Source organism: Zymomonas mobilis subsp. pomaceae ATCC 29192 (genome assembly GCF_000218875.1).
Taxonomy (GTDB): Bacteria; Pseudomonadota; Alphaproteobacteria; order Sphingomonadales; family Sphingomonadaceae; genus Zymomonas; species Zymomonas pomaceae.
The window spans coordinates 1,268,772-1,384,114 of record NC_015709.1; the positions used below are offsets into that span (position 1 = coordinate 1,268,772).

The window sequence follows — 115,343 nt, forward strand, 5'->3', positions numbered from 1 at the left end:
CGAAAAGCGTGCGGGTATTACCTTCGAGCCAAGTCGCCCTGTTGAATTTACAGGACGTGGGGATCGGTTCGGATGGGTGAAAGGCATTGATGATAAATGGCATTTAACGCTCTTTATCGAAAATGGCCGTTTGCTGGATTATCCCCATCGTCCATTGAAAACAGGTCTTGCTGAAATTGCCAAAGTTCATCAGGGCGATTTCCGACTGACCGCCAATCAAAACATTATTATCGCGGGTGTGCCTGAAAACGAAAAAGATAAAATTGAAAAAATCGCCCGAGATCACGGATTATTAGAAAATATCACCCATCAACGTGAAAACTCGATGGCGTGTGTTTCCTTGCCTACCTGTCCTTTGGCGATGGCAGAAGCAGAACGTTTCCTACCTGATTTTGTTACAAAGGTAGAAGCTATCATGCAAAAACATGCCGTAGGTGATGAACATATCATATTACGGGTAACGGGCTGTCCTAATAATTGTGCAAGGGCGATGCTGGCTGAAATCGGCTTGGTTGGGAAAGCCCTCGGTCGCTACAATCTGCATATTGGCGGTAATATTATAGGCACACGCGTGCCTAGAATGTATCGTGAAAATATTACCGAAGAAGAAATTTTAACCGAAATTGACAGCCTGATAGCGCGATGGGCAAAAGAACGTCAGGATAAAGAAGCCTTTGGTGATTTCACCATAAGAGCAGGCATTATCAAAGCTGTGCTTGACCCCGCGCGTGACTTTTATGATTGATGGAGGTCAGCATGTCCGACTTTAATCTTGATCAGTTAAAGCTACTCCCAAAAGTGGAACAGGAGGCGGCTTTGGCCGCCGCCAATGAACAGCTTGAAACCTTGAATGCCCAAGAACGCATTAGATGGGCGCTCGAAAATCTGGCCGATAACTTTGTGCTATCCTCCAGTTTTGGCATTCAAGCTGCTGTTATGCTCCACATCGTCACCCGCCAAAAACCAGATATTCCCGTTATCCTTACCGATACCGGCTATTTATTTCCTGAGACTTATCGTTTTATAGATAATTTGACGGAAACGCTTGATCTTAATCTGAAAATCTTTCGCGCTGAAATCTCTCCAGCATGGCAAGAAGCCCGCTATGGCAAATTATGGGAACAGGGGATCGAAGGGATTGAACGCTATAACGCGATCAATAAAGTAGAACCGATGAACCATGCCCTGACGCAATTACAGGCCGGAACATGGTTCGCAGGTTTAAGACGGGATCAATCAAAAAGCCGATCTCATTTACCTGTGCTTGCCCTCCAACGGGGTGTCTTTAAATTTTTACCTATTATCGACTGGGATAATAAGAAGATTCATTATTATCTGAAAGAACATGGACTTCCTTATCATCCGCTTTGGGATGAAGGTTATCTTTCAGTAGGGGACACGCATACAACGCGGAAATGGGAAGAAGGTATGAGTGAAGAAGAGACCCGCTTTTTCGGTCTAAAACGGGAATGTGGTTTACACGAAGGTTAAAAATTAAAAGATAGCTAACTAAAAAGAGAAATTCTTTTAAGGGGCATCCTGAAACAACGATTAGACAAGGGTGAAAGGATAAAAACCTTTCACCTGCCCCATTTTTATAGGCTAAAGTTTAATTTTAGCCTTATAAAGAAAAGCTATCTATTCTGATGAAAGCGGCTGCTGCTAACTCCAGCCATTCTTAATCCAGACAAAACCCAACAGGTGATCATTCTGTGCCCGCATCCTCCTTATTATTTTAGCGTCGTGGGTAAAAAACTATCTTATCGCTTGAGGGTATCTTTTTGTTAACAAAGGCTGTTATGGATTATCTCCCACTTTTTGCTGATCTTAAACAACGCCCTGTATTGGTCGTCGGGGGGGGCGAGGTGGCTGCACGAAAAATCAGGCTTCTTCGACAAGCGGGGGCTAGGGTAAAGATTGTTTCTAAAACGCTGACCGCTGAACTCAAAGATTTACAGGATGAAGGAAAAATTCAGTGGATCGCGCAGGATTTTCAAGCTGAACAGCTTGATGATATTTTTCTTGTCATTGCCGCGACCAATAATCATGCTCTCAATACAGAAATTTTCGAAGCAGCAGAGCAACGTCAACGCCTTATTAATGTCGTCGATGATCAAAGCAAATGTTCCTTTATTTTCCCTTCTATTGTCGATCGTTCGCCGGTCACTATCGCCATATCTTCGGCTGGCCACGCCCCTGTTCTGATACGATTATTACGTGAAAAGCTAGAAGCCCTTTTGCCCCAAAGTCTAGGGGAAATGGCAAAAATAGCGGGGCGCTGGCGACCCCGTATCAAGAAATATTTTCCTAAAATAAAGGATCGACGCCGTTTCTGGGAGAAAGCCTTCACGGGCCTTTTTGCCCATCAGGTAGCCAAAGGCCAAATAACTGAAGCCGAGGCAACGCTCGAAAACCAACTCGAGAACATCGAAAATACCAAAGGCGAAATTATTTTAGTGGGCGCTGGGCCCGGGGATGCCGATTTATTAACACTTCGGGGTTTGCAGGCCATCCAAGAGGCTGATGTTGTCTTATATGACTATCTTGTCAGCCAGTCCGTGCTTGATATGATCCGCCGCGATGCCAGCCGTTTTTGTGTCGGTAAACGGGCTGGTCATCATTCCGTAGCGCAAGCTGAAACTAATCAAATGCTAGTATCGCTCGCCCTTGAAGGTAAGCGTGTCGTCCGTCTTAAAGGCGGCGATCCTTTTATTTTCGGGCGCGGTGGTGAAGAACTACAAGCCGCCAAAGCTGCCGGCATACCCTTTCAGGTCGTGCCTGGCATCACTGCCGCCTCTGGGGCTGCCGCTTATGCGGGTATTCCACTTACGCATCGCGATTATTCTCAAAGCGTTGTCTTTATCACAGGACATTGCCGTAAAGACAGCGACGGTTTGGATTGGGCAACCCTTGCCCGCAGCCATCAGACTTTAGCTATTTATATGGGTACCGTAAAAGCTGCCCAAATCAGTGAACAGCTTATCCGTTATGGGCGGGCCACCGATACGCCGGTTGCGGTTATTGCACGGGCAGCCACGCCGGACCAACAAGTATTCATTGGCCGTCTCGATCAACTAGAGAACCTTGTCCAGCAGGCTTTAACCCCTGCACTTTTAATAATTGGCGAAGTCGCCGCCCTACACTCTCACCTTGCATGGTTTCGCCATCAATCTAATAGAGAAGACCAACACTCTTCTGTTATGAATCTGGCTTAAAGGAGCAGTTATGAACGAAGAACGGCTCACACATTTACGGCAGCTAGAAGCGGAAAGTATTTACATTATCCGTGAAGTCGCCGCTGAATTTGGTAATCCGGTAATGCTTTACTCCATCGGTAAAGATTCTTCTGTGATGTTACATCTGGCACGGAAGGCTTTTTATCCGGGAACATTGCCCTTTCCTTTGCTTCACGTCGATACTGGCTGGAAATTCCGCGAAATGTATGAATTCCGCGACCATACCGCCCAAGAATACGGTTTTAACCTGTTGATACATCGCAATCCAGAAGGGGAAGCGATGGGCATTAATCCTTTTATTCATGGTAGTGCCAAACATACCGATATTATGAAGACCGAAGGGTTAAAACAGGCGCTCAATAAATATGGTTTTGATGCAGCCTTTGGAGGTGCCAGACGGGACGAAGAAAAATCACGCGCCAAAGAACGGATATATTCTTTCCGCGATAAATTTCATCGTTGGGACCCGAAAAATCAACGCCCAGAACTTTGGCATAATTACAATGGCCAAATCAATAAAGGCGAAAGTATCCGCGTTTTCCCACTGTCTAACTGGACAGAGCTGGATATTTGGCAATATATTTATCTCGAAAACATCGAAATTGTGCCGCTTTATTTGGCTGCCCCCCGCCCTGTCGTCGAGCGTGACGGTATGCTTATGATGGTAGATGATGATCGGATTGATCTTAAACCCGATGAAAAAATTGAAGAACGGATGGTGCGTTTTCGGACGCTCGGCTGTTGGCCATTAACGGGGGCTGTTGAATCACAGGCTCAGACTTTGCCGCAAATCATTGAAGAAATGCTGGTTTCGACCACCAGTGAACGACAAGGACGCGTCATTGACCGTGATCAGTCGGGATCAATGGAACTGAAAAAACGTCAAGGCTATTTCTAGGAGCCGAGCCATGTCAAATAATAGTATTGCCCAACAAATTGCAGACAAAGGCGGCGTCGAGGCCTATCTTAAAGCGCAACAATATAAAGGCCTGTTACGTTTTCTGACCTGTGGCAGTGTCGATGATGGAAAAAGCACCCTGATTGGTCGATTGCTCCATGATACGCGCCAGATTTATGAAGATCAGCTTTCTTCCTTGCATAATGATAGTAAACGTCATGGCACACAGGGCGAAAAACTGGATCTCGCCTTATTAGTCGATGGCTTACAGGCAGAACGCGAACAAGGCATCACTATTGATGTTGCCTATCGGTATTTTTCCACTGAAAAACGAAAATTCATCATCGCCGACACCCCCGGGCATGAACAATATACCCGCAATATGGCTACCGGTGCATCGACCTGTGATTTAGCCGTATTGTTGATCGACGCCCGTAAAGGGGTTCTAGCGCAAACCCGTCGTCATAGCTTTATTGCGACTTTGCTGGGTATCAAACATCTTGTCGTTGCGATCAACAAAATGGATCTGGTAGAATATAGTCAGACAGTTTTTAATCAGATCGAACAAGATTATCTCAATTTTGCAGGCAATTTAGCCCCCAATCTCGATATTCGTTTCGTCCCGCTCTCGGCATTAGAGGGCGATAATATTGCTACATCCAGTCCTAATATGGCTTGGTATGATGGTCCGACGCTACTGGAAATATTGGAAACGGTTGATGTTGCCCGTGCTTCCGAACAACAACCGATGCGTTTTCCGGTGCAATATGTCAATCGTCCCAATCTTGACTTCCGCGGTTATGCCGGGACCTTGGCTTCTGGCGTATTACGGGTAGGTCAACGTATCAAAGTGCTGCCTTCAGGGGTAGAATCCAGCATTGCACGCATTGTCACTTTTGATGGTGATTTACCTGAAGCGATTGCCAATGAAGCCATTACCATCGTTTTAAAAGACGAAATTGATATCAGTCGTGGCGATCTCATCGTCGATAGCGGAGAGACTATAAAAGCTGTGCAAGCTGCACAGGTTAATGTTGTTTGGATGGCGGAAAAACCGCTTACCGTTGGTCAAAGCTATGACATCAAAATTGCTGGTAAGAAAAGTCGCGCCCGAGTGACTAAAATTCACTATCAATTTGACATCAATAATCTGACTAAACAGGATGCTAAAAATCTACCTTTGAATGGTATTGGTTTGGTAGATTTGGTTTTTGACGAACCTTTAGTGATCGATAAATATCAGGATAATGAAGTCACGGGTGGTCTGATCTTTATCGACCGTTTAAGTAACGTCACGGTTGGTGCTGGCCTTGTTTACCAGCCCCAAGAAGATACTTTAGAAAATACGCAGAATTTCAGCGCTTTTGAGCTGGAGTTGAATGCGTTAATCCGTCGTCACTTCCCCCATTGGGAAGCACGCGACTTACTAGCCGGACAGTGAGGCTTCAATGACGACCCAGCCTACTCAGCCTGAAAAAACAGATCAGAATATCGTCTGGCATCAGCATCCTGTAACGCAAGAAAGCCGGGAGGCACTTCACAGTCACAAAGGGGCTATCCTGTGGTTTACCGGTCTATCCGGTTCCGGCAAATCTACGGTTGCCGGGGCCTTGGAACAAGTGCTCCACAGCCGAGGGGTCAGCACCTATCTTCTGGACGGCGATAATATTCGTCATGGTTTATGCCGTGATCTTGGATTTTCTGATGCTGACCGGAAAGAAAATATCCGGCGCGTAGGCGAAGTCGCCAAATTGATGGCAGATGCCGGTTTAGTGGTGCTAACAGCTTTTATTTCACCCCATCGTGTTGAACGACAAATGGTGCGTGATATGGTACAGCAAGGGCGATTTATCGAAATCTTTGTTGATACACCGCTAGCCGTTTGTGAAAGTCGCGATCCCAAAGGCCTTTATAAAAAGGCACGCGCAGGTGAACTGAAAAATTTCACGGGTATAGATTCTGTCTATGAAGCACCGTTAAAACCGGAAATCCGTCTTGATGGACAAAAGTCCTTAACTGAAATCACCGCAAATTTATTGGCGGCCCTAAGACAGTATAATATTATAAAGTAATATTCTCCAATTTATAAAAATATATAGGGCTATTTTTCTTTAAAATTGCATATTTTTAAGAAAGACAGCCCTATTTTTATAACACTATAATAGATACACTTAAAATAGATCATATAGTCCAGAACAATATTCAGAAAATTATGATTGTCTATTTTTAGGATTTGGTAATGAAATTCATATTCTGTAATGAAGCCTGTAAAATATGGGAAGCATTAGAGAAAGAGCGTTATCATACTAATCGTAATCCAGAAGCTATTACAAAAGACTTTCTGTCTTCTTTGCAGATAAACAGCCGCGGCAAAGTCCGTATTCACAGTTTTGATCGTGAAACATTTAATGAGGATAGTTCCGATTTAGAAATCTGGATAAAAACACAAAAAAAGTGGTTTGGTATTTTAGTAAAAACAAAGTTAATCCAATTAAATAATACAGATGATAGTTATCCGGAATTAAATCGTAAAATAGACGGTAATTTTGAATGTGATTTACTTATTAAACAAGCATCTTCTCGGATAAAAAAGGTTATACCCTTTTATTTTTTCTATAATTTCACAAATAAAGTAGAAGACCTTAACTGTAAATGTTACTGTCTCGATAAATTTATGTATCCGGGTTATCTAGGCATAACGGCCGCCCTAGCAACCGACATCAGAAAAAAAATCATTAAAAATAGCGAAGTCAAAAATATATCGGCGGTATCTTTTCCGGCTTTATGTTTATTTTGCCCCAATAATATTTACGATATTAAAAAAGTCATAGAAAAATTTAACTCTAATGATACAAGTCAATCCTATATTTACGATACGCCCCCCGATTATGTAAATGATTTACTTATAAATAAAAAAGAATTTAACTTAATAAAAACAAAAGAATACAATAACGTTATAAATGTGAAGCACTTGCTTTCTATAGAAATATAATATCTACGAAATATAGCTATTTCATTGTGCAAATTATTTTAATTAAAAAATGTTTTGATATAAAATAATATTTTATAAAATTAGAAAATTTATAATTATCTGTAGTAATAGGATAAATAAGGCATGAGTAATATTGAAAAATCCTCTTTAAATACCTTAGATCCTATTTTTGTTCATTCAGGATTTCGTACATCCAGCACATGGTTTTGGAAAAAATTTCGTTCATTTACGGATATCATTCCCTATTATGAACCTTTTCATGAAATAATTTCCAATATTAATGATTACCATCCAGATAATAGCTATACGAATACATGGCGGTCACATCATCCGTCCTCAGCGCCTTACTTTATGGAATATTCTGTTATTCCAGCTTTAAAAGCCAATCCGAAATTATTTAATCCTTCAATATCTTTGCAGACATTTATACCATCAGGGGGATTAGAAGGCGAACTTACATCCGAAGAAAAAGCTTATATCCAATGCCTAATAGATAATGCCCACCAATATAGCAAACAACCAGGCTTCATGTTTACACGCTCTCTTGGACGTGCACTTGCCATAAAAAAATCCTTTGGTGGGAAATCAATTTTTCTACATCGCAATCTATTTCATCAATGGGCCTCTTACTCTGGACAAAATATACGGGGCAATAACTATTTCATCGACCGGCTTGAAGAAACAGTTCAATTTGCGACACATGACCCCTTCTTAAAAGCGCTGGATGAATGGTTTAAAGATCGGCAACCAGCCGCTGATAATATAAACACGTTTATTCTATTTATCGTTTTTCATCTTTATATTTATATCAGCGCCTTTAAATCTGCCGATGTTATCATAAATAGCACGGAAATTTCTCATAATATCAAAGCACGACAACAAACTGAAGCTGACCTTTTTCAGCTTCTGGGCAAAGAAATTTCATTAGCTGATGCGCGAAATGTATTCGATATTTCTTTTGTTAATATAAAGAAGCCTGAAATTCTGACAGAAACACTTGACTACTTTATGAAAATTATTTCCGGCATTGTATCCGATCAAGCCTGTTTATCTTTTATCGAAAAAGCTAGAAACGACACAATTACGGAATGGGAAAAGAATGAATTTTATACGAAAGAAATGCGCAGCATTTTACTCGATAAAAATATAGAAAATAGCAAAATACAACAAGAACGACATCATGAATTGGAAATTCGAGATCATCGTCTGCATGAATTAGATCAAGCTGTCCAACAGCGCGATGCTCAACTTCAAGAGTTACAACAAAATGTACAGCAACGAGATCATCATCTGCATGAATTAAATCAAGCTGTCCAACAGCGGGATACTCAACTCCAAGAGTTACAGCATAATTTAGAACAACGGGACCATCATCTGCATGAATTGATTCAAACTGTCCAACAGCGCGATGCTCAACTTCAAGAGTTACAACAAAATGTACAGCAACGGGACCATCATCTGCATGAATTGATTCAAACTGTCCAACAGCGTGATGCTCAACTTCAAGAGTTACAACAAAATGTACAGCAACGAGATCATCGTCTGCACGAATTAGATAAAACTATCCAACAACACGGTACTCGACTTCAACAATTACAGCATAATTTACAGCAACGAGACCATCATCTGCATGAATTGATTCAAACTGTCCAACAGCGTGATACTCAACTCCAAGAGTTACAGCAGAATTTACAGCAACGAGACCATCATGTGCATGAATTGAGTCAAACCGTCCAACAGCGTGATACTCAACTCCAAGAGCTACAGCAGAATTTAGAACAACGAGACCATCATGTGCACGAATTGAGTCAAACTGTCCAACAACGCGAGGCCCAACTTCAAGATAAAAAACATGATTTACAAGAATATGAGTTATCTAACCAGCACATAAAAAAACTTTATAAGTCTACACAATATGAAAAAGACAAATTTGTATTTGGAACATTAGCCTTAACCAATCTTTTCTCTTATAGAGGTATTAACCTAGTATCTAAGAGCTTACTCATAGGTGCACGCAAGGCTGCGAGAAAAGGCCGGTGGCGGACAGCGGTAAGCTATTATGAAGAATTTTTGCGACAAAATCCTATAAATTCACACGCATGGACACAGTTAGGACATGCCAAAAAAGAACTAGGAGAATGGAAACCTGCCGTTGAAGCCTATGCTATAGCACAGATTATAGTACCAACCGACGAAGATATTAATACACATCTATCACAGGCAATAAGGCACATTACAGAAGAAACGACGTTATCCTCTACGGATTCATAAAAGATTATCGGGATACCTCTTATAATAATGTTAGGAATTATTCTTATCTCCGGTAGATAAGATTTATAAATAGCTTCCATAGTGAGATAAAAATACGATGCTAGCAGAAGATTTTATAAGGCAAGAAGCTTTTATCAATGGATGCTGGGTATATAGCCATGATAAAAAGACATTTCCAGTCACAAATCCTGCAACAGGGGTATTGTTATCAGAAGTAGCTTGTTGCGACGTGAAAGAACTCGCGTTTGCGATCAAAAGCGCACAAGCAGCACAACATTTATGGAGCCAAAAAACCGCTTATGAAAGAGCAGACACTCTTTTAGAAATCTATTACAAATTAATAGAACGCCAAGACCCCTTAGCCAAACTTTTAACGCAGGAACAAGGTAAACCTTTAGCCGAAGCCAAGGGTGAAATTTTATTTGCTGCGTCTTTTTTCCGATGGTTCGCAGAAGAAGCCCGTCGAAGCTATGGCGAAGTCATTCCTACAACCAAAACAGATTGCCGCTATATAACGGTAAAAAAACCCATCGGGGTATGTGCGGCTATAACGCCTTGGAATTTTCCCATAGGTATGCTTGCTCGTAAGATAGCGCCTGCTTTGGCGGCAGGTTGTAGCATCATTGTAAAACCCGCTGAACAAACACCCTTAACCGCCCTCGCCTTCGCACAAATAATAGATGATCTTAAAATCATGCCTGGGTTGGTTAATATTGTAACGACAGATGCTGAAACGGCTCCCATAATAGGCGAAAAGCTCTGTGTCTCTCCTGAAATCCGACTGATCAGTTTCACAGGCTCAACAAATGTTGGAAAAGGGTTATATCGCCATTCAGCAGAAAACGTTAAAAAATTGGCTTTGGAATTAGGGGGTAATGCCCCTTTCCTTGTTTTCGAAGATGCCGATATTCCAATAGCGGTTCAGGGATTAATCAATTCACGTTTTCGCAATGCAGGTCAAACCTGTGTGTCAGCTAATCGCATATTCGTTCATCAGACGATACACGACGCCTTTGTCGAAACCTTAGTAACAGCGATCAAACAACAATTGAAATTGGGAAATGGTCTGGAAGCAGGGATCACAATGGGGCCCTTGATCGATCAACAGGCCGTTGAAAAGGTCAAAAGCCTCGTTGAGGATGCCCTTCAAAAGGGCGCGACCCTCGCTTCGGACAAAAAGGTTTTTAATTCAGCAACGGGGCTTTTCTATCCGCCTATTGTGCTCACCGGAATTACGCCTGCCATGAAAATTCATGATGAAGAAATCTTTGGGCCGGTCATTTCAATCATTGAATTTTCAAATGAAGAAGCTGTTATCGCACAGGCCAATGACACCCAAAGCGGTCTAGCCGCTTATGCCTATACCAAGGATATAAAAAGAATTTCTCGTCTCAGCGATCAGCTGGAATATGGCATGGTAGGAATCAATTACAGCGCCCTATCAACGGCAGAAATTCCGTTTGGCGGCGTCAAAGAATCGGGACTAGGTCGCGAAGGGGGCCGCCAAGGATTAGAGGAATATCAAGAAATCCAATATCTCTGTTTGGGGGTATAATCTTCCCTTTATCGTAAGCCTTTTAAAAGCGGCTGAAATATCTTTTCGGATGTCTCAGTCGCTTCATTTTTACAGATTATACATTTTAAAAAGCGGTATAGCAGTGCTCGAATCCAGCAACAGATACAACCTAAAAATTTTCTTTGCCGACAATTAAACGACAGATTGCATAGGGTTTATTTCAACCGTTACATGCGCTAATTCTTCATGGACACTTAATTGTTTTCGGAAATAGTCGGGTACCGTCTTTTCATCGGTCATTAACGATATAATGCAGGCATATTTCTCTTTACTAACCCGCCATACATGCAAATCCGCAATTTCTGTTTTTACAGGGCTTTCTTTCAATACGTCATGGATTTCTTGAACAAGATCACTATCCATTTCAGCATCTAGTAAAATGCGGCTGGTCTCTCGCAATAATCCGACCGCCCAAATAGCCACGAGCAAAGATCCGATGATACCCATTAGAGGATCAAGCCAGCTAGCGCCCCATAATTTCCCACCCAGTAAGGCTATAATAGCCAAAACAGAAGTCATGGCATCCGCGATGACATGTATGTAGGCAGAGCGTTGGTTCAGATCAGAATGATGCTCATGAGGGTGAGGACCTCCATGGACAGAGTGATGATCATGGGCCGCATGATCCTTTAATAACCAAGCACAGATCAAATTGACGATGAGGCCTATAGCACTGATAATAATAGCTTGGTCATAATGAATAGAGGCCGGCGAAATAAGGTGATCAACCGATTGATAAAACATTAATCCCGCGACACCGATCAAGAAAACCGCACTGGTATAGCCGCCTAATATTTCGACTTTCCATGTCCCAAAGGTAAACCGGTTATCAGCTGCATATTGCCTTGCAATGCGATAGGCCAAAACAGAAAGGCCAAGCGCCAATGCGTGGGAACTCATATGCCAACCATCAGCAAGCAAAGCCATCGAGTTAAAGGACCACCCGCCGATTATTTCTGCAATCATCATAACGAGGGTAAGGAGGGTAGCCCAAGCAGTATAACGTTCAGCCAGCGGGTTTACTTTATGAAATACATGAGAATGCCGCCGATGTTCCGCCATTGATTGCCCATCCATAGGCTCTTATCCTTAAATCCTTAAAAAACTCCCCATATATACTATACCCCAGTATATAATACTGAAAGAGAAAAAATATGGCGCATACCCTTAAAGGCAAGAAAAAATTATTAACGCGTGTCAGACGCATTAAAGGACAAACAGAAGCTTTAGAAAAAGCCTTGGAAAATGAGACAGGGTGTTCTGCTATACTTCAACAGATTTCAGCTATTAGAGGGGCCGTAAATGGTTTAATGGTCGAAGTATTAAATGGCCATATCACAGACCATCTTGGAAATGAAAATACGACAATAGAACAAAAAAAAGAAGATATTGAGCAGATAACTGAAATATTACAATCTTATTTAAGGTAAATCTTAAATAAAAATTAAACTAAATTAATTTAGAGAATGAACATGAATAACGTAGATATACGCTGTAGTGATTTTTATTCTGATGATAAAGATGGTTTTATTATTGGATGGAAAGAAGTAAGATTCAACAAAGATCAAAAAATAGTCGAAGTTAATGTTGAATATAAATTTAAAACTACCGAAGATTTATTATATTACGCAGAGAATCTTATCTCTGAAGATGATCCTTTAAACAGAACCATCAAAATATTATCAGAAAATAATGCTTAAAATTTGATCCCTAAAGATAAAAGGAAGGCTTTAGGGCCTATCCTTTTATCTTTAAAATATTACGAAATTTTCTAAATTAATAATACAGATATGAATTCTTTAAACTTAAAAAGTAATATTGCTATGCAATCCAAATACAACTTCATTGCCGACTCTACGGCCTGTATTAGGGTTAAGGACACCCCTTGATGGATTAACAATATATTGAAGATCAGGCTGTAATACCATCCAGGGGGTAACCTGCGCCTGATACGTCAATTCAATATGATGCTCGTCATGGCTAATCGGTTGATACGTACCAAGATTAAAATTACGTAAATCCCGATCATAGGCGCGTTGTCTAGAACTGGTGCGTCCCATACCCCAAGCAAGACCCAGGGTATCATTCTCACGTTCTGGAAAAGGTGCTTTCAAATTAAAACCGGCATCAATAGCAAAAGATACAAGATTGCGGTCACCGCCATTTCCCGTAGGTCTCACAAAAATACCAAGAGAAGTCGGAGAAGATAAGGACGGACGCCAAATCATCTGATCTATAATACCATAGATCATCCAGTTACCGCGATGCATCATCGGATTCCCGTCACTATCGGGTGAGGCTAATAAGCCTCCATTGGTATCATAACGCTGATCGGGAAAACGGCCTGTATCATAAAAACCGCCTAAGCGATAAATACCGGGTAAACCTGGATCTTCAGTAGCCTTGGACATATCTTCAGGCTGGGGGTTAATCGAGTATTGTAATTCCGCTATCAATAGAGCGCCGCTCCGCATATTAAAATTGGCACCGTCTTTATGGACGCTCTGATTGGTAGGATTATCGGCATTATAAAAACTATGCCCTGATGGATTATCCGCGGCAGCGGCAAACATGAAAGTCAGCTGGTTCGTTGGACGATAACGAAAACGGATAGCAGGTGACGCCAATGGCCAAGCAGGGCCACCACCATAAAGGTTGACGGACGGGGCCATAGGCCATCCGAAATTGGCATTCAGATATAAAGCGCCATAGTCACTAATTAAAAATTCGGTATCTAAATCCTGCTGACCGATTTTAATATCTAACTTATCACCGAATAAACTCTGCTGATACCATAATTCAAATAAGCGTGTAGAGCGGTCGGCTTCAAAACCACTGACAGGGTTATAAACGGATAACTGTTCGGCGCTGATAGAACGGCCTCGCGTTTGGAGGGCACTAACATTAAACCGCCCCCCTTTTAAACCAATTAATTTTTCAAGATCAACTTCGATAGAAGGCGCTGTCACCCCGATATAGGCCGGCTTGCCACTGGTTCCGCCAGAAACATTTCCCCATAATTCATCAAATTCTTGCAGGTTAAAGGTCACACCATATTTATAGAGCCATGTCCGAAGGCCCCCCATATCACCCAAAAGGTTACCGCTCGTATCCAGTTTATCTTCACCGGATTCTGAAGTCGTCGTGGAAACCACTCTGGAATCCCGTGCAGCCGCCGGATCTGTCTGACTAACTACAGGGGTAGAATTCCCTAATTTTTCACGATCACACTGAATTTGTGTTTCTGGCGGCAGCGGATCGCTGGCAAAAGCCTCTGAGGCATCCCCAAGAGAAAATCCTAAAACAGCCCCTGCCACTAACAAGCAAGAGCGGAAACATATTGTTTTTGACTGATCCAAAAAACAAACCGAACAAGATTTCTGATCATTATTTTTATAAGCATTATAACGGTAGGGCGATTTCTTTAAAGGCGTTTTACGCTTTCTAGATAGGCTATCAATCATATCCATTAAACTAATTCCCTCCGTTATGCTCACTTTAGACATTTGATAATGAAAATCAATATCATCATTAAAAAAGGACTTATAGTCTTAAAAATTTTCTATTCGACTGATTTTAAGGCTTATTAATGCCCCTACTTTAAAACTAGCCGAGCCCTAGGATCGCATATCGATGATAATCTACATTTAAAAACACCCTACGATATAAAATATCATTACGTTTTTTTAATCCGATTCGATACCTTCCTAATCACGACCTCTCTAATGAGAAAGTCTCTCATTAGCAAACATATTTTTAATTTTTGGTAGTCTGATTGTCTAAATCGATTAAAATCGGTAATTCCTACTATTATAAATCAATTTTTTAGCTGATTTTTTGGGTTATTTTTTGATTTTCTAGCTAAAATAACGAATAAAATAATAAGATTATCGCTATTTCAGTTTGTTTTAAAAATCAGACAACCGCAAAAAATGGACCAGTAATTTTTGCTTGTCTCTGACGACAAATTTTCTGCTAAAAACAAAAAGTGAATAAAAATAACAGAGGGATGATAACTACCTTAGATTATTTCTAAAGTTTTGGGGATGGCTATTTAAAATTACTGATTTATCATCTTCTAAAACACATCTTTTCGTCAACAAGGATAATCTTGACGTCTTTTGTCTTTTTGTGCCTAAAAAATATTGAGGATTACAGCATATGCCTATGAAAAGCGGCTTATTCTTTCAAAAAAATCTTTGGCTTCCTTTTTTTATGGCATATCTCCCTATTCTCCCTGCAATAGCTAATCCTCCCACAAAAACTGTAGATTCTGAAAAGGCAGAGTCCAGTTTTCAAGAAGGTCTTCTCTATTACAGAGGTCAGAATGTTAATCAGAATTATCTGAAGGCAAAAGCCGCCTTTCAAAAAGCCGCTGACATGGGGCATGCCGAGGCCCAATTCTATCTAGGATCGCTTTACGAGCAAGGAAAAGGCGTTTCTCAAAATTATAAAACAGCCTTTTCATGGTATCAAAAGGCAGCCGATCAAGGCTTTGTCAAAGCTGAAAATAACGTCGGTAGTATGTATCAATATGGCCAAGGTGTCACCAAAGATTATAGCGCTGCGCTAACATGGCTCCAAAGGGCGGCAGGACAAGGTGACAAGGTCGCCCAAAATAATTTGGGCGATATGTATTATCAAGGTGCAGGCGTAGCTCAAGATTATAAAACGGCAATAGCATGGTATCAAAAATCAGCAGCACAGGGATATGCTCCAGCAGAATATGATCTTGGTGTCATGTACAGCCAAGGACAGGGCGTAGCACAGGATTATGCCACTGCGGCAATATGGTATCAAAAAGCCGCCGATCAGCGATTAGCCGCAGCAGAATACAATCTTGCTTATCTTTACGAGCAAGGCCAAGGGGTTACACAAGATTATCAAAAGGCGCTGTCGTGGTATCAGAAAGCCGCTGATCGAGGTTTTGCAAAAGCACAATCTAACTTGGCTAGTTTATATTACCATGGTCAAGGGGTTACCCAGAATTATAAAACAGCTTTGTCATGGTATCAAAAAGCTGCCGATCAAGGTGATGCTGTGGCTCAATTTGTACTAGGTAAAATATATCACTTGGGCCAGTCCGTACAAAAAAGTGATGTGATGGCCTATATGTGGTTTAATCTTGCTGCCCAACGTGGGCTCAAAAATGCCGAAAATAACTGTCTGGTGCTCAGTAAAATATTAACACCGGCGCAACTCAATGATGCTAAAAAATTAACACAGGATTGGATGGCTAAACACAGCCATACTCAAAGAAATAGCTAATGTTAAAAAATATTAATTCAAAAAAATTAAGTATATTAAAATAATATATCTGTCTTATGCGTAAATTTTTGTTAATAAAGGGAGCAATGAGACGTGTCTTGCGTTTTTTATAAAGAGGATAAACCCTAGAAAAAAGAGAGAAGATCAATGACGACACCCAAAAAACTAAAAAATATGAATGTTTTTAATGCAGAAAATACCCTTGTAGGAAAAACGGCAGAAGTGACACTCCCCGAACCGACCTACAAGCTGGTTCCTTCTGAAGATAAAAATGTTCCCGATGAAGTGATGCTAGCTAATCTTGGGAAACTGCGCTTCCCAGCAGATGCAACGATGTTAGAGGCTATAAAGCAGAAGGGTTTTACCAAGGTACGGCTGACAGATGACGATAATACCACCGAAATAGTCGGACGCGGTGTTTTACAGGATGCAAAAGACGAAGCCTATCTTAACCTTGCCTATTACGAAGAAACCGTCGATGGAAAGATAGTTAATAAATTTGACCCTTTTAATATGGTTGAAATCGTTAATGGTCTGGATCTTGGCGCACGCTCTCGTGAAGCACTGGGTCTTACGCCAGAAGATTTTAAACAATTTTAAAACATATATTATGTCATTTAATTAATTTAGTTTCTTATAAGAAATTATACTCAAGATTAGCGCTCGGGGATCCTACGTGATCCCCGCTATTCTGAAAACATCACCGCCCTTCTTCCCAAAAATGGAAAAAATAGAAGCTTTAATAATTAAAATAACGCTCGAAGATTGATCAAAAATATCTTTGAAGGGCACGCTCTTTTAATAGATAAAAAGATGGGATAAAATCTTTTATGCCCATACAATCAAGACAACGATACCCTAAATAGTAAAGATATAAAGGCGGATGTCCTGATGAATCTGAAACTCTATATCTATGAACACTGTCCCTTCTGCGTCAAAGCCCGTATGATTTTCGGATTAAAAGATCTACCTTTTGATCAAATCATTCTGCAACATAATGACGAAACGCAACCTATCCGAATGACGGGCTATAAACTGGTTCCTATTCTTGAAGAAGAAGGGCGGTTTATGGGCGAAAGTATGGATATTGTCGCCTATATTGATCAGAACAAAGGCACTCCGCTGTTAACAGGAGCATCTAATCCTGCCATCATGCGGGCAATGCACAGTTTTTCAGGCATATATTCGCTTCTTTATCCGCGTGCGGCTATGGCCCCTTTACCAGAATTTGCGACACAAGCAGCAAGGCGCTATTTTATTCGTCGAAAAGAAGGGGAAGTAGGGAACTTTGCACGTTGCATGAAAGAAACCCCGAACCTTATCAAACGCTATGAAGAGAGCCTTGAAAAGCTGGAACCCTTGATTCAATCACCCGATGCCGTCAATGGCCGGCTTTCCAATGACGATATTCATCTTTTTGCCCAGCTTAGAAGCCTCTCTATCGTCAAAGGGATTCATTATCCGGCAAAAGTGGATGCCTATCGTCGCCGCATGGCCCAATTAACCGGCATCTTCCTTTTTGATGCGGTTGCTAACTAATCGATTATGACTTCTAAAATAGTAAAAAGGCTGTATTCATCAGCCTTTTCCCCTCACTTCACCTTTTAATATTAAAATATAGCTATATCTAAAATATAGCTATATCTAAAATGTAGATACAATTTATCGTTAAAAATTCTTTTTTAATCCAACAGTAAATCCTCCATTCTTACTTAAAATTTTATTTAAAGACACAATAGTGTTATTATTTATCTTTTGACCAAAATGAGCCGTGAGTTCTTTTCCATCGTCATCGATACCGATATATTGACGATTGTTAGAAGCCCCTAATCCCGTTTTGATACCCGTAATACCCTGACTCATAGCTTCATTTCTTCTAAGAAAGGGCGCTTTTAGTTCAGGGAAATTAAGATGAAAGATAGCCTCTGGCGGAGTATAGACATCAGGTTTAATTGAAGAATTTAATGACCATCCGCCGACACTAATAGGATTAGATAAATCATTGTTATCCCCATGATCCGCATTAGGAATAGTATCCATAATTACGCTACCAAGAGATGAAGAGGGTTTTGCAGAATATAAATTATCCAGAGTGTCATAAATATTTTTTGCAAGCATAGGATGCTGTGGTTCTATAATTGTTTCATCACTATTCGACATAATATTCTCTAAATAAAAATTTTGATTTATTTAAAGTATCTTTTGTTTTCCATCACAACCGCATAAAAATATCAAAATTCTTTATATTTTTTATAGCAAGGCATAAAGTTGTGCAAAGAATAGGATCTTATTTTTTTAAAAGCTTATCTATTTTTTTGATTGGAATGATCCTACCTTTTTCTCTTTTAGCTAAAACAAACTTTCAATCTGAAAATTCTACAACGGATAACGCTGTTCTTTTTAAAGCCGCGCAAAGGGGCAATGCCGAAGCACAATTCTTGCTCGCCAAAAAATATAGCTTGGGGAAAGAGATTCCCAAAAATATGAAAGAGGCGTTTCAATGGTATCAAAAAGCGGCTGATCAAAATTATCAAAAGGCACAATATAATCTAGCTTCGATGTATGAATATGGAGAATACTTACCCCAAGATAAAAAGAAAGCCTTTGAACTATACCTAAAAGCCGCCAACCAAGGTTTATCTGCTGCTCAATATAAAATAGGAACGATGTATTATGAAGGCTCTGCTGTTCCTAAAAACAACAGAAAAGCGATAGAATGGATTCGAAAAGCCGCTGATAATGGGCTAGGTCAAGCCGAATATGCACTTGGCGTTCTGTATTATACAGGCGAAATTCTACCACAAGACAAAAATAAGGCGGCCTATTTCTATAAAAAAGCAGAAATCCAAGGCGATGATACGACAGAATACGCTCTAGCTATTACCTATTATTCGGGGATTAAAGCCCCCCAAGATATAACAAAAGCTTTTCAACTTTTTCAAAAATCAGCCAATCAAGGCAACGCAGAAGCACAAAATGGGCTCGCGGTTTTGTATTGGACAGGAGAGGGCATCTCACAGAACAAAGCCCAAGCCTTACAACTCTTTCAAAAGGCTGCTGACCAAGACAATGCGGAGGCACAAAATAATTTAGCAAAAATTTATCGCGGGGGAGACGGTATCCTAAAGGATAGCGCCAAGGCCTTTCAGCTCTTCCAAAAAGCAGCGGACCAAGGCTATGCTGAAGCGCAATATCATTTGGCGACAATGTATCTAACAGGGGAAGGCATTCCGCAGGATAAAACAAAAGCCTTTGAATTATACCAAAAAGCCGCCGCTCAAGACTATGCGACAGCGCAATATAATCTAGGGGTTATGTATCTGGAAGGAAAGGACATCCCAAAGGATACAGCCAAAGCCGTTCTATTCTTTCAGAAAGCTGCGGAGCAAGGTGATCCAGAGGCTCAGTTTAATTTAGCAAATATGTATGTAAAAGGAGAGGGCATCCTGCAGGATAAAACAAAAGCCTTTCAACTCTTCCAAAAGGCTGCCGACCAAGGCAATTCAGCCGCCCAAAATAATCTGGCGGTTATGTATCTGGAAGGAAAAAGCATCCCAAAGGATAGCGCCAAGGCCTTTCAACTCTTCCAAAAAGCAGCGGACCAAGGCTATGCCGAAGCGCAATATCATTTGGCGACGATGTATCGAACAGGGAAAGACCTTCCGCAGGATAAAAAGAAAGCCTTTGAATTATACCAAAAAGCCGCCGCTCAAGACTATGCGACAGCGCAATATAATCTAGGGGTTATGTATCTGGAAGGAAAGGACATCCCAAAGGATACAGCCAAAGCCGTTCTATTCTTTCAGAAAGCCGCGGAGCAAGGTGATCCAGAGGCTCAGTTTAATTTAGCGAATATGTATGTAAAAGGAGAGGGCATCCCGCAGGATAAAACAAAAGCCTTTCAGCTTTTCCAAAAGGCCGCAGAACAAGGTCTAGCGCGTGCCCAGTATATTCTGGGACTGATGTATCGGGATGGCATCGGAATTCCACAGGATAAAACCAAAGCTTTTCAGCTTTTCCAAAAAGCAGCAGATCAAGGCGTCGTTAATTGACCAAGATGATTCAATAGGGATATTTCAACGGAAACAGAATACAATATCTATAAATAAAAACTACAATTGATTAAGCCGCTAAAAAACTATCGGTAAGATAGCGGATAAATCCCCCTTATCCTTTTGAGACGCGCCAAATACGATTAGCAGCATCGTCGGCGACCAGTAAAGCACCCCGACCATCTCCCGTCATACCCGCCGGCGTACCATACACATCGTTACCTTGCCGAAAACCACTTAAAACCGTGACAGCTTTATCCTGTGGTTCACCTTTATTATTAAAAGGCACGAAGACAACCTGATAACCTGACCATGGATTACGATAAAGAGAGCCATGCTCAGATATAAAGGCCCCCTTTGTAAAAGGCGTCCCCAAACGGACAGAACCACTTTCAGGCGTATCAGCAAAAACAAGTCCCAAGGGTGAAACATGGGGCCCTAATGAATAATCCGGCCAAGCGACAGTCGATTGCGCCGGTTTATATATTTTTTTAATGCGACGGTCGGGATAGCCTCCCCAATAGAATTGAGGCCAACCATAAAAATCACCAAAGTCAACGCGGGTCAGATAATCAGGCACCATATCAGAGCCCATCCCATTCCGTTCATCAACCACAGCCCATAAAGCCTTAGAGGAAGGTTCATAAGCCATGCCGATCGGATTTCGCATCCCTCCGGCGTAAATACGGTGACTATTATTCTTTAAATCTACTTCCCAGATCGCGGCGCGCGCCTGTTCTAGCGCCATACCTTTTTCACCGATATTGCTAGCAGAACCAATGGCGACATAGAGATAATGCCCATCGGGACTAAGAATAATATTGCGGGTCCAATGCTGATTAACGTCACCTGCAGGCAAATCGATGATCTTCTGTCCTACGCCAGAAAGATGATCTTCACCCGTTTTATAGCTATAACTAAAGATGGCATCGCTATTGGCAACATAGAAACGGCCCTCTTTTAGAACCATACCAAAAGGAGAATGCAGGTTATCTAAAAACACCTTTTTCTGGTCCGCTAAACCATCATGATTGCTGTCCCGCAACAGGATAATACGATCGGCAGATGCCGTATGCTGGCGCTGTGTCAAATACCAAAATAAACGTTTAAAGAAGCCTGGCTTATGCAAAGCGGAAATGGGTTTTTCCGTTTCAGCTACCAAGACATCCCCATTGGGTAATGTGTAAAGCCAATGAGGATGATTAAGGTTTTCAGCGAAAACAGTAACTTTTAATCCCACAGCCCCCTTAGGTTTCTGGCTATCAGGCCAACCTACAAAATGCCCAGGATTAAAAACCGGCCACCAGACATGAGGGGGCTCAGTTAATAAAGGTTTCAGCCCAACGACCTTATCAAAATCAACATGGGCCCGATCCTTTAAAATAATAGGCGCGCTCAGAAGAGCCAAAACCACCATAGCCCCCAAAAGACGCCGACGACCACTCGTCCGGTTCCAGATATCCTTAACCATTATAGCGCCCTATTTTTTAGATGATGCTGGTATCTTCCGGCGGGTAAAGTCGCACTCTCTCAACATGCCGACTATCGCCCGCTAACACTTCAATACGCCAACCGCTTGGATGCTCTAATATCTCTCCTGGCTGGGGCACGTGGCCTGCTAAAACTGTCGCAAGTCCACCGATAGTATCTACATCTTCTTCTACTTCACTCAAGCGGGGATCTATCCGTTCTGCAATATCTTCCAATTCCGTGCGGCCTTCGGCTTCCCATATTCCGTCAGGACGCGATGTCAGTAAAGCAGTCGCGGCTTCATCATGTTCGTCTTCAATATCGCCGATAATTTCTTCAACCAAATCTTCAATAGTAATAAGGCCTTCGGTACCAGAATATTCATCAAGCACTATAGCCATATGCGTACGGGTAGCCCGCATTTCGGCTAGCAAATCCAAAACCCCCATGGTTTCAGGCACATAACGCGGCTGGCGTAGCAGCTTTTTTAAATCGAAATGATCACTCTCGCCCTTAGCCAGCAATCGAAAAATATCTTTGACATGCAGCATGCCGATAATGTGATCTAACGTTTCCGAATAAACGGGCAGACGACTTAAACCGCTATCAGAAAAAGCGGTAATCAATTCATGAATTTTAATCGTATCGGGAACAGAAATAATATCTGCTCTTGGGGTACCTACATCACCGGCAGAGCGACGGCCAAAATGCAAAAGACGGGATAACATCCGGCGCTCAATAGGAGATAAATCATCACGATCGGGAATATCATGAGCATGTTCCTCAATCGCTTTTTCAATGACTTCGCGTAGAGTAGGCTCTTTTTCTTCGTGGAAAAGAAAATTACGAAGGCCGCGCCACAGGCCGCCTCCGTTGTCGGTACTGGAATCCTCAGACATCTCCCGCGCGTTATCTCCGCTCATTTAATCGATCAACAGGCGAAACCGGCCTGTCACGGTTGCTTTCATCCGGTTCGGAATCTGCGTAAGGATCAGCAATATCAAGCATAGCCAAGGCCTTTCGCTCCAAAGCTTCCATAGCCTCTGCTTCCTCATCCAAAATATGATCATAGCCCAACAAATGAAGCATGCCATGGGTAATCAGATGGGTCACATGGGCTTCTAAAGAAATCGCTTTTTCCAAAGCTTCTTGCCGTGCGACGTCGAAAGCTAAAATCATATCCCCTAATAAACATTCTGCCCCGATCATCCTTTCTAACTGACTCAGTTCATCAGCGTCTAACATCGGGAAAGACAAAACATTCGTCGGGCGATCCTTATCCCGCCATGTTTTATTTAAGGCATGCACCTCATCATTATCAGAAAAACGGATCGAAATTTCTGCCTCATGGCCTTCCTCATTCAAAAAAGGAAATTGGCTGACTAGAATAGCCTGAGAGCAAGCTTTGACAGCAACCGCGTTCCAATCGGGTGATTTGGGCCATGAAGAAGCTATATCAGCCTCAACCGTTATCATTGGGCAATTCTTCCGTCACTGTTCCATCCTCAACCACAACCGAGGGTAGGGGATTAACATTTTCAGCAGTGGGCTGGGTAATCATCGCTAATTTTGCGCGTCCGATGGGGGTATTTTCATAAGCATCGACAATGCGTCCCACCAAAGGATGGCGAACAACATCCTGTGCTGTAAAGCGAGTAATACCGATTCCATCCACATTATCAAGGCGACGGACGGCATCTGCTAAACCGGAACGTCCCGGATTGGGTAAATCAACCTGTAGCGGATCCCCACAAACCACCATCCGGCTATTCATGCCAAAACGGGTAAGGAGCATTTTCATCTGTGCCGGTGTCGTATTCTGGGCTTCATCTAAAATAACAAAAGCATCGGATAGAGTACGTCCCCGCATAAAGGCCAAAGGCGCGATTTCAATTTCACCATTTTCAAGGCGGCGTTCGACCTGTTCCGCAGGAAGCATATCATAAAGGGCATCATAAAGCGGACGAAGATAAGGATCGACCTTTTCCTTCATGTCCCCTGGTAAAAACCCCAGTCGTTCACCCGCTTCAACGGCTGGACGAGATAAAATCAAGCGATCAACCGACCCTTGAATCATCTGCTGAACGGCCTGAGCGACCGCCAAATAGGTTTTACCGGTTCCGGCAGGCCCCAAGGCAAAAATTATATCCTTTGACTTCAACTGCTCCATGTAACGAATTTGGGTCGCTGATCGCGGAATAATAACTTTTTTACGGGTACGAATAACCAATTCGGGCGCATTACTGTTTTCTGTCTTAACAACGCCTTCCAAAGAGCTGTCCGAAGACATCGCAATAATGGCTTCTACGGCCCCTGCATCTAATTCCTGACCTTGGATAATGCGATTATAAATACTGGTTAGAACTTCACGGGCTTGGGCCGCATGGGTAGCTTCCCCCTCTATCTGCAAACGATTCCCGCGGGCGGCGATGTAAACACCAAGACGATTTTCAATGGTTACCAGATTTTGATCATATTCGCCAAAAAGTCGGCCTAACAACTGTGGCTTATCAAAGATAATCTCAAGCCGAGCAAGATCTCCGGCCTGCGCCTGTACCATTTTGCGCGCCATTCTATTTCCCTGTATCGTCGCCCCTTCGAAGGCATGGCTGCTTTGACGCTAGACCATTTCCTGTCGCAAGGGAACTGTTGCTCTGCACCTCAATTAATATTATTGCCGTTACCTTCTTTGGTTCCAGTCGTAAGATAAAATTATCAAGCCATAACAGATTCTGTCTGGCGTCCTCTTATACTATTGGGGCCGGCTTCACTTAATTCAACTGTTACCATATCCCCTATTTTTACGGGTGCCTCAATAATCACTGATTGTAACCAAGGGGATTTACCAATCATTTGGCCCAATTTTTTACCCGCACGCTCGATCAAAATATCAGTTTTCCGGCCTATAGTTTGCTGATTGAATTCTAATTGATGGGTATTCAACAATGCCTGTAATCGCTGCAAACGTTCTTTACTGACGCCCTGATCAATTTGATTATCCATATCAGCCGCCGGTGTCCCCGGACGCGGACTATAGGCAAAGCTGAAAGCCATGGCATAACGTACTTCAGAAATTAAATCTAAGGTCTCCTGAAAATCCTGCTCGGTTTCTCCTGGAAAACCGACGATAAAATCACCGGATAAAGCAATATCGGGGCGGACTTCCCGCAGTCGTTGCAACAGGGATAAATAACTTTCGGTTGTATGTGCGCGGTTCATCGCTTTTAAAATACGATTACTGCCTGACTGCACAGGTAAATGTAAAAAAGGCATCAGCTTTTTTATATCGCCATGCGCTTCTATCAGCCCTTCACTCATGTCATTGGGATGGCTGGTCATATATCGAATACGTTCCAGACCGCTGATTTTATCCAAAGCGCGGATTAATCCCTCTAACCCTTGAGGCCTTCCCGCATCATCTTCACCCGACCATGCATTGACATTTTGCCCAAGCAGAGTGATTTCGCGTGCCCCTTTATCGACAAGGGCATGGGCTTCGTTAATAATCCGTGAAAAAGGCCGAGAAATCTCGGCGCCGCGCGTATAAGGAACCACACAATAGGTGCAAAATTTATCGCAGCCCTCTTGCACTGTCAAAAAGGCCGTCGGGCCTACCTTTTTGCGTGCGGGGAGCTTATCAAATTTTGATTCCACAGGCATATCAATATCAACGACTTTACCCGAAGCCGCTTGGCGGATTAATTCAGGTAAATGATGATAAGCCTGTGGGCCGACAACAATATCGACCATTTTTGTGCGGGCTAAAACTTCGGCCCCTTCGGCCTGCGCCACACAACCCGCCAAAGTAATCATGGGCGAAGTGCCATCGGCCCGTTTCAAACGGCCAATCTCGGAATAGACTTTCTCGGCTGCTTTTTCACGAATATGACAGGTATTAAGCACGACAAGATCAGCTGTCGCTGCATCTTCTGCAGCAATCATGCCTTCGGCTTCTAAAAGTTCTGACATTCTTTCGCCATCATAGCCATTCATCTGACAGCCGAAAGATTTAACGTAAAAGCGCTTTAAAGGGGGTCGGTTCATAAAAAAAGCTATAGCCAAATTGATAAAAAGCGGAAAGAGGGCTCATAACAATTCAGCCTCCCTCTTTTCACCTTTTAGCCCCCAAACCGACTTTCAATCGCTTATTCTGGTGGTTGCTCTTGTAAATGAAGATTATTTTCCCGCAAACGATCCAGCGCCAACACCATAATCATACGATCATCAATGGTGACTAGGCCTTCTAAAAAGCGTGCCGCTGATGATTCGCCAACATCCGGTACCGGCTGCATATTCTCGTTACGCGCCGTTACAATATCATTCACGGCATCAACAATCAGGCCTTGCAATTGATCGCCAATATTAACCACAATGATGACATGGCGTGCCGTGGGTTCAGTCATACCCCATCCCAGACGTTGCCGAAGGTCAAAAACAGGTAACACTACGCCGCGTAAATTAACAACCCCCCGCACATAATTCGGGACATTCGGTAAATTCGTTGCCGGTGACCATGCGCGTATTTCGCGGATAGCCATAATATCGACCCCAAAAAACTGTTCACCGATATGAAAAGTGATCAGTTGACGGGCATTCGAGGCATTCTGCCAATCATGGATTTGGTTTTGTAAGGCGGTATTACCCGACTTACCTGATGCCAGCAGCTCATTTTTATTGTCGCCCATAAATAAAGAGCCTCCTTTTTGGCTGTCTGAAAAATACTTAAAAAATTTTCCTAAAAAACGGCCTCGAAAAGTCCTTTATCACCATGCTAGGGATGAAAAACTTTTCCTTAATATTTTTGCCAACCTCTTAAAGGAACGACTAAAAATCTGAAAATGTTAATGGAGTACGCGTCGGATCGCCGCGGCCAACTTTTCAGGGCTAAAAGGCTTCACGATCCAGCCCGTAGCCCCAGCTACACGGGCACGTTGCTTCTTTTCGTCTGATGTCTCAGTCGTCAGAACTAAGATAGGCATATTGCGCCATCCATTGTCCTGCCTTACATTTTCAATCAAACCAAAACCGTCCATACGCGGCATATTAATATCGGTAATTAACAAATCAGGTTTTGTGTTACCCAGCTTTTCCATAGCATCTACGCCGTCTTCTGCTTCAACAACAGAATAGCCCATTTTCCCTAAAGCGGCACGTAAAAGCATACGCATGCTAGGGGAGTCATCGACAGTCATTATTATCTGCGCCATTTTATTTCCCTGAAAGCTAACACTCACCTAAAATTTTTAATAAAATATAGGGGATATTCTTCTACAAAGCGGCATCAACAGAATAAACAGATTCTTCTTTTTTCCGGTTTTAAACGCATTGTTTTAAAAAAAGGTAACGTTTTAAAAAAAGGTGACATCCCCAGAATCCGTCGGAACAACTTCCAATCTTTCAACTGGACGTTGATTTTCAACATGACGACATCGGGCAAGGCCTAACCCCGGACAAAAATCAACCCTTCTTGCCGTAACACCGCCAATATCTTCAGCGGTTAAGGCAATATGTTCATCTTTTAAGAAACGGCGTGCGAATTCAGCATTTTTATAACCAATATCCCCAAAACCGCTCCGCATAGTAGCACCACCATAAAGACGGGCTCGTAACCGATTCCGATGAGCGCCCCGTTCCAACATAGCGTTAATCAACACTTCCATCGCATAAACGCCATAGCGTTTTAACGACTGTGGATCGTGATCGCGGCTGGTAGGTTCGGCTAATAAAAAATGATTCATACCACCAATTTTTGTTAAAGGATCAAAAAGGCAGGCTGAAATACAACTGCCCAAGACAGTCGAAAAAAGTACATCCGGCTGATCCGAAACCTGTTTGTCGCCTTGCAACACATCAATACGTCTGAAATCCGCAATATTAACCTTCATCGCCCCCTACCGCTTTTCGCTATCTCCTTATCAGGCACAGGCTTCCAAAGCACGGGCTGCAATCTTAGATAAAGATAACTGAACCTCAACAGCGCCTTGCTTAAAAGCCGCCGCAGGCATTCCATAAACCACACAACTTTCTTCATCCTGACCAATCGTAAAAGAACCTGTATCACGCATAGCTTTTAAACCTATTGCGCCATCTTGTCCCATACCGGTCAAAATAACACCGACAGCCCGTCGCCCGCAATTCTTTGCAACAGATAAAAACATACGATCCACAGAAGGCCGATGACCACTCATCGGCTCATCGGCGACCAGAATACAACGCGGCCCATGGGCGGCATTTTGAAACTCAAGATGACGATCACCCCCGGGGGCTACATATACATGCCCGGGAATCAAAGGGTCGCCTGTTTTAGCTTCCGAGACCGTAGGCGGGCACATCCGGTTCAAACGATTAGCAAAACTAGTCGTAAATAAAGGAGGCATATGCTGCACAATCAAGGTCGGCGGACAATTCTCGGGAAAATCTTTCAATAATGCCAGTAAAGTTTCAACGCCGCCGGTGGAAGCACCGATTGCGATGATACTGCCCGGCTTTGGACGATAGCCAGAGGACGACACAGAGGAAGATTTTACCTGTGTAGCATTAGAAGAATGCCGCCGGAAAATAGGACGATGTCCGCCAGATTTGGCCGCTGCCTTAATCATCTCAATCAAAGCAAGACTCTGAGATCTATCCGATGCAAAGCCTAAGGCCGGTTTAGCAAAACAATCGAAAGCCCCTAGTTCCATGGCTTTCAAGGTCGCCTCAGCACCGGCAGCCGTTAAAGCCGATACCATAATAACCGGCATCGGGCGCAGACGCATCACTTTTTCTAGAAAATCAAGACCGTCCATACCCGGCATTTCAATATCTAAAGTCATGACGTCAGGATTAAGTTCTTTAATCATTTGTCGGGCTGTAGAGGGACAATCGGCCTTACCAACCACTTCAATTTCTGGGTCTAATGAAATCATCATCGATAGGATAGCTCGCATCGTTGGCGAGTCATCCACAATAAGTACTCTGACCGTCACATTGCCCTCTTTTGATATATTGTTTGACCCTTGGAAACAAAATCAGAGGCTGCCTTACCAATCAAACGTTCAGAATGACCAATATAAAGCATTCCCCCTCCTAATAATTTCTTAGAAAAGTTCTGAAAAAGTGTATTTTTTGTTGTATCGTCGAAATATATCATAACATTTCGACAAAAGATAACATCAAATTGATGACGCATTGGCCAATTACCCAAAAGGTTTAATTCCCGAAAGGCAATTAATTCCTTTAAAAGGGGATGAACGACCATCTGATCTCCATCGGATTCCATCCAAATATTACGTAAGTTGGGGGGAATAGATTGGGCAATAGTCATTGCATACATCCCCTCTCTAGCCGTCGCTAAAACATGCGGGGCCAGATCAGAGGCTAAAATGCGAAAATCATGTTTCAATAGCCAATTGGGCAGGTTACGATCCGTGCCAGCAAGCGCCATAGCGATACTGTAAGGCTCTTCTCCACTCGAACATCCGGCTGACCATATGCGCACCCGATCTCCGGCTTCTAATTTAGCTTTTAATTGCGGCCAAACATGCGCGGTAAAATGATCGAAATGATGTTTTTCTCGAAAAAAACTCGTGTGGTTTGTGGTAAGCGCCGTTACGGCACGGGTGCGTTCTTCGTCATCTTTTTTCAAGAGAGCGAGATAATCGCTAAAACGCTGCAAACCACAAGCACGCAATCGCTTGGATAGACGTGAATAAACTAGATTAGTTTTACTCGCTTGTAATGTAATACCTGCATTTTGGTAAACGAGATGCTTTACCTGTTCAAAATCACTCTGGGTATATTCAAATTCACGCCGGTCTTGTCTTACATCATCACGCATATCTAAACTGTTCATGCGGCCATCCCGATAGAAGAGGAATGCGTATCATGCCGCCAACGGGCAACCAGACTATCCACATCTAAAATCAAAGCGACGCGCCCATCCCCAAGGATGGTGGCCCCAGCCAAGCCAGCAATAGCTTGATAGTTAGCTTCCAAACTTTTTACCACGACCTGCCGCTGATCTAAAATCTGATCAACCATCAACACCGCTTGACCACCATCCGATTCAACAACAATTAAAACGGATTTAAAGGGATCTGTTTCAGCGTCTTTTACGGCTAGCTCTCGACCAATTGACTGGATCGGAACATAAGAGCCACGCACGTTTAATAGCTTTTCTTGCGTACCAATGCCGCTGATTTCGCCTTCATTGGGTTGCAAGCTTTCAACAATATGACCAAGGGGAATGACATACGTCTGATCGCCGACTTGGACGATCATTCCATCCAACACAGCCAAAGTTAAAGGTAAACTTAATGTAAAGGTCGATCCTAAACCGGGTCGCGAATAAATGCCGATACGGCCACCTAAGGCTTGCACATTTTTGCGGACAACATCCATACCGACACCGCGGCCGGAAACATTCGTTACCTTGGCTGCGGTTGAAAAACCGGGCGCAAAAATCAAATTATCAATTTCATCATCTGACAAGCTTTGATCGGGCGCAACAATCCCTTTTTCAATCGCTTTTTCTAAAATCCGGTCGCGGTTCATACCCCGACCATCATCCGAAATACGAATAATAATACGACCTGAGCGATGCTCAGCAGCCAGAGTGACCACGCCTTCTTCTGGCTTTCCGGCAGCGATCCTTTCTTTGGGCGTTTCCAGACCATGATCAACGGCATTTCGGATAAGATGGGTCAACGGTTCACCAATACGTTCGACAACCGTTTTATCGACTTCCGTCATTTCCCCTTCGACATCCAATCGTACGCGTTTGCCCGTTTCACCTTCCAATTCCCGAATAATACGAGGCACGCGACTGAAAACTGTTTTCATCGGCTGCGCACGGATAGACATGGCACTATCTTGCAGTTCGCGGGTCAAATGATCGAGATCGGTCAATTCTGAAGATCCCGATAAACCCTGATCATTCAAGCGTTGGGCAAGCATAGCCTGTGTAATCACCAATTCACCGACCAGATTTACCAACCGATCAAGCTTATCAAGATCGACGCGGATTGTTTGCGCAAGGGCAGGTGCCGCCTGTCTTTGGGGCGCATTCGGAGCCGTATTGCTTGAAGAGGAAGGGGAAGAAGAAGGATTAGGTTCGTTTTTTTTAACAGCTGTCGCCTGCTTTGACGGCGCAGCCTTAGATACAGAAGGGGAAGCCTGCCCCCGTGATGCGGCGGCAGCTTCTATAGATTGCGCCTTAGAAGCTGTTTTGGGTGCTGATAGCTGAGGCTTCGACCGAGATTTTTCTGAATTATCCGCAGAGATATTCTTATCTGAATCCACTTTTTTTAAAGCAGCCAACGCCTTTTCGGCCGCCTCAGCTGTAATCGGCGTCAGGCTCTGCTTTTCAGGTATCGGCGGCATGGCCTCATTCTTTTGACCTGCGCGAATGAGAACCACTTCTGAAATATCACCGACAAATTCAAAAACGGCACGGATGTCTTCTTCTTCCACGTCAGCGGGTAACGACATCCACCAGCCCAGGTAAGACTGTTCTGGGTCTAATTTATCCAAAGGCGGTAGCGTACTATAATCTACCGCCAAAATATCCGCCCCCATGGAATCAAGTTCCCGCAATAACAGCAGCGGGTCACTTCCGTTTTCCAAGGCATGACGATCAGGTTTAAACCACAATCGCCAAGACATATCCTCTGGATCGTCCTTTTCAGCCTCTTCGCTTACGGCGTCTGAAGGTGCATCAAGAGAGGTAAGAAGATCGTCAAAATCAAAATCACTATTTTCAATCGAGGAAGAGGCTTCTTCTTCAACTTTTTCGGGCTCAGCGGGCGCTTCTTTTGCCTTTTCCTGAGTGGACTCGTCAGGATGGGCTCCGTCTTCCTCCATGGCTTCGGTTAAACGCGCCATTATTTGGGAATCATCCGGCGTATCGCGTTCACCACTTGCCGCAGCGACATGATCACTCAACATGTCAAAAGCCGCCATCAAGGTAGCCAGCAGCTCAGGAGTCAGGGATAGCGCACCATTTCTTAGCTTATCAAGCAGGGTCTCATAGTGATGAGCAAAGCCGCGCAATTGTTCAAAACCAAAAGCACCGGCACCGCCTTTGATAGAATGAACGGCTCGAAAGATCGTATTGATCGTTTCGTCATCTTGTACGCCATCCCGACAAAGTGAAAAACACGCCTCCATATTCGAGAGGCCTTCTTCACATTCCTGAAAGAAAATATTCTGAATTTCGTCGAAACTCACAGCCTTATCCTCACTCAGCTTGTCGGTGCAAAAAGCAGCGTTTCAAGGCCTAAAATCCGAGCGCCATAGCGAAAATTCTCGCTAGGCTGCTCGATTATAAAATTAAGCCCTGCATTTTCAGCACTCAAACGTGCACTTAAAAGAACTTGCAGACAAGCTTGTCCTACCAGCTCTACTGATTCTCCGGTCAAATGAATTGACCGGTTTTGCTCCAGATCGGCCCTAACCCCTGTTGCTAGGGTAAGAGACTGTGCGGTATCAAGCTTTGTAGGCAATGCCTGCATTTTTTCTTCCTTGAACTTTCGGTCTATCCGAAAAAGATAGAAGACAGAATGTTCATTATATAACGACTACATTAGGTTAAATTTTATTTAAAAAGCATAAGGAATTAACAATAAGTCATATTGAATAAACCATAAGCCAGACATTACCCCAAAAGTAATGAAGGTACAGGTTACGCTGTTATTAACTGATGTGCAGCTATATGTTGTGACGGTGTTTTACCTGAACCAAGGTCGAAGCGGGCCACCTGATTAGAGAGATTATCAGATTCTTCCGCAAGACTACGGGCAGCAGCCGTAGCTTCTTCGACCATGGCCGCATTTTGTTGGGTGACAGAATCCATTTCGCCAATAGCGATATTAATCTGTTGAAGGCGTTCGGATTGGGCATGGGCCGATTCCGAAATGTTACGGATAGCTTGGGTAATTTCCGCAATACGGGCAATAATGCGTCCCAAGACATCACCCGCCTGTGTGACCAGATGTACCCCATCGGCAATCTGTTTGGCATTGGCCGTAATAAGGCCTTTGACGTTGCTGGCAGCATCGGCAGAACGCTGCGCTAAAGCGCGCACTTCTGCGGCGACGACAGAGAATCCCTTACCGGCATCGCCTGCACGGGCAGCCTCAACACCAGCATTCAAAGCCAAAAGATTGGTCTGAAAAGAAATACCGTCAATCAATCCGATAATAGACGCAATTTCATGTGATGCTTTTTCGATTCCACCCATAGCTTCCGTCGTATTTTTGATAACGACTTCACCTTGCTCGGCCTCATGATTAATTTCACCCATCACTTGGTTAACATGGGCAGCATTATTAGCCGTTTCGTTTACCCCTTTAGTAACATCGTCCATCGTGCGGGATGTTTCTTCGATACTGGCAGCATGTTGTTCGGTGCGCTGTGCCAAGTCATGCGATGCATCACTTATTTCACGGGCACCCGTATTAATACTGTTGCTGGATTCTGCCACCGTTTGGGTCATTTCAGCCAAAGAATTCATGGCCGCGTTATAATTTTTCCGCAAGGATTCATAAAGATCTGGGAAGGGCGACGTAATACGGCTGGCTAAATCGCCTTGCGCCAATTTATTAAGGCGTTCTGCCAAGGTATCCGTGACAATACGCTGACCTTTGGTGACGGCTTCCAAATTAAGGGCATTATTACGGAAAACGTCCATGGCGCGTGTCATGCGTCCTACGCAGTCTTTATGATCCCGATAGGCAATAGGACTATCAAGATCACCCGCAGCCAGCTGTTCCATACGGATAACTGTATTGACATAGGGACCACTTATCACCTTTCCGGTCAAATAAGAAAAAACAGTGGTCACAAAAACACCCGCCACGCCAGAAGCGATGGCTAGAAGATAGCTTCCGGTAAAAGTAAGGCTGCTAAAAATGGCAAGAACCATCAATAAAGAAATTAACAGCTGCCCTAATAAAATGGCTTTAAATTTTACCTTAATAGGGGCTTGGGTAGAAAACCAATGCAGCATGGTATTTATCCTAACCTTTTTTGTAAGATCGATTCCGTTTTTTGAGAAATATCAGCAGAAATTACAGCCAAACTAAAACCGAACCACTAAAGTTGTCTCTTCTATTTTAACGACTAGATTATTTAAAAATTCACTAATCGCTTAAAATAAAAATTTTTATAATTTTATATTACTACACCTATTATAAAATATAATTTATTTTAAAAAATCAATATTTATACTATTATATAATATATTAAATTTCATTAAATTCTTTAAAGAAATAAAAATTACATTTTATTGTAACCCCAAGTTTTTTTTAATAAAACTTTTAAATCTTCATTACATAAATTGATATTTTGATTTTAAAAAAAATCTTAAAAAATAATGGCTTGGAAAAAATTTTCGGGGCTGCTGATAAAAAAGATAAGGAAAAAAATGAGGCCCAAAAAAAGGATAAAGCCCGTTAAGACTTTATCCTTCCTGTATTCTTTATTTAATGTAAAATCAGTCTTAGGCTTCTAGCAACAATTGCTCTCTTTCCGCCTGAACAACCACATCGGCAGCGCGTAAGGCTGCCAAGATTCGCATTAAATGCTGAAGATCTCTTACTTCAAGGGTAACATTAAACGTGTGAAAATTCTCATCACGATCTGCCAGCACCAGATTAATAATATTGGCCTTATGGGCACCGAAAATAGTGGCCATAACGCCCAAGGCACCCGCTTCATTCTTGACAACAACACGCAGACGAACAGTTGCGCCCTCGGCTTTATCACCCCACCGTAAATCTACCCAGTCATAAGGATCAGTTTCTGCCAAATGGGGACAATCAATAACATGCACTTCAATAGAAGCATGGGGACGTCTTAACCCTACAATGCGATCACCCGGTACCGGATGACAACAAGTAGCTAATTCATAGGCAGCACCAGGAGTCAGACCTCGAATAGAGATCGCTTGATTCATTAAACGCGGTAACGGCTCGCTGGCATCATGTAAGGCCATACCCGGCATTAAAGCTTCGATAACCGCATCATCTGTTATGTTGCGAAGGGCGATAGCCTCAAACAAATCATCGGCTTCTTTTAGGCCTAAACGCGGTAACGCCGCCTCTAGTGCATTCTCTGATAAAGGCGCTGGCAAGCGTTTAATAATCGTTTCGTAAAGCTGCCGACCCAGGGTTAAGGTATCGCTCCGCTCTTTATTCCGCACATAACGACGAATAGCCGCCCGTGCTTTACCCGTGGTAATGAAATTGAGCCATGAAATCTGCGGTATCTGAGCTGCCGAGCGCAGAATATCTACCTGATCACCATTTTCAATTCGGGTACCCAAAGGCACCACACGACCATTAATTTTTGCCCCGACGGTCTGATTACCTAAATCCGTATGCACGGCATAGGCAAAATCCACCGGCGTTGCCCCTTGCGGCAACTGAATAAGTTCTCCTGTGGGCGTAAAAGCAAAGATACGGTCTTTGTACATTGCCATCTTGGTATGTTCGAGCAACTCTTCGGGGCTCTCAGCATTATCAAGAATTTCAACCAGATCACGAATCCAGCCACTTTGCTGAAATTTATCCGGTGCTGTTTTCTGCTTATAAGCCCAATGCGCGGCCAGTCCATATTCAGCTTGCTCATGCATCGCCTGAGAACGGATTTGAATTTCAATACGCAGATTTTCGTTGTGAATGACCGCTGTATGAAGCGAACGATAGCCGTTTCGACGAGGCGTCGAGATATAATCTTTAAACCGCCCCGGCACCATCGGCCATTTACCATGCAAAATACCCAAAGCCCGATAACAATCTTCGGTATTATCGACGATAACGCGGAAAGCCATAACATCCGATAATTGATCAAAACTGATATGGCGTTCTTCCAGTTTTTTCCAAATCGAATAGGGGTGCTTCTGACGGCCCGAGACCTTGGCTTTGATACCGGCTTTTTCTAATACCTCGCCAATCCCCGTTATGATCCGCTTAATCTGCCCCGTATCGCCTTTATTAAGCTGCTCCAGCCGCCTTGTAATCGAGGCATAGGCTTCGGGTTCCAAAAACTGAAAAGATAACGTCTGCATTTCACGCATGAATTCATACATGCCGATCCGCTCAGCCAGCGGGGCATAAATATCCATGGTTTCCCGCGCGATACGGCGTCTTTTTTCTTCTTTGGGAATGAAATGCAATGTCCGCATATTATGAAGCCGGTCAGCCAGTTTCACCAACAGAACACGAATATCATCGGACATTGCCAGCAAAAATTTTCGCAAATTCTCGGCAGCCCGTTCGGTAACGGATTGTGCTTCAATACGCGATAATTTGGTAACCCCCTCTACCAATCGCAAAACAGAGGCGCCGAACAGCTTTTCCAACTGTTCCCTGGTCGCAACCGTGTCTTCAATGGTATCATGCAGAATAGCGGTTACGATTGTCTCTGCATCCATATGAATATCGGTTAAGATGCCCGCCACTTCCAAGGGATGACTGAAGTAAGGGTCACCACTGGCGCGTTTCTGGTTGCCATGCGCTTTCATAGAAAAGACATAGGCACGGTTTATCAGCGCTTCATCAGCGTTGGGATCGTAGCTTAAAACCCGATCGACTAATTCATATTGTCTCAACACAAGGATAAAATTGCGAAGGATTGAAAGAGATGCAACCCCTCATTCGCAAAGGAACGCATAATTTTAGAGTCCCTATAAAATAATTTTAGAGTCCCTATAAAAATGACAACGAGATTGATCAAATATCGCCTATCCTTAAGCTAAAATTACCCTCAATGTTTAATAATAAAGGACGAGTTGAAGTATAAAAACACACTAAAAATTTAACCAATATATTATAATTATTTATCAAAATAATTTAATATCTGGATTATTTTAGATAGGCTTAAAAAGCATAAATTTTCATTTTATTTAATTTATTTGCTTCAAAAAAAAACAATTTTATAAGAAATTTTTATAAAAAAGGCAGTCTTTCCCTATTAAAAGACCGCCATTTATTATTTATTAGTTAATATAGTAAACTTTAATATGTCGGCAATATTTCAAATAATACCTACTCTTACAAATAATTGAGGATACCGCCTTCAACCCGTAAGGAAGCGCCCGTTGTAGCAGAGGCAAAAGGTGAAGCCGCATAAAGCACCATATTAGCCACCTCTTCAACACTGGCAGCGCGTTGAATAATGGACGAAGAACGCGCGGTCTTGGTGAATTCAGCGGCAACATCTTCATAAGATCGGCCGGTTTTCTTAACCGTTGGCTCTAAAAGTTTTTTCATACCTTCGGACAAAGTCGGTCCCGGTAATACGGAATTAACCGTGACACCGCTACCAGCTAAACTTTTCGCTAATCCGCGCGCAATCGCTACTTGAGCGGTTTTACTAAAACCATAATGCACCATCTCAACGGGAATATTGAAGGCAGATTCAGAGGCAATAAAGATAACGCGCCCCCATCCCCGTTTAGCCATGTCTTTTGCATAAGCGCGAGAAAGACGAACGCCCGACATCACGTTAATATCAAAGAAATTCTGCCAACATGCGTCATCCGTATCGAAAAAATCGCTTTGCGGATTAAAGATACCAACATTATTCACTAAAATATCACAAGAAGGATGCGCTTTTATCAAAGCATCGCAGCCTTCAGCATTTCCTAAATCTCCGACAAATCCGACAACTTCCGATTCAGGAGCTGCTTTTTTCACCTCAGTAATGGCTTTATCAAGCTTTTCTTGATGACGGCCATTAACGATAACTTTGGCACCTGCTTCTGCAAGGCGTATCGCAATACCTAAACCAATACCTTCGGATGAACCACTGACGAGCGCCGTTTTACCAGAGAGGTCTATCGCGATCATATTATCGTTCCCTATTTATAAAAGAAATTTCGGAAATCAGGACATAAAACACGGGGACAGTACGTTCAAAAGAGAGCAAGCACCACAATGGCTTCACTTCTAACACTATAAAAAATTCAAACCTTATAGTTATAAAAACGAAATTTATCGCAACAGTTTCCCTTATTCTTTGCGATTATTCCCGATGAAATAACCGTTAAATATTGATTATATCAATAAAAAATCAAATCTTGATCCTATCCCTTTCTCGCTCCGTAGAAAGGATACAATCTATATCAAAACTTGAATTGCTTAAAATCGGTGTTTTTAAAATACTTGAAAAAAAGCCTTTCTCTAAGGGATATTTTTCAAAGGTTATTTGTTTTTATGGTTAGAGCCAGACACTGAATCCGGCCATTTCTGAAAATATAAATAATTACCGCAGGGTATTCAAAAGGATGCCCTCACTCCCCTTTTTACAGTGTTAGGAAAAATCATGGAACAGCGTCTTTTAGGCAAAACAGGTTTCAAGATTGCCCCCGTTGTATTGGGTGGCAATGTCTTTGGTTGGACTATTGACGAAAAACGCAGCTTTGAAATTCTTGATGCATGGGTCGATGCAGGATTCAATGCCGTTGATACCGCGGATATATATTCTGCATGGGTCAATGGTAATAAAGGGGGAGAATCCGAAACTATCATTGGACATTGGTTGCAAACACGACCGGATAAACGGGATAAAATTCTAATCTTTACAAAAGGCGGCGGCGATTTTGGCGATAATAAACGCAAGGGTTTAGCCGCTGGTTATATCCGTTTAGCGGTAGAAGCCTCTCTAAAACGATTAAATATCGAAGCTATTGATCTTTATCAATCTCACTTTCCTGATGAAAGTGTTTCGGATGAAGAAACCTTGGGTGCTTATAAAGATTTAATGAAAGAAGGGAAAATCAAGGCTATTGGGGCTTCCAATTTTAATGCCGAACAATTGGCCCACGCCTTAAAAATTTCGGAAGAGAAGGGGCTACCTGCCTATCAGACCTTACAACCCGAATATAACCTTTATGATCGAGATAGTTATGACGGTGCCCTACGCGAATTATGCATAAAAAAAGGCCTCGGTGTCATCACCTATTTCAGCCTCGCTTCCGGCTTTCTTTCCGGTAAATATCACTCGAAAGCCGATCTCGATAAAAGCCCACGCGGAAAAGGTATTGAAAAATATTTAACTGAACGGGGTATGCATATTATCGCTGCCTTAGAAAAAACTGCCCAAAAACATAATGCAAAACCTGCCGAGGTTGCCCTTGCATGGTTGATTGCAAGAGATGGCGTAACGGCCCCGATTGCCAGTGCAACCAATCTCCAACAATTACAAAGCCTTCAAAAAGCCGCGACTTTGAAGCTGAACGCTTCAGATATTATGTTGTTAGATAAAGCGAGCGCGCCTGCACGAGAAGAAGCGACTACGATGGCTTAAAACCTAGATACCAGACTACTAGATACTATAATAAAGGCTGCTTTTGATTCGAGATACAAAAGCAGCCTTTATTAATATTAATAAAAATTTTTAAGGTCAAAAAATCAGTCTTTGCCTTTTGATCAAAAGAGATCACCCTTTAACAAATAAAAAAATTGGCTTAAACAGCGGCGTATTCTTTCAAATACGCAGATATGAATTGTGGAAAATCAAAAAATCTCATCCTCTTTTTCTCGTGAACGCTTTAGTTTTTTGCCGATAAAACGACTGAAATTCATAAAGACCCGGAAAAAGGCACCTGTATCAGATTTTAATAATGAGACCGATTTTCAGACTATTAAAAGGGTGCTTCCGCTTCTCCTTATCGGTCATATTCTCTTATTAGCCGCAACGCCTGTCCTCTTATCTCTTATGCATTATAAAAGCAGTATTATCGAGATAACCTGCCATTGGGACTGCCATTGGTATGCAGCTATTGCCAAGGGGGGCTATATAACGCCGCTTATAGAGCAAAGAGACCCTGGACAGGATACATGGGCGTTTTTTCCGCTTTTTCCGTTAGCCGTACGTTTTCTTTCAAAAATAACCCATCTTGATATAGAAACTAGCGCCTTATGGCTCAATGCCTGCCTACTCCCCTTGTTAATCCTTGCAACTATGCTTTATGCCAAAGCTAAAAATATTCTTTATTCCGCGCCTCTTTTCTGTCTGTTTTTTCTTATTTTCCCCTTGGGTATATGGTATCGAATACAATATAGTGAATGCCTTTATGGCTTATTATTGATGATGACGCTCTATTTCATGCAAAAGGGCTCTATTCAATTAGCCTCTATACCCGCTTTTTTACTTACTGCCTGTCGTCCAACAGGTATGATTATTAGTGCAGTTATAGCTTTTTTTCACTTCATTTCTGCCTTTACAGAACCGGATTACTCAGGCTCTACATTCCATTCTGACAAAAAGAAAAAAATCTCTTTTTACCATTGCCTATGCACATCTCAAAAAATCAAGGCTTTGATAGAAAGTAGTAGTTTTTTTATTATCAGTGCCAGCGGTCTGGCGTTTTATATGATTTATCTTCACCAAATAACGGGTGATGCGATGGCTTTTTCTCATGTGCAAATCGGCTGGCACAGGTATTTTGCTAATCCTATTCACCATTTAATCCATGACATCCATGCCCATCATCATGGCTTTGCACTTGATGTTTTTGCCTTAGCAGGTGTCGCACTTATTATTTGGGGATTTTTCAAAGGACAATGGTTAGAAAGCCTTTTATTAACCGCGACCGCGATTCTCTCGCTTTCAACTGGGATTAACTCCATTCACCGGATTATTTTTGCTAATCCGCTTGCTATTATTTTATGTTGGCAAATGATTACCCCGTTATCCCGCCCTATCAGAAATACTCTTTTTTCGATTATGCTTCTATCAGACGTCATCTTAACAATCGTATGGCTTCATGGGAGTGCCTTTCTTGCCTGAATTACAAAACCAGATTCCACAGTCCTCTAAAAAGTTTGGTCGCATAGCATGGCTACTGGTGGCTTGGCTGATCACGCTCCCTATTGATCTTCTCGCTTTTTATGATGTCATGACGCCAAAAGTCAGCCCACTCTATCGTAGATACTATATTGATCACAGTATAAGCGCCCAAGACTATCAAAATCGTTCCAAAGCACCCCCTATCCATCATCCTATTGATTGGAGCACACAATAAATCGAATAAGACAAACTTATATCAAATTTAAGGGGTATTTGAGACCCTCTTTAAGGAATATTTAAGAGCATCCTCTTTTATTTTATAAAATCTGTTCTGTATTTTCAATTTTTAAGGTCTAAACAGCTTTCCAAAAAAGGATTTTTGAATGTTAACGGGCTGGCCGGGACTAATTATTGCTGTCTTTTTTGAAGTAGCTGCCACCACAGCTTTACGATTAGCCAATGGCATTGATAAACCGTTATGGTTGGTGATGGCCTGCATCGGTTATTTCATCTGTTTTACGATTATTTCTTTCGTTTTCAAAACCTTACCTATGGGCATTGTCTATGCAGTTTGGGCAGGCGGCGGCCTTGCGATTATGACGATCATCAGTCAATGGGTCTTCAAAGAAACGCTCGACATCCGACAAATCGCCTGTATTCTTCTTATCCTAGTCGGGGTCATTGGTCTTAATCTCCTATCGCCAGCATAAAGGGCGAAGGGATAGATCCTCCCCTTAAAAAAGACGAATAATTTCTATCTTTTTAAAAAGCCTAGAGACAACCCTTAAAATTGTCTTTGCAAGACTCGTTTCCGCTTCTATCTCGAACCTCATGAATATTCGGCTGGAAAAGAGATAAGATGACCCAGCAGTTATGGACAGCGTTAATTCTGGCAGGTCAACGTCCGGGGATAGACCCCTTGGCGGCCCAATTTAATCAGCAATGGAAAGCCTTGATACCGATTGCCGGTGAATCGATGCTTTCGCGGGTAGCCAAAAGTCTGCTCGCGCTCTCTGAAAGCAGTCGAAAGGGTGACAGCATCAAGCGCCCTCCAATCGGGCGCATTATTATTATGGCACAAGAGCCAGAGGCTTTATTAACGGGCGATTGTGCATGGCTGGCCAAAGATTCCCGAATAACAACGGCGATATCAGGACAAGGCATCGCCACCAGTATTATGACCTTAATTGATCAAAAAAAGATCACATGGCCACTCTTGGTAACAACGGCGGATCATCCGCTACTGACACCCGAAATTATAACCGAATTCTTAATGAAAACCCCTGATAAAGATCTTAGTGTGGGGGTCGTAAACCGGACAACTATTTTAAAACATTATCCAGAAAATCGCCGTACATGGCTCAAATTTTCGGATGAGGCCTATAGTGGCGCGAATCTTTTTGGGATGAGAAATGAGAAAGTAAAAAGCGCGCTTCACCAATGGTCAATGATAGAACAAGATCGCAAAAAAGCATGGCAACTTATCCGCCATTTCGGGCTTTGCCTTGCTATCCGTGCCGTTACACGCACCATCAGCTTTGAAAAAGCCTTAACCCAAGTCGGTCATACGCTTGGCCTTACTATTCAACCTGTTGTTTTAGCGCAGGCAGAAGCGGGTATCGATGTCGATAAATTATCGGATTATAAACTAGCGGAACAAATTTTAAAAAGCCGATCCCGACCATAATCCCCGCCTCAGCAGGGAACACTGCCGAACATGACAGAAACCCGCTTCCCCCAACGGTTCATTCCCGCGTGGGCGGGGAACACGCCACGTGGCAGGGGTGCAGATCATGGGTTCGCGGTTCATCCCCGCGTGAGCGGGGAACACTATTGTTCGCGATGTGATGAAATGAGCCAAGACGGTTCATCCCCGCGTGAGCGGGGAACACTTTCATCATTTTGGATTTAAAGAATGTCCACGCGGTTCATCCCCGCGTGGGCGGGGAACACACGTCCGGATCAAAAGCAACAACCGCCATTTTTGGTTCATCCCCGCGTGGGCGGGGAACACTCCTGCCAGCGCTGAACAATGGCACGACGAAGCGGTTCATCCCCGCGTGGGCGGGGAACACCTGTTCCGGTATCAATTAGCCCAGACATAACCCGGTTCATCCCCGCGTGGGCGGGGAACACAGATGGTCTTTGATATGAATTCGATGCTTGATCGGTTCATCCCCGCGTGGGCGGGGAACACATATCGAGCAACGCCGAAATTCATTCAAACGGCGGTTCATCCCCGCGTGGGCGGGGAACACATCCTGCCCATCAGAGCGAGATAAGGTAATTCCGGTTCATCCCCGCGTGGGCGGGGAACACCGGCATCCATAATCCCTTCTTTTTTCGCGTGGCGGTTCATCCCCGCGTGGGCGGGGAACACGTCATAATTTGGAATTAATCTATCTATTTTTTCGGTTCATCCCCGCGTGGGCGGGGAACACGTCATAATTTGGAATTAATCTATCTATTTTTTCGGTTCATCCCCGCGTGGGCGGGGAACACGATTGATAATAACACCGTCAGGATTGCGTAGCCGGTTCATCCCCGCGTGGGCGGGGAACACCTTTCTGCTGAAATCGGCAAAGTCTCGGAAGCCGGTTCATCCCCGCGTGGGCGGGGAACACATTGATAGTCCGAGCGATTAGTGCTGCGGGGGCGGTTCATCCCCGCGTGGGCGGGGAACACAGCGCCAGTCGGTGCATTGAAATCGAGATTTCCGGTTCATCCCCGCGTGGGCGGGGAACACTCATCCCGATAAGGGATTGATATTAAACAATATTCACGATGTCAAAAAATCTACCAACTTTTTATAGATTATTCAGGGCAAAAAAACAGCCCGCAAAAACGGGCTGTTCATCAAAAAATAGACAGAATACATCCGAAGAAATTTTAAACCCAAGGCCGATCAGAGGCTAACACATCTTCATAGCGGCTAATCTTATCTTGTTCTTTCAAGGTAAGACCAATTTCATCCAAGCCTTCCAGCAAACAACGCTTACGGAAAGGATCAATATCAAAATGAAAACGATCTTGGAACCGCGTGGTGACAACCTGATTTTCAAGATCAATCGTAATAGGATCTGTTTTGGCAACTTCTAACAAACGCTCAACTGTTTCTTCGGGTAAAACTACCGTTAATAGGCCATTTTTAAAAGCATTACCCGAAAAAATATCAGAAAAGCGCGGTGCAATAACCGCTTCTATTCCCATTTCACTGATAGCCCAAGCCGCATGTTCCCGACTGGAACCGCAACCAAAGTTGTCACCAGCAATAAGAATGGGGGCGCCTTTATATTCGGGATTATCAAAGACATTCCCGTCTTTGGCGCGAATGGTTTCAAAAGCGCCTTGGGCTAAACCTTTACGGTTAGTCGTTTTCAAATAATGCGCCGGAATAATAATATCCGTATCGATATTACTTTCCCCCAAAGGATAGGCTCGGCCTTCGACTATTTTAACAGCTTTCATGCCGTTTCTCCCTGTTTGACCGATGCAAGCGGCACCATATTGCGGACATCTGTCAAATACCCCGTCACAGCTGCCGCGGCAGCCATAGCAGGCGAAACGAGATGCGTTCTTGATCCTGGCCCCTGCCGTCCAACAAAATTACGATTTGAAGTAGAGGCACAACGCTCACCGGCAGGCACTTTATCCGGATTCATCGCAAGACACATAGAGCATCCCGGTTCACGCCATTCAAAACCGGCAGCCTTGAATATCTGATCCAAGCCTTCGGCTTCAGCCTGACGTTTTACCAAACCGGAACCCGGTACGACCAAGGCCTGCTTGATAGTATCAGCAACATGCCGTCCCCATACAACAGAGGCCGCCGCCCTTAAATCTTCAATCCGGCTGTTGGTGCAGCTTCCAATAAAGACATTTTCAATCGCAAGCCCTTCCATTTTCTGGCCGGGTTTCAAATCCATATATTCAAGCGACCGCCGCGCGGCAGCTTGCTTGGCTGGATCAGCAAAAGAAGCCGGATCGGGTACAACGCCAGTGATGGGTAAAACATCTTCAGGGCTAGTTCCCCAAGTCACTGAAGGCTGGACATCAGCCGCTTTAATAACAACCGTTTTATCGTAAATCGCGCCTTCATCGGTTGCTAATGACCGCCACCACTGAACTGCTTTGTCCCAATCTTTACCCTTAGGGGCCATAGGCCGTCCCATAAGATAGGCAAAGGTTTTCTCATCCGGTGCAATCAAACCGGTGCGCGCCCCTGCTTCAATGGACATATTGGAAACGGTCAAACGCTCTTCAATCGACAGATTGCGGATAGCCTCGCCTGTATATTCGATAGCATAGCCCGTGCCCCCCGCAGTCCCCAGCACATGAATAATATGCAAGATTAAATCTTTTGCTGAAACATCAGGCGACAAAGCCCCCTCAACGCGCACTTCCATCGTTTTGGAAGGCGATAAGATCAAAGTCTGGGTTGCCATGACATGTTCGACTTCGGATGTTCCGATACCAAAAGCCAAAGCACCCAAGGCACCATGGGCAGCCGTATGGCTATCCCCACAAACCAAAGTTGTGCCGGGTAACGTAAAACCTTGTTCCGGCCCGACAACATGCACAATCCCCTGTTCAGGGTCAGTAGCGCTGATATAACGCACGCCGAATTCAGGCGCATTTTTCGCCAAAGCCGCTAACTGTGCAGCCGATTGAGGATCGGCAATCGCCAAAGGCTTGCCGTCTTGATCAAGCCGCGCCGTCGTCGGCACATTGTGATCGGGCACCGCCAAGGTGCGATCAGCTCTGCGCATTGTGCGACCTGTTTGACGGAGGCTTTCAAAAGCTTGCGGACTAGTCACTTCATGCACAAGATGCCGGTCAATATAAACAAGTGCAGATCCATCTTCACGACGCTCAATAACATGAGCGTCCCATATTTTTTCGTAAAGCGTGCGGGGGTTTTTCGTCATAATTATTCCTTTGGCGGCGCTTTTTAACGCTATCTATTATAATTGCAATGCGCCGCCCTGGTTATTCCTAGACCTGACCTCCTATAAACAAGGCTTTTTTTGCCTGTATTACAGGTTATTTTTTGTGAGTGGGGTTGACCTTTTTAGCAGTCACCTTTTTCGTAACCGTCACGGTTTTCTTTACCTTTACGCTATGCTCTGTTTTATGGAGAGAAGCGTTATGGGGTAAAGATGCCTTATGGCTGGTGCTCTTTTCAACCTTATGGCTATGCTCAACCAGACCGCCGTGGTGAAGGGTATGACTGGTTCGGGCATTCTGCCCTTTTCTTAAAGGAGCAGCCTCCAGATGTTTTTCTCTGGTATGCACAAGATGGGCAGGTTGATCAGGAACGTCAAGTTCCATCCAGTCATGAAAAGGTTGATGATAAAGCATATCCATCACCTCTAGCTGCACGCCTGTCGGGCGCGGGCTTTCGCTATTCCATAAAGCCGCTACACCCGATTTAAGCTTTGGATCAAACAAGATCAAGGAACGATAACCGCTGACCGCGCCGCGATGCCCGACCATCAGATGACCCCGATAGTGATACACACGAAAAGCCATCGCATAGGCGGCATCATCCATAGCATGATCGACGGGACCGCCTTTCCAGGTTCCGGTATTAATCTGGGGTTGGTGAAGCCGATTGAGAAGGGCAGGCGGTAACGTTTCAGGATCCATTCCCATTTGTGCCCGCATCCAGCGTCCTAAATCCAAAATCGAGCTATTGACGCCACCCGCCGCCGGAATACGATAATAATTCTCGTTGACGACCTTTACATGCTGACCGGTATGGGGTTCGGCCCAATCAAGCGAGTTGACGAGCGCTTCACGACCAATCGAAGCGGAATACATACCAAGGGGTAAAAAAAGATACCGTCTTACCGCTTGGGCATAACTCTGCCCCGTGACCCGTTCAACGATTTCATGCGCGGTATCAAAAGCGATATTCTGATAACCATAACACTGGCCGACGGCACAACTTAAATGCAGACGGTCAAGCGTTTGACGTAGGTTAGCTGGATCCTCGCCTTGTTCTAATCTATCATCATAGGCGTTATGAACCAATCCCAAACGCTGGGATAATAACATCCGAATAGTAGCCCGCTGTTCTGCATGATCAGGCAAATGTAAACTGGTGCCATAACGGGCAATCATATCATCTAAGGATAAACGACGCTTATCCGCCAAGACATTGACCAGCGTTGCGGCTACCCCCTTGGACAGGGAAGCCCAGCGGAATAAAGTGTTCGGGGATACAATTTCATGTCCGCCCGCTTTTCTGACACCATATCCCCGAACAAAACGGATCTGGCCATTCTCGACGATGACCACACCCAATCCGACCATAGTCTTAGAGTTCATAAGCCGATTTAAACGCTGATCGATCTGCTGATAATTTATAGCACTCGTCCCCTCTTCTGGGGGCGATAAACTCTGAACAATAGTATTCTGATTGTCACCAGCAGCCAGCAAAGCAGAGGGCATTATACTGCACGCTGCCATCAAAACGGTACCTATCTTGAAAACCGTTTTTTGAAGAGAGGCGACCTTACTTTTAAAATCGGCTACAGGTTTTTTTTTCTTCTGATTGATAGCCGTGATGATCGTCCGACACTTCATGCCCTACCCTTTTGTTACCTGTCCGGAAATCGCTGGACAGCCAATAAAATAAAACTGTCATTTTGTGGTGTGATGCAAAAAAGCGAATCAAGTCACCTTAGTTTCTTCGATAACGTTTTTTCACAAAATGATAGGTTATTTTAGACGAAATAGGATGGTTTCTCAGATAGAAAAGATAACGACAAAAACAAACCCAAGAATTAAAAGAGATAAAAAGCGCAGAAGACATTAATCACAACTGCAATGAAGCCGCCAAGATAACCAAGCAGCAATACAGCACATAGCCGCAACACCCCATAAAATCTGTGAAGTAGAGGCCCCAAGGCTATTAGCAAGGGCCGCAGAAAAACCCCCAAAAACCATAGCGCCCGAGGTCATAATATTATTGGCGGCAACTGTCCTTGCTGTATGATCTTTGGCGACAGTCGTCGTTAAAAAAGCATAAAGGGGTACCACAAACATACCGCCAGTAACCGCAATCGCTAGTAAGGCGACAAAAACCATCCAAATATCGGGTTGATGAATAAAGGCTGAGACAGTGAAGAAACGGCCCGTTGGCAAATTATGCCAATTATGAATAACACGATCAAAGCCCAAAACTGAAACACCCATTGCTAAAACCGAGGCAGGCGCATAGCGCGCAGAGACATTCCCCGACAGTAAACGGTTAATCAGCAACGAACCAATCGCAACACCAATAGAAAAAATTGCCAGAAATAAACTCGCGACTTGTCTGTCCGCATAAAAAAGATTTTTTACCACTGGCGGAAACTGGATAATCAACACCGAACCAATGGCCCAAAAAAAACTGATCGAGCAAATCGCTAAAAATAAGCGTGGAATATGCATAGTGCCGGAAACCAGCCGATAAGAAGCGCGAACAATATTTCGATCAAGCGGGGGGCCATCATGTTCGGCTTTCGCATCTGGAATACTTCTTGAGGCATAACATCCCAAGACTGCAATGATCAGAACAATGATACCCGCTTGGCGGCTAGTTATAAAACCGGCCAAAATAGTGCCGGATAATATAGCAAGATAACTACCCGCCTCGACCAGCCCCGTGCCGCCCAGCACTTCATCCTTTTGCAAATGTTGTGGTAAAATAGCGTATTTGATAGGGCCAAAAAAAGTCGAATGAATGCCCATCGCAAACACACCCACCAACATTAAAGGCACTGAATAAACCCATAATCCGATAGCGCCTGCCAACATGATACCGATTTCCACTATTTTGACGATACGGATAATCTTGGCCTTATCATGGGTATCGGCCAACTGCCCTGCCAAAGCAGAAAATAGGAAAAAAGGTATAATAAAAATACCGGTGGCCACCGCAGAAAAACGGGTCTCGATCTGAGGATCAGAATAAATCCCATAAGTGGCTACCAGAACTATCACCGTCCTGAACAGATTATCGTTAAACGCCCCTAAAGTCTGGGTAACGAAAAGCGGCAGGAACCGGCGTTTAGTCAGAAGCCGGATAGAAGCTTTCATGCCGGAAAAGAACTCATGTTGCCTTAAATGAAGCTGCCTTTCATAACGAAAGCTTCAAGCTACGCCAAGGGCAAGCATAATCGATAGAGGGTAAAAATGCCGTTTGCTCCTTTTTTTCCATTTTGACGTTAAAAAATATGAGTTTCCCCTTGGTTATTGATAAGTGTTATCCTACTAACTGAAATAAATCGGGGAAAATTTTAACGCCTTAAGATAAAATCATTTCCCTTAAAATTGTTATAAGTACAGCTGATACTTTCTGAGCCGGAAAGCGTGTTTCTGCTTTTAAAGGATATCCGCTTCACTATTTCAGGAACTGATCGTGACATGCTGACCCTGCCAAATGTCTTGACCCTTTCCCGTATTTTTGCGGTTCCGGTGTTAGTCGCCTTATTATGGAATCCGGGCTGTCTTGGCTATATTTGCGCCTTTTTACTTTATTGCCTGATGGCGATTACTGATTATTTTGATGGTTATCTGGCACGGGCGCAGGGTACCGTTTCCAAGCTTGGTATCTTCCTTGATCCGATTGCGGATAAAATCATGGTCGCTTCGGTCATCGTCTTGCTGATTTCTCGCCACCCGCTCATTACCGATTTCAACATTCTGGCAGCCTTTATCATTCTTTTGCGCGAAATTGCGGTTTCTGGATTGCGAGAATTTCTGGCGGAATTACATGTATCCCTTCCTGTCAGCCGATTGGCTAAATGGAAAACAACTTTTCAGTTGGTCGCTTTTGGTGCCATTATCTTAAGCGGTGCTACGCCGCAAACGCCGGCGATAGCTGAAGCCGGTCTTGTTTCCTTATGGATAGCCGCCATTCTAACGCTGATTACAGGCTGGGATTACTTACGTATCGGCATCAAACATATGGATTAAATTTCACAATTCAGGGATGGCAACCCTAGCAATCAACAAACGTATAATATGGCTAACTTAATAGCATTTCTGATTTTTAAAAATAATATTATTATATATATCACTATAATATTATAATTAATAGCTATAATATGCGCAATAGAGTGTCCTATTTTTGGAACACAGTCCTTAATTGATATTGTTTATCATTATTACTATCAGCTTTCCTCTCGTTATTGATCGCACGCTATCAATCAACAGGAGGACAAATGAAGATCCCATTAAAAAAGCTTATTTCTTTTAAAGACGGTTATAAGTGGAGCACTTTTCTTACAGCCTTAGCTTTATCCTCACCTCTGTTGGCAGAAGAAAATAACAAAAAATATGATCCGTCCGAACTTATAATTACGGCTAAAAAAGATAAAGATAATTACGGACAAAACCGAAATACAGCTGCAAAAATTGCTCTTGCTGCACGCGATCTTCCCCAAACAGTAAATGTCGTCTCGCACCGCTTAATGCAGGATCAGATGGTGCTATCACAACAAGATGCGCTTAAAAATGTTCCGGGCGTTTCTTTTTCAACCGGCGACGGACAACGCGATCAGGTCTTCATTCGTGGATTTAACGCTTTTGGCGATGAATTCGTGGATGGTTTTCGGGATGATGCGCTTTATTTTCGTGACATGTCCAATATCGAGAATATCGAAGTCCTAAAAGGCCCCTCTGCGGCCTTATTTGGACGGGGTTCAGCGGGAGGTATTGTCAACCGCGTCCGAAAACAAGCAGATACCAATATTACAAACCTCACTTTTACCGGCGGATCATGGAATGACTATCGCGGGCAATGGGATTTCGGGCGGACAAGTAAATATAATGGGAATGGTTTTCGCCTGACAGGTGCCATTGAAAGCGGGGACAGCTATCGAGAACAGCAATTTGTCCATCGCTTCGCGATTGCGCCTTCTTTCATGTATGGAAAAGGTACGGACACAGTTATTTCGGTACAGGCCGATTATCTAAAAGATCGCAGAATTGCCGATTTAGGGAACCCTTCTCTTAATGGTCGCACGGTCAATATCGATCACCCCGAAGTTTATTACGGTTCAGCCGATGCCGCTAAATATGATTACACACAGTCCACTGTATTTTCCCAAACGGTAAATGCCGTTCATCATTTTTCAGATAATTTGTCCTTACGAGACGGTTTTCGCCATTATGATTATAAGATGTTTCGAGGAAACACGAGTCCGGCAAGTGGGGTCGTCAACGGATTAGTTCAACTTTCGCACCATCCGGCGGCCCGTAATGAAAATGGATGGGATAACCAACTGGAATTAACGCAAAAAATTGCAACAGGAAAAATCCATCAAACCTTGCTTTATGGTTTTGAAGTTTCACGTCAAAGTAAATTATCAACGACCTATGCAACCTATCCCGGTAAATCGACATCCCAAGAGATTAAAGACAGTTTTTATGTTGATCCGTTCGATCCAGTATTACCCAATATTACAGGAGATGATCTCAGCAGTATTACAAATAAAAATCGTGGCATTTTTTATGATTATGGGCTTTACCTCCAAGATGCCATCGACTTCACGCATGGTTTTAAGCTGTTAGCTGGCATCCGCTGGGATTCCTTTAGCCAAACAACCTTGCCGATTTCGGGATCAGCAACCTATGCCCATCGTCTTGATCACACATGGAGTCCCCGTCTCGGTCTGACCTATGAACCTGATGATCATCAATCCTATTATGTTTCATGGAGTAAAAGTTACCAGCCCTCTGGCGAGACCCTGAATATTGTGGCTAAGCAGGCCGATCTGGTGCCTTCAGAGACCACCTCTAAAGAAATCGGTGCTAAATATACCTTATTACACAATCGGCTGATGATTCAGATCGCAGGCTTCATCATCAAAAAAACGCATATTCAGGCTACTAATCCCCTTGATAACACCACTATGGCTATCGGAACTCAGCGCAATGAAGGCGCGGAATTTTCAGCAACCCTTGATGTCGGACGCGATATTCATTTGATTGCGGGCTATGCTTATATCACCACCAAAAATCTGGCTTCCGCAACCCCCGCCTATGTTGGAAAGGAAGGCACGTTGACGCCTCATAATCAGGGCAATTTTTATATAACCAAAGCTTTCGGTAAACATTTCGGTATCGGAGGCGGCATGAATTATGTGGGCAACCGTTGGGCAGATCCCAGCAATACAGTCATTTTACCCCATTATGTAACGGGCGATGCCATGGGATGGGCACAATTTGGCCGCTATAGATTTCAGCTCAATGCCTATAATATTTCGAATGCACGTTATATTGTTTCTGGTCATGGGACCAATGCTAATTTGAATATGCCGGGGGCACCCTTGAATTTCCGCGGCACTGTCAGTGTCTCTTTGTAGAAATCCTTTATTTTTATAAAAAGAATAAAAGAACAAAAGTAACATACAGAAAAAGCTAGCTTTATTCTTTTTTTATTAAAAAAACTATTTTATATATTTCAATTAACTTCAGTTGTGTTATTTTATTTCTCCTACCCCATACAAAGAAAGGGAGAAATAATGTTACATATTCATATGTTTCCTCTGGTCGCGTTGCTACCGTTTATTATTATTTCATCAGCGGTATTAACAACTATTTTGTATGTCGAAAATCAAAAGGATAGCTATTATAATAAATTCCCAATTTTCGGAATCGGGTTTAGTTCTTTTATTTATTTTTCAGTATTCGCAATTATGATCAGTAATATTGGTGAATTTATTTATGATAGAATACTGTAAATTTGAATTTTTTAAAAAATAGCCTCAATTCGAGTACAGATTGAGGCTATTTTTATTTTATCAAACGTTAGCGCTCAACGCCTCTAATAAAGCATCATCCGCTTGAACATCCGCATTCGGCGTCGTCAGCAAAACATTTCCATAAAAAATCGAATTAGCGCCTGCTAACAAACAAAGAATCTGCGTTTCACGACTAAGCGAAGAACGACCGGCTGATAAACGCACCATAGATTGGGGCATCATCAGACGGGCAGTTGCAATCATCCGAACAATATCTAATGAATCCACAGGTTCAGCCTGTGCAAGAGGCGTGCCCTCTATCGGAACTAACATATTGACGGGCACGCTTTCTGGATGAGGGGCCATAGAGGCTAAAACCCGCAATAAAGCGACCCGATCACGTGGGGTTTCGCCAAGACCGATAATGCCCCCTGTGCAAAGGGCAATACCTGCTTCTCTTACACATTTCAGTGTCTCTAGCCGATCCTGATAACTATGGGTTGTTACAATTTTTGGATAGTAATCAGGGCCGGTATCAAGATTATGATTATAAGCGGTAAGACCGACTTCGGCTAAACGTTTTGCCTGATCTTTATTAACCATGCCCAAGGTAACACAGGCTTCCATATTCAAAGCCCGCACCCCTCGGATCATGGCTAAAACCGCATCAAATTCTTTACCATCGCGGATTTTTCGCCAAGCGGCCCCCATACAAAAACGTTCAGCCCCAGCTTGCTTTGCCTTGGCCGCTAACGCAATCACAGCATCAGGGTCCATTAATTTTTCGCGGGTCAACTCTACATCGTGATGAGCAGATTGCGAACAATAGCCACAATCTTCAGGACAGCCGCCCGTTTTAATACTCAGCAAACTAGCCTTTTGCAGCCGCCCTGCCTCATGATAGCGTCGATGGACGGCATTCGCTTGTCCTACCAATTCCAATAATGGCAGATTATAAAGGGCGAGCGCTTCCTCTTCTTGCCAATCGTAACGAATATCTTCCGTCAATTGCGGTATAACGGTTGTGCCATCGCGTTCTGTAGGCTGCGTCTCGACCGGTATCATGCGTCAAAAAACCCTTATTGTTTACGGCTTTATATGGCTTTACGAATTTAAAGCATCAATTATGCTTTAAAAGCTTAAAATTTTTTATAACCAATTTTTAATTAAAGTAATTTTTTAAAAACAAAATTTAAAAAACCATGAAAAAAATAATAAATATTGAAATTTATTATAATTATAAAATATATACAAAAACTACAATAATTTGAATTTAATTTCATTAAGTATTATTGAGGCTATAGCCAACAATATTTGATTAATATTACGAGTTTTTATTTCTAAAATTACCTCTTCCATTTCATTTTTATAATAATGATCTATAGAATACGTCTTATTAATAAATATTGACTTATCAAAGACTGATGGAAAACGATCAATATCACGCGCGAAAACAGCTATTTTATCAAAACCGTAAGAACGGTTCTCTATTAAAATCAACAAAGTATTCTTAAGGTCTTTATTAAAAATACTACCTATATCCTCAATAAATTGAGCATTACGGCTACGATCAATATACTCAATCGCCAGTAATAAGAGCACGAAAAATATCTTATCCCGATAAGCATTCTCTAATAATAACTCAAAAGTGAATAGATATTTTACTTTCTTTTTAAATTTCTGTTTCAAAGCAATAAGCAGCTTAATCCGTTCTAAGGTTTGAGCATTCTGATCAGCCTTATTGATGACCCAACTATAGGCATCTAACGACTGCGTTATAATACCTTGCTCAATCAATCCATTAAACAGACGATCAAAATCTTTATCGCTCGGTCTTTTGGGATGTAACAACAAAATACCGGCATTATCAGGCAGTAAAGCCGTTGTCAGAAAATCGCGAAAATAGGTTTTGAATTCGTTGATACGAGAAACGGTATAAATAAAATCCGTTGCTGTTTTTTCACCATAAAAGAAGCTAGCCGCATGGGCAATCAAAGCGGCAAAACTATCGTCACGGATGGGAGCTAAAGCATGGAGTGCATTCATACCCCTGCTATAAGGCAACCACCCCCCATCAGGCAAATTAAAGACTAGGTTCTGTTGACAAAAGAGGGCAATCCCAACTTGACGGTAGCAAGATATGGGAAGGTAAGAAAAGATTCTTTCATTTTATCATATCGGATAGCGGGTAGCGATACGATGGAACCGCTTAAGTTTGTTAAGCATCCGCTCAATGCGATTACGATCTCGCAAGAACATCGAACATCATAGGGGATTGCTCTGTCAGGTTTAGGCGCGGGGGAATTACGGGAATCGCCTTGTGGAAAAACAGCTTTTTATGCAACCTTATCAGCCAGAAGTAGATAGGATGTTGCGACGGGCAGGGACATCAAGACCTCGAAGCCGGAATAATCGGAGACTTCTCCGCCGGTTACTTCAATGCCAAAAGGGTGTCCCTGATCCTCAGCACGGGCATGGATCTTGCTCGTAAAGCTTCTGGGGCTTCGACCAAAGCCTTCCTTATAGGTTCTCCTTCTGCGCCAGCTGACCGAATATGACATCGAACAACCCGACTATTTATCATGTGTTCCAGTCATCCGTCAGTCTGCATTTACCAGCGTTTCCAAAAGTGCATCCCATACGCCTTGTTCGGCCCAGCAACGAAAACGGACATAGACCGAGTTCCACTCCCCATAGCGTTTATCCATATCTCGCTAGGGGCAGCCCATAAAGAATCCCGTTCAGAAACTGGCGATTATCCTTGGCTGGACGTGACCAACACGGCAATAGCGCGCCCCCATCATCTTCCTTTCAGCGTCTGTCAGGTCTCCGCGTACCTTTTCATATCTAAAAAGATCGACCTTAATTCATCTCAGGGCTAGATTAAAATTACCTTTTGTCAACAGAACCTAGGAGGCTTCGCCAAAGAAGATTTTATTTTCACAAATGCCTTCATCAAAAGACAAACCAGCCTTGCGTTCTTAAATCTATACTTATTTTACTGGGATGCCTCCACCTGCTCGGCTAATTCTAACCAACGCATTTCTGCATCCTCTTTCTTATCCCGCAATGCGGCAACTTTATCGGTTAAAGCCGAAAATTGTGCGGGATCGCGAGTGTAAAGCTCAGGATCAGCTAAAGCGGCTTCATGGCTAGCAATTTCGGCTTCCATTTTTTCAATCTGTTCAGGCAACAAGTCATAATCGCGCTGATCTTTATAAGATAATTTGAAGCGGGTAGGTTTTTGCACTGCAGCTGTCGTTGCGGTCGCATCCCCTTTTTCAAGGTTTTTTGCCGAAGCACGCGATTGTGACAAGGCCAACCGATCAGCACGCTGTTTTTGCCAGTCGCTATAGCCCCCTGCGACAACATCAATGACACCGGAACCATCCATTCCCAAAGTGGTCGTCGCGACATTATCGAGAAAATCGCGATCATGGCTAACTAACAAGACCGTGCCGCTATAATTGCTGATTACTTCTTGCAAAAGATCAATGGTTTCCAAGTCGAGATCATTCGTAGGCTCATCCAAAATCAACAGATTAGAACGTCTGGCAAATTCTCGCGCCATCAACAAACGGGAACGTTCACCGCCCGATAACGTGCTAACCTTGGCATCCAACAAAGCCGGATCAAATAGAAAATCTTTTAAATAGCCGACGACATGCTTCTTTTGATCGCCGATTTCGATCCAATCACCGCCATGGGCAATAATATCCCGCAAGGTTTTATCAGGGAGCAAAGCCGCTCGTTGCTGGTCAATAACGACAGCTTCCAAATTTTCAGCCCGTTTAATGCTGCCTTGATCCGGTTCGATCTCGCCCATTAATAACTTTAGTAAGGTCGTCTTACCCGCACCATTTGCGCCAACAATACCAATGCGATCACCCCGACGCACTCTTAAGGAGAAATCTTTAATAATTTCACGATCACCAAAGCTTTTGCTTATATGCTTGGCCTCAATGACGATTTTAGTACGAACATCATTGGTATCAATGGCCAGCTTGGCCGTACCTTCCGGCCCTGTCATAGATTTTCGTTCGGCGCGCATTTCATAAAGTTTGGTCAGACGTCCCTGATTACGCTTTCGTCTGGCCGTGACGCCACGGATTAACCAATGCTCTTCTAACTTTAATTTAGCATCCAACTTTTCAGCAGCACGCACTTCTTCTGCCTGAATTTTTTCCATCCAGGCTTCAAACCCACCAAAGCCGATTTCAGCCCGCCGAACCTGTCCCCGATCAAGCCATAAACATTGTCTGGTTAAACGCGTTAAAAAGGTACGATCATGGCTGATAACAATAAAGGCGCCTCGAAAACGGTTAAGCCACCCTTCCAAAAACTCGATCGCGGCCAGATCAAGATGGTTGGTAGGTTCATCCATTAACAGTAAATCAGGCTCCATCGCCAACGCGCGAGCAATAGCCGCACGACGTTGTTCACCGCCAGAAGCCGACTGAGCCGATCGAGAAAGATCGACTCCTAATTGGTCTGCAATAGCTTCCACCTGATAGCGGGGTGGGGCGTCAGCTCCGGCCAAGGCATAATCAGCCAGAGTTTCACAGCCTTCAAAAGAAGGGGCCTGTTCTAATAAAACCAGTTTCAAGCCGGGTTGAATACTACGTCGCCCCTCGTCAGGCTCAATCACACCCGCCAAAAGCTTTAACAAGGTGGTCTTACCTGCACCATTGCGCCCGATCAGGGCTAAACGATCACGGGGTTGGATGTTAATATCCAGATGTCGGAACAAATATCCCGCGCCTTGAATAACGCCAAGATTTTCAAAAGATAATAAAGGAGGAGCCATAGGCCGCTATATAAGGATAAAAACGGCATTCGTCATCCTCTATAACAAAGGCCGCTATCCGATTAGGAAAATGGAGAATTCTTAACCGATTTATTAAAATAAATGCTTTCAGGTAACCTATATTTTACCTTCTTATGTTCATTCCTTATTCAAAGGCATAGCCTTACTAAGGAAGAATGCTCAAAATGAAATCTGCCACGGTTTTTTGTCTGTGTGCCGTTTTTGCCCATGCTGTATTAATAGCATCGCCACTAAGGGCCCAGCAAAGACGAGATCGGGATGTTGCGCTTGCGGCGATCCGAAGCGGTCAGATATTGCCTTTGCGCCAGATCGAAGGAAAAATACTCCCTCAAATGAGCGGATGCCGTTATCTTGGGCCGGAACTGCATGATAACACCATTTATCGTCTGAAATTTATTCGTAACAATACGGTTATCTGGATTGATGTTGATGGCCAAAGCGGGGATGTCATTAGCCGGACAGATGCAACAGGTAATTTCAGCGAATCCTCCAGTGAAACCGAATTAATTTCAGGAACTAGGGAATAATTAATAATATATTTCTATATAAGGCTTATTTTAATTCTAATACAACAAAATAAACCTAAAACCTTATTTCATATCCCCTTAAGCCTCCAACGCTTTTCAAAGCCATAAAATTTACGGATTGATCTATCCTTTACCGCTTTCATCATTTAAACAGAAAAATCGATAAATAACCTGATACTATAGGAATATCTGAGGCAGAGATGTGGCAGCGGAAACTCAATTGGATGAATCCACTGACGGCTGCTGATCGTCTGTCATCCCTCAAAGGCTTTGTTTTTCTTGATAGTGCCCTATCCCAAGCCGAATTGGGGCGCTATTCCTATATTGCCGTTGATCCTTTTGCTTTATTTACAGTCATTAAAGGAACAGCTTACTGGAATGGGAAAGCCTTAGAAGGGGATCCTTTACACGCTCTAAAAACGCAGCTTTCGACTTACAAACTGGACGTTCAAGAAAAAAAATTTCCGTTTCAAGGGGGCTGTATTGGCTATATCGGCTATGATTACGCCCAATATCTCGAAAAAATTAAAGACTATCCTCAATCTAGCGAAAATCTTGTTGAAATTACTTTCGGCTTCTATGACGCCATTGTCGCTTTCGATAATCTTACTCAAGAGAGTTATCTTCTTGCCTCGGGCTTCCCCGAGACAGAGCCTGAAAAACGGGCAGAACGGGCGACCCAACGTCTTGATCAATTGACAAAATGGCTCAACGAAAAGCTCGGAGCTCCTAGAGAAGAAGCCTCAATAACGCTTTCAAATTGGCACTCCAACTTTACGCAAACCCGCTACATCGCTGCTATTGAACAAGTGAAAGAATACATCAGGCAAGGCGATATTTATCAAGCCAATATTGCCCAGAAATTTACAGCGAAATTACCTGATAATTTTAATCCTTGGCGGCTTTATACCAAGCTCCGCACGATAAATCCGGCTCCCTTTGCCGCTTTTTTATCCTTTACCGATCTCGCCATTGCGTCCGCCTCACCTGAACGGTTCATTCGTTTACAAGGCACTCAGGTTGAAGTGCGCCCTATCAAAGGTACAGCCGCCCGCGCAAACGATAGTCAAACAGACAAAGCTTTGGCTGACATTTTACTTCATTCTGAAAAAGACCGTGCTGAAAATATTATGATCGTCGATCTGCTGCGCAATGATTTATCACGTAGCTGTATCGCCGATTCAGTAGAAGTTACAGCCCTTTGTCAGCTTGAAAGCTATACAGGGGTGCATCATTTGGTTTCAGTGGTAACCGGCATCTTAAAACCGGAACTTGATGGCTTGGATTTGTTAAAAGGTTGTTTCCCCGGCGGTTCGATTACCGGGGCACCTAAAATTCGAGCGATGGAAATTATCGCGGAAACTGAAAAAGCCTGTCGCGGTGTTTATTGTGGTGCTATCGGCTATATTGATTTCGACGGGGATTTTGATTTTAACATTGCTATTCGAACCATCACTTTTTCAGAAAAAGAAGCTGTGTTTCAGGCGGGCGGCGGTATTACGCTGTTATCAGATCCAGAAGCCGAATATTCAGAAACACTGACGAAAGTAGACAAAATTTTTGAAAGCTTCGGTAACCCCCTGACGGCAGGGCGCTGATCTTCGGAGAAAGCTGATGCTTTTAATCATCGATAATTATGACTCATTCGTCTTTAACCTTGCCCGCTATTTTGAAAGGCTCGGCAAAAAAACGATGATTATCCGTCGCGATGAAGTGACGATGAAAGACATCAGGCATTTAAACCCAAAAGCTATTATTATTTCACCGGGGCCTTGTTCCCCTAAAGAAGCCGATATTTCTGTAGAGGTAGTCCGCGTTTTCTCGGGCAAAATTCCTATTCTCGGCGTTTGCCTCGGGCATCAATGTATCGGTAGCGCTTTTGGCGGAATCATTACCCGTGCAAAAAATCCAATGCATGGTCGTGCTACAGAAATAAGACATCAGGGTAAAAGCTTATTTAAAAACCTTCCGATGCCTCTTAAAGCAGGCCGTTATCACTCTCTTATCGTGCAACCGACCTTGGCCATGAATAGCCATCTCATCACAGAAGCACTTTCTCCAGATGGAGAGATCATGGCGCTATCTCATGTTGCTCATCCAACTTATGGCGTGCAATTTCACCCTGAATCTATTCTGACAGAATACGGATATGAAATTTTAAAAAATTTCTTTGCTTTAGAGGAGGCCTTCCATGCCAACATGGCTAAACGGGGTACGGGCGGATAATGACATCACCGAATTTAACCTTACAGATAAAGGCCTATTATTAGGCTATGGCGTTTTTGATACCGCCCTTATCGTAGAAAATAGGGTTATCTATCGGGAAGCGCATCTAGAAAGACTCATAACAAGTTGTGCGGCCTTGTCTTTACCTGTCAGCGCTTTTGAACTTGGTAAGGCGATGGATATAGGCAATGCCGATATAGCCCTTGGATCGGTACGGGTTACGGTAACGGCTGGAAAAGGGCCTAGGGGTCTTTCGCTTCCCACGGAAATAAAACCTAATATTATAGTGTCGAAAGCGATGATTACGCCTGAAATATTTTGTCCCGAATTACGCCTTCTACCCAGTGAAACACGGCGGAATGAAACCTCTCCTACCGCCAGAATAAAGACTTTGAATTATCTCGATGCTGTTTTAGCCGTGCGTCATGCCCGTTATAAAGGCTATGATGATGTGTTGTTTTTAAATACCAAAGACCGCGTCGCCTGTAGCAGCATGGCTAATCTCTTTATGATCCGTGAAGGAAGATTGATTACGCCGCCGGTAAGCGAAGGTGTATTGCCCGGCATTATGCGGGCCACTGTTTTACGGTTAGCCGCGGCCAATAATATCCCGACAGAAGAGCGTCCGATTTTATTTTCTGAATTATTGAAGGCGGATGATGTCTTTTTGACGAACAGCCTACGGATGATCTGTCAGGTCACACAAATCGGTGACATTCTTATGCCGCGTCGTTTTCAAGCCTTACTCGCGCTGATAATAACAAAATTATATGAAGATATGCATTACACCCGATAAAGACCGCAATTTTTGGTTCCTCACACCCTAAAGACCTTAAAAAAGGAAAAGCCTACCTAATCAAAAGGCTTTTTTAAAAACAGGACGCTTGATGTTATTTTTTAATAAAAACTTTCTCCCGATAGGAAGCCAATCTTAGCCTTATTATTATTTTTTTAAATATTACCTAATGGTAAAATTTAAACTTTACCTAATTATCCACTTTTGATATTACCCTTCATAGATTAAGGAATCCGTGCTCTATGCTCTCTCTTTCGCAATCAGCCGGTTATGCTGTTCTTGCGTTGTCTGCTCTTTATACAGACAGCGGAAAACTTACCATGGCACGCGAAATTGCGGAAAAAGCGAACATTCCACGCCCTTATCTGAATAAGATTTTAGGTCGCTTACAAGAAGCTGGACTGATTACCGCAAAACGGGGCCAAAATGGCGGGTTGAAACTGACTCGTCCATCCGAATCTATATCCGTTTTAGAGGTAGTTAAGGCTATTGATGGGATAAATTGGGCTAATCGCTGTTTTTTAGGGTTACCGGGTTGTTCTGATAAACATCCCTGTCCGATGCACAGTTTTTGGCTAAAAGCCCGTCCGGCTATTGAACAGCAGCTACAGGAAATGACCTTGGACAAAGTCAGACCTTTTGCTGAGGCAGGTTGGAAATTCCGCTCAAAAAAGCCTGATGGGTCTTTTCCTGTGACTTAAAATCCTTCTGCATTTTGAATGGACTGTCAAAAGGATTATAATGTCATGTTATGCTTTCAGTGTGAACAAACCCAAAAAGGTACGGGTTGCACAGTCAAAGGCGTATGCAGTAAAACGCCCGAAGTAGCCGCTATTCAGGATTTATTGCTTCTTGCCTCTTCGGGATTGGCTTATGTGGCAAAAAAATTGCCTGCCGATTACGAACAAGAACAAAAAGAGGCAACGGCCTTAGTCACCCAAGCATTATTTTCTACGGTTACAAACGTCAATTTTGACGCCGATGTTTTATGTGCCTCCCTTTATAAATTGGCTGATCTCCGCGACCGTCTCAAAGGTAAGCTCCCTGAAAATATTGATCTTCCGCTAGCGGCCACCTTGCATTTTTCTCAGGATCGTGAGGCGTTAATCAAACAGGGGGAGTTATATGGCATTGAGAGCCGTGAGAAAACACTGGGTAAAGACATCACCGGCTTACAGGAATTATTGACCTACGGCATTAAAGGTATGGCCGCTTATGCCCATCATGCTGCGGTGCTGGATTTCCATGACAATGATGTGGATGCCTTTATCCTTGAGGGTATGGCCGCGCTCACCGATCACAGTTTAGGGGCTGATGCCTTATTGGCACTGGTAATGCGTTGCGGTGAAGCCTCTTATAAAACCCTTGGACTTTTAGACAAAGCCAACACCTCCAGCTTTGGTCATCCAGAACCTACCGCTGTCAAAATGGGACCCTCACAAGGCAAGGCTATTTTGGTTTCTGGGCATGATTTGCTGGACATCAAAGCGCTTCTAGAACAGACAGCCAATACGGGCATCAAAATCTATACCCATGGCGAAATGTTGCCCGCACACAGTTATCCTGAACTCAAAAAATATCCGCATCTGGCTGGACATTATGGTGGCGCATGGATGCGTCAGCGCCAGGAATTTATTAATTTCCCGGGGCCGATTGTCATGACGACCAATTGCCTGATGGAACCGAGATCAGAATATGCGGGACGCGTTTTCACCCGTGATTTGGTAGGTTGGCCGGGCTTATCCCATCTGCCTGATCGCGATTTTTCCAAGGTGATAGAAGCCGCTCAGGCGATGGACGGCTTTACAGAAGATGACAAAGATATCCGTCTCCATAATACCGGATTTGGCCATAACACGGTGCTGAATGCTGCCGATGCGGTTATTTCAGCTGTGAAAAAAGGCGACATCAAACATTTCATGCTGGTGGGTGGCTGTGATGGCGCGAAATTAGGGCGTAACTACTTCACTGACATTGCAGAAAAAGCGCCCAAAGACTGGATTATTCTAACATTAGGCTGCGGAAAATTCCGCTTAACCGACCTTGATTTAGGCGAAATCGGCGGTTTACCGCGTCTGCTCGATATGGGGCAGTGCAATGATAGCTATTCGGCTATCAAGGTAGCCTTAGCCTTAGCGGAAGCCTTTGAAACCGACGTTAACAGCCTTCCCCTTTCTCTTATTCTGTCATGGTATGAGCAAAAGGCAGTTTGCGTTCTGTTAGCGCTTCTTTACTTAGGGGTTAAGGGAATCCGCATTGGGCCTTCTCTGCCCGCCTTTATTACCCCCAACATGCTCAAAATTCTGGTCGATAATTTCGATATTAAAGCGATCGGAACATCAGCCGAAAGCGATTTACAGGCTATCATCACGGCCAAAGCGGCCTGATTATTCACGCTTCAAAATATAAAAGGGAAGGGTGCTTAGGCTCCCTTTTCTTTTATAATTTTCAATTTTACTATTAAATTACATCATTATCATATAATTTTATTTTAAAAAATTTATATTAAAATAATTTCGATTCCCTTAAAATTAATCATATCTTATAAAAATTGAAACCTAAAAAATTTTAAAAACCCTTAAAAATCAATTTGTTATTCAGAAAATATTTCATTCTTGAATGCATAAGGCTGTTCTATACTGTTCTTTATCTGAAGAAGGCTGCTCGTCAACCGCCTTCAGTAAGCTGAAATAACAGGAAGAAGGCTGATGAAAAATTATACCAAGCGGACGTATATTTCATCTCTACTATTCATGTTTGGCGCTATCTCTACCGTCTTTCCAGCCTATGCTGAGGAAAATACAGGCCATGCAGGCCAAAGTAAGACTCTCCTTCGTGCAGATACGGCTTGGGACGGCATACCCTATAAAGCCTATCCCCAAGGTTCTCCTGAATTAGTAGTGATGCAAATTACGGTACCGGCCCATAGTGAACTTGACTGGCACAGGCATCCTGTACCCAATGCCGTTTATATCCTTAAAGGGAATGTGACGATTGAGGATAAAGCGACCGGAAAGAAAAAACTTTTCCCAGAAGGCACCGCTTTTCCCGAAATGTTTAATAAAATGCACCGAGGTATAAGCGGGGATGAACCCGTCACCATGATTGCTTTTTATGCCAGTACCAAAGGGATGCCCGTCACGCTCTATACGCCCTTAAAACCTTAAAAAGAATAGCCCGCTACGATCAAGGGAGGGAGATCGGCGGCTATTAAATAGTTTTTCATGAAAAGCACAAAACCCAAAATTTTTCTAACGCAGAATCTCTCGGGTGATAGCATCTGTTAACAAAACGGACTCCCGATTGACTTTTAAACGGGTGCCTTCACGCATTATAACCGCTTGATCTATTAACTGATCGAGCGCCTTTTCATTGAGATAGTCAGTCGATTTCAACCCTGTTTTAGCCGCTATAAAGCTTAAATCGACCCCCTCAGCTAACCGCAAGCCCATTAACACGGCTTCTACCGCTTGATCTTTTGGCTTTAACAGGATCTCTTCCTGAACAGCACATCCTTTATTTTCGATCGCTTTCAACCAATTTTCAGGCTTTTTATACCGCATAGTCGCCTTATGAAGCCGCCGTCCATGAGCACCGGCACCGACCCCGATGTAGTCGCCATAACGCCAATAGGTCATATTATGACGGCTCTCTGATCCTAAACGCGCATGATTAGATATTTCATAAGCCGGAAGACCCACCTTTTCTGTTATATCGCGGGTCAATTCAAATAGATCAGCCGCATTATCCCCATCCATCGGCTGCCACTTATTCTGACGCACAAGGGTAGAAAAGCGCGTGCCCTCTTCAATAGTCAATTGATAAAGCGATAAATGATCGGTGCCAAAAGATAAGGCTTGATTTAATTCTTTACCCCAATCAGCAAACGATTGATGCGGGCGTCCATAAATCAGATCAAAGCTAACACGAGGGAAATGATGTTGGGCTATATTCAGCGCTTTCAGCGCTTCTTCTACCGTGTGAATACGGCCTAAAAAACCCAGTACGTCATCATCTAAAGCCTGAATTCCCAAAGAAAGCCGATTAACGCCCGCCTGAGCCAGAGCTTCAAAGCGGGCAGCCTCAACCGAAGACGGATTAGCTTCAAGGGTAATTTCAATATTCGGCAACGGCGGCCAATAATGGCAAGCCGCTTCGATCAACGAAGCAACGGTTTCGGGGGGCATTAAAGAAGGCGTACCACCCCCGAAAAAAATTGACCCCAAAGGTCTGCCACGGGTGAAAGACGCCTCATAGGCCATATCCGCTAACAAAGCTGTCCGCCAGATAGTCTGATCCAGATTCTCGCGGACATGACTGTTAAAGTCACAATAAGGACATTTAGACAGACAAAACGGCCAGTGGATATAAAGCGCCAAAGGCGTCTTTTCCGCCGATTTTACAAATGCTATTTGTCCGGACAAAGGCACGCTTATGCTAAGCACCCTTCAATCAGTTGGCGAAAAGCAGCTGTGCGATGGCTAATCGCTCTTTTGGCATCGGCGGCCATCTCGGCAAAACTCTGATTTTGTCCTTCGGCGACGAAGATAGGATCGTAACCAAATCCGCGTGCGCCACGGGGTGGCCAGACCAAATTACCCCAGACATGGCCTTCAAAATTTTCGACATGTCCGTCCGGCCAGCATAAAGACATAGCACAGACGAAATGCGCTTTTTTAGAAGCATCAGAGCCTTTTTCTTCAACCAAATCGTGAATACGGGCCATAGCCTTATCAAAATCGCGGGGTTCACCTGCCCAACGGGCCGAGTATATCCCGGGCGCTTGATCCAAGGCGTCAACACATAAACCGCTGTCATCGGCCAAAGCTACCAAACCCGTTTCCTGCGCAACAAAGCGCGCCTTGATCTCGGCATTGGCGATGAAGCTATCGCCATCTTCTTCAGGTTCGGGCAACCCTAAATCAGCGGCAGAAACCGTTTCAAGGCCATAAGGTTGTAATAACGTGCTTATTTCTGCTAATTTGCCTTTGTTATGGCTCGCCAGAACCAAACGACCTGGGGCAAGCTTACGTCGCGAAGAGGCGCCGCTCATTTTATGCTACCGCTTTTTTTTGAGCAGCGATGATCTGTTGGCTGCCAAGACGCGCCAACCGCAACAGACGAAGCAATCCTTCTTCATCATAAGGGGCGCCTTCTGCACTCGCCTGCACTTCAATTAATCGACCGTCCCCCATCATAACAAAATTAGCATCGGCCTCGGCGGTAGAATCCTCGGCGTAATCAAGATCCAATACCGGCACCCCATTGGAAATACCGCAAGAAACAGCGGCCACTTCTGAAATAATAGGATCTTCGGTTAATTGGCCGGACTGAAGCAATTTATTGACCGCTAAACGAAGCGCAACCCAACCACCGGAAATAGAAGCCGTGCGAGTGCCGCCGTCAGCCTGCAAAACATCACAGTCCACGGTAATTTGACGCTCGCCTAGCTTCTTCATATCGATACCAGCCCGCAAGGCACGCCCAATCAGACGTTGAATTTCCTGGGTTCTACCCGTCTGCTTACCCCGTGCGGCTTCGCGATTGGTACGGCTATGGGTCGAACGTGGCAGCATCCCATATTCAGCCGTTACCCAACCTTGTCCTTTACCCCGCAGCCAAGGCGGCAAACGCTCTTCTAAAGAAGCGGTGACCAACACACGGGTTTCACCAAAACTAATCAGACAAGATCCTTCGGCATGACGGGTAAAACCCGTTTCAATGGTAAGGCTCCGCAACTGGTCTGGCGCACGACCTGAAGGACGCATCGATTAACCTTTCTTCGGGTAAAAACCCGATCAATAACCATCCTATCAAGGCACCACATCCCCGCCATTTACCTGACGGAACATAGCCGATAGAAAAACAATCCAATAGATAGCGCCCCTCCTGCCACGACCCTTGCCGTCATTCAATCAAAACCGACGCGCCCAATCAGCAATTTTTCTTTTTAAATTACTTTTAAGGGCTTATTTATTACGTATTTAGGGGGTGACGAACAGCATTTGGATGCTTACCTATAAGGCATGTCATCCATACCGGTCATAGAATTATCATCGCGGGCGCGCGATATTTTCCAACTGGTAGTGGAAAGCTATCTTGGAAGTGGATTGCCCGTCGGATCAAAAACACTGGCGAAACAGGGGATAAATCTTTCGCCTGCTTCCATTCGCCATGTGCTGCAAGAGCTGGAAGAAAGAGGCTTGTTATTAAGCCCTCATATTTCGGCAGGGCGCATGCCCACTGAATTAGGCCTTCGCCTGTTCGTCAATGGCATGATGCAGCTTTCCGAACCTAGTGAGGAAGAAAGGACGACGATTGAATCCGATCTTTTTCGGGCTGGTTCTGCCAAAGAAAGGCTCGTTACTGCAACAACGACTTTATCGGGTCTTTCGGCCTGTGCTGGTCTTGTGTTGATACCGAAACAAGAACTGGTTCTAAAACAACTCGGTTTTGTCATGCTGGACAATAATCGTGCTTTGGCCGTTATTGTCGGTGCCGATGGATCGGTTGAAAATCGGGTCATTGAATTACCTTCAGGAACTTCGGCCTCGACACTGATCGAAGCGGGTAATTATATCAGCGCGCATCTCACCGGATGTAGTTTTTCAGAAGCTAAAAAACGACTGTTTCACGAAATCGATCTTGAGCGGACGGAACTGGATTCTGCCGCTTCTGATCTGGTTCAGCGAGGTCTTGTGGTTTGGTCGGAAGATAGCCGAAAAAGACCCGTATTGATTGTTCGGGGACAGTCTAATCTGCTTCAGGATGCCAGTGATGATCTGGAACGGGCAAAACAATTGTTAGAAGAGCTAGAAGATAAAGAGGAAATCGCCCGATTGTTAGAAAAAGTCTCAGTCAGCGATGCTGCTCAAATTTTTATCGGCTCTGAAAATAAGCTGTTTTCGCTTTCCGGTTCTTCCGTTATCGCCTCTCCCTATCACGGAGAAGGCGGGCATATGGTGGGGGTAGTTGCGGTGATCGGCCCTACAAGGTTGAACTATGGCCGTATCGTCCCCATGGTTGACTTCACAGCAAAAACCTTATCGAGAATAATCGCATGACCGAAGAACAAAAAAAATACGAAGAAACTGAACAGGCGGGTGCTCAGGCCGATGCTGCCGTCGAAGAAAAAACGACGACCGATAACGGGGAAGCGCTCAAGACTGAAAATGAAAAATTAAAGCAGGATTTGCTTTATATTCAGGCCGAAGCTCAGAATACGCGCCGTCGCTTGGAAAAAGAAAAAAAGGACGCCGTCGCTTATTCCGTTACAGGTTTTGCACGGGATCTTTTATCCGTTGCTGACAATATGGAACGGGCACTTGCGGCTATCCCTGAAGAAATTAAAAAAGACGAAAAAATTCAAAGCCTCGTTACCGGCATTGAAATGACAGGCAAAGAACTTGCCAATGTCCTTCAGCGTCATGGCGTAAAGCGGGTAGAAGCAATCGGTGCCAAACTTGATCCCAATCTGCATCAAGCTATGGTTGAAATCGAAAGCGATGAACCAGAAGGTACCGTAGTTCAACAAATGCAAGCAGGCTATACGCTGCATGACCGCTTACTCCGTCCGGCTATGGTTGCCGTTGCCAAGGCGAAATCCGGTGAGACGAAACCGGCGTGAGCAGACAACTTTTCGGTAAACAGTCAGTTTCTTTGACTTTATGGGCAGGGATTTTATGAGCGAGATTCACCATCCCCGTCCCAAACGAAAAGATAAACAGACCCAAGCGCGATCTCAAGGAGGTCGCGCTTCCTCTGCTTCTCAAAAGCGTAATCCTCAAAGAAAAGACGCTAATCCTATTGGCTTACCCGTAAGACAAGCAGCCTTACAGCTATTAGAAGCTATTTTACGGCAAGGTTTACCCCTTGAACAGGTCATCGGGCGGATTACACAAGGCTTGAAGCAACCTGCGGATCGCTCTTTGGTGCATGCCATTGTGGCCAGTGTGCTTCGCTGGCGAACCGATATTGATGCGCTTATTGACAGCGCCACCGCAAAACCCCTTGCGGACGATGTCAAAGCGCGGATGGTTTTACGGATCGCGCTTGCTCAAAAACTGGTTTTAAAACAACCGGCACATGTGGCCATAGCCACAGTTCTTCCTTTGGTGGACGGTGGCCCCAGACGTTTAGTGCACGGTGTTTATGGTACGCTTGACCGTCGCGAAGATGTTGCCTTACCAGAATATCCAACGCTGCCAGAAGAAACGGCTTGGCGGTGGAAAGCCGCATGGGGCGGTATCATGGTAGAAAAGGCAGAGCAGGCCCTTGCGGAACAACCTCCGGTTGATCTTACTTTGCAGGACCCAGAAAAAACGGATCATTGGGCAAAAACCTTAGAAGGAAGCAGCCTAATCGCGGGACATGTACGCCTCCCTTCCGAGCATAAAATGATTAGTGAACTGGCGGGTTACCAAGAAGGCGCATGGTGGGTTCAGGATATTTCCGCATCTTTACCGGCAAGATTGCTGGGTAAAGGGGAAGGGCAACAGGTCTTGGATCTTTGTGCGGCACCGGGTGGCAAGACCATGCAGTTGGCCTCACAAGGCTGGCAAGTGACAGCAGTGGATATTGCCGCCAAACGCTTGGAAAGACTATCTGAAAATCTCAAGCGCCTCCATCTGGAAGCTAAAATTGTTACCGCTAATCTAGCGGATTACACGCCCAAGGATAAAGTGGACGCGGTGCTTTTGGATGCACCCTGTTCAGCCAGTGGTATTTTCAGACGTCATCCCGATGTGCTTTATCGTGTCGATACGACAATTATCAAACAGATGGCCGAACAGCAGAAAAAACTGCTGGAACGGGCAGCCGATTGGGTAAAAATCGGCGGCAAGTTGATCTATGCCGTCTGTTCCTTGGAACCCGAAGAAGGGGAAGAGGTTGTTCAGGCATTTCTAAAAAATCACCCTGATTATCGCCTCAATATGCTCGATCCAGCCTTACTGCCCCCAGGGATTATTCCGACAAAGGACAGATGGTTACGCATATTACCGCAATCCATCACCGAAAAAGGCGGAAATGACGGCTTTTTTATAGCATATTTTACACGGTATAGCGAAAAAGAGGCGCATTAGGCTGAATTAGACTATTTTTAAAAATGGGTTGATAATAGTCTGATTTTTACTAGCTCACTGTCTCAAGTCACGATAAACGCTAATACATTCCAATAAAGACCGCCTTTCCCATAAAAGGCGGCCTTTCAGTTTTTTTTATTTCTGTCTGGCTGTTGATTTATGAATAAAATGCCCTTGATTGCCCCGTCTATTCTTTCTGCGGATTTTGCCCGTCTTGGAGAAGAAGTGAGGGCTATCGATAAAGCGGGGGCCGACTGGATTCATATCGATGTCATGGACGGTCATTTCGTTCCCAATATTACGATCGGGCCGATGGTTGTAAAGGCTTTACGGCCTTGTACAGACAAGCCTTTTGATGTTCATCTGATGATCTCCCCCGTTGATAATTATATTGAGGCTTTTGCGGCGGCCGGTGCCGATCTTATCAGCTTTCATCCCGAAGCGGGGGCGCATCCGCATCGCACTATCCAACATATCAAATCACTGGGTAAAAAAGCCGGTTTAGTCTTCAATCCGGCTACCCCCTTAAGCGGGTTGGATTATCTAATGGATGATCTGGATCTTATTATGGTGATGAGTGTTAATCCCGGTTTTGGGGGACAGAAATTTATCAAAGAACAATTGGCGAAAATAAGCGATATTAGAAATAAAATCACTACTTCAGGGCGGAATATCCGGTTAGAAGTCGATGGTGGAATCGATAAAGAAACAGCAGCGCTTGCCGTTCAGGCCGGGGCCGATGTGCTGGTAGCGGGAACAGCCAGTTTTAAAGGGGGTTCCCAATTTTATGCCAATAATATCAGGATGCTACGCAAGTCATGAGTGAAAAGGAAGAACCGGATTTCACCGGCGAAGACACTTCAGACGACAACAGCAGGCCGGGTAAATGGCTAATACGGGTAAACAACGAAAAACAACCGTCGTTAACCGAAAGAATTGTTAATCGCCTTAGTCGTCTGTCATGGCATACGCCTTTTTATGCCCTTAGGCTTAGGGGACGACCGCCTTTAAGATTGATGGCGGTACCCAAAGACCCGTTTTCCGGCAGTGAAGAAGCGGGTACTTTAATCCGCAATGGAGAAATCCACTTCTTTCATGAAAAGATAAAGCTGGATCAACCGCTTTTTCCCGTGGCTGGCGTATCGCCTGAATTTACAGATTATTTACACAGCTTTATGTGGCTACGCGATCTTGCAGCGGCAGGTAATCGCCAAGAAGTAACGCGCGTTGCTGAAAGATTGACGCGCGACTGGTTAGATGCCCATGCCGAACAGATTGACGATAAAGCATGGCAGCCTGACATTTGGGGAAAGCGCATCTTATTTTGGGGGGCTTATGCGCCCCTCATTCTTTCCTCAACTGACTTGGTTTACCGATCTAAACTCTTAAACAGTTTGGCTCGGGGGGGTCGCCATCTGACCAGAAGCGCGGATAAGGTGCCTAACGGCCTTAGTCGGGTAATAGCATGGATGGGATTAGTCGCAGCAACCCTTCTGTTACCTGATGAAAAAACCTATCTTCAACGTCAGGAACAAGGCTTATTAAAAGCCTTAAACCGCAGCTTGTTTGAAGATGGCGGCATCATCAGCCGAACCCCTTATGATCAACTTGAATTGATCGAATACAGCGCGATGTTACTGGCGGTTTATCATGCCCGTGATATGCAGCCGAATACAATGATAACCCGTATAATGGCACGCGCAGTCAGGGCTTTGCTCGGGGTCACTCTGGGTGATGGTGGACTGGTTAGTTTCCAAGGCGGGGTTCCGGTCGATCACGCCCGTGTCAATGCAGCAATTTACGCGGCAGGTATTCGCAGTCGGCCTTTAAGTCGGGCGCGGGAATGGGGCTATCAGCGGTTAAGCCATGGCCAGACTACCCTTGTTATCGACACTGCACCGCCACCCGTAACCCATCGCGCCGGTATGGCCAGCGCGTCAACGCTTGCTTTTGAAATGTCCGATGGCCCCGATCGCTTAATCGTGAATTGTGGGGGTTTATTGGGCAGCGACCTTGATCAAGGTAATAATAACGAAGCGCTTCCCCCAGAGTTGAGCACACTCCTTCGGGCAACCGCCGCCCATTCTACCTTGGTGCTACAAGATAGTAACTCCACCGCAATTATGGAAGATGGTTCGCTGGGTCGAGGGGTTAGTGAAGTCGAACTAGATCGCCATGAAGGCCAAACAGGTAGTTTATTAGAAGCTAGCCATGATGGCTATATGCGCCGTTTTGGTTTCATCCATCGCCGTAAATTAACTTTATCAGCCAATGGCTGGGAATTACGGGGCGAAGATATTTTACTACCTGCTGGACGGCGGCGAGCTTCAGAAATGCCCTTCACCTTGCGTTTTCATCTAGCACCTTGGGTTGAAGTGACCAACACGGCCGATGGATTAGGGGCCTTACTGCGTATTGAACGCGGCGCTTTATGGCAATTCCGCTGCCGTGGTGGGAAACTGGGCTGTGAACCCAGCCTGTGGATTGATCCAACCGGATGGCCAAGGCTGACTAATCAAATCACGATTTCGGGGATGACGCCCGCTGGTGGGTGCAATATTGCTTGGGTTTTAAAAAGGGCGGGTTAATCCCGTCTTTTTTAAAAGATTCATACAGAAATATGTTTGCATAAAATCTTGTTCTCTTGACACCCGCCAAGCGGTTTTTTTATCCAGACCTATTCCGAAATATCGAAAAAATCTAACGGGTCAGATAAGCCTCTAAATTACTTTCCTTCGCTCTTTTTCTGAAGACGCGGCTGTAAAATTACCGACAACGACCGTACCCCTTGGGCGCCGTGGATTAAAATACCTTCAATATCGGCGGTAGCGGATGGCCCAGTGTGAAAGGCCATATAGGCATGTTTTTTGCCTTCGGAACGACGATAAGCATGATGAAGGTTATAGACAATATCTTCGGGATCAACCAAAACGATCAAATGCTGCGGTAAATATCCCAAACTATTAATACCAAAATCGGCATCCGTAAGGCAAACCGATCCCGTTTCCGCCACCGCAAAAGAAGCCCGAACAATGCCGACATCGACATCGGCAAGATCGGTTGGTTGGGTATCGCCCGTTATTTCAAGATTACCTTTAATTTCAGGCACATGAGAACAGATGACTTTAGCTTCATCGGTATATTTTTTAAGGGCGGCATCTAATCCTTGCGCTTGAACATGGATAATCTCACCGCCCATACTGACAACAGCTTCTTTAAATTTTGCTACCCTGTCAACAGGAACAGGCGTATCAAAAAGGGGAATATCCGGCAGCATGGGTTCTGTCTTTGGCCGATTAACACATAAATTTTCGAGAATAAGCTGGCGACTATTCATGCTTTTTCCCCTCTATTTTCCTGATACCATTGGTAAAAAGTTTGCCGTTCAACCTGTGGCATATCGCGCCCTGTCGTCCATGTATTAAGGCGATTATAAACGGCAAAATGCGGCAAATGTCGTAGAACACTGTTCGTTATAGGAAGGGCTTTGCGATATAATTTCGGGCTGGATAATAATAGACCGGCTGATTTCATCATGGCCTTTTTGACAAAAGGCATTTCATGATGTTCCGAGATGACCTTCCGCCATGCCGCAATTTGCTCATGAATGTTGATTTTTACCGGACAAACATTGGCACAGCTACCATTCAAGGTAGAAGAAAAAGGCAGCAATCTATATTTGTGAAGGTTAAAACTGGGGTCGATAATCAACCCGATTGGGCCTGCATAGGTTGCACCATAGCTTAACCCTCCAGAACGCCGGAAAACGGGACAGGTGTTCATACAGGCACCACAGCGAATGCACTTCAGGGAAGGCCAAAATATTTCGCTTTTCAAGCGTTCAGAACGGCCATTATCCACTAGAACAATATGCATTTCTCCGCCTTTACGCGGCCCTTTGAAATGCGAGGTATATTGCGTAATCGGCGTTCCCAAAGCACTGCGTGATAACAATCTGACAAAGACAGCAAGATCATCAAAACGGGGGATAACTTTTTCTATACCGATAGAGGCAATATGTAATGGTGGAAGATTAGCGGAAAGATCAGCATTCCCTTCATTGGTACAAACAACGAAGCTTCCTGTCTCGGCAATCGCATAGTTACAGCCGGTCATCCCCGCATCCGCAGACAAAATAAGGGGACGGGTAGCTTCACGCTGACATTCGGCTAAATAATGCGCATCCGCATTATGGGCATCTGAGCCAAAATTTTTATGAAAAACCTCAGCCACATCTTCGCATAATTTATGAACCGCAGGCACCACGACATGGCTAGGGTCTTCATTGTCTAATTGCTGAATCCGTTCTCCAAGATCGGTTTCAATAACTTCAATTCCGGCTTTTTTCATAAAAGCCCGCAAACCACATTCTTCCGTTAACATGGATTTGCTTTTAATTAAGCTTTTGGCCTCGTGCTGATTCAGAATTTCTAAAACGATGCGGTTATGTTCCTCTGCATCTTTTGCCCAATGCACGTGAACACCATTGGCCAAAGCCTGCTTTTCAAACTGAAGCAAATATTCATCAAGATGTGAAAGAGTATGCTCCTTTATAGTAGAGGCTAAATGACGCAGTTCCTCCCATTCTTCAACAGCGTGCATAGCGCGGTCGCGTCTCTGTCGCAGTTCCCATAAACGCTTATCATGCGACTTTTCATGCCGTTTTGCCGCAATAAACCGATCAGCCGCCTCGGATTGATCTACAGGGGCATTGCCCTTGATAATGGCCCCCCTTGGTTGTGGCTCAACCACAGCTTCTTTATCGGTGTTATCCATTATTCACGTGCTCCGTTCAGAATTTGGGCAATATGGATATATTTTAAAGGCAGTTTTAAGCGCTCGGCACAGCCTTGCTGATGCATCATACAAGAACTATCCGAAGAGGTGACATATTCTGCTCCGGAACGATATTGATCCTGCACCTTGTCATAACCCATCGCCGTTGACACCCCTTCTTCAAAAACAGAAAAAGTGCCGCCAAAGCCGCAACATTCGTCCGGTCTTTCCAATTCAGTAAATTCGATACCACGGACTTTATTCAATAGATCACGGGGCTTAGAAAAAGCAGGCATCCTTAATTCAGACATGCTTGCAATATTTAAACCCCGTAGCGCATTACAGTTATTATGAAGCGCTACTTTGTGAGGGAATTCGGCCCAAGGAAAAGCCTCTACTTTTAGAATATCATGGAGAAATTCCACTAATTCAAAAGTCCGGCTTCTGACTGCCTTGACCGCCTCACTCTGTTCGACCGCATCCATATCGGCACGCACATGATGGGTGCAGCTTCCTGAAGGGCTGACGATATAATCATAGTCTTTAAAATTACGGACAAAATTGGCTTCGGTTGCCGCTGATTCCTCATGGCATCCCGAATTTGTCATCGGTTGACCACAACAGGTTTGTTCTAACGGATATTCAACCTTGATCCCTAACTTCTCTAACAATTCCAAAGTTGCGATACCGACTTCAGGATGAAATTCATCAACATAACAGGGAATAAACAAGCCCACACGCATAATATTATTCCAATAATATGATATTTTAAAAATATATTTTGAGTATCTATCACTAAATTTTCTTTAAAGAAGAAGAAATTTTTCCATTATACTTAATATAAAATGGCATTTTACCCTTCAATAGCTCTAAATTTTATATAAAAAATTATGCTAATACCTTTAATAAAGGTATATAATCATCGATATTTTTGGGTATATTTTACGTTTTTCGGATAATATTATATGCATAGTGGATGCATTTCCCTAGATTATGCTTGCGCTATACTTTTTTGAAAGCCTTCTTTGGAGGAAAGCGATAAAACCCCATACCGCGCGCCCCAATTTTTCTTCAAGCACTCCCCTGTTGACAAAAACAGAGTGCAAAGGCTGACTTCGGATATTTTTAGTATGATGAATCTAAAACGCTTATCCGTGCCCTTAAGCGCTGTATTTACGCGCTCTTAAGTTTAAAAATTAATATTGAACGAAAAAGATATTTTTTGTCAAAAATGCTCCGATGCGACCTCTCCAGAAGAGGAACACGCCTATAATAATATCACACCACTGGAACCTGACCGCCAAATCACCTATGTCGCCCCAGAGACAAGAGTCGGGAAAACTGACAGGATAAGGCATCTATGACCGAGACAGCGATCAAAACCGCGCTACTTTCTGTTTCTGATAAAACGGGACTGATAGAATTGGGACAGGCATTGGCTGCCCATAACATCAAACTCGTTTCGACGGGCGGAACCGCTAAATTATTACGGGACGCCGGTTTAACGGTAACCGATATTAGTGATTTTACCGGATTTCCTGAAATAATGGATGGCCGTGTTAAAACACTTCACCCCAAAGTGCATGGCGGTTTGTTAGCAGTCCGCGATAATCCCGATCACATCGCGGCAATGAACGCCCATGAGATCAAGGCGATTGATCTGGTCGTCGTCAATCTTTATCCTTTCCGAGAGACGGTCGCAAAAGGCGCAGATCGGCCTGAAGTTATTGAAAATATTGATATTGGTGGCCCTTCTATGGTGCGCTCAGCTGCCAAAAATCATGAGCATGTGACCATTGTTACCGATCCTGAAGATTATCCCGCTCTGATTGCAGAACTCAACGATAACGGGGGTACCACGACCTTAAAGACTCGCCGTCGTCTCGCAGGAAAAGCCTATGCGGCTACCGCGCAATATGATGCTGCCATTTCGGCATGGTTCGCGGCAGATTTAGGGGAAGACTTGCCGGAACTACTTACCTTGCCGCTCAAAAAAGCGTCTGCTTTACGTTATGGGGAAAATCCTCATCAAAAAGCAGCCCTTTACATTCCGACCTTACCGAATTTACCGGAATGGCCTCTTGTTAATGGCATTGCACAGGCTAAACAGCTTCAAGGCAAAGCGCTCAGCTATAATAATTATGGCGATGCCGATGCGGCATTAGAACTGATCAGTGAATTCCGCGATGGCCCGCCTACAGCGGTTATTCTAAAACACGCCAATCCTTGCGGTGTGGCTTCCGCAGATAGCCTCTTGGAAGCGTATAAAGCAGCGCTTTCCTGTGACAGTGTTTCGGCTTTTGGAGGTATCATTGCCTTCAATCGTCCATTAGATGGCCCCACCGCTGAAGCTATCACTGAAATCTTTACAGAAGTTGTTGTTGCCCCTGAGGCAGATGATGCGGCCAAGGCTGTTTTCACAAAGAAGAAAAATCTCCGTTTATTGATCACGGGGCCGTTACCAGACCCGAAACGGCATGGTCTTAATGCCCGTTCGATTGCTGGCGGCGTGCTACTCCAATCTCGCGATGCTGAATTACTCGATCAGGCGGCTCTACAGGTTGTGACCGAAATTAAACCGACTGACCAACAGATGAAGGATGCTTTATTTGCATGGACAGTAGCCAAACATGTCAAATCCAATGCTATTGTCTATGCGCGTGACAATGCGACCGTCGGTATCGGTGCGGGTCAGATGAACCGATTGGAATCGGCACGGATTGCCGCCTGGAAAGCCGAAGATGCAGCCAAGAAGGCAGGCTGGGCAGAAGTACATACCAAAGGTTCAGCGGTCGCCTCTGATGCCTTTTTCCCTTTTGCTGATGGTTTAATAACCGCTACCGAAGCCGGCGCGACAACGGTTATTCAGCCGGGTGGTTCAATCCGTGACCAAGAAGTAATTGATGCTGCGAACAAGGCTGGTATCGCCATGATTTTCACGGGAACCCGTCATTTCCGCCATTAATAGACAATCTTATCGTAAAAAATCGGTCAGCGATCAGGCTGGCCGATTTTTTTGCGCGTGTTTTTACGCCGGTTTTTTTTAGGCAAAACAGCCTCTAATACTGATTTAGGCAGCAAAGAATCCGGTATAAATCGGAATAAAATGAAATTATAAAAACTGGCGAGCAAAAAAGCGCCCATGCCTAACGCCATAAGCAACCCTAACAACATGGGTTGAGATCCCCAAAGCGCTATTTTAAAATGATAAAAAACAGGTATAGCCAGCAGACAAAGACCAAAAAAACTATATAATAGAAAGCATATCGGTCTTTTTACCCATAAAAGAAGAGCAAATAATCCATATCGCACCCCTAAAAAAAGAAAATTCAGGATATTTTTTCTTGGTATTTTCGTTGTAAAATTTTTGATAAAAGGCATAAAACACGCTAAAATCCAAGGAATAAAGAGAATAAAATACGATAATCTTCTAATTTATTTGGGATTAATCTGCTCTTTTTCAAATAGGCTGACACTGTAACAATATCCAAAACTCAAAATACGACCGATTTAATCTCTATTTTTTCAAAGAGGCCCTCTGGGCGTCATCATATTTTTGTAATGCAATCGGATACAGCTCAGTCAGATATTTTGAGGTAATATATTTAAGTCATGATAGGCTACCCTAGCCTATACCTTCTCCTCTGAAGGAAGATTAAGCCTGCTAGGCGTGGATAAAAACCAATGCCAAAGCTCTTTTTAAGGGGCGAGACCGTGCCTCTATAGGCTTCTACTAAAGAAGGTAATCCTTTAAAAAGAACCACTCACTCGGACCCCCCATGTCGCAGGCATCCCGGCCAAAGCAACATGATCACCACTGATAAAGAAATTTCGGGTCACATCATATCGTTTGTTGAAAATATTCTTTCCAAAAACGGCCACAGTCCAACGCGCATCTTTAGGGGTAAGCGTAATATCAGCCCCCCATAAAGTATAGGCTGGGACATTATAAAAACTACCAAATAACGAATGATAGGGACTTCTGCGGCTGTAATTCATCCCTGTAGTCAGGTAAAAATCTCCAATAGTCCAACGATAGCTAGCCGATCCATTCAATGTAAATTTGGGAAAGGGGAGCGTGTCGCCTTTACGGTTTACATAGATACCCGCATAGGCATTATCCGCTAGTTTCTGGACACCCCCCAAAGAAGAAAAACGATCAAATGCACCGACCGCCCATCCTGCTGACTGGGAAAGCGTAAAGTTGGGGATCGGTGTCCATGTCGCTTCTACTTCCCCCCCATAAAGATGGGAGCGAGGTGCATTAACAATTTGTCCAATCATGCCTCCATTCATAGTATTAAAAGTTGCTGATTGGATCTGTTGATTACGATAATCATAATAAAAGCCCGAAATATTTAATTTTAGGTGGGCTTCAGGTAAAGATAATTTGTTGCCGATTTCATAGGCTAACAAGGATTCCGGCTTAAAAGGTTCAGCGGAAAGCGCATCATTCTGGGAATTATAGGTCGTAAAACCGCCAGATTTCACCCCTCTTGTAAAAGAGACATAAATCATGTCATTCGACACAGGATTATACTGTATCTCAAATTTGCCGGTCGGTTTCGTAAAACTGGTATTGCGATGTGCGACACCGTTTTCGGGATTGGTGATGACACCATTCGTAATATAATGCGAAGTCAAATTAAGAAGATCACGAGATTCGTGCTCAATACGCACCCCACCTGTTACCCGTAATTGAGGCGTTATATGATAGGTGGCCTGACCAAAACCGCTAATAGTATTGACCCGTTGATCATAATTGACATCGCCATCCGTGCCATAAATCGGAGAATCCGTAAAACCGGACTGATATTGATCGCTCAAGGACTGGTGCGCATAATAAATACCGCCTACCCATGTTAGACGGGATGTATCATTCGAAGTCAGCCGAATTTCATTGGCGAAAACCTGCGCATTGGTTTTAAAGGCAACATCGGCCAGACCTTGGTTGAAAGCATCAAAATTATCATATTCCCAACGGTGCATCCTGTCATAGCTGAAAATATCGGTAAGGGTAGCAAAGGAAAATTCTTGCTCGCTTCGTAAACTCACCCCACCGGTATCAATATGGCTAAAAGGCTTGGTATTAGGATGGATACCCACTTCTCTTGCAAAAGCAGAAGACGTGCCCCAATGGGTCATATAACGGCTTTGATCGGCGGGATAGGTCTGTCCGGGTAAGGCCGTCATGGGGGCATAAAGATGAAGCCCGTTGGCATCTGAACGATCATGGCTACCATGGATATTTAATTCAAGTTTTAAGGTATCATTGGCATCATAATCCAATAAAAAACGCGCGGCGCTACGATTAGTTCGCCCCAAAGAAGCGCCCTGTTCATTATGTTGCCATGCGCCGCCTTGTTCGGTTTGTCCCGATAAACGAAAACGTAGCCGATCATTGATCGGCCCCGACACATATCCGTCAATTTTGGTGGCATTAAACCGCCCATACTGAACAGATAATCCCCCCTTATAGGTATCGGTTGGTTTATTCAGAATATAGTTGATTGCCCCACCGGTCGTATTCCGACCATAAAGGGTGCCTTGCGGGCCTCTTAATACTTCCACCCGCTGAATATCAAACATCATACCATTCGTCGCAAAAGGCACCGGATTGGCGACTTCATCTATATAAATACCCACAGTGGGCGCATTATTACTGGAATAATCGTTAAAGCCCACACCCCGAATAGCAAAAGCAGGCTGGCCGCTGCCGAACTGAGGCGTTACCTGTAAAGAAGGGGTTTGATATTGAAGATCAAAGACGTTGTTAACGTTACGGGTTGTCAGGGTATCCCCAGAAAGAACACTGATAGAACTACCAATATTCTGGACATTCTCCGACCGTCTTTCAGCGGTCACAATCAAATCACTATTTTCAGCAGAAGGCGCCGCTTTAGAGTCCAATGGCAGTTGATTTGTGGCGACTTCCAGAGAAAGCATAGCCGCATTTTTCGACGTATCAACCGTATCCCTTCCCCTTGTCTCAGGCAATTGTCCTGCCTGTAAGAGGGGATTGGTATTTTTCGATTTGGGAGGCATTAAAGGTAGAGCCTGAGCTTCAAGACAGGAAGACATAAGTGTAAGATAGATACTGACACATAATGGCGACAAAAGAAGGCTGTTATTTTTCCAGCACGAACCCATAAGCTTATCCTGTGTGAAAGCGGTACCCAATGGAAAAGGATGCCCAAATAACCCAATGCAACCCAATGAAAGAGTATTACGCGCGGACGCTATTTAAAGAAACAATAGTGGTCAATAGACTCATTGAACGAAATGATGCCTTTATAAGGTGTTAAGATGCCTTTAAAAATTCTTTTTGAATATCCTATAATTTTAGACAAAAGGATCAAACATCATGCTCAACAATATGATTTTCAAGATCACCGGCAAACTCTTCCGAGATCGTCCATCCGCGCACCGATTTTCCGGCTTTATGAACGCTTTCCCGATCACCTGAAATCAGATAATGCCATTCGGGTAAAGACTTACCTTCATAGATCAAACGATAGGCACAGCTTTCAGGTAGCCAAGGAATAGTACCCAACATCGAAGCACTTAACCGTACACATTCTGGAACGGATAAACGGCGATGCCGATAGTCTCGGCACTGACCACTAGTGCAATCCAATAGGCGGCAAGCTACATTAGTATAAAGCACTTCACCGGTATCATCATCTTCCAGTTTGAATAAACAGCATTTACCACAGCCATCACACAAAGATTCCCATTCTTCCCGTTTCAAAGCATCGAGTGGAATTTTTTCCCAAAACCGATCATTCATTCAAAAACCCTTGCTATAACGCTTATAAAAAGAGACATTTTATTCTTTTAAAAAATATTTATCGAAAAGACCTGCGTTAACAGGCTATTCAAAGGAAAATTTGCTGCTTAATCTGTTATTATTATTCGCCTGACAGATACCAATAAAAAATAATACCGTAAAATGAAGATAACTGCCTGTTACAGCCCTTTATGGATGGTTCGGAGATAGAAATGTGCTCTAAAAAGTTTTTCGGTTTATTGCTGGCCGGAATGGTTCTCACCGTACCAATATCCGCTTTTGCTCAAAACGAAGATTATAGCTTTTTAAGAGCTGTCCGAGACCGCGACACGAATAAAATTACCAGCAGTATTGATCAACAGCAAAGTCTGATTAACACAAAAGACTATAGCAGTGGCGATACAGCCCTTCACATTGTTACCCGAGCCCACGATATACAATGGCTAGCTTATTTTATCTATAAAAAAGCTAAAATTGATCTTAAAAACAAGGCAGGCGAAACCCCTCTTATGTTAGCCGCAGAAATCGGCTGGACAGATGGGGCACAACTTCTGTTAGAAGGCGGCGCCGATCCCAATATAACCGATAATAGCGGCCAAACACCGCTTATTATGGCGGTTCAAAATCACAATCTACCCATGGTAAGGGTGCTGATAGATAATCACGCTGACCCTAAGATAACCGATCATATTGCGGGCCGATCTGCACGGGACTATGCAGAACAGGATAATCGATCAAACGCTATTCTGAAAGTGCTTGACGAGGCTAAACCAACACAAAAGAAAATCATGATGGGGCCAAGACCACGCTAAAAAGGGTCTCAATATCTTTTAAGAAAATAAGGTGACGGCAAGGGCTTCACTTTGCCGTCCTTCTAATTCAACTAACCAAATATCGGGATCGAAACGCTGTCGCTTCTCCAGATATTGGCGAAAGGCCTCAGGTTCCGCACCTTCCTTGGGGCCTACACGCCCCCATCCATACTGCCCATTTTCTAATAAAATACGTTCTAACAGAAAAAGGGGAATACCTTTTTCAACGACCATCAAAATAAGACCGCCGGCTTCTTGATCCCCCTTTTTTAAAATCATCATTGACTGTCCCGCTGCATCCATTTGCCGTAGCAAAGCCTTAATCAGCATATGCGTTGCTAAACGCGGTTCAGACATCACTTGGTCTCATTTTCATCAATTAATAAAGCATAAAGGGCATCGCCAGACGAAGCCCCTCGCAATTTTGCCCGCAAATCGCCATCCCGCAAACGACGGCTGACACAAGCAAGACTCCGCAGGTGATCAATGCCTGCGTCTGTTGGTGAAAAAAGGAAGAATAACAGATCAACAGGCAGTTTATCGACAGCATCAAATTCAATAGGTTCTTTTAAACGTACAAAGAATCCTGAAACATGCTTCAGACCATCCAGCTTACCATGGGGGATAGCAATACCATGACCAAAACCGGTTGATCCTAAATGTTCTCTTTCATGCAGACGCTCAACAATCTGTTTAGGATTAATCAAAAATTTTTGGCCAGCCCATTGACCAACCTGCTGAAATAAACTCTTTTTATTAGAGGGATTAAAAGCCGTTTCAATCCTGTCCGGCCCGATAATCTCGGCCAGTTTATTCATCTATTTTCGCCTTTATATGCCCACGATTTCAAAGATCGCAGCATCGGATCAGAAAAGATGCTGTATTAAGAAAACACCAAAATCTGAAAAGATAAAATCAAGCCTTCCAAGGCGGTAAAGCGCTTCTGCTTTCAATTAAGCGATACGCTTTACCCCTCTATGGAAATAAATTCTCTACCCCATTTATCAATTATGGCGGCTTGGTTTAATTGGGTTCAACCCAACCGATCGTACCATCAGAACGACGATAGACCATATTATAAAGGCCTGTTTTACTGTTTAAAAACAATAAAGCTGTCGTATTACGAAGATCAAGCATCAATACCGCATCAGATACCGAGGTTTCTGGTATATCCACCTGCATTTCTGCAATAATAGGAGGATGTTCGCCGCTTTCAACGGCATCATCAACCTCGAAAACAGTATAATGCGCGTTATCCAGTATTTCTTCTTCAGGGGTAAGCGCAGCTGTTTTCAAAGCAGGCGCCGGTGTGCTTGACTGCATTTTACTTTGTAAACGACTACGATGGCGACGAAGCTGTTTTTCTATTTTACCTAAGGCCTGATCAAAGGCCAAATGGGCATCCTTACCAGTACCAGAAGCTTTTAGAATGATACCGCGCATCACATGGACAATAATGTCGCAAGAAATAACCGCCTGTCTTCGGCTGCCAAATGTTACGGTTGAGCTTAGGCATTTAGGGAAATATTTACCAATAACATCTTCAAGATGATCGGTAGTATAACGCCTTAGAGCAGTACCAGTATCAATCTGATGGCCAGAAATACGAATATCCATCTTAGCCTTCCTCCATACGCTCCTAAATAAACCCTGCTTTATTTATAATCAAAAAAATTGCTAAATAACAGGATTTTATCCCGTAATATTCGATCATTCTATTATTGCAATCTCGATCTCTCTATCCTAAGCTTGACGCCAAACGGGATCGGAAATTTTATCAATAAAAGCGCCATGACGCAGCAACTCTTGCGGGCTGGCCTGATGGGGGCGGGGATTCCGTCTTGGTTTCCGGTTTTTCGACTGAGAGGCTGTATTATAGCCGTCCTTACGTCCCCCCGAAGCAGAATCATCGCCCAAGGCCATACCAATCTGACGCCCCCCCGTCAGTTCAACATAAAGTTGGGCTAACAACTGAGCATCCAGCAAAGCGCCATGCTTGACGCGATGGCTACGATCAATGCCATAGCGGGTGCAAAGCGCATCCAAAGTATGTTTGGCCCCCGGATGCTTACTACGGGCAATCGCCAAGGTATCCACCATTCGGGTCATACAGATGGCTGAATAGCCACATCGGCCTAATTCATGATTCAAAAAACCAAAATCGAAAGCCGCGTTATGGGCAACCAACGGTGAAAAACCGATAAAATCCAAAAAGGATTTCGCCTTTTCTGCAAAAAGAGGTTTATCTGCTAAAAACTTATCCGACAGTCCATGAATGGATTCTGCGACCGCATTCATAGGACGTTCTGGATTAAAATAGCAATGGAAGCTACGGCCGGTTTCAACTTTATTGATCAGCTCGACGCAACCGATCTCGACCAGCCGATCGCCATCAATCGGACTAAGGCCAGTAGTTTCGGTATCAAATACAATTTCGCGCATAGCATTAGTATCGGCTACCTTGCCCCACAAGGCAACCGGCGATCTTTCTCGTCTGAGCCGCTGTTTGGGCAATATTGCCCCCATTCCTAATAATAAAATCGGCTAATTGTCTTTTTTTCCGATCTGGCCACTGTCGTGACAGCAAGCCGTAAAAACGTGATTCGGTCATATTTGGCCTTTTCAAAGCGCGACGACGCTGGATCCAACTGGGTGCAGAAACAACGGCAATATAATCGGTCAGGCGATCAAATCCGGCTTCAAATAATAAGGGTATATCAATAATAACAAGCGGACGGCTACGATGCTGCCGCAAGAAATGCCTTAATTCCTGAACAACAGCCGGATGAATAATAGCCTCTAAACGCGAAAAACCGGCTGGATTAGCAAGCAACATAGATCCCAATTTTTGCCGGTTAACGCCATTAGCATCAATAACACCCGGAAAGGCCTGACCAATCGCTGGTAACAATTTTCCTTGGGGGCCTTGTAGCTGATGAACGACCTTATCTGCATCGAAAACAGGTAATTTCATGGCCGAAAAAAGAGTAGCTACCGTCGATTTACCCATCGCAATAGAGCCGGTCAGGCCTAAAATAATCATAACTTTCGCCTATTTCCGAGAAGTCAATAAAGCCCTTAACGCCTGATCTTGATCCCTTGGGGGTTTACAGCCGTAAAAAATTTCAAAAGCAACAGCGCCCTGTCCGATCAACATCGACATCCCGTCAATTGTTTTAAGACCCCGTGCTTTAGCCGCTTTTAGCAAGGGTGTTTCCAAAGGTGCATACACCACATCATAAACAAGCGTGCGGGAATCTACTTTGGCAAGACTAATATCAAGCGGCGGCTGCCCCGTCATGCCCAAGGTCGTAGCATTAACGATCAACCCTAATTCACCATCTTGTAAAAGAAATTCCGGTTCACGATTATCTTCAAGACTATGAAAATCCAAATCTCCCCGCAACGCGCCAATATCCCGCGCTAACGCGCGCGCTTTTTCAGGATTACGATTGACAATCTGGCACGTAAAACCTGCCGCTGTTAATCCCAGAGCCACAGCGCGGGCGGCACCACCGGCACCAATAATAAAGGCCTTTCGTAAACCTTCCCCTTGGTGCTGCATCGGGGTTTGTAAGGCTTCCATAAAACCCGGAATATCGCTGTTATACCCTTTTAAATGCCCGTCTTCTTCAACGCTTACAATATTTACAGCACCGGCTTTTTCGGCCAAAGGATCAATGCTGTCTAAAAAAGGTATCACAGCTTGTTTATGAGGAACGGTGACATTAACCCCTCTAAATCCCAAAGCGGGCAAAGCCTTAATACTCTGCTCCAGATGGGACGGATGAACCGGAAAACGGCTATAGTCACCGTTAATTTGACAAGCCTCTAACCAAAAACGATGCAACATCGGGGACTGGCTGTGGGCGATAGGCCAACCGATAACCCCTGCAACGGCAGGGTTCGGGCGATAAAGAGTATTCTGAGTCATATCTTTACTATTGAGCGTTTTCGCAAATAGGCAAGTAAAGCGAGCAGGGGCAGCCCCATAATGGTGAAATGATCCCCTTCAATCTTATCAAAAAGTTGAATACCCAGCCCTTCAAGACGGTACCCGCCGACACAATAGCTAATTTCTGGCCATTCCTGATCGAGATAACTTTCCAAAAAATCTTCAGAAAAAAGGCGCATCGTTAACAGCGCTTGATCTTGATAATGAAAAACACAGCGCCCTTGCTCGATCACGGCAAAGGCACTGGTCAGGATGTGGGGTTTTCCGGCTAAACCCCGCAAATGCTGGGCAGCCTCATCACGGTCTTTCGGCTTGCTCAATAAATCCCCTTCGGTTGTAATAACCGTTGAATCGCAGCCCACGACTAAATCATCAGGGCAATATTCAGCGACGGCCAACGCTTTGGCTTCTGCCAAGGCAAGCGCCAAACGAGCATTATCTTTTTTATTGGCCTGCCATTGATGCTTGAGAGCGGTTTCGTCCACTTCTGCGGTTTTAATAGAAAAAGATACACCTGCCGACCTTAAAAGTGTGGCTCTGATTTTAGAGGATGACGCAAGAACAAAGGCCATAAATTTTTCCAAAAAAATTTCTAATATAGAGAATAATAGCAGTAATTCCCAAAGATCCTGTCTTAATTTTTTACTGTCTTATCTGATATTATTTTTAAACAAAATTATATATAACCGTTAAAACATCTCATTTTTTAAAATATGTTACTTATAGAAAATAATAAATAACATTTTTTATAAAAAAATTATTTTCATTATTTTTGTTAAAAAATTTAATAACAAAACCGTCATAATAAACAATGTTTAATAAAGGGGAGGGTCATGACAGCTATATCTACATCAACATCCAGCACAGTTCGCTATTGGCAAGATCCTAATTCTGACGCCACTGATCCCTCATCTACCCATGAAGACACCCTATAGTTGTTACCGCAGCAAATACGAACAGCAAATACGAATACGCCTACCTCTTGTAACGGCTCTAGCACCGTACAAATTTCTAATAATGATAATAACATTGACATAATAGGTAGTAGTGATGGGTCAAATACTCATTCTTTAATAGGAAATATTTGTTTTCCGCCAACAACACAAAATATTAATTTTAATGATAAAGATGAAAAATCAGAAAATGATTTCAAATCTCTCAATGATAATAAAAATCTTACATTTAATGTAATTAGCTTTACGCTTTACTCTTATTTTGGGGCAATAAAAATAGAAGTAGATAAACAGCTTTCTGTGACCGATCAGCAAAAAGCAATCAACAGGGCTGTGGAAACGGTTAATCTTATCAATAGTAAAAAAGATGCCATAGAACAGCCTTGTTCACAATCAAATCGAGTTATAGCAGCCTACTCTGCTGTAAAAAATACTTTTTACAAACTAAGCCCAAATATACTTCAGTAATGATGATACATTTTTAATGAAATCATCTGAATTATTAAACAATAATCAAAGTGATGCTATAGCTGTTTTCGCCGATCAAACAGCACATGATGGTTGGCACATGGTTCAATATAAAAATAACAGACAAAATTTTTCTGTCAGGAAAGAAAAAGAAGCCGGTGATGTTCAAATATCTCTCTGCGATATTTTGGGGATTAGTAAAAGTAGTAAGCAATATTTTGAATCATATTTCAGTAATCCACTCGCTATTGCAGAAAGAATGTTAGCGGGAATAACGGATCCCGCTACCCGCAACGCTATCATGCAAGAAGCACAAAAGATGATTGAAGAAGAAAATGAGCAAAAAAAAGAAAGCTCTTATAAATCTCAACATAAATCTAAAGATTAAGAACACAATTTATATTAAATTATTTTAATAAAATAATAAGGTGGGGGCACTATGAAAAATACATATAATTTTATGATAAAAACAACAACAATACTCACGTTAATTTTATGTCATGTTCCTCCTGTTTTAGCTAAAGAAGATCAAGAAATCACATCGCCGACCCAAGCCGAAGATCAATTTCATCTAGCGATGCACTATAAAAAAAATGACGACAATAAACAGGATTTAGAGAAAGCTTTTCGTTGGATGGAAGAGGCTGCTGATCAAGGCCATGCCGAGGCCCAACATCAGTTAGGACTTATGTATGATCGTGGTAAAGGCGTTGCTAAAAATGAAAAGAAATCCTTCTATTGGATGCAAAAGGCCGCTGATCAAGGCATCGCAGCCGCCCAATTTGATATGAGCCTCATATATCAAGAAGGCATAATTTTCCCCAAAAATCCTGAAAAGGCCTTCGAGTGGTGCCAAAAAGCAGCCGATCAAGGTTATCCAAATGCAGAAGCTGTTCTTGGAGATATGTATTATGATGGAGAAGGAACGCCCAAAAATTCTGAAAAAGCCTTCTATTGGTATCAAAAGGCCGCCGATCAAGATTACCCAGATGCAAAAGTCTCTCTTGGCTATATGTATAATAAGGGAGAAGGAACGCCTAAAAATTCTGAAAAAGCCTTCTATTGGTATCAAAAGGCCGCTGATAAAGGCATTCCCGAGGCCCAGTCCAATCTGGGAAATATGTATTTTATAGGGGAAGGTACCCCTAAAAATCCTGAAAAAGCCCTCTATTGGCTTAAAAAAGCGGCTGACCAAGGGAATATTATAGCGACTTATCTTCTTGGAAAACAATACATGGCTATTTCAAATGAGAAGGAAGCGGTTCATTGGTATCAAAAAGCCGCTGATAAAGGCCTTGCGTCAGCGGCATTCTATCTCGCTTTGATGTATAATAATGGTAGAGGCGTCGCTCAAAATCCTGAAAAAGCATTTTATTGGTATCAGAAGGCGGCTGATCACAATATTCCTGAAGCAGAATTCAATTTGGGGTTGATGTATAATTTGGGAAGGGCAGTTCCAAAAGACCTCAAAAAAGCTTATTTTTGGTACCAAAAGGCGGCAGAACATGGATATGTCTCAGCACAGGTCAATGTCGGGCTTCAATATCTTTTAGGAATAGAAACCAATCGAAATTTGGAAAAAGCCTTCTATTGGTATCAAAAGGCCGCTGATCAGGGCAACGAAGATGCCGAAACCCGATTCGGGTATATGTATCAACTGGGATATGGCACCCCCAAAGATTTGGAAAAAGCCAAATACTGGTATCAAAAAGCCGCCGATCAAGATTATGCCTCCGGCAAATATGCACTGGGACAGTTGATCTATGATACAGGAAAAACGAACCCGAAAAATTTGGCTGAAGCGATTAAATGGATAAAACAAGCCGCTTATCAAGGGAATGAAGCGGCTGAATGTTTCTTGGGCGCCTTATATGAAAGAGGCGAAGGCGTCCCCAAAAATTTAGAACAAGCGATTTATTGGCTTCAAAGATCAGCACAACAAGGCAACGCTCTTGCAGCCTGTAATCTTGGGCTGATCTATTATCAAGGCGAAGGCGTCCCAAAAAATTTGGAGCAGGCAGCCTATTGGTTCAAAAAATCAGCGGAACAAAATTTCGCTGGAGCGGATTTTTGTCTTGGAATGATGACAGCGCATGATGACATTCCCTCTTATCCCCATACCATGGATGAATCGCTTCGGTGGTATCAAAAAGCCCAACTTCATGTTCACATTTCCATGACGGAAGTCACGCCGCCTTCTCCCAGTATGATTCCCTTTCTTCAGGAAATTTATCAGAGTCTTGATGATTTGCCGCCGCTAAAATTCACAGAATAACATTTATTCATTCTGTAAAATTATTCTAAAATTAAATAAACGAAAAACACATACACAAACTCATACCAAAACATATTTCATATAAAATTATAAAACTTCAGGGGATGAAATGTCTTAATACAAGGAAACGCGAGGAAGCCCTTCTTTTGCATTAGGAAAACCACAGCTTTGGTCATCTTTCTAGAATATATCATGCCGCTCTAGGCATAAGGCGACGAAAGAAACATCCATCCAACCAATGCCGAAAATCAGTTTCTTTCAAACATCACCTAAAATAGGATACAAAAAAGAACTTTTTATCGCCGGAAAAAGCGGTTGATCAATCAAGGCTATACCAAGGTAAGCGCCAAACGAGCATTATCTTTTTCACCGGCCAGTCGGATATTTTTATCAACCTGTCAGCGCCTCCCCATCTGGCTCTGATATGATCGTGGTAAAGGCGTTGCTAAAAATAAAAACTAAGTCTTCTATGAGTTTCAGAAAGCAGCCGATCAGATGGATACGGCAGCGGCTTATTCTCTCGGGAAGCAATACACAATAATCCCCAATAATGAGAATGAGAAAGCGACTTTTTGGTATCAAAAGGCCGCTTATAGTTATCTAAAATCGGCTAAAAAAGGCAGGGATCAGCGGCTTTCATGCTTACTTGGATGTATGAAGGGTATCAGGATATCGCTTAAAATACTAAAAAGCATTTTATTAGTATCAATAAGATGACTGATAATTTTTTATACAGAAAGCGCTTAGTACTAAAAAAAATTCGATGATGTATATTCTGACAAGTCGTCACTCAAAATTTAGCAAACGCCTTTTCTGGGTATAATAAGGGCGGTCATCCCCTTAAGAACCTGCCAAAACCAAACTATCCTATTTGTAGGGAAAAGGGATAGACATTGCGACAGCCCAAAAACAAGCCGTCTATAAGTCATAGGAAAATCTTCGATAAAGATTTCGCCGTAATTAGCGACTATTTAGATAACTGTTTGACCATGCAAATAATGGCCATAGCATAAGCAAAAAAAGATACTTCGCCATCTATGACCCAGACGACTGCTCCTCGTCAGAAGCAAAAAGATACTGAAGAATTTAAAGTACCCCAACAAGTTTCATTTTTAGGATAAGACACGCTTTAATATCCCCTCACTCGACCCTAACCAAGTTTCTATCCCCAAAGGCGTGATAATCCTACCTATCGGGCACGCTCTTTCAGATGTTGAAATTGGGGTTAGCCTAAAAAAATGGAAAAATTGGACAATACAACCCTTCCTTTGTGCACCGCTTTTCGTAGATGCCCCCATTGTTTTATCCGTCTATTTATCTGGCTTTACCTTGATCAAAAAAACTGTGGATAAGCCTGTGGATAAGTAGGGGATAAAATTGTGGATAACCCTTACATCCCTAGTTATCCACAGAGTTATCCCAACAATCCACAGAACATCCACAGAGTTATCCACAGGCTAAGCCGTTTTATTACAGGACAATAAAGAATGTGTATAACTCGAACGACTCCGTAAGAGTCAACGAGTCGTCTTGGAACAAACCTGTTGATAACTTGGTGGATAAAAAACTTATCCCCATTATCCACAGCCCCTACTACTTCAACAACATTTTATTAAATCTTAAGGATTGTTATGGGTGAACCGCGAAAAAAACCGAACGCACCGCTATTAAAGGTTCTCCATGGCCAAAAACAAACGAAGCCCCCGGTATGGTTAATGCGACAGGCAGGGCGCTATTTACCGGAGTACCGAGCCCTTCGCCAAAAGAAGGCAGGATTTCTTAATCTTGTTGAAGATTCCGAGGCAGCCGCCGAGGTAACTTTACAACCTGTCCGGCGTTTCGGTTTTGATGCAGCCATTCTCTTTTCAGATATTTTGGTTATTCCCTATGCGTTGGGTCAAAACTTAACTTTCGTCAAAGGAGAAGGACCAAAGCTTACCCCTCCCTTAGTGAATCATACGTTAAAGACCTTAGAAAGGGCCCCACAGCATCTAAAAGCTATTTATGCTACCGTGCGTCGGGTCGCTGACGTTTTGGCACCAGAAACCACCTTTTTAGGCTTTTGTGGTAGTCCATGGACAGTAGCTACCTACATGGTCGCAGGAGAAGGCAGTCGTGATCAGGCCGTGACCCGAGAAATGGCCTATCGTGATCCGCAAGCTTTTTCTGAAATTATTGATGCTATCATCGACAGCAGCGTCGATTATCTTAACGGTCAGATTGAAGCTGGCGTTGATGCAGTTCAACTTTTTGACAGTTGGGCAGGGCCTTTATCACCACAACAATTCGAACGTTGGGTCATTGCTCCTACCGCCAAACTCATCAGCCGATTACGAGAAAAACAGCCCCATATCCCGATTATCGGCTTTCCAAAAGGCGCAGGTAGCCGGATAAAAGCCTATGTGTGCGATACACAGGTCAACGCCATTGGCTTGGATGAAACCGTTGATCCTTTATGGGCGCATCAATACCTACCTTCGGATTTGCCTATCCAAGGCAATCTCGACCCTCTAGCCTTATTGGTAGGTGGAGACGCCTTAGATCAGGCTATTAAAACCATTCTTGATGCTTTTTCAGAAAGGCCTCATATTTTTAATCTGGGACATGGTATTCTTCCCCAAACGCCGCTCAATCATGTTAGCCGCCTTTTAGAGATTCTTCGTGCTTAATTCTAAAATTGCGAACGAATATATTAATGAATATAGAAACTGTGAATGAAGGTCGCTACCACTTGAACAAAAATTACATAAATAACCACAATAGAAGGAATGCTCTGTGATCGAATGGATGGGTTTTCTCGGTAATCTCTACCCTTGGGTCAAATCAGCCCATATTATTTTTGTGATTTTCTGGATGGCTGGTCTTTTTACGCTACCGCGTTATTGCATTTATCACAGTCAAACCATACCCGGTTCAGTCGAGGATCTTAAATGGCAAAATCGTGAGACGCGATTGCGCCATATCATCTTAACCCCTTCTATTATTTTGTCTTGGATATTCGGGGTTTTATTAGCTTTACATGTCGGCGCTTTGGTCGTCGGATATTGGTTTCATGTTAAGCTGACGGCCGTTATTCTTCTTTCTATTTATCACGGCTGGTCGGTCGCCTATGCTAAAAAATTAGGACGCGGCTTCCGACCGTCCAGCGAACGCGGCCTTCGCCTTATGAATGAAGTTCCGGGTATTATTGCAGCCATTGTCGTTATTTTAGTCATTGTTAAGCCTTTTTAAGAGCGATTTTTACTGTTATAAGATTAGAAATACTCTAATCCCATTATTCTTTTTCTTGACTCTCCATTTCCAACAGTTTAAGCGGGTTCCCCTACGGTGCCCGCTTTTCTATTAAAGGGTAATCTTTCCTTTATCTTATCCTCACTCTCATTCATTTTTCAGGCAATAAAGCCTATCTTGCCCCTACGGGATTCCCCGACATGCATTTAAAAGATCTCAAACAAAAATCACCTTCCGAACTCGTCAAAATGGCAGAAGAACTCGGTATCGAAGGCGCTTCCACCTTACGTAAGCAAGACCTTCTTTTTGCTATTCTTAAAGTCCAGGCCGAGATGGGTGACCAAATTATGGGGCTTGGAACGATCGAAGTCCTCCCTGATGGTTTTGGTTTCTTACGTAGCCCAGAAGCGAACTATCTGGCTGGTCCTGATGACATCTATGTTTCTCCAAATCAGGTGCGTAAATTTGGTCTCAGAACCGGCGATACGGTAGAAGGTGAAATTCGGGGACCAAAAGACAGTGAACGTTATTTTGCGCTTACAAAGCTGATCTCCGTTAATTTTGATAATCCGGACAATGTCCGTCATCGTGTTAATTTCGACAATCTGACGCCGCTTTATCCTTCCGAAAGATTAAATCTCGACACCAACGATCCAACGAACAAAGATAAATCCGCGCGGGTTATCGACATTGTCGCTCCGCAAGGTAAAGGTCAGCGTTCCTTGATTGTTGCGCCGCCTCGGGTGGGTAAAACGGTCTTGTTGCAAAATATCGCACGGGCTATTTCTGAAAATCATCCCGAAGTTTTCTTGATCGTACTTCTGATTGATGAACGACCGGAAGAAGTGACGGATATGCAGCGCTCCGTCAAAGGTGAGGTGATTTCTTCGACCTTCGATGAACCTGCACAGCGGCATGTTCAGGTCGCCGAAATGGTCATTGAGAAAGCCAAAAGACTGGTCGAACATAAAAAAGATGTGGTGATCCTATTGGATTCCGTCACGCGTCTTGGCCGTGCCTACAATACGGTTGTTCCCTCTTCGGGCAAGGTCTTAACCGGCGGTGTTGATGCTAACGCGTTACAACGTCCCAAACGCTTCTTTGGTGCGGCACGCAATATCGAAGAAGGGGGCTCTCTCTCTATTATCGCGACTGCCTTAATCGATACCGGTAGCCGTATGGATGAGGTGATCTTTGAAGAATTCAAAGGCACCGGCAACTCCGAAGTCGTGTTGGATCGCAAGGTCGCCGACAAGCGTATTTTCCCGGCTATGGATGTAGGTAAATCCGGCACCCGTAAAGAAGAATTATTGGTGGATAAAAGCACTCTCTCAAAAATGTGGGTATTGCGCCGTATTCTGATGCAGATGGGTACCGTCGATGCGATGGAATTCTTACTTGATAAGATGAAAGATTCAAAAACGAACGAAGATTTCTTCGCTTCGATGAATCATTAATATTAAGGGAATATGATTACTTTTTCATGACAAAAAAAGATAAGAGGCATGAAAAAGATTTATGGTTTCTTGATAACACAAGAAAGCTTCTCTTTTTTTCTTCTTTTCTAGTAAGAAAAATGATCAATTGGGGTAAGGATGACTTTTGGTATTTCATTTAATCCACAAAGTTATCCACAGATATATCCCCATATTTTAGATGACCTTTTTGTCCTAAAAGAAAACCGGCTGATTTTGATAAAAGATCAGCCGGTATCCTCTAATAAATAGCCTGTCAGGACTAGAAAAATCGGTCATATCAGGGGATAAGTATCGTTGATCCCGTGGTTTTTCGGCTTTCTATCAAGGCATGGGCTTTTGCCGCCTCTGTCAGAGGAAAACGCTGATTTATTTCCGCTTTCAGGATATTTTTTCGTAATAAATAGAATAATTTTTGGCTCGCCGTCATTAAATCCACAGAGTTATCCACATAATCTTTCAGACGGGGACGGCTCATATAAAGAGAACCTGCCGCCGCTAACGCCAAAGGCGATAAAGGCGGCACTGGCCCGCTGGCATTACCATAGCTGACCCATAATCCTCGCTTGCCCAAGGAAGCGAGTGAACTTTTCCAACTGGCTGCACCAACACTATCCAGCACCGCATGGACAGCTTCCCCTTGATTTTGTTTTTTGATCCAGTCAGGCAATTCTGAATAGGGTAGGGTGGTAATATAGTCTGCGCCGTTTGCCTTTACTTTTTCGGCTTTTTCTGCGGTGCTGGTATGGGCAAAAACGGTAACTCCTAAATGTTTCAACCAAGGCACTAACAGACTACCAACCCCCCCAGCAGCGGCTAAGACTAACACACGGGGCGCTTCTCCCTGTATCAGCGCATGGGCTAAGCATTTTTCAGCCAGCATCCAACTAGTCATGCCTTTTAATAAAACAGCCGCTGCCGTTTCCGCACTTATATCATCCGGTAAAGCGACTAATCCATGGGCATCGACAATCCGATGGGTTGCATAGGCGCCAGATTTTGACGTAAAAATGGCGACACGATCCCCCACTTTAAAGCCTTTGACATCGGGGCCTGTCGCTTCAATAACGCCCGCAGCTTCACATCCCAAAGGCGAAGGAAAATGCTGTCCATACAAGCCGGAACGATGATAAATATCAATAAAATTGACACCTATTGCCTGATGTCGCAACAAAACTTGGCCAGCCTGCGGCTTCAAGCTGGTAAGATCGAGCGGCTTTTTTACTAATACTTCTGGGCCACCGGCCTTTTCTGCAAGGATAGAATAGGCTTCACTCATGACAATGCCTTTTCAATAAAGTTAAAACTACGCTTATCGGCCAATTCTGCGGCTAATTCGGCTCTTCGTTTTCCTTTTTCAGTCGCAAAACCGTGACCAGCTTCTGGATAAACATAAACGAGGCTATTTTGTTGGTCAGCAAAGGCCTTCTCTATTTTTTCAATGGCCTGTTTTGAGATGAAAGGATCGCTACCCCCAAAATGCAGCATTAAAGCTGCCTTTATCGAAGGCAGTTTATCAAGATGCTGATCAATCGAAACGCCATAATAACCGATAGCGGCCTCTACTTTATTTTCACTGGCCATTAAAAAAGATAAAAAACCACCCAGACAATAGCCAACAGTCGCCACTTTAAGCGTCGGAGCTAAATGCTTCGCCTCGATAAGCGCGGCTTCAACGGTTTCCAGGCCTTCTTTTAAGGTCAATTGATTATAATAGGCCATTGCTTGTTGCATTTCTTCGGGAATATCAGGGTCCAGCTCTACATTCGGCGCGATATTCCAGAATAAATCAGGGGCAAGCGCGACATATCCCGCCTTGGCCCAACGATCGACCCTGATACGGATGCCTTCATTTATCCCGAAAATTTCAGGAATAATAAGGATAACACCCTTTGCTTTACCCACAGGACGCGCATAATAAGCTGATATTTCATGGCTTTTATCAATGGTCTTAAAGGTAATTTTTTCGCCCATAGCTAATCCTTGAAAGCCTTTTATCTTTCAGAAGATAAGCGTTTAGCGCTCAATGATAAGGTATTATCCGCGTTTATTCTGTATTACCTATTTTCTTTCAGCCTAAAAATTATGCGGGCCGATAACGCTTTTCATGATCCAGAAGCCAGCATTTTGTTGAAACGCCATTGCCGCTCGAATATTGCCCTAAAGAGCCATCCGCCTTCACTACGCGATGACAGGGCACAATTAAAGTAAAGGGATTGCGGGCACAGCTTTGGCCTATCGCCCTTGCCCCTGAATCTATCCCCATCGCCACTTGCCGATAACTAGCCGTTGAACCATAGGCTATGTTCATAATAGCCTGACGCATAGCTTCCCCTTTCGGAGTAGACGCAGGCTTCAAGGGAAGATCAAAATGATATAATTTTCCTTGAAAATAAGCGTCCAGTTGCTGCGTCGTTTCTTTTAAAATAGCTGATTGGCCCAATATTTCTTGTAAATCAGCTTTTTCTGTCACGCTTTGGCGGGTTTCTTGGGGCTCAATCGAAAGCCTTTCAAGATAATGGTCAGCGGCTTCCAGAAAAAACAGACCAATGGGGCTCGGATAATATAGTCGCTGCATAAATGCACCTTTACTTAAACGACATTGTAACCACTAAAAACAGCTTTGCGCGCTGCCTTAAATTACGACGATACATTTATTTCTGTGGATATTCTGAAAGGCTGTTGAAAGCCTAAAGAGAGGATATTCAAAAAATACCCCCGATATAATTCTTTAATTTATAGAAAGTGCTTTTCAAACTTATCCGCTTCTTTGTTTTCTATGATTTTAATAGTCTTCAAAAGAGGCCTTTAATGATGATAAAAGCGCGATAAGAAGAACCCTTTAAGAAAGAATGCGGAGTAGTAGAGCGGTATGGAGACGATTTTTGCTTTATCAAGCGGCCGTCCTCCAGCGGGAATAGGGGTCATTCGGATAAGTGGCCCTTCTGCGCAACAGGCCGTTTTAACCCTCACACAAAAACCGCTTCCTTCTCCGCGACAGGCTAGTTTACGCTCAATTTATGCGGTTGATAGCGGCGAAAAACTTGATCAAGCGCTTGTTCTTTGGTTTCCCGGTCCCAAAACGGCCACGGGTGAGGATCTCGCGGAACTGCATGTTCATGGGGGGCGTGCTGTCATTGATGACGTCTTGGCCGCTTTAAATCAATTTTCTGACCTTCGACCGGCACAAGCCGGTGAATTTACCCGTCGCGCTTTTTTAAATGGCGTTATTGATCTTCACGAAGCCGAGGGACTAGGCGATCTTTTGACGGCGGAAACAAGCAGTCAGAGAAAGGCTGCTTTATTGATGAGTGGAGGGGCTTTGGGGCGACAGATTGCAACATGGCAAGACAGCCTGTTGACGATTGCAGGTCAGATTGAAGCTGATTTCGATTTTTCCGATGATATCGAGGCCAATGCTGACGATAACAGGCATAAATCCTTACGAGAACAGATTGCCGCTCTTATCCATTCCCATCGCGAATTTCAAAACAGACCGACCGTAGAAAGATTACGGGATGGCATACGCGTGGTCTTAGCGGGGCCGCCTAATGCAGGGAAATCTACCCTCATCAATGTCCTTTCCGAACAGGATGTGGCGATTACGGCCCCTATTGCAGGGACTACACGGGATGTCATAGAAATTTTAATTGCCCTTAAGGGTATTCCCATGCGGCTTTCGGATACCGCTGGTCTCCATGAATCGGATGATAGCCTTGAACAAATCGGGATAGCACGCGCCCGAAAAGCTATGGAAGAGGCTGATATTCTGTTGTGGCTTGGGCTACCGGAAGAGGCTCCGCAAGGGGATTGGAAACTTATTATTCTACATCCACGTATTGATCAGCCCGAAAGGGCAATCCTGCCCAAAGGTGCCCATATCGGCATCTCTGCAAAAAGTGGAGCCGGAATAGCGGATTTACGGGAAAGGCTTATCGTGGAAGCGCAGCAGCTTTTGCCCAAGGAAAATGAAATCGCGCTCAATCGACGTCAGCGCCAATTAGTAAAAGAGGCTGCGGATAGCCTAGAAATGACTTTTCAGGCTGAAGATATGTTGATTGTTGCCGAGGGTGTTCGGCAAGCCTGCCGCTGTTATGATCAACTGACCGGAAAGGCGGGGGTAGAAAACATGCTTGATAGTTTATTTAGTCATTTTTGTATCGGAAAATAAGACATTTTATTTTAAAAAAATATAATTACCTGTATTTTTTGAATCTATTTTTTGATTATCTTATATTATGGATACTATTATAGTAATTATTTTTTTATTTAAAATAATAAAATAATTTTTTGTTAATAAAAATAAATATTATTTAATATTTTAAATTTTTATCGACAAGTAGGAAATAAATTTTTTTATAAAGGCCAATTATAGATAAATGAGGCTTTAAAAATAAAACAAAATGTATCTTTTTAATAAAAATTTTAATAAAAATATTTTTCATTTAAATACCGTACCCGGTTTTATGAATGACATTCAAAGTATCTTTTATAAGAATGCCTTGTATCATCTTTATTATCTTTGGAATGGCGATGCCTCTTGGGGCGGCAATGGTACCGAATGGCGGCATCTTACAACAGATGATTTTATCCATTTTGCAGATCACGGCGTTGCTATCCCAAAATATTGTGTGGGTCAGCAGGGTGATGTCGCTACGGGCTCTATCCTTTTTGATAAAGATAATATCGCAGGCTACGGCACCGAAGCTATTCTAGGTTATGCAACCGCTTTTGGTGATAAGCAGAGGACTAATCTTTGGGTATCTCTGGATGGGGGGTATTCTTATATACCCTCGGAATATAACCCTGTTCAGGATAATGCTTTGAATCTTGATCCTTTTCGGGATCCTTTCGTTATGCAGGATAATCAAAATATCCTGATCTATCTTGCTGAAAGCAATAAAATAGGCATCTACCGATCCCCTAACGGTAAAAATTTTACCTATGTTGGGGGTATAATGTTGGATGGATATGGGCTTATTGAATGTCCTTGTCTTTGTCAGATAGCCATAGAAAACAACCCCCTTCAAAAGAAAACCGTTTTATTTTTTGATGCCAATGGCGATGCCATAGATCAGCTTAGTACAGGGGCTTATTATTGTGTCGGTCATCTTGATGCTGGTATTTTTAAACAGGAATCAGAGATAAAGCGGTTGGATAAAGGCCCCGATTTTTACGGTAGTCGGGTTTATTTTCCGATGAAGGCAGACGATATTGATCAACGCTTGATTTTGGGTTGGGTCAATAATTGGAATTATGCTCAAAATATCGCCTATTCCGAAAGTGCCGGTACAATGAGCCTATGTCGTCAGTTAACGCTAACGGCTGATAACAATATTCTTATGACGCCTTTTTTTCCAAAAGGAATAACGACTTCCAGTATAGAAAAAAACAGCATTACCGCTACCGCAAAGGCTGCGGCTGAGATTACTATAGCCGCCGACAGTTATAAACTTGAATGGGATATTGACGATGCCCATCCACAAGCAGGTTATAGCTTTACGGTTCAAGGCAATGGATGGCTTGTGGCCTTTCATTATTGGGGGGCCGACAAGACTATCCATGTGGAAAGAAAATGTACTGATTATAGCGGTAATGAAGAATTTGAAAAAATTCGGGTTTTTTCCTTAAATGGAGAGGATGCTTTTCACGTCAGTCTATTTGTCGATACCCATACGATAGAGGTATTTTTCGGGCAAGGGGCTTCTGTTTATACCGCCTATAAAGTCAATGGCAGTACAGGGGATAAAGTCGTTTTCAGCACCGATCACGATATAACAATCCATTATACAAAACAGATTATTACGGCTTGATACCCCTAGCTTTCAGAATACCCTTATTCTGTTTTTATAGTTCTGCCTTTCAAGTATTTTACCCTAATCATCTTTCCTTCCAAGCTGTAGCATGCTTTCAGTCAGAAAAGCCTATCCCATAGAAGCCGCCTTTCCACGTGAAACAAAAAGGCCTCAACTTCACAGGATAAGCTAAAATTCTATGATTTCGCACCGTTGGTCATTGTTTTTTACCCTGAAAACTGTTTCATGGGTTTTTATGATTTTTTCGTCTGGATTGTTCCTATCCCTGCTATGAAAGAGTTTTTTGACATTGTCGTAATCGGCGGTGGTCATGCCGGTTGTGAAGCTGCCGCTGTTTCCGCTCGAACAGGGGCTAAAACGGCCCTTGTTACGATGGATATTCAAAAAATCGGTGCGATGTCCTGTAATCCTGCCATTGGAGGATTAGGAAAAGGTCATCTCGTCCGTGAAATTGATGCTTGGGACGGGCTGATGGCGCGTGCCGCTGACTACGCCGCTATTCACTATAGGATGCTGAACCGCAGCAAGGGCAGTGCGGTGCAAGGCCCACGTGTGCAAGCTGATCGCCGTCGTTATCAAGAAGCCATTCAAAACGCTCTAAAAACACAAGAAAACCTATCTCTTGTCGAAGGCACGGCGGACTCTTTCAAGCTGGATAAGGACAAGGTAATCGGTCTTTATCTGGAAGATGGTCGTTTTCTGGAAACGAAAGCAATCATTTTGGCGACGGGCACATTTCTGGATGCCTGGCTATTTTGTGGTGAAAAAAAATGGCGCGGGGGCAGGATTGGAGAACAACCCTCTATTTCTCTGGCACAGCAATTAAGAGCGCTTGATCTTCCTCTGGGTCGCCTAAAAACGGGCACGCCTGCGCGGCTCGATGGTCGGACCATTGACTGGTCACGCCTTCAAAGACAACCTTCCGATGAAGACTATTGGACGATGGCAAGCTATGGCTCTGGTCGTATCGCGCCACAGATTGCTTGCGCCTTGACGCGCAGCAATCAAAAAACCCATGATATTATTCGTGCCGGTCTTGATCGCTCTCCTTTGTTTAGCGGGGCGATTGAGGGGCGGGGGCCACGCTATTGTCCTTCTATCGAGGATAAAATTATTAAATTTGGTGATCGGGATGGCCATCAGATTTTTCTGGAACCGGAAGGTCTTGATACGCCGTTAATTTATCCCAACGGCATATCTACTTCTCTCCCAGAAGATGTGCAGCAAGCCTTTATCAACAGCATTGAAGGCTTGGAAAAGACAGAGATTGTCCAATCCGGTTATGCCGTGGAATATGAATTTATTGATCCGCGTAGCCTGACTTCTTCGCTCGCTTTGAAAAAGATAAAAGGCTTATTCTGTGCCGGACAAATTAACGGCACCACGGGCTATGAAGAAGCCGCCGCTCAAGGCTTGGTCGCTGGTATCAGCGCCGCTTGTTATGCTGCTGAAAAATCACCCCCCGTTTTCAGCCGCCGTAACAGCTATATCGGGGTGATGATTGACGATCTGGTCTTACAAGGCGTTACCGAGCCTTATCGAATGCTGACAGCAAGAGCTGAATATCGCCTTGGTTTGCGGGCCGATAATGCGGTAACAAGATTATCCGATCAGGCCGAGGCTTTTGGGGCTTTAGGCGCTGAAATGACGGCTTTTGTTACAAAAAGGCGTGAAGAACGGCAGCAAGGCCAAAAGTTGATGCAACAAGTAGTCAGTAGTCGGGTGATGCAATCTGTCGGTGCCAACGTAGCAGAAGGCGCTTCTCGCAGTTTATTTGAATGGTTGCGCTTTCCCGCTGTCACGCGGGAACATCTTGAAAAAATCATTCCTGATTTGACAAAACTTTCTGATGCTGTGGTTACCGAAATGATCGATGATGGTCGCTATGCCCCTTATCTGGAAAGACAGGATGCCGAGCTTGCCCGCCTTGCTGGCGGTGAAAATACGCCACTACCCGACCATTTGAATTATGCTGATATAGCGGGTCTTTCTAATGAAATGGTCGAACGTTTTTCTACAGCACGCCCCGCCGACATGGCCGCTGCCTCACGCGTTCGGGGGGTAACCCCTGCGGCTTTGGCCGCTATTTGGATTCATGCAAAAAAAGTGACCCTATGACCCGCGATGAAGCTTTACTCTGGCTCGATCACCATATCGGCATTTCACGTGAAACAGTTGAAAAACTAGATGCTTTTGTTGCCTGTTTACTAACAGAAATGGCACATCAAAATCTTATCGCACGTTCTACTGTCGATAGTTTATGGGGACGCCATATTGTTGATTCAGCGCAGTTATTACCGCTGGCTAAAGCCGAAATATCTGGGAAACCGCCTTATCCCAAAAATTGGCTGGATTTAGGATCAGGGGCAGGTTTTCCCGGAATTGTGATTGCTATTCTTTCCGACATCGCTGTAACTTTGGTTGAATCCCGTCGGAAAAGGGTCGAATTTTTACAAAAAGCATCCGAAGCGGCGAGGACGCCCGTCACAATTTTGGGTCAGCGATTGGAAAATATCGAACCACAAGCCTTTGATATTATTACAGCGCGCGCTTTTGCACCGCTTGATAAATTATGGCGTATAGCCACCCCGTTTGCGCATAAAAATACATTGTGGCTTCTCCCCAAAGGCCAAAATGCTACGGCAGAGCTAGAAGAGACCCGCAAATTATGGCAAGGTGCTATCCGAATAGTGCCCAGTGCTACCGATCCGCAATCGGCGGTTATTGTGGCCAAAAATATTCACCCCCAACGCCATAAAGCGGGGAGAAAACCTTGATCAGAATTGCCATTGCCAATCAAAAAGGGGGCGTGGGCAAGACAACCTCTGCTATTAATTTGTCCACCGCCTTGGCGGCAATCGGCTGGCGGGTATTGGTCATTGATTTTGACCCGCAAGGGAACGCATCAACCGGTCTTGGTATTAAACAGGATCAACGAAGAATTTCAGCCTATCATGTTCTGACAGGGGAAGCTTCCTTATCAGAAGGGGTCGTTAAAACAGCGGTGCCCGGTTTAGAAATTATTCCGGCGACAGTAGATCTTTCAGGTGCTGAAATTGATTTGTTAAGTCTGGGAGAACGCACGCATCGGCTGGCCCATGTGCTTAATGCAGCGCCTGTTGATCGCTGGGACGCCTGTCTTATAGACTGTCCCCCCTCCCTTGGATTGTTGACCGTCAATGCTCTTGTGGCTGCGCATAAATTATTGGTGCCGCTGCAATGTGAATTTTTTGCCCTTGAAGGGCTAAGCCAACTCCTCACTACGATTGAGCGGGTGCGCTCACGCTTTAACCCGACTCTTTCTATCTTGGGGGTCGCTCTTACCATGTATGATCGGCGTAATCGGCTTTCCGATCAGGTTGCCGAGGATGTTCGGGCGGTATTGGGGCGGGTGGTCTTTGACACTATGATCCCCCGTAATGTCCGGCTTTCCGAAGCGCCTAGTCATGGTATTCCCGCTTTAATCTACGATCATCGTTGTGCAGGTTCCGAAGCGTATATGGCCCTAGCCCGCGAAGTGATCGACCGTCTTGCTGCTAAAAAACCACTCTACCAGTCACAGGTATCTGCATGAGCTTGGGTAAAAAAAATCGTCCCCGTAAAGGGGGCCTTGGTCGCGGCCTTTCCGCTTTATTAGGCGAAATCGCTGACGAAAATTCAGGTGAAATCAATAATAATGAGGCCAGTACTCAAAATTCAGGCATGGTTCGCTATTTGCCGGTTGCCTCTATTTTTCCGCATCCCGATCAACCCCGCCGAATATTTGATGAAGCCGCCCTCAATGAATTGACAGAATCCATTACCGAACGCGGGGTGCTGCAACCGATTGTCGTCCGCCCCCATGGCAGCGGATGGCAAATTGTGGCGGGCGAACGCCGCTGGCGGGCAGCTCAACGGGCAAGGCTACATGACGTTCCGGTTATCGTGCGTGATTTTGACGAATCCGAAACCTTAGAAATCGCCTTGATTGAAAATATTCAGCGCGCAGAACTGAATGCCCTTGAAGAAGCCAAGGCCTATCAAAGACTGATGGATCAATTCGGCCACAGCGCCGAAATCCTAGCGAAATTGGTTAAAAAATCGCGCAGTCATGTCACGAACCTGCTGCGCTTATTGGATTTACCGGAAACGGTACAGGATGCGCTTATAAACCGTCAATTGACGATGGGACATGCACGCGCCCTCATCACTGTGCCAGACCCGCAAAAACTGGCTGATAAAGTGATCGAGCGAGGCCTTTCGGTGCGAGACACTGAAAAGCTGGTACAACAGATTAAAAATGGTCAACAGCCCAAGGAAAAACCAAGTAAAGCGAAAAGAGGGCAAACGCTGGCAAGCGATGGTGACGACGCCGATATTTTAGCGTTGCAGCAATTACTGACCGAAACCCTCGGCCTTCCGGTCACAATTGCCTATAGCGAAGAAGGCGGTACGATCAGCCTAGATTATAATTCGCTAGAACAGCTTGATTTTCTGTTTCAGCGTTTATCAGGCGAAAATTTTTAACGCGCGCCACCTGTTTTATTAAGCGGTTTTTTCTTTTGGCTGTAAAGGCTTCTTTCGCAACAGATTCCCCGCCATAGGGCTCAGTTTAACGGTATCGATCAACGCTAAGCAAGAAATCAGGGTCACAATAAAAAGCGCGATCCGAAAGGGCAAATCCGGCTCATTGCCCAGATGGAACCAATTCACCAATCCATGACTAAAGCGTAAGGAAATCGCGCCGACGGTTACGCCTAAACCCAAAGAAATCTGAATAAGCGTACTGAATAAAGTATTGGCTGTACTCATAAGTTTTTTGGGCACTTCAGAATAAGCCAGTGTAATCAGCGAAGTAAACTGTAACGATCGTAAGATACCACTAGCGAATAAGACGATAATAATCATCCATTGCGAATGGGGGGATAAAAAGACACTCGCTAGAATAGTTAAACTGCAAAGCACATTATTCCATATCAAAATACGACGAAAACCAAATCTCTGGATAAAAAAGGTAGTGAACGGCTTCATCAAGAGGTTACCCGCAAAAATAGCGGCTAACAAAGCCCCTGAAAGAAATGGGCTAAAGCCAAAGCCAATTTGAAACATCAAAGGCAATAAAAACGGCGTCGCACTAACCGTAATACGGAAAATGCTGCCGCCTAGAATGCTGACCGAAAAACTCTGGATTTTCAGAGTTTCAAGATTAATCATTGGATAGGCTGTACGGCCTAAATGACGATAACCGGCTATTAAAAGGCCAATGCCTGCTACAACCAACAACCCGATAAAGGAAAAATGGGGATCAGGTTGTGCCGCCATTTCAATCGCCGCCATCAGAAAGAACAAAGCAAAGCTTGTTAGCAGGAAGCCCGGCCAATCAAAGGGCGGGGCATCTGCTTCGCTAGATTTTGGGGCGAGCAGCAAGGCGGCCACAATCGCTATCAATCCCAAGGGCAGATTAAGATAAAAAATCCAGCGCCATGAGGCATGGGTGACAATGAGCCCTCCTAAGGCTGGACCTAACAAAGGGGCCGCTAACGCTGGCCAAATCAAGGTAGCCATCGTTTTAATTAATTTTTCTTTGGGCAGATTGCGCAAGACAGCCAGCCTTCCGACTGGAATCATCATCGCCCCGCCAATACCCTGCATAATCCGCAGTAAAACGAATTCGACTAATCCGTTGGACAGACCACACAGACCGGAACCTAGCGTAAAAATTGCAATGGCAAGGGTGAATACACGCCTTATCCCAAAACGATCCGCAATCCAGCCGCTGACCGGAATAAAAATGCCCAAAGTCATTAAATAAGCGGATACCCCGATATTTAAATCAATAGGGGGGACATGAAAACTGTGACTCATCGCTGGCAGCGCTGTCACAATAATACTGCCGTCCAGATTTTCCATGAAAGACGTGCCTGCTACCACCAAGGATAACAGTGTCAAATATTGATCAGGGGTTAAAAAACGCCTTTTTGCAGAATCCAGCGCGGTCATGAAAAATCCGTTTTTTGTCTTAAGGCCGTGGCCTTTTATGCAGGCCTATATAGGCTGTCTATCCAAAGGGTAACAGCCATTATAAAGTCAATTATTTTTAGTAATATATATTCATAAAATGAATATATTATTATTCTTCTCTTCTGGAAAATATTTATAAAACACAGACTTAGACTATAATAAAATGATGGCTATCTTTTTTATAAAATTATTAAAATAGCTAATAAAAGCTATAAAGAGACACTCTTTTCTTTGATGCTATTTTAAATCCAAAGCCAAATTTCAAGCAATAATTGTGCTCTCCTAGATTAATAACAAGGCTTTTTAATAAAAAACGATAAGCCATAATCCGGTAAAAAGACGAAAACCAGATCACCCTTAACGCGAGGGAAGAAGAAAAAGGAACCCAAAAATTATAGACTGATGTCATCCTTTTTCTCCTTATTTTTTAGGCATCAGTCTTTATCAGCTGAAAGGTTTTTTACAGAAAAATCAAAGATACGGCCACTTAAAGCACCGCGTGGGCCATTACTGGTAATGGCATAAAGAAACCCATATTCACCAGAAGCAAGGCTATATTTGGGGCTGACTTTATAAACACCGGGACGAATAAGTTGCGCTTCAAAAGGAATTTGATCCTTATCCATAACGCCACTTTTGGCCCCCCCCAGATTAACACTCCCAACGCGGACTTCACGATGACCATTTTTGCTTTTCATCTTAATCAGCGTAAATTCACTAGGCGACGTAACGGTAGCCGTGGTTCCCGCATTCCAAGCACTTCCCTGATTTTGCTCATCAAAGAAGAAGTAAAATACCGGCTGATCCTCATCCGTCTGGTTTTTTGCCGTTTCATTCTGGATGGAAGCCTTAATGCTCATCGAAGCAATGCCGCTTGTCAAAGCATAGCCCCAGGTTCCCCCCGTCTTTGATTGGTTGGTTACCGTTGGATCTATGTGCTTCATTTTGGGGGGCACAGCTTGATCATCTAACAGATAAACACCCGGCGCATGGGGCACCATCGGATCGGGGGAATCCATAGAAAGCTTTTGGGATTTCTGCTGCGCGGTTTCCAGCATGGCCGCTAAAACAGGGCTAGAAACCCCCTTTTGACGAAGGGCAATTAATTGGTTCGTGGAAAGATCAAAATCCGCATCTGAATTCTTGATCTTGGCAATGATAGCTTCATCGCCCAAACCTGTTGCCGTCAGCGCCAAAACAGAATTATTATTCAATGTTTCTGCTAAAACGGGCGTCGATAAAGCCAAGGCTATCACTGCTACAAGACGCTTTATTTTCAACAATGCCCCCTATTTCCTATAATTATACAATATCGTTAATAATAACTAAATTTATTGTCAATTATCATGTCCTAGGGAAGGCTATTATTGAGAGTATATTTATTATTTACTTACAAACTATTGTTCTATTTAACTATAGATTGTAATGTTATAAATCAAACTTGTGATTTTTTAATATCTAATGCTAATAAAGGATTCCACATGGCACCCGTTGCACTCATAACGGCATTCGCACCCGCCTTGATATAGGCTTTGTAATGGTCTGGATGGTTGACGCCGCCTACACCAACAATCACAAAGTCAGCCCCCATCTCCTGCCTAAAATGCGCTAAACGGCTGACCATTTCTAAACCGGCCCAACGAATGGCATCCCCACATACGCCGCCTTCTGGGCGGTTTTCTGATAAAGCAGGGTGATTATTCTTATCCACAGGGCGCGCACTCAGTGTATTAATCGTGCTAAAACCTTGAACAAGATGACCGACCTTATCCAATAATTTTTTCAAATGGACATCGTCTTTAAAATAAGCTGTTTTTAACAGCAAAGGCCGATCTGGCACCGTCGATTTTATTTTTTCAACAATGCGATACACCGCCTCGGTATCGAAACATAAAAGATTATTGACCCCTTCATTGGGGCAACTGAGGTTGGTTTCTATAACCGGCGCGCCGGTTTCGGCTACAAGGCGCGCGGCTAAGGCGTAATCGTCTTCGATCTTTCCTTTGCCTTGGGTGCCCTGAAAACTGCCAATCATAATCTGCTTGTTTGACGCTGCCTTGACGGCTTCTGCCATGTCAGGTTGCCATATATCGGGGCTGAAGGAAGGGACGCCGAAAGAATTGGTAATAGATAACGGCTGACTATAATTTTTATCAGCTAATACCGTATCACAATCAGCGGTCAGATGGCCGTTTGGATGAATAGCCAATACATTCGGCAAGGGATGACAAGCCTGCGCTTGGGTTCTCACCGTTTTATAAACGCAAAGATCAAAACCAAAGCGAAAAGCCGCCTTAATATATCGACTATTGAGCAAAGGGCCTGCTGGAATACCAAAAGGTATATCAACCTCTAATCCTAAAAAATTAGGGTTTTTCTTACCTGAAATTTCAGAATATCCAGATTCTGGAATGTTTTTTTCAGCAAAAAGGCCAAAAGGTCCTTCTTTATAGTTATCTTCATAACTTAAATCTGGATCATAAAATGGAACTTCATTTTTCATTTTCGGGCCTCACAGATAATATTCTGAAAAATCATAAAATGAGAATGGGTAAGCATAAAAAAACCGAACTGGTCGCAGTCCGGCGCAAGGTCTATTCTTTTGATACAAGCCGCATCGACTGCTATCATTTTAATGCCCCAATAGAGACGACTTTGAAGAAGAGAACCCTCTGCCAGCTCTCGCTTTTTCGCCTCTTTTCGCGCCTCAGTCTCATTCCGTAAACGACTGATAGCGATATTAAAAGGCCTGACAACGGTTTTCACGGCGATTTTGAAATGATAGCCCGCATCATGATAAAACCGGAATAGGATATTTTCTATTTTTAACTTTTATAGGGCTATTTCAAGCTCACCACAGAAAAATTGTTCGTTGGCTAGCCTTACGATCGACAGGCCACCGGTAAAATAGACTTTATCCATGGATGTTGATCATGCCCCGATTGAGTCGTAATAATTTGGGGAAAACCCTGCTTTTTGGGAGACCAATAAAGCGCCATTCCTCCTGTTTTTATCAACATACATGGGTCAATCTTGGCTATTTTGGGATGACAACTTTCTGGTAAAATCTGGTCGCTGATAACCAGATCACTCGTTTCACATAGGGAAATAAGGGGGCTTTTTGCCTTTCCTCTTATCACTAATAAGGCGTGCCGTTGGTCATCTGTTTTGACTATGCAGGGGCTTTTTTGACAAGCACTCTCGTGAAAAGGGGGGCTTTGTTGTGCCTTTTCAAAACCGAGTATAGTAGCCGCCTGATCTTGATTATACGGATTATTCTTAGCCCATATAAAACGATAAGAAAGAGGACGCGGATTTGTTTTAAAGACGATAGTTTCGCCATCGCGGTTAATCAATACATCTGGTCTAGGGGTAAAAATAACTATCATCAGCCCCAATAATAATAAGGCTATACCCCATAGCCGCCAACGACTTTTCCAAAGCCCCAACCATAACCACCCCATCATCAATAATAGGCATGTGCTCGCTTGCATCATAGGCAGCATGATGCCTGCCATCGGTAAAGCGGCTACATAGTGGGCAATTACCAATAAGAAATGAATACCATAAGCGGTTATCCACCAAAAAGGAGCGGAACAACCGATGACATCCGTTGCCAAGGCTGCGGCTTCTGCCGGTATGATGATGAAGGTTGTCAGGGGAATGGCAAGGATATTGGCAATTGCTCCATAAAGGCCAGATTGGTGAAAATGATAAATCGTAATAGGCGCAACTACGGCTTCAACAACAGCCCCACTTAATAAAATTTCACCCGCTATCAGGGCTATTTTTTTTAACCAACCGACTTCGTAATGCTCGAATAATCTTTTAACCTCGGGTGCTTCTGCAAAGGCAATAACGGTGGTAACCGCCGCAAAGCTTAATTGAAAACTAGGGGATAAAACACTTTCAGGGCGAAAAATCATAATAATCATGGCGGCGGCCGCGACTAAACGTAACGAAAACGCCCTTCTGCCAAGGGCAATTCCCCATAAAATAAGGGCTGCCGTCAACATGGAACGTACGGTGGGAATCTCACATCCGGCAATAAAGGTATAAATTAATCCTATGAAGGCGCCGTTGATGGCAGCTATCAACCGTAAAGGATAATGTAAGGCCAGATAAGGGAACAGCGCTAACAAGCGAATAGAAATAAAGATTACCGCGCCGATAACGACTGCAATATGCATACCGCCCACTGATAACAGATGAGTCAGCCCTGCTTTTCGCATCGCTATATTGTCGCTATCGCTGATAGATCCGACATCATTGGTCACAAAGGCCGCGGCAATCGGGCCAGATTCTGCGCCTGTTTTTTGAATAATATGGCGGGTTAATTGTTGGTGGATTGCCGCCATTTTTAGAAAAAAAGAAGACGGATCAGCTGTCTTTACAAGGCGGGGTTGCTCTAAAGCATGGCCTGTCGCCACAATATTTTGAAAATAGGCCACTTCAGCATAATCATATCCCGAAGGCAAGGATGCCGGCATCGGGCGTTCTAATTTGGCCTTTACGCTTATAAAGGCTCCTGCTTCCAATCCAGCTCCATTATAACGGTCGCTAACTGATAATCGTATTAATAAAGGATGGGCTGGTTTCTGAATACGTGATTTTTTACTGTCTGTTTCTAATTTTTCATCGCCTAATTCTAAATTATCCTTATCCTGTTGCTTATCCTGTTGCTCAAAATTTTCGAATGCGGTGTCTGACTTTCGATGAGTTTTCCTGTGATTTTGACAGTGATTTTCTATTTCATCGCGATCTACCGCCATCAACAATCGTAATCGGTTTCTTGCCGGTTGTTGTTGGCTTTGTTGGATTTGTCCGTAAATCACGCAAACGCCCCAATTTAGGGGACTCTCCCGTGGGACATCATAGGCGCGAAACCCGATATTTATGAGACCCCCTATAGCCGCTATTGCTGCTATCATAAGCGCGTTGGCAACTCTCGCTTTTTCCCTAAAAGGCAGCATCGCGAGGATCAAAGCACCCAATAAGCATCCGCTTGCCAACCAGCCATCAAGAGAGGGTATCGTAAACCACAAAAGGATGCCTGCACCAAAAGCAATGGGCAGCCATAACGCGATTTGATCCCGTTCTTTTTCTAATTGTTCTTCTAACCAATTTAAGGGTGCACGCACAAAAACAGCATATCCCTCGGCATCTTTTTTGATTTTCCATTTTTCAAAATCGGAAAACAGATGCCTAAAAAAATTCATTGCTTTTGATATCCACCGTCAAAATGCCTATAGGAACGCATTATGTGAAAAGAAAGATTGATGCCGATATTGCCGTTAATGCTCTAAATGCTTTAGGCACAATCGATATTTAAACTTTCTTCTTTTATTAGACCCGCTATTCAAAAGCTGATTTTTCAGTTCAGGAGTAAGGCGCATGAGCGCAAGCCCAGCCAAGAACCCGTCCTTTGTTACCCGCTTTGCACCGTCCCCAACCGGCTTTCTACATATCGGTGGCGCTCGGACTGCCCTTTTTAACTGGCTCTTTGCGCGTCACAATGGCGGCCAGTTTCAGCTAAGAATTGAAGATACTGATCGCGTTCGTTCCACCAAAGAAGCCATTGACGCTATTATCGACGGAATGCGCTGGCTTGGCCTCGATTGGGATGGTGAAATTACCTATCAATTCGAGCGTGCGGCGCGTCATGCAGAAGTCGCACAGGCTTTGTTAGCCGCCGGTAAAGCCTATAAGTGCTTTGCGACCGCAGAAGAACTGGAGGCGATGCGCGCCGAACAGCGGGCCAAAAAGCAGCCACAACGCTATGATGGCCGCTGGCGTGACCGAGACCCATCCGAAGCACCCGCAGGAACGCCTTATGTCGTGCGTTTGAAAGCCGAGCAGGAAGGCGAAACAACCTTGCATGATTTGGTGCAAGGCACGGTGACGGTTAAAAATGCCGAACTCGACGACATGGTCCTTTTACGTTCAGACGGCACGCCTACTTATATGTTAGCGGTTGTGGTTGATGACCATGATATGGGGGTCAATCACGTCATCCGTGGTGATGATCATCTTAATAATACTTTCCGGCAATTGGGTATTATTCGAGCTATGAACTGGGATGCGCCTAAATATGCGCATATTCCGCTGATTCATGGTCCCGATGGTGCCAAGCTTTCCAAACGTCATGGCGCTTTAGGGGTAGAAGCCTATCGAGATGATTTCGGTTATCTTCCAGAAGCCATTGATAATTATCTGCTCCGATTAGGCTGGGGGCATGGTGATGATGAAATAATCAGCCGCGAACAGGCCATTGAATGGTTTGATCTTAGTGCCGTTGGCCGTTCGCCTTCCCGTTTTGACTTTAAAAAACTGGAAAATATCAACGGTCATTATATCCGCGAGGCGGATGATAAGCGTTTAACGGAGCTGGTTATCCCTCGGGTCGAAAAATCTATTGGCCATGCACTTTCAGCAGATCAAAAAGCTCTGATTTTACAGGCAATGCCTTTCTTAAAACCGCGCGCCAAAAATCTGAACGAATTGGCCGAAGGCACGCTCTTTTTGTTTGAACAGCGTCCTTTAACACTGGAAGAAAAGGCAGCCAAACAACTGGCTAGTACCAGTGGCAGTTTATTAGCGATCTTACGTAAAAATTTGGGTGATCTGAAAGATTGGGATGTAGAGAGTCTGGAAAAGGCTTTGCATGAAGTTGCTGAACAGGCTGATCTTAAAATGGGTAAAGTGGCCCAGCCTTTGCGGGCGGCTTTGACAGGAAGAACGGTTTCTCCGGGCATCTTCGATGTTATGAGCTTATTAGGGCGCGAGGAAAGCCTTGCCCGTCTGGATGATCAACTTTCTTTATCACCAGCGCATAGTTAAAAAATGCACCCATAGAGGGGTAATCTCTTCCTGTAATAATTTAACAGGAGGAGATTGCTTTGACGGTATTTAGTAAATCTGTTTCTCTGGTTCTGTTTTTGAAGTTAATCAGAAGAAGGAAAGAGGAATAGAGAACAGGATAAATTAAGTATGGATAACGAGATAAAGGGTCAGCTTGATGAAGCCATTTTCGGTTTAAACAGTAAAGATTATCGCTTTCCGATTCGACATAGTACAGCAGGCGCTTGCGGCATTGATGTCCGTAAACTGCATAGCGAAAGTGGTGTTCTGAACTATGACCCTGGCTTTCTTTCTACGGCTAGCTGTCAGTCAAAAATTACCTATGTCGATGGCGAAAATGGCCTTTTGCTTTATCGCGGTTATCCTATTGAACAACTCGCTGAAAAATCCAGCTTCTCAGAAGTAGCCTATCTGCTTCTTCATGGTGAATTACCTAAACCAGAAGAATTTCGGTCTTTTTCGGATATTATTACCCATCACACGATGGTGAATGAACAGCTTTCTGCCTTTTTTCGTGGTTTTCGTCGTGATGCTCATCCCATGGCCGTGCTTTGTGGCGTAGTCGGAGCGTTATCTGCTTTTTATCCTGATGCTATCCATATCCACGATCCACAGGAAAGAATGAACTCCTGTCATCGCTTGTTAGCAAAATTACCCACGATTGCGGCCATGGCTTATAAATATTCTGTCGGCCAGCCCTTCGTTTATCCTGATAATTCGTTAAGTTATGTCGGTAATTTTCTCCGAATGACTTTTAGTATTCCGGCAGAACCTTATATTGTTGACCCTCTCGTTGAATCGGCTCTCAATAAAATTTTTATTTTGCATGCCGATCACGAACAAAATGCCTCAACTTCTACGGTTCGTCTTGCTGGATCTTCGGGCGCTAATCCTTATGCCTGTATTGCTGCGGGTATTGCCTGTTTATGGGGGCCAGCCCATGGGGGCGCTAATGAAGCAACCCTAGCTATGCTTAAGGAAATCGGTACACCTAAAAATATTCCGCATTTTATTGAACGGGCTAAAAATCGCGATGATCCTTTTCGTCTTATGGGATTTGGTCATCGTGTTTATAAAAATTATGATCCGCGTGCCCGTGTTTTAGCGAAAACTGCCGCCGCTATTATCGAAAGAACGGGAGCTGATGATCCTATTTTCGAGACAGCCCGCGAATTAGAGCAAATTGCCCGTAATGACTCTTATTTTATTGAGCGGCAGCTTTATCCTAATGTCGATTTTTATTCAGGTTTGATTCTTTCAGCAATTGGTTTTCCAACCTCGATGTTTACAGCCTTATTTGCCTTAGCGCGTACGGCTGGATGGATTGCCCAGTGGAATGAAATGATTACTGATCCTGAACAGAAAATCGGTCGTCCTCGTCAAATTTATACCGGAACAACGCAGCGGGACTATGTGGATTTAGATCAACGATAAAAATTATAAAGCCGGTAACATTAAGGTAAATCGCGCGCCCTGTCCGGGCGCGCTGTCAACCGTAATATCCCCTTGCATTGAATGCGCTAACTGTCTGGAAATGAAAAGACCAAGACCGGTTCCGCTGCCCTCGTCTGGATTAACCCGCTCGAATTTATTAAAAATACGCTGCTGATTTTCGGGGGCAATACCTCTGCCTTGATCCGCAATAATGAGATAAGCTTGTTTCTGATCTTGTTCGACCCTTATCCAGACACTCGCGCCTTCAGGTGAATAGCGTAAAGCATTACTAATAAGATTAAGCAAAATTTGCATTACCCGCTGCGGATCGGCATAGGCCATAACTTTTTCCCCAGATTTAGGGGCATCCATTTTTACATTCTGAGCATGGATTTTCCAACCTTGGAGTGCGATAGCTTGTTGTGCGATTTCTGCAAGATCAACCGGTTGACTATCAATACGAAAACCTGAACTTTCTATTTCTTGAAGATCTGCCAAATCGTCAATAAGCATCATTAAATGCTGGCCAGCTGCTGCAATATCCATCGCGTAATGGACATAATCTTTTCGTAAGGGGCCTTCTATGCGAGAAGATATATGTTCTGCATTTTCAATAATTCGATGTAAGGGGGGCTTGAAACTACGATCAATTCTATCCGGCAAGGCAAGGGATATACGCTGAGAAGAAATGTCATTCTTTTTATTATTATCCTCAGCGAGTGTTATAATACCCTCAAAACCGATAAATTTTTCAGAAGC

101 protein-coding genes and 1 CRISPR repeat array (2 of these 102 cut by a window edge) are annotated in these 115,343 nt (G+C 43.9%); of the genes, 52 read left to right on the forward strand and 49 right to left on the reverse strand.

Annotated features, from left to right (window positions below; translation table 11 throughout):
• The 9 genes from cysI to ZYMOP_RS05615 all read left to right on the forward strand — a co-directional run.
• Nucleotides 1-745, forward strand: partial view of an assimilatory sulfite reductase (NADPH) hemoprotein subunit gene (cysI, locus tag ZYMOP_RS05575; protein ID WP_013934373.1) — the 3' end only. Its footprint begins 968 nt before the window's first position; 745 of the gene's 1,713 nt are visible here — the last part of the coding sequence; its start codon lies off the left edge, out of view; the stop codon is at nucleotides 743-745.
• Between the two features lie 11 nt (nucleotides 746-756).
• Nucleotides 757-1,491, forward strand: a complete 735-nt coding sequence (locus ZYMOP_RS05580; RefSeq protein ID WP_013934374.1) for a phosphoadenylyl-sulfate reductase — start codon at nucleotides 757-759, stop codon at nucleotides 1,489-1,491.
• 308 nt (nucleotides 1,492-1,799) lie between these two features.
• Nucleotides 1,800-3,215, forward strand: coding sequence for a siroheme synthase CysG (gene cysG, locus ZYMOP_RS05585; RefSeq protein ID WP_013934375.1), 1,416 nt, complete (start codon nucleotides 1,800-1,802; stop codon nucleotides 3,213-3,215).
• 10 nt (nucleotides 3,216-3,225) lie between these two features.
• Nucleotides 3,226-4,134, forward strand: a complete 909-nt coding sequence (gene cysD, locus ZYMOP_RS05590; RefSeq protein ID WP_013934376.1) for a sulfate adenylyltransferase subunit CysD — start codon at nucleotides 3,226-3,228, stop codon at nucleotides 4,132-4,134.
• A 10-nt stretch (nucleotides 4,135-4,144) separates the two neighbouring features.
• Nucleotides 4,145-5,575 carry a sulfate adenylyltransferase subunit CysN gene (gene cysN / locus ZYMOP_RS05595; protein ID WP_013934377.1) on the forward strand — a complete coding sequence of 477 codons (1,431 nt, stop codon included), beginning with the start codon at nucleotides 4,145-4,147 and terminating at the stop codon, nucleotides 5,573-5,575.
• 7 nt (nucleotides 5,576-5,582) lie between these two features.
• On the forward strand, nucleotides 5,583-6,206 hold the full coding sequence (gene cysC / locus ZYMOP_RS05600) for an adenylyl-sulfate kinase (protein WP_013934378.1): 624 nt from the start codon (nucleotides 5,583-5,585) through the stop codon (nucleotides 6,204-6,206).
• Between the two features lie 167 nt (nucleotides 6,207-6,373).
• Nucleotides 6,374-7,126 (forward strand): hypothetical protein, encoded by a 753-nt coding sequence (locus ZYMOP_RS05605; RefSeq protein ID WP_013934379.1) that lies wholly within the window; start codon nucleotides 6,374-6,376, stop codon nucleotides 7,124-7,126.
• A gap of 123 nt (nucleotides 7,127-7,249) precedes the next feature.
• The gene (locus ZYMOP_RS05610; RefSeq protein WP_013934380.1) at nucleotides 7,250-9,397 is read left to right on the forward strand and encodes a coiled-coil domain-containing protein; all 2,148 of its coding nucleotides are present in this window, start codon (nucleotides 7,250-7,252) and stop codon (nucleotides 9,395-9,397) included.
• 97 nt (nucleotides 9,398-9,494) lie between these two features.
• Entirely contained in the window at nucleotides 9,495-10,952 is a 1,458-nt protein-coding gene (locus ZYMOP_RS05615) for an NAD-dependent succinate-semialdehyde dehydrogenase (protein ID WP_013934381.1), read from the forward strand.
• Between the two features lie 153 nt (nucleotides 10,953-11,105).
• Here the strand turns inward: ZYMOP_RS05615 and dmeF are convergent, their stop codons facing one another.
• The gene (dmeF, locus tag ZYMOP_RS05620) at nucleotides 11,106-12,050 is read right to left on the reverse strand and encodes a CDF family Co(II)/Ni(II) efflux transporter DmeF (RefSeq protein WP_013934382.1); all 945 of its coding nucleotides are present in this window, start codon (nucleotides 12,048-12,050) and stop codon (nucleotides 11,106-11,108) included.
• Between the two features lie 77 nt (nucleotides 12,051-12,127).
• On the opposite strand from dmeF, the gene ZYMOP_RS05625 reads away from it, so the two are divergent.
• Complete coding sequence (locus tag ZYMOP_RS05625; protein WP_013934383.1) at nucleotides 12,128-12,403, forward strand: metal/formaldehyde-sensitive transcriptional repressor; 276 nt, start codon at nucleotides 12,128-12,130, stop codon at nucleotides 12,401-12,403.
• Between the two features lie 42 nt (nucleotides 12,404-12,445).
• Nucleotides 12,446-12,673 carry a hypothetical protein gene (locus ZYMOP_RS05630; protein ID WP_013934384.1) on the forward strand — a complete coding sequence of 76 codons (228 nt, stop codon included), beginning with the start codon at nucleotides 12,446-12,448 and terminating at the stop codon, nucleotides 12,671-12,673.
• Between the two features lie 105 nt (nucleotides 12,674-12,778).
• On the opposite strand, the gene ZYMOP_RS05635 is transcribed toward ZYMOP_RS05630, so the two are convergent.
• Entirely contained in the window at nucleotides 12,779-14,443 is a 1,665-nt protein-coding gene (locus ZYMOP_RS05635; RefSeq protein ID WP_013934385.1) for a carbohydrate porin, read from the reverse strand.
• 745 nt (nucleotides 14,444-15,188) lie between these two features.
• On the opposite strand from ZYMOP_RS05635, the gene ZYMOP_RS05640 reads away from it, so the two are divergent.
• From ZYMOP_RS05640 to grxB, 3 genes are all read left to right on the forward strand, one after another.
• The gene (locus tag ZYMOP_RS05640) at nucleotides 15,189-16,241 is read left to right on the forward strand and encodes a tetratricopeptide repeat protein (protein ID WP_252507403.1); all 1,053 of its coding nucleotides are present in this window, start codon (nucleotides 15,189-15,191) and stop codon (nucleotides 16,239-16,241) included.
• 147 nt (nucleotides 16,242-16,388) lie between these two features.
• Nucleotides 16,389-16,841, forward strand: coding sequence for a phage major tail tube protein (locus ZYMOP_RS05645; RefSeq protein WP_013934387.1), 453 nt, complete (start codon nucleotides 16,389-16,391; stop codon nucleotides 16,839-16,841).
• A gap of 291 nt (nucleotides 16,842-17,132) precedes the next feature.
• Nucleotides 17,133-17,780 (forward strand): glutaredoxin 2, encoded by a 648-nt coding sequence (gene grxB / locus ZYMOP_RS05650; protein WP_013934388.1) that lies wholly within the window; start codon nucleotides 17,133-17,135, stop codon nucleotides 17,778-17,780.
• Between the two features lie 129 nt (nucleotides 17,781-17,909).
• Here grxB and ZYMOP_RS05655 read toward each other — a convergent pair whose 3' ends face one another.
• Nucleotides 17,910-18,401, reverse strand: a complete 492-nt coding sequence (locus ZYMOP_RS05655) for a hypothetical protein (protein ID WP_013934389.1) — start codon at nucleotides 18,399-18,401, stop codon at nucleotides 17,910-17,912.
• Nucleotides 18,402-18,565: 164 nt separating this feature from the next.
• Between ZYMOP_RS05655 and ZYMOP_RS05660 the strand changes: the two genes are divergently transcribed.
• Nucleotides 18,566-20,293 carry an SEL1-like repeat protein gene (locus ZYMOP_RS05660; RefSeq protein ID WP_049778868.1) on the forward strand — a complete coding sequence of 576 codons (1,728 nt, stop codon included), beginning with the start codon at nucleotides 18,566-18,568 and terminating at the stop codon, nucleotides 20,291-20,293.
• A 115-nt stretch (nucleotides 20,294-20,408) separates the two neighbouring features.
• Here ZYMOP_RS05660 and ZYMOP_RS05665 read toward each other — a convergent pair whose 3' ends face one another.
• The 15 genes from ZYMOP_RS05665 to ZYMOP_RS05735 form a co-directional block, all read right to left on the reverse strand.
• Nucleotides 20,409-21,764 carry a PQQ-dependent sugar dehydrogenase gene (locus ZYMOP_RS05665; protein ID WP_013934391.1) on the reverse strand — a complete coding sequence of 452 codons (1,356 nt, stop codon included), beginning with the start codon at nucleotides 21,762-21,764 and terminating at the stop codon, nucleotides 20,409-20,411.
• A 16-nt stretch (nucleotides 21,765-21,780) separates the two neighbouring features.
• Entirely contained in the window at nucleotides 21,781-22,662 is an 882-nt protein-coding gene (locus ZYMOP_RS05670; RefSeq protein WP_013934392.1) for a hemolysin family protein, read from the reverse strand.
• 10 nt (nucleotides 22,663-22,672) lie between these two features.
• Nucleotides 22,673-23,239, reverse strand: a complete 567-nt coding sequence (ybeY, locus tag ZYMOP_RS05675; RefSeq protein ID WP_013934393.1) for an rRNA maturation RNase YbeY — start codon at nucleotides 23,237-23,239, stop codon at nucleotides 22,673-22,675.
• Entirely contained in the window at nucleotides 23,226-24,335 is a 1,110-nt protein-coding gene (locus ZYMOP_RS05680) for a PhoH family protein (RefSeq protein ID WP_013934394.1), read from the reverse strand. The genes ybeY and ZYMOP_RS05680 overlap by 14 nt, the downstream gene beginning before the upstream one ends.
• Nucleotides 24,336-24,478: 143 nt before the next feature.
• Entirely contained in the window at nucleotides 24,479-25,807 is a 1,329-nt protein-coding gene (gene miaB / locus ZYMOP_RS05685; protein ID WP_013934395.1) for a tRNA (N6-isopentenyl adenosine(37)-C2)-methylthiotransferase MiaB, read from the reverse strand.
• A 101-nt stretch (nucleotides 25,808-25,908) separates the two neighbouring features.
• Complete coding sequence (locus ZYMOP_RS05690; RefSeq protein ID WP_013934396.1) at nucleotides 25,909-26,448, reverse strand: chemotaxis protein CheW; 540 nt, start codon at nucleotides 26,446-26,448, stop codon at nucleotides 25,909-25,911.
• A gap of 156 nt (nucleotides 26,449-26,604) precedes the next feature.
• Nucleotides 26,605-26,970, reverse strand: coding sequence for a response regulator (locus tag ZYMOP_RS05695; protein ID WP_013934397.1), 366 nt, complete (start codon nucleotides 26,968-26,970; stop codon nucleotides 26,605-26,607).
• Nucleotides 26,971-27,111: 141 nt separating this feature from the next.
• Nucleotides 27,112-27,648 carry a chemotaxis protein CheD gene (locus ZYMOP_RS05700; RefSeq protein ID WP_013934398.1) on the reverse strand — a complete coding sequence of 179 codons (537 nt, stop codon included), beginning with the start codon at nucleotides 27,646-27,648 and terminating at the stop codon, nucleotides 27,112-27,114.
• A 30-nt stretch (nucleotides 27,649-27,678) separates the two neighbouring features.
• The gene (locus ZYMOP_RS05705) at nucleotides 27,679-28,731 is read right to left on the reverse strand and encodes a protein-glutamate methylesterase/protein-glutamine glutaminase (protein ID WP_013934399.1); all 1,053 of its coding nucleotides are present in this window, start codon (nucleotides 28,729-28,731) and stop codon (nucleotides 27,679-27,681) included.
• The gene (locus ZYMOP_RS05710) at nucleotides 28,728-29,597 is read right to left on the reverse strand and encodes a CheR family methyltransferase (protein WP_013934400.1); all 870 of its coding nucleotides are present in this window, start codon (nucleotides 29,595-29,597) and stop codon (nucleotides 28,728-28,730) included. The genes ZYMOP_RS05705 and ZYMOP_RS05710 overlap by 4 nt, the downstream gene beginning before the upstream one ends.
• A complete protein-coding gene (locus tag ZYMOP_RS05715; RefSeq protein WP_013934401.1) occupies nucleotides 29,594-31,972 on the reverse strand; it encodes a chemotaxis protein CheA in 2,379 nt (792 codons plus the stop codon). Before ZYMOP_RS05715 ends, ZYMOP_RS05710 begins: the two co-directional genes overlap by 4 nt.
• 14 nt (nucleotides 31,973-31,986) lie before the next feature.
• On the reverse strand, nucleotides 31,987-32,256 hold the full coding sequence (locus ZYMOP_RS05720; protein ID WP_013934402.1) for a chemotaxis protein CheX: 270 nt from the start codon (nucleotides 32,254-32,256) through the stop codon (nucleotides 31,987-31,989).
• Nucleotides 32,257-32,426: 170 nt separating this feature from the next.
• Nucleotides 32,427-33,752, reverse strand: a complete 1,326-nt coding sequence (locus tag ZYMOP_RS05725; protein WP_013934403.1) for a methyl-accepting chemotaxis protein — start codon at nucleotides 33,750-33,752, stop codon at nucleotides 32,427-32,429.
• A gap of 492 nt (nucleotides 33,753-34,244) precedes the next feature.
• Nucleotides 34,245-36,359: a RelA/SpoT family protein gene (locus ZYMOP_RS05730; RefSeq protein ID WP_013934404.1), complete on the reverse strand. Its 2,115-nt coding sequence runs from the start codon at nucleotides 36,357-36,359 to the stop codon at nucleotides 34,245-34,247.
• Nucleotides 36,360-36,798: 439 nt separating this feature from the next.
• Entirely contained in the window at nucleotides 36,799-37,596 is a 798-nt protein-coding gene (locus tag ZYMOP_RS05735) for an SDR family NAD(P)-dependent oxidoreductase (RefSeq protein WP_013934405.1), read from the reverse strand.
• Between the two features lie 475 nt (nucleotides 37,597-38,071).
• Here ZYMOP_RS05735 and ZYMOP_RS05740 point away from each other — a divergent pair, with 475 nt between their 5' ends.
• From ZYMOP_RS05740 to ZYMOP_RS09690, 5 genes are all read left to right on the forward strand, one after another.
• Nucleotides 38,072-39,055 (forward strand): aldo/keto reductase, encoded by a 984-nt coding sequence (locus ZYMOP_RS05740; protein ID WP_013934406.1) that lies wholly within the window; start codon nucleotides 38,072-38,074, stop codon nucleotides 39,053-39,055.
• 345 nt (nucleotides 39,056-39,400) lie between these two features.
• Entirely contained in the window at nucleotides 39,401-40,540 is a 1,140-nt protein-coding gene (locus tag ZYMOP_RS05745; RefSeq protein ID WP_158498501.1) for a glycosyltransferase family protein, read from the forward strand.
• Nucleotides 40,533-40,775 carry a hypothetical protein gene (locus ZYMOP_RS05750; protein WP_013934408.1) on the forward strand — a complete coding sequence of 81 codons (243 nt, stop codon included), beginning with the start codon at nucleotides 40,533-40,535 and terminating at the stop codon, nucleotides 40,773-40,775. Before ZYMOP_RS05745 ends, ZYMOP_RS05750 begins: the two co-directional genes overlap by 8 nt.
• A gap of 148 nt (nucleotides 40,776-40,923) precedes the next feature.
• A complete protein-coding gene (locus ZYMOP_RS05755; RefSeq protein WP_013934409.1) occupies nucleotides 40,924-41,250 on the forward strand; it encodes a DMT family transporter in 327 nt (108 codons plus the stop codon).
• 149 nt (nucleotides 41,251-41,399) lie between these two features.
• On the forward strand, nucleotides 41,400-42,227 hold the full coding sequence (locus tag ZYMOP_RS09690) for a nucleotidyltransferase family protein (RefSeq protein ID WP_013934410.1): 828 nt from the start codon (nucleotides 41,400-41,402) through the stop codon (nucleotides 42,225-42,227).
• Nucleotides 42,228-42,281: 54 nt separating this feature from the next.
• Nucleotides 42,282-43,286: a CRISPR direct-repeat array (repeat unit 29 nt; unit sequence CGGTTCATCCCCGCGTGGGCGGGGAACAC).
• A 143-nt stretch (nucleotides 43,287-43,429) separates the two neighbouring features.
• Here the strand turns inward: ZYMOP_RS09690 and leuD are convergent.
• From leuD to ZYMOP_RS05780, 4 genes are all read right to left on the reverse strand, one after another.
• On the reverse strand, nucleotides 43,430-44,008 hold the full coding sequence (gene leuD, locus ZYMOP_RS05765) for a 3-isopropylmalate dehydratase small subunit (protein ID WP_013934411.1): 579 nt from the start codon (nucleotides 44,006-44,008) through the stop codon (nucleotides 43,430-43,432).
• Complete coding sequence (gene leuC / locus ZYMOP_RS05770) at nucleotides 44,005-45,468, reverse strand: 3-isopropylmalate dehydratase large subunit (RefSeq protein WP_013934412.1); 1,464 nt, start codon at nucleotides 45,466-45,468, stop codon at nucleotides 44,005-44,007. The genes leuD and leuC overlap by 4 nt, the downstream gene beginning before the upstream one ends.
• A 115-nt stretch (nucleotides 45,469-45,583) precedes the next feature.
• Nucleotides 45,584-47,131 (reverse strand): serine hydrolase domain-containing protein, encoded by a 1,548-nt coding sequence (locus ZYMOP_RS05775; protein ID WP_013934413.1) that lies wholly within the window; start codon nucleotides 47,129-47,131, stop codon nucleotides 45,584-45,586.
• A 228-nt stretch (nucleotides 47,132-47,359) separates the two neighbouring features.
• The gene (locus ZYMOP_RS05780) at nucleotides 47,360-48,628 is read right to left on the reverse strand and encodes an MFS transporter (protein WP_013934414.1); all 1,269 of its coding nucleotides are present in this window, start codon (nucleotides 48,626-48,628) and stop codon (nucleotides 47,360-47,362) included.
• A gap of 327 nt (nucleotides 48,629-48,955) precedes the next feature.
• Here ZYMOP_RS05780 and pgsA point away from each other — a divergent pair, with 327 nt between their 5' ends.
• Both pgsA and ZYMOP_RS05790 read left to right on the forward strand, forming a co-directional pair.
• Nucleotides 48,956-49,507, forward strand: coding sequence for a CDP-diacylglycerol--glycerol-3-phosphate 3-phosphatidyltransferase (pgsA, locus tag ZYMOP_RS05785; RefSeq protein WP_013934415.1), 552 nt, complete (start codon nucleotides 48,956-48,958; stop codon nucleotides 49,505-49,507).
• A 248-nt stretch (nucleotides 49,508-49,755) separates the two neighbouring features.
• Entirely contained in the window at nucleotides 49,756-51,900 is a 2,145-nt protein-coding gene (locus tag ZYMOP_RS05790) for a TonB-dependent receptor (RefSeq protein ID WP_013934416.1), read from the forward strand.
• Nucleotides 51,901-52,338: 438 nt separating this feature from the next.
• On the opposite strand, the gene bioB is transcribed toward ZYMOP_RS05790, so the two are convergent.
• Together bioB and ZYMOP_RS05805 are read right to left on the reverse strand one after the other, a co-directional pair.
• Nucleotides 52,339-53,343 (reverse strand): biotin synthase BioB, encoded by a 1,005-nt coding sequence (gene bioB / locus ZYMOP_RS05800; protein ID WP_013934418.1) that lies wholly within the window; start codon nucleotides 53,341-53,343, stop codon nucleotides 52,339-52,341.
• A gap of 192 nt (nucleotides 53,344-53,535) precedes the next feature.
• The gene (locus ZYMOP_RS05805) at nucleotides 53,536-54,324 is read right to left on the reverse strand and encodes a hypothetical protein (protein ID WP_013934419.1); all 789 of its coding nucleotides are present in this window, start codon (nucleotides 54,322-54,324) and stop codon (nucleotides 53,536-53,538) included.
• Nucleotides 54,325-54,598: 274 nt separating this feature from the next.
• Here ZYMOP_RS05805 and ZYMOP_RS09580 point away from each other — a divergent pair, with 274 nt between their 5' ends.
• Complete coding sequence (locus ZYMOP_RS09580; RefSeq protein WP_252507405.1) at nucleotides 54,599-54,769, forward strand: hypothetical protein; 171 nt, start codon at nucleotides 54,599-54,601, stop codon at nucleotides 54,767-54,769.
• Nucleotides 54,770-55,276: 507 nt separating this feature from the next.
• On the opposite strand, the gene ZYMOP_RS05810 is transcribed toward ZYMOP_RS09580, so the two are convergent.
• The gene (locus ZYMOP_RS05810) at nucleotides 55,277-57,085 is read right to left on the reverse strand and encodes an ABC-F family ATP-binding cassette domain-containing protein (protein ID WP_013934420.1); all 1,809 of its coding nucleotides are present in this window, start codon (nucleotides 57,083-57,085) and stop codon (nucleotides 55,277-55,279) included.
• A 185-nt stretch (nucleotides 57,086-57,270) separates the two neighbouring features.
• Between ZYMOP_RS05810 and ZYMOP_RS05815 the strand changes: the two genes are divergently transcribed.
• The 7 genes from ZYMOP_RS05815 to ZYMOP_RS05845 all read left to right on the forward strand — a co-directional run bounded on the left by ZYMOP_RS05815 (nucleotide 57,271) and on the right by ZYMOP_RS05845 (nucleotide 63,822).
• The gene (locus ZYMOP_RS05815; protein ID WP_013934421.1) at nucleotides 57,271-57,633 is read left to right on the forward strand and encodes a hypothetical protein; all 363 of its coding nucleotides are present in this window, start codon (nucleotides 57,271-57,273) and stop codon (nucleotides 57,631-57,633) included.
• A gap of 224 nt (nucleotides 57,634-57,857) precedes the next feature.
• On the forward strand, nucleotides 57,858-59,231 hold the full coding sequence (gene pabB / locus ZYMOP_RS05820) for an aminodeoxychorismate synthase component I (protein ID WP_252507406.1): 1,374 nt from the start codon (nucleotides 57,858-57,860) through the stop codon (nucleotides 59,229-59,231).
• A gap of 16 nt (nucleotides 59,232-59,247) precedes the next feature.
• A complete protein-coding gene (locus ZYMOP_RS05825) occupies nucleotides 59,248-59,859 on the forward strand; it encodes an anthranilate synthase component II (protein ID WP_013934423.1) in 612 nt (203 codons plus the stop codon).
• Complete coding sequence (locus ZYMOP_RS05830) at nucleotides 59,825-60,655, forward strand: aminotransferase class IV (RefSeq protein ID WP_013934424.1); 831 nt, start codon at nucleotides 59,825-59,827, stop codon at nucleotides 60,653-60,655. The genes ZYMOP_RS05825 and ZYMOP_RS05830 overlap by 35 nt, the downstream gene beginning before the upstream one ends.
• 242 nt (nucleotides 60,656-60,897) lie before the next feature.
• Entirely contained in the window at nucleotides 60,898-61,356 is a 459-nt protein-coding gene (locus ZYMOP_RS05835; RefSeq protein WP_013934425.1) for an RrF2 family transcriptional regulator, read from the forward strand.
• Nucleotides 61,357-61,401: 45 nt separating this feature from the next.
• Nucleotides 61,402-63,042: a hydroxylamine reductase gene (hcp, locus tag ZYMOP_RS05840; protein WP_013934426.1), complete on the forward strand. Its 1,641-nt coding sequence runs from the start codon at nucleotides 61,402-61,404 to the stop codon at nucleotides 63,040-63,042.
• A gap of 321 nt (nucleotides 63,043-63,363) precedes the next feature.
• Entirely contained in the window at nucleotides 63,364-63,822 is a 459-nt protein-coding gene (locus ZYMOP_RS05845) for a cupin domain-containing protein (protein ID WP_013934427.1), read from the forward strand.
• Nucleotides 63,823-63,906: 84 nt separating this feature from the next.
• Here the strand turns inward: ZYMOP_RS05845 and hemW are convergent, their stop codons facing one another.
• Genes hemW through rph form a run of 3 tightly spaced genes read right to left on the reverse strand, consistent with a single transcriptional unit; the run spans nucleotide 63,907 to nucleotide 66,423 of the window.
• Nucleotides 63,907-65,085, reverse strand: coding sequence for a radical SAM family heme chaperone HemW (gene hemW, locus ZYMOP_RS05850; protein ID WP_013934428.1), 1,179 nt, complete (start codon nucleotides 65,083-65,085; stop codon nucleotides 63,907-63,909).
• A 2-nt stretch (nucleotides 65,086-65,087) separates the two neighbouring features.
• Nucleotides 65,088-65,708 (reverse strand): RdgB/HAM1 family non-canonical purine NTP pyrophosphatase, encoded by a 621-nt coding sequence (gene rdgB / locus ZYMOP_RS05855; protein ID WP_013934429.1) that lies wholly within the window; start codon nucleotides 65,706-65,708, stop codon nucleotides 65,088-65,090.
• A 1-nt stretch (nucleotide 65,709) separates the two neighbouring features.
• The gene (gene rph / locus ZYMOP_RS05860; RefSeq protein ID WP_013934430.1) at nucleotides 65,710-66,423 is read right to left on the reverse strand and encodes a ribonuclease PH; all 714 of its coding nucleotides are present in this window, start codon (nucleotides 66,421-66,423) and stop codon (nucleotides 65,710-65,712) included.
• A gap of 258 nt (nucleotides 66,424-66,681) precedes the next feature.
• Between rph and hrcA the strand changes: the two genes are divergently transcribed.
• From hrcA to ZYMOP_RS05885, 5 genes are all read left to right on the forward strand, one after another.
• A complete protein-coding gene (gene hrcA / locus ZYMOP_RS05865; RefSeq protein WP_013934431.1) occupies nucleotides 66,682-67,719 on the forward strand; it encodes a heat-inducible transcriptional repressor HrcA in 1,038 nt (345 codons plus the stop codon).
• Nucleotides 67,716-68,282, forward strand: a complete 567-nt coding sequence (grpE, locus tag ZYMOP_RS05870; RefSeq protein ID WP_013934432.1) for a nucleotide exchange factor GrpE — start codon at nucleotides 67,716-67,718, stop codon at nucleotides 68,280-68,282. The genes hrcA and grpE overlap by 4 nt, the downstream gene beginning before the upstream one ends.
• Nucleotides 68,283-68,337: 55 nt before the next feature.
• Nucleotides 68,338-69,738, forward strand: coding sequence for an RsmB/NOP family class I SAM-dependent RNA methyltransferase (locus ZYMOP_RS05875; protein ID WP_013934433.1), 1,401 nt, complete (start codon nucleotides 68,338-68,340; stop codon nucleotides 69,736-69,738).
• A 159-nt stretch (nucleotides 69,739-69,897) separates the two neighbouring features.
• On the forward strand, nucleotides 69,898-70,560 hold the full coding sequence (rpe, locus tag ZYMOP_RS05880; RefSeq protein ID WP_013934434.1) for a ribulose-phosphate 3-epimerase: 663 nt from the start codon (nucleotides 69,898-69,900) through the stop codon (nucleotides 70,558-70,560).
• Nucleotides 70,557-72,326: a heparinase II/III family protein gene (locus ZYMOP_RS05885; protein ID WP_013934435.1), complete on the forward strand. Its 1,770-nt coding sequence runs from the start codon at nucleotides 70,557-70,559 to the stop codon at nucleotides 72,324-72,326. Before rpe ends, ZYMOP_RS05885 begins: the two co-directional genes overlap by 4 nt.
• A gap of 137 nt (nucleotides 72,327-72,463) precedes the next feature.
• Here the strand turns inward: ZYMOP_RS05885 and ZYMOP_RS05890 are convergent, their stop codons facing one another.
• The 3 genes from ZYMOP_RS05890 to ZYMOP_RS05900 are packed head-to-tail and all read right to left on the reverse strand — an operon-like array spanning nucleotide 72,464 to nucleotide 75,257.
• Nucleotides 72,464-73,075 (reverse strand): LutC/YkgG family protein, encoded by a 612-nt coding sequence (locus ZYMOP_RS05890; protein ID WP_013934436.1) that lies wholly within the window; start codon nucleotides 73,073-73,075, stop codon nucleotides 72,464-72,466.
• Complete coding sequence (locus ZYMOP_RS05895; protein ID WP_013934437.1) at nucleotides 73,072-74,514, reverse strand: lactate utilization protein B; 1,443 nt, start codon at nucleotides 74,512-74,514, stop codon at nucleotides 73,072-73,074. Before ZYMOP_RS05895 ends, ZYMOP_RS05890 begins: the two co-directional genes overlap by 4 nt.
• Complete coding sequence (locus ZYMOP_RS05900) at nucleotides 74,514-75,257, reverse strand: (Fe-S)-binding protein (RefSeq protein WP_013934438.1); 744 nt, start codon at nucleotides 75,255-75,257, stop codon at nucleotides 74,514-74,516. Before ZYMOP_RS05900 ends, ZYMOP_RS05895 begins: the two co-directional genes overlap by 1 nt.
• 617 nt (nucleotides 75,258-75,874) lie before the next feature.
• Between ZYMOP_RS05900 and purH the strand changes: the two genes are divergently transcribed.
• Nucleotides 75,875-77,479: a bifunctional phosphoribosylaminoimidazolecarboxamide formyltransferase/IMP cyclohydrolase gene (purH, locus tag ZYMOP_RS05905; RefSeq protein WP_013934439.1), complete on the forward strand. Its 1,605-nt coding sequence runs from the start codon at nucleotides 75,875-75,877 to the stop codon at nucleotides 77,477-77,479.
• 785 nt (nucleotides 77,480-78,264) lie between these two features.
• Here the strand turns inward: purH and ZYMOP_RS05915 are convergent.
• Together ZYMOP_RS05915 and ZYMOP_RS05920 are read right to left on the reverse strand one after the other, a co-directional pair.
• A complete protein-coding gene (locus ZYMOP_RS05915; RefSeq protein ID WP_252507407.1) occupies nucleotides 78,265-80,559 on the reverse strand; it encodes a TonB-dependent receptor in 2,295 nt (764 codons plus the stop codon).
• Between the two features lie 310 nt (nucleotides 80,560-80,869).
• Complete coding sequence (locus ZYMOP_RS05920) at nucleotides 80,870-81,304, reverse strand: YcgN family cysteine cluster protein (RefSeq protein WP_013934442.1); 435 nt, start codon at nucleotides 81,302-81,304, stop codon at nucleotides 80,870-80,872.
• Between the two features lie 212 nt (nucleotides 81,305-81,516).
• On the opposite strand from ZYMOP_RS05920, the gene ZYMOP_RS05925 reads away from it, so the two are divergent.
• A complete protein-coding gene (locus ZYMOP_RS05925; RefSeq protein ID WP_013934443.1) occupies nucleotides 81,517-82,116 on the forward strand; it encodes an ankyrin repeat domain-containing protein in 600 nt (199 codons plus the stop codon).
• Nucleotides 82,117-82,134: 18 nt separating this feature from the next.
• Here ZYMOP_RS05925 and ZYMOP_RS05930 read toward each other — a convergent pair whose 3' ends face one another.
• The 7 genes from ZYMOP_RS05930 to ZYMOP_RS05960 form a co-directional block, all read right to left on the reverse strand.
• On the reverse strand, nucleotides 82,135-82,473 hold the full coding sequence (locus ZYMOP_RS05930) for a DUF1491 family protein (protein WP_013934444.1): 339 nt from the start codon (nucleotides 82,471-82,473) through the stop codon (nucleotides 82,135-82,137).
• Entirely contained in the window at nucleotides 82,473-82,934 is a 462-nt protein-coding gene (locus tag ZYMOP_RS05935) for a PTS sugar transporter subunit IIA (protein ID WP_013934445.1), read from the reverse strand. The genes ZYMOP_RS05930 and ZYMOP_RS05935 overlap by 1 nt, the downstream gene beginning before the upstream one ends.
• A 205-nt stretch (nucleotides 82,935-83,139) precedes the next feature.
• Nucleotides 83,140-83,733, reverse strand: a complete 594-nt coding sequence (gene hpf / locus ZYMOP_RS05940) for a ribosome hibernation-promoting factor, HPF/YfiA family (protein WP_013934446.1) — start codon at nucleotides 83,731-83,733, stop codon at nucleotides 83,140-83,142.
• 126 nt (nucleotides 83,734-83,859) lie between these two features.
• Nucleotides 83,860-84,558, reverse strand: a complete 699-nt coding sequence (dnaQ, locus tag ZYMOP_RS05945; protein WP_013934447.1) for a DNA polymerase III subunit epsilon — start codon at nucleotides 84,556-84,558, stop codon at nucleotides 83,860-83,862.
• Between the two features lie 4 nt (nucleotides 84,559-84,562).
• Nucleotides 84,563-85,159 carry a dephospho-CoA kinase gene (coaE, locus tag ZYMOP_RS05950; protein ID WP_013934448.1) on the reverse strand — a complete coding sequence of 199 codons (597 nt, stop codon included), beginning with the start codon at nucleotides 85,157-85,159 and terminating at the stop codon, nucleotides 84,563-84,565.
• Nucleotides 85,160-85,168: 9 nt separating this feature from the next.
• On the reverse strand, nucleotides 85,169-86,050 hold the full coding sequence (gene aroE / locus ZYMOP_RS05955; protein WP_013934449.1) for a shikimate dehydrogenase: 882 nt from the start codon (nucleotides 86,048-86,050) through the stop codon (nucleotides 85,169-85,171).
• Nucleotides 86,047-86,643 (reverse strand): Maf family protein, encoded by a 597-nt coding sequence (locus tag ZYMOP_RS05960; RefSeq protein ID WP_013934450.1) that lies wholly within the window; start codon nucleotides 86,641-86,643, stop codon nucleotides 86,047-86,049. Before ZYMOP_RS05960 ends, aroE begins: the two co-directional genes overlap by 4 nt.
• A gap of 363 nt (nucleotides 86,644-87,006) precedes the next feature.
• Between ZYMOP_RS05960 and ZYMOP_RS05965 the strand changes: the two genes are divergently transcribed.
• The 7 genes from ZYMOP_RS05965 (at nucleotide 87,007) to rho (ending at nucleotide 94,455) form a co-directional block, all read left to right on the forward strand.
• Nucleotides 87,007-87,492, forward strand: a complete 486-nt coding sequence (locus ZYMOP_RS05965; RefSeq protein ID WP_013934451.1) for a hypothetical protein — start codon at nucleotides 87,007-87,009, stop codon at nucleotides 87,490-87,492.
• A 16-nt stretch (nucleotides 87,493-87,508) separates the two neighbouring features.
• The gene (locus tag ZYMOP_RS05970) at nucleotides 87,509-87,880 is read left to right on the forward strand and encodes a hypothetical protein (RefSeq protein ID WP_013934452.1); all 372 of its coding nucleotides are present in this window, start codon (nucleotides 87,509-87,511) and stop codon (nucleotides 87,878-87,880) included.
• 51 nt (nucleotides 87,881-87,931) lie between these two features.
• Entirely contained in the window at nucleotides 87,932-89,767 is a 1,836-nt protein-coding gene (locus ZYMOP_RS05975; RefSeq protein WP_013934453.1) for a tetratricopeptide repeat protein, read from the forward strand.
• A 1,176-nt stretch (nucleotides 89,768-90,943) separates the two neighbouring features.
• Nucleotides 90,944-91,135, forward strand: coding sequence for a hypothetical protein (locus ZYMOP_RS05985; protein ID WP_041581758.1), 192 nt, complete (start codon nucleotides 90,944-90,946; stop codon nucleotides 91,133-91,135).
• A 263-nt stretch (nucleotides 91,136-91,398) separates the two neighbouring features.
• On the forward strand, nucleotides 91,399-92,436 hold the full coding sequence (gene hemE, locus ZYMOP_RS05990) for a uroporphyrinogen decarboxylase (RefSeq protein WP_013934454.1): 1,038 nt from the start codon (nucleotides 91,399-91,401) through the stop codon (nucleotides 92,434-92,436).
• A gap of 106 nt (nucleotides 92,437-92,542) precedes the next feature.
• Nucleotides 92,543-92,998 carry a CopD family protein gene (locus tag ZYMOP_RS05995; RefSeq protein ID WP_013934455.1) on the forward strand — a complete coding sequence of 152 codons (456 nt, stop codon included), beginning with the start codon at nucleotides 92,543-92,545 and terminating at the stop codon, nucleotides 92,996-92,998.
• A gap of 200 nt (nucleotides 92,999-93,198) precedes the next feature.
• Nucleotides 93,199-94,455 carry a transcription termination factor Rho gene (gene rho / locus ZYMOP_RS06000; RefSeq protein ID WP_013934456.1) on the forward strand — a complete coding sequence of 419 codons (1,257 nt, stop codon included), beginning with the start codon at nucleotides 93,199-93,201 and terminating at the stop codon, nucleotides 94,453-94,455.
• A gap of 298 nt (nucleotides 94,456-94,753) precedes the next feature.
• Here rho and ZYMOP_RS06005 read toward each other — a convergent pair whose 3' ends face one another.
• From ZYMOP_RS06005 to ZYMOP_RS06015, 3 genes are all read right to left on the reverse strand, one after another.
• The gene (locus tag ZYMOP_RS06005) at nucleotides 94,754-95,752 is read right to left on the reverse strand and encodes a quinone oxidoreductase family protein (RefSeq protein WP_013934457.1); all 999 of its coding nucleotides are present in this window, start codon (nucleotides 95,750-95,752) and stop codon (nucleotides 94,754-94,756) included.
• A complete protein-coding gene (locus ZYMOP_RS06010) occupies nucleotides 95,749-96,447 on the reverse strand; it encodes a dienelactone hydrolase family protein (protein WP_013934458.1) in 699 nt (232 codons plus the stop codon). The genes ZYMOP_RS06005 and ZYMOP_RS06010 overlap by 4 nt, the downstream gene beginning before the upstream one ends.
• Before the next feature lie 109 nt (nucleotides 96,448-96,556).
• Nucleotides 96,557-97,051, reverse strand: a complete 495-nt coding sequence (locus tag ZYMOP_RS06015) for a methylated-DNA--[protein]-cysteine S-methyltransferase (protein WP_013934459.1) — start codon at nucleotides 97,049-97,051, stop codon at nucleotides 96,557-96,559.
• Between the two features lie 294 nt (nucleotides 97,052-97,345).
• On the opposite strand from ZYMOP_RS06015, the gene mnmE reads away from it, so the two are divergent.
• The 6 genes from mnmE to ZYMOP_RS06045 all read left to right on the forward strand — a co-directional run bounded on the left by mnmE (nucleotide 97,346) and on the right by ZYMOP_RS06045 (nucleotide 104,795).
• On the forward strand, nucleotides 97,346-98,644 hold the full coding sequence (gene mnmE, locus ZYMOP_RS06020; RefSeq protein ID WP_013934460.1) for a tRNA uridine-5-carboxymethylaminomethyl(34) synthesis GTPase MnmE: 1,299 nt from the start codon (nucleotides 97,346-97,348) through the stop codon (nucleotides 98,642-98,644).
• 232 nt (nucleotides 98,645-98,876) lie between these two features.
• A complete protein-coding gene (locus tag ZYMOP_RS09235; RefSeq protein WP_013934461.1) occupies nucleotides 98,877-100,286 on the forward strand; it encodes a glycoside hydrolase family 32 protein in 1,410 nt (469 codons plus the stop codon).
• Nucleotides 100,287-100,541: 255 nt separating this feature from the next.
• Complete coding sequence (gene mnmG, locus ZYMOP_RS06030; protein ID WP_080558583.1) at nucleotides 100,542-102,407, forward strand: tRNA uridine-5-carboxymethylaminomethyl(34) synthesis enzyme MnmG; 1,866 nt, start codon at nucleotides 100,542-100,544, stop codon at nucleotides 102,405-102,407.
• Complete coding sequence (rsmG, locus tag ZYMOP_RS06035) at nucleotides 102,404-103,066, forward strand: 16S rRNA (guanine(527)-N(7))-methyltransferase RsmG (RefSeq protein WP_013934463.1); 663 nt, start codon at nucleotides 102,404-102,406, stop codon at nucleotides 103,064-103,066. The genes mnmG and rsmG overlap by 4 nt, the downstream gene beginning before the upstream one ends.
• Complete coding sequence (locus tag ZYMOP_RS06040) at nucleotides 103,063-103,863, forward strand: ParA family protein (protein ID WP_013934464.1); 801 nt, start codon at nucleotides 103,063-103,065, stop codon at nucleotides 103,861-103,863. Before rsmG ends, ZYMOP_RS06040 begins: the two co-directional genes overlap by 4 nt.
• Nucleotides 103,860-104,795 (forward strand): ParB/RepB/Spo0J family partition protein, encoded by a 936-nt coding sequence (locus ZYMOP_RS06045; protein ID WP_013934465.1) that lies wholly within the window; start codon nucleotides 103,860-103,862, stop codon nucleotides 104,793-104,795. The genes ZYMOP_RS06040 and ZYMOP_RS06045 overlap by 4 nt, the downstream gene beginning before the upstream one ends.
• Before the next feature lie 18 nt (nucleotides 104,796-104,813).
• Here the strand turns inward: ZYMOP_RS06045 and ZYMOP_RS06050 are convergent, their stop codons facing one another.
• The 5 genes from ZYMOP_RS06050 to ZYMOP_RS06070 form a co-directional block, all read right to left on the reverse strand.
• Nucleotides 104,814-106,268: an MFS transporter gene (locus ZYMOP_RS06050; protein WP_013934466.1), complete on the reverse strand. Its 1,455-nt coding sequence runs from the start codon at nucleotides 106,266-106,268 to the stop codon at nucleotides 104,814-104,816.
• A 455-nt stretch (nucleotides 106,269-106,723) separates the two neighbouring features.
• A complete protein-coding gene (locus tag ZYMOP_RS06055) occupies nucleotides 106,724-107,569 on the reverse strand; it encodes a hypothetical protein (protein ID WP_013934468.1) in 846 nt (281 codons plus the stop codon).
• A 155-nt stretch (nucleotides 107,570-107,724) separates the two neighbouring features.
• Nucleotides 107,725-108,792 carry a tRNA-dihydrouridine synthase gene (locus ZYMOP_RS06060; protein WP_013934469.1) on the reverse strand — a complete coding sequence of 356 codons (1,068 nt, stop codon included), beginning with the start codon at nucleotides 108,790-108,792 and terminating at the stop codon, nucleotides 107,725-107,727.
• On the reverse strand, nucleotides 108,789-109,055 hold the full coding sequence (locus tag ZYMOP_RS06065) for a hypothetical protein (protein WP_013934470.1): 267 nt from the start codon (nucleotides 109,053-109,055) through the stop codon (nucleotides 108,789-108,791). The genes ZYMOP_RS06060 and ZYMOP_RS06065 overlap by 4 nt, the downstream gene beginning before the upstream one ends.
• A gap of 116 nt (nucleotides 109,056-109,171) precedes the next feature.
• Nucleotides 109,172-111,508 carry a ComEC/Rec2 family competence protein gene (locus tag ZYMOP_RS06070; RefSeq protein WP_013934471.1) on the reverse strand — a complete coding sequence of 779 codons (2,337 nt, stop codon included), beginning with the start codon at nucleotides 111,506-111,508 and terminating at the stop codon, nucleotides 109,172-109,174.
• Between the two features lie 175 nt (nucleotides 111,509-111,683).
• Between ZYMOP_RS06070 and gltX the strand changes: the two genes are divergently transcribed.
• Both gltX and ZYMOP_RS06080 read left to right on the forward strand, forming a co-directional pair.
• Complete coding sequence (gene gltX / locus ZYMOP_RS06075) at nucleotides 111,684-113,129, forward strand: glutamate--tRNA ligase (RefSeq protein WP_013934472.1); 1,446 nt, start codon at nucleotides 111,684-111,686, stop codon at nucleotides 113,127-113,129.
• 150 nt (nucleotides 113,130-113,279) lie between these two features.
• Nucleotides 113,280-114,584 carry a citrate synthase gene (locus ZYMOP_RS06080; protein WP_013934473.1) on the forward strand — a complete coding sequence of 435 codons (1,305 nt, stop codon included), beginning with the start codon at nucleotides 113,280-113,282 and terminating at the stop codon, nucleotides 114,582-114,584.
• A gap of 3 nt (nucleotides 114,585-114,587) precedes the next feature.
• Here the strand turns inward: ZYMOP_RS06080 and ZYMOP_RS06085 are convergent, their stop codons facing one another.
• Nucleotides 114,588-115,343: the 3' portion of a PAS domain-containing sensor histidine kinase gene (locus ZYMOP_RS06085; RefSeq protein WP_013934474.1), read on the reverse strand. The gene runs 732 nt beyond the window's last position; 756 of the gene's 1,488 nt are visible here — the last part of the coding sequence; the start codon falls outside the window, past its right edge — the gene reads right to left on this strand; it ends in the stop codon at nucleotides 114,588-114,590.

Excerpts from the sequence above, each read along its gene's own strand:
- ZYMOP_RS05580 (WP_013934374.1), top strand. The coding sequence starts at position 757 with ATGTCCGACTTTAATCTTGATCAGTTAAAGCTACTCCCAAAAGTGGAA.
- cysG (WP_013934375.1), top strand. The coding sequence starts at position 1,800 with ATGGATTATCTCCCACTTTTTGCTGATCTTAAACAACGCCCTGTATTG.
- cysD (WP_013934376.1), top strand. The coding sequence starts at position 3,226 with ATGAACGAAGAACGGCTCACACATTTACGGCAGCTAGAAGCGGAAAGT.
- cysN (WP_013934377.1), top strand. The coding sequence starts at position 4,145 with ATGTCAAATAATAGTATTGCCCAACAAATTGCAGACAAAGGCGGCGTC.
- cysC (WP_013934378.1), top strand. The coding sequence starts at position 5,583 with ATGACGACCCAGCCTACTCAGCCTGAAAAAACAGATCAGAATATCGTC.
- ZYMOP_RS05605 (WP_013934379.1), top strand. The coding sequence starts at position 6,374 with ATGAAATTCATATTCTGTAATGAAGCCTGTAAAATATGGGAAGCATTA.
- ZYMOP_RS05610 (WP_013934380.1), top strand. The coding sequence starts at position 7,250 with ATGAGTAATATTGAAAAATCCTCTTTAAATACCTTAGATCCTATTTTT.
- ZYMOP_RS05615 (WP_013934381.1), top strand. The coding sequence starts at position 9,495 with ATGCTAGCAGAAGATTTTATAAGGCAAGAAGCTTTTATCAATGGATGC.
- dmeF (WP_013934382.1), bottom strand. The coding sequence starts at position 12,050 with ATGGATGGGCAATCAATGGCGGAACATCGGCGGCATTCTCATGTATTT.
- ZYMOP_RS05625 (WP_013934383.1), top strand. The coding sequence starts at position 12,128 with ATGGCGCATACCCTTAAAGGCAAGAAAAAATTATTAACGCGTGTCAGA.
- ZYMOP_RS05630 (WP_013934384.1), top strand. The coding sequence starts at position 12,446 with ATGAATAACGTAGATATACGCTGTAGTGATTTTTATTCTGATGATAAA.
- ZYMOP_RS05635 (WP_013934385.1), bottom strand. The coding sequence starts at position 14,443 with ATGGATATGATTGATAGCCTATCTAGAAAGCGTAAAACGCCTTTAAAG.
- ZYMOP_RS05640 (WP_252507403.1), top strand. The coding sequence starts at position 15,189 with ATGGCATATCTCCCTATTCTCCCTGCAATAGCTAATCCTCCCACAAAA.
- ZYMOP_RS05645 (WP_013934387.1), top strand. The coding sequence starts at position 16,389 with ATGACGACACCCAAAAAACTAAAAAATATGAATGTTTTTAATGCAGAA.
- grxB (WP_013934388.1), top strand. The coding sequence starts at position 17,133 with ATGAATCTGAAACTCTATATCTATGAACACTGTCCCTTCTGCGTCAAA.
- ZYMOP_RS05655 (WP_013934389.1), bottom strand. The coding sequence starts at position 18,401 with ATGTCGAATAGTGATGAAACAATTATAGAACCACAGCATCCTATGCTT.
- ZYMOP_RS05660 (WP_049778868.1), top strand. The coding sequence starts at position 18,566 with ATGATCCTACCTTTTTCTCTTTTAGCTAAAACAAACTTTCAATCTGAA.
- ZYMOP_RS05665 (WP_013934391.1), bottom strand. The coding sequence starts at position 21,764 with ATGGTTAAGGATATCTGGAACCGGACGAGTGGTCGTCGGCGTCTTTTG.
- ZYMOP_RS05670 (WP_013934392.1), bottom strand. The coding sequence starts at position 22,662 with ATGTCTGAGGATTCCAGTACCGACAACGGAGGCGGCCTGTGGCGCGGC.
- ybeY (WP_013934393.1), bottom strand. The coding sequence starts at position 23,239 with ATGATAACGGTTGAGGCTGATATAGCTTCTTCATGGCCCAAATCACCC.
- ZYMOP_RS05680 (WP_013934394.1), bottom strand. The coding sequence starts at position 24,335 with ATGGCGCGCAAAATGGTACAGGCGCAGGCCGGAGATCTTGCTCGGCTT.
- miaB (WP_013934395.1), bottom strand. The coding sequence starts at position 25,807 with ATGAACCGACCCCCTTTAAAGCGCTTTTACGTTAAATCTTTCGGCTGT.
- ZYMOP_RS05690 (WP_013934396.1), bottom strand. The coding sequence starts at position 26,448 with ATGGGCGACAATAAAAATGAGCTGCTGGCATCAGGTAAGTCGGGTAAT.
- ZYMOP_RS05695 (WP_013934397.1), bottom strand. The coding sequence starts at position 26,970 with ATGGCGCAGATAATAATGACTGTCGATGACTCCCCTAGCATGCGTATG.
- ZYMOP_RS05700 (WP_013934398.1), bottom strand. The coding sequence starts at position 27,648 with ATGAAGGTTAATATTGCGGATTTCAGACGTATTGATGTGTTGCAAGGC.
- ZYMOP_RS05710 (WP_013934400.1), bottom strand. The coding sequence starts at position 29,597 with ATGAACAGTTTAGATATGCGTGATGATGTAAGACAAGACCGGCGTGAA.
- ZYMOP_RS05720 (WP_013934402.1), bottom strand. The coding sequence starts at position 32,256 with ATGCAGGCATTGCCTACAAAGCTTGATACCGCACAGTCTCTTACCCTA.
- ZYMOP_RS05725 (WP_013934403.1), bottom strand. The coding sequence starts at position 33,752 with ATGCTGCATTGGTTTTCTACCCAAGCCCCTATTAAGGTAAAATTTAAA.
- ZYMOP_RS05735 (WP_013934405.1), bottom strand. The coding sequence starts at position 37,596 with ATGATCGCGATAGACCTCTCTGGTAAAACGGCGCTCGTCAGTGGTTCA.
- ZYMOP_RS05740 (WP_013934406.1), top strand. The coding sequence starts at position 38,072 with ATGGAACAGCGTCTTTTAGGCAAAACAGGTTTCAAGATTGCCCCCGTT.
- ZYMOP_RS05755 (WP_013934409.1), top strand. The coding sequence starts at position 40,924 with ATGTTAACGGGCTGGCCGGGACTAATTATTGCTGTCTTTTTTGAAGTA.
- ZYMOP_RS09690 (WP_013934410.1), top strand. The coding sequence starts at position 41,400 with ATGACCCAGCAGTTATGGACAGCGTTAATTCTGGCAGGTCAACGTCCG.
- leuD (WP_013934411.1), bottom strand. The coding sequence starts at position 44,008 with ATGAAAGCTGTTAAAATAGTCGAAGGCCGAGCCTATCCTTTGGGGGAA.
- leuC (WP_013934412.1), bottom strand. The coding sequence starts at position 45,468 with ATGACGAAAAACCCCCGCACGCTTTACGAAAAAATATGGGACGCTCAT.
- ZYMOP_RS05775 (WP_013934413.1), bottom strand. The coding sequence starts at position 47,131 with ATGAAGTGTCGGACGATCATCACGGCTATCAATCAGAAGAAAAAAAAA.
- ZYMOP_RS05780 (WP_013934414.1), bottom strand. The coding sequence starts at position 48,628 with ATGAAAGCTTCTATCCGGCTTCTGACTAAACGCCGGTTCCTGCCGCTT.
- pgsA (WP_013934415.1), top strand. The coding sequence starts at position 48,956 with ATGCTGACCCTGCCAAATGTCTTGACCCTTTCCCGTATTTTTGCGGTT.
- ZYMOP_RS05790 (WP_013934416.1), top strand. The coding sequence starts at position 49,756 with ATGAAGATCCCATTAAAAAAGCTTATTTCTTTTAAAGACGGTTATAAG.
- bioB (WP_013934418.1), bottom strand. The coding sequence starts at position 53,343 with ATGATACCGGTCGAGACGCAGCCTACAGAACGCGATGGCACAACCGTT.
- ZYMOP_RS05805 (WP_013934419.1), bottom strand. The coding sequence starts at position 54,324 with ATGAATGCACTCCATGCTTTAGCTCCCATCCGTGACGATAGTTTTGCC.
- ZYMOP_RS05810 (WP_013934420.1), bottom strand. The coding sequence starts at position 57,085 with ATGGCTCCTCCTTTATTATCTTTTGAAAATCTTGGCGTTATTCAAGGC.
- ZYMOP_RS05815 (WP_013934421.1), top strand. The coding sequence starts at position 57,271 with ATGAAATCTGCCACGGTTTTTTGTCTGTGTGCCGTTTTTGCCCATGCT.
- pabB (WP_252507406.1), top strand. The coding sequence starts at position 57,858 with ATGAATCCACTGACGGCTGCTGATCGTCTGTCATCCCTCAAAGGCTTT.
- ZYMOP_RS05825 (WP_013934423.1), top strand. The coding sequence starts at position 59,248 with ATGCTTTTAATCATCGATAATTATGACTCATTCGTCTTTAACCTTGCC.
- ZYMOP_RS05830 (WP_013934424.1), top strand. The coding sequence starts at position 59,825 with ATGCCAACATGGCTAAACGGGGTACGGGCGGATAATGACATCACCGAA.
- ZYMOP_RS05835 (WP_013934425.1), top strand. The coding sequence starts at position 60,898 with ATGCTCTCTCTTTCGCAATCAGCCGGTTATGCTGTTCTTGCGTTGTCT.
- hcp (WP_013934426.1), top strand. The coding sequence starts at position 61,402 with ATGTTATGCTTTCAGTGTGAACAAACCCAAAAAGGTACGGGTTGCACA.
- ZYMOP_RS05845 (WP_013934427.1), top strand. The coding sequence starts at position 63,364 with ATGAAAAATTATACCAAGCGGACGTATATTTCATCTCTACTATTCATG.
- rdgB (WP_013934429.1), bottom strand. The coding sequence starts at position 65,708 with ATGAGCGGCGCCTCTTCGCGACGTAAGCTTGCCCCAGGTCGTTTGGTT.
- rph (WP_013934430.1), bottom strand. The coding sequence starts at position 66,423 with ATGCGTCCTTCAGGTCGTGCGCCAGACCAGTTGCGGAGCCTTACCATT.
- hrcA (WP_013934431.1), top strand. The coding sequence starts at position 66,682 with ATGTCATCCATACCGGTCATAGAATTATCATCGCGGGCGCGCGATATT.
- grpE (WP_013934432.1), top strand. The coding sequence starts at position 67,716 with ATGACCGAAGAACAAAAAAAATACGAAGAAACTGAACAGGCGGGTGCT.
- ZYMOP_RS05875 (WP_013934433.1), top strand. The coding sequence starts at position 68,338 with ATGAGCGAGATTCACCATCCCCGTCCCAAACGAAAAGATAAACAGACC.
- rpe (WP_013934434.1), top strand. The coding sequence starts at position 69,898 with ATGAATAAAATGCCCTTGATTGCCCCGTCTATTCTTTCTGCGGATTTT.
- ZYMOP_RS05885 (WP_013934435.1), top strand. The coding sequence starts at position 70,557 with ATGAGTGAAAAGGAAGAACCGGATTTCACCGGCGAAGACACTTCAGAC.
- ZYMOP_RS05890 (WP_013934436.1), bottom strand. The coding sequence starts at position 73,075 with ATGAATAGTCGCCAGCTTATTCTCGAAAATTTATGTGTTAATCGGCCA.
- ZYMOP_RS05895 (WP_013934437.1), bottom strand. The coding sequence starts at position 74,514 with ATGGATAACACCGATAAAGAAGCTGTGGTTGAGCCACAACCAAGGGGG.
- ZYMOP_RS05900 (WP_013934438.1), bottom strand. The coding sequence starts at position 75,257 with ATGCGTGTGGGCTTGTTTATTCCCTGTTATGTTGATGAATTTCATCCT.
- purH (WP_013934439.1), top strand. The coding sequence starts at position 75,875 with ATGACCGAGACAGCGATCAAAACCGCGCTACTTTCTGTTTCTGATAAA.
- ZYMOP_RS05915 (WP_252507407.1), bottom strand. The coding sequence starts at position 80,559 with ATGCCTCCCAAATCGAAAAATACCAATCCCCTCTTACAGGCAGGACAA.
- ZYMOP_RS05920 (WP_013934442.1), bottom strand. The coding sequence starts at position 81,304 with ATGAATGATCGGTTTTGGGAAAAAATTCCACTCGATGCTTTGAAACGG.
- ZYMOP_RS05925 (WP_013934443.1), top strand. The coding sequence starts at position 81,517 with ATGTGCTCTAAAAAGTTTTTCGGTTTATTGCTGGCCGGAATGGTTCTC.
- ZYMOP_RS05930 (WP_013934444.1), bottom strand. The coding sequence starts at position 82,473 with ATGTCTGAACCGCGTTTAGCAACGCATATGCTGATTAAGGCTTTGCTA.
- ZYMOP_RS05935 (WP_013934445.1), bottom strand. The coding sequence starts at position 82,934 with ATGAATAAACTGGCCGAGATTATCGGGCCGGACAGGATTGAAACGGCT.
- hpf (WP_013934446.1), bottom strand. The coding sequence starts at position 83,733 with ATGGATATTCGTATTTCTGGCCATCAGATTGATACTGGTACTGCTCTA.
- dnaQ (WP_013934447.1), bottom strand. The coding sequence starts at position 84,558 with ATGCGCGAAATTGTATTTGATACCGAAACTACTGGCCTTAGTCCGATT.
- coaE (WP_013934448.1), bottom strand. The coding sequence starts at position 85,159 with ATGATTATTTTAGGCCTGACCGGCTCTATTGCGATGGGTAAATCGACG.
- aroE (WP_013934449.1), bottom strand. The coding sequence starts at position 86,050 with ATGACTCAGAATACTCTTTATCGCCCGAACCCTGCCGTTGCAGGGGTT.
- ZYMOP_RS05960 (WP_013934450.1), bottom strand. The coding sequence starts at position 86,643 with ATGGCCTTTGTTCTTGCGTCATCCTCTAAAATCAGAGCCACACTTTTA.
- ZYMOP_RS05970 (WP_013934452.1), top strand. The coding sequence starts at position 87,509 with ATGAAATCATCTGAATTATTAAACAATAATCAAAGTGATGCTATAGCT.
- ZYMOP_RS05975 (WP_013934453.1), top strand. The coding sequence starts at position 87,932 with ATGAAAAATACATATAATTTTATGATAAAAACAACAACAATACTCACG.
- hemE (WP_013934454.1), top strand. The coding sequence starts at position 91,399 with ATGGGTGAACCGCGAAAAAAACCGAACGCACCGCTATTAAAGGTTCTC.
- rho (WP_013934456.1), top strand. The coding sequence starts at position 93,199 with ATGCATTTAAAAGATCTCAAACAAAAATCACCTTCCGAACTCGTCAAA.
- ZYMOP_RS06005 (WP_013934457.1), bottom strand. The coding sequence starts at position 95,752 with ATGAGTGAAGCCTATTCTATCCTTGCAGAAAAGGCCGGTGGCCCAGAA.
- ZYMOP_RS06010 (WP_013934458.1), bottom strand. The coding sequence starts at position 96,447 with ATGGGCGAAAAAATTACCTTTAAGACCATTGATAAAAGCCATGAAATA.
- ZYMOP_RS06015 (WP_013934459.1), bottom strand. The coding sequence starts at position 97,051 with ATGCAGCGACTATATTATCCGAGCCCCATTGGTCTGTTTTTTCTGGAA.
- mnmE (WP_013934460.1), top strand. The coding sequence starts at position 97,346 with ATGGAGACGATTTTTGCTTTATCAAGCGGCCGTCCTCCAGCGGGAATA.
- ZYMOP_RS09235 (WP_013934461.1), top strand. The coding sequence starts at position 98,877 with ATGTATCTTTTTAATAAAAATTTTAATAAAAATATTTTTCATTTAAAT.
- rsmG (WP_013934463.1), top strand. The coding sequence starts at position 102,404 with ATGACCCGCGATGAAGCTTTACTCTGGCTCGATCACCATATCGGCATT.
- ZYMOP_RS06045 (WP_013934465.1), top strand. The coding sequence starts at position 103,860 with ATGAGCTTGGGTAAAAAAAATCGTCCCCGTAAAGGGGGCCTTGGTCGC.
- ZYMOP_RS06050 (WP_013934466.1), bottom strand. The coding sequence starts at position 106,268 with ATGACCGCGCTGGATTCTGCAAAAAGGCGTTTTTTAACCCCTGATCAA.
- ZYMOP_RS06060 (WP_013934469.1), bottom strand. The coding sequence starts at position 108,792 with ATGAAAAATGAAGTTCCATTTTATGATCCAGATTTAAGTTATGAAGAT.
- ZYMOP_RS06070 (WP_013934471.1), bottom strand. The coding sequence starts at position 111,508 with ATGAATTTTTTTAGGCATCTGTTTTCCGATTTTGAAAAATGGAAAATC.
- gltX (WP_013934472.1), top strand. The coding sequence starts at position 111,684 with ATGAGCGCAAGCCCAGCCAAGAACCCGTCCTTTGTTACCCGCTTTGCA.
- ZYMOP_RS06080 (WP_013934473.1), top strand. The coding sequence starts at position 113,280 with ATGGATAACGAGATAAAGGGTCAGCTTGATGAAGCCATTTTCGGTTTA.